General features: G+C 44.9%; 111 protein-coding genes, 6 tRNA genes and 1 pseudogene (2 of these 118 running past the window's edge). 63 read left to right on the forward strand and 55 right to left on the reverse strand.

Translation table 11 applies throughout. The features are described from left to right. The 3 genes in view from DW039_RS06000 to DW039_RS06010 are tightly spaced (each overlapping or abutting the next) and all read left to right on the forward strand, a layout consistent with a single transcriptional unit that may run on beyond the window. A protein-coding gene (locus DW039_RS06000) for a Wzz/FepE/Etk N-terminal domain-containing protein (RefSeq protein ID WP_044468719.1) crosses the window boundary here: on the forward strand, window positions 1–1046 show its 3' portion. It extends 61 nt beyond the left edge of the window; 1046 of the gene's 1107 nt are visible here — the last part of the coding sequence; its start codon lies beyond the left edge, outside the window; its stop codon occupies window positions 1044–1046. Then, window positions 1025–1372: a UpxY family transcription antiterminator gene (locus DW039_RS06005; protein WP_044468720.1), complete on the forward strand. Its 348-nt coding sequence runs from the start codon at window positions 1025–1027 to the stop codon at window positions 1370–1372. The genes DW039_RS06000 and DW039_RS06005 overlap by 22 nt, the downstream gene beginning before the upstream one ends. Continuing rightward, on the forward strand, window positions 1372–1830 hold the full coding sequence (locus DW039_RS06010; RefSeq protein WP_044468723.1) for a WbuC family cupin fold metalloprotein: 459 nt from the start codon (window positions 1372–1374) through the stop codon (window positions 1828–1830). Before DW039_RS06005 ends, DW039_RS06010 begins: the two co-directional genes overlap by 1 nt. A gap of 80 nt (window positions 1831–1910) precedes the next feature. Here the strand turns inward: DW039_RS06010 and dnaJ are convergent, their stop codons facing one another. After that, entirely contained in the window at window positions 1911–3083 is a 1173-nt protein-coding gene (dnaJ, locus tag DW039_RS06015; RefSeq protein WP_120138664.1) for a molecular chaperone DnaJ, read from the reverse strand. Between the two features lie 11 nt (window positions 3084–3094). Next, a complete protein-coding gene (locus DW039_RS06020; protein WP_005827933.1) occupies window positions 3095–3727 on the reverse strand; it encodes a nucleotide exchange factor GrpE in 633 nt (210 codons plus the stop codon). A gap of 221 nt (window positions 3728–3948) precedes the next feature. Between DW039_RS06020 and DW039_RS06025 the strand changes: the two genes are divergently transcribed. Continuing rightward, window positions 3949–5568 (forward strand): ABC-F family ATP-binding cassette domain-containing protein, encoded by a 1620-nt coding sequence (locus tag DW039_RS06025; RefSeq protein WP_005827934.1) that lies wholly within the window; start codon window positions 3949–3951, stop codon window positions 5566–5568. Between the two features lie 280 nt (window positions 5569–5848). Here the strand turns inward: DW039_RS06025 and DW039_RS06030 are convergent, their stop codons facing one another. Further along, window positions 5849–6901 carry a leucine-rich repeat domain-containing protein gene (locus DW039_RS06030; protein WP_005836085.1) on the reverse strand — a complete coding sequence of 351 codons (1053 nt, stop codon included), beginning with the start codon at window positions 6899–6901 and terminating at the stop codon, window positions 5849–5851. 112 nt (window positions 6902–7013) lie between these two features. On the opposite strand from DW039_RS06030, the gene DW039_RS06035 reads away from it, so the two are divergent. After that, window positions 7014–7910, forward strand: a complete 897-nt coding sequence (locus DW039_RS06035; RefSeq protein WP_120381801.1) for a CPBP family intramembrane glutamic endopeptidase — start codon at window positions 7014–7016, stop codon at window positions 7908–7910. Window positions 7911–7963: 53 nt separating this feature from the next. Here DW039_RS06035 and DW039_RS06040 read toward each other — a convergent pair whose 3' ends face one another. Continuing rightward, window positions 7964–10099, reverse strand: a complete 2136-nt coding sequence (locus DW039_RS06040) for a Tex family protein (protein WP_120381802.1) — start codon at window positions 10097–10099, stop codon at window positions 7964–7966. A 153-nt stretch (window positions 10100–10252) separates the two neighbouring features. Between DW039_RS06040 and DW039_RS06045 the strand changes: the two genes are divergently transcribed. The 6 genes from DW039_RS06045 to DW039_RS06070 all read left to right on the forward strand — a co-directional run bounded on the left by DW039_RS06045 (window position 10253) and on the right by DW039_RS06070 (window position 18539). Continuing rightward, complete coding sequence (locus DW039_RS06045; RefSeq protein WP_051008989.1) at window positions 10253–12130, forward strand: HAMP domain-containing sensor histidine kinase; 1878 nt, start codon at window positions 10253–10255, stop codon at window positions 12128–12130. A 26-nt stretch (window positions 12131–12156) separates the two neighbouring features. Continuing rightward, complete coding sequence (locus DW039_RS06050) at window positions 12157–13902, forward strand: bifunctional UDP-sugar hydrolase/5'-nucleotidase (protein ID WP_005836097.1); 1746 nt, start codon at window positions 12157–12159, stop codon at window positions 13900–13902. Window positions 13903–13947: 45 nt separating this feature from the next. Then, the gene (locus DW039_RS06055) at window positions 13948–14286 is read left to right on the forward strand and encodes a hypothetical protein (RefSeq protein WP_005836100.1); all 339 of its coding nucleotides are present in this window, start codon (window positions 13948–13950) and stop codon (window positions 14284–14286) included. Window positions 14287–14437: 151 nt separating this feature from the next. Beyond that, window positions 14438–16762 carry a TonB-dependent receptor gene (locus tag DW039_RS06060; protein ID WP_120381803.1) on the forward strand — a complete coding sequence of 775 codons (2325 nt, stop codon included), beginning with the start codon at window positions 14438–14440 and terminating at the stop codon, window positions 16760–16762. A gap of 74 nt (window positions 16763–16836) precedes the next feature. Continuing rightward, the gene (locus tag DW039_RS06065; RefSeq protein WP_009036861.1) at window positions 16837–17715 is read left to right on the forward strand and encodes an AraC family transcriptional regulator; all 879 of its coding nucleotides are present in this window, start codon (window positions 16837–16839) and stop codon (window positions 17713–17715) included. Window positions 17716–17777: 62 nt separating this feature from the next. Beyond that, the gene (locus DW039_RS06070; protein ID WP_120381804.1) at window positions 17778–18539 is read left to right on the forward strand and encodes a creatininase family protein; all 762 of its coding nucleotides are present in this window, start codon (window positions 17778–17780) and stop codon (window positions 18537–18539) included. Between the two features lie 186 nt (window positions 18540–18725). Here the strand turns inward: DW039_RS06070 and DW039_RS06075 are convergent, their stop codons facing one another. The 27 genes and pseudogenes from DW039_RS06075 to DW039_RS20885 all read right to left on the reverse strand — a co-directional run bounded on the left by DW039_RS06075 (window position 18726) and on the right by DW039_RS20885 (window position 47374). Continuing rightward, window positions 18726–19148 (reverse strand): BT0820 family HAD-type phosphatase, encoded by a 423-nt coding sequence (locus DW039_RS06075; protein WP_120381805.1) that lies wholly within the window; start codon window positions 19146–19148, stop codon window positions 18726–18728. Between the two features lie 39 nt (window positions 19149–19187). Continuing rightward, entirely contained in the window at window positions 19188–20492 is a 1305-nt protein-coding gene (locus DW039_RS06080) for a carboxypeptidase-like regulatory domain-containing protein (RefSeq protein WP_195325852.1), read from the reverse strand. A gap of 41 nt (window positions 20493–20533) precedes the next feature. Continuing rightward, entirely contained in the window at window positions 20534–21781 is a 1248-nt protein-coding gene (locus tag DW039_RS06085) for a YjbH domain-containing protein (RefSeq protein WP_120381807.1), read from the reverse strand. 41 nt (window positions 21782–21822) lie between these two features. After that, the gene (locus DW039_RS06090; protein ID WP_057088217.1) at window positions 21823–22533 is read right to left on the reverse strand and encodes a YjbH domain-containing protein; all 711 of its coding nucleotides are present in this window, start codon (window positions 22531–22533) and stop codon (window positions 21823–21825) included. Beyond that, a complete protein-coding gene (gmd, locus tag DW039_RS06095; RefSeq protein WP_057281819.1) occupies window positions 22527–23633 on the reverse strand; it encodes a GDP-mannose 4,6-dehydratase in 1107 nt (368 codons plus the stop codon). The genes DW039_RS06090 and gmd (DW039_RS06095) overlap by 7 nt, the downstream gene beginning before the upstream one ends. A 32-nt stretch (window positions 23634–23665) precedes the next feature. Beyond that, entirely contained in the window at window positions 23666–24385 is a 720-nt protein-coding gene (locus tag DW039_RS06100) for a WecB/TagA/CpsF family glycosyltransferase (RefSeq protein ID WP_057281834.1), read from the reverse strand. Window positions 24386–24537: 152 nt separating this feature from the next. Continuing rightward, the gene (locus tag DW039_RS06105) at window positions 24538–25638 is read right to left on the reverse strand and encodes a GDP-L-fucose synthase (RefSeq protein WP_057281820.1); all 1101 of its coding nucleotides are present in this window, start codon (window positions 25636–25638) and stop codon (window positions 24538–24540) included. A gap of 36 nt (window positions 25639–25674) precedes the next feature. Further along, a complete protein-coding gene (locus DW039_RS06110) occupies window positions 25675–26784 on the reverse strand; it encodes a glycosyltransferase family 4 protein (RefSeq protein WP_057281821.1) in 1110 nt (369 codons plus the stop codon). Window positions 26785–26909: 125 nt separating this feature from the next. Next, window positions 26910–27866 (reverse strand): glycosyltransferase family 2 protein, encoded by a 957-nt coding sequence (locus DW039_RS06115; protein WP_035448099.1) that lies wholly within the window; start codon window positions 27864–27866, stop codon window positions 26910–26912. Between the two features lie 6 nt (window positions 27867–27872). Next, window positions 27873–28997, reverse strand: coding sequence for a polysaccharide pyruvyl transferase family protein (locus DW039_RS06120; RefSeq protein ID WP_035448100.1), 1125 nt, complete (start codon window positions 28995–28997; stop codon window positions 27873–27875). A gap of 5 nt (window positions 28998–29002) precedes the next feature. Further along, window positions 29003–30106: a Coenzyme F420 hydrogenase/dehydrogenase, beta subunit C-terminal domain gene (locus DW039_RS06125; protein WP_081030710.1), complete on the reverse strand. Its 1104-nt coding sequence runs from the start codon at window positions 30104–30106 to the stop codon at window positions 29003–29005. After that, entirely contained in the window at window positions 30103–31302 is a 1200-nt protein-coding gene (locus DW039_RS06130) for a glycosyltransferase family 4 protein (protein WP_057281823.1), read from the reverse strand. The genes DW039_RS06125 and DW039_RS06130 overlap by 4 nt, the downstream gene beginning before the upstream one ends. 1 nt (window position 31303) lies before the next feature. Continuing rightward, a complete protein-coding gene (locus DW039_RS21450) occupies window positions 31304–32275 on the reverse strand; it encodes an acyltransferase family protein (protein ID WP_057281824.1) in 972 nt (323 codons plus the stop codon). After that, window positions 32272–33270: an acyltransferase gene (locus DW039_RS06140; RefSeq protein ID WP_035448107.1), complete on the reverse strand. Its 999-nt coding sequence runs from the start codon at window positions 33268–33270 to the stop codon at window positions 32272–32274. Before DW039_RS06140 ends, DW039_RS21450 begins: the two co-directional genes overlap by 4 nt. Beyond that, window positions 33267–34469, reverse strand: a complete 1203-nt coding sequence (locus DW039_RS06145) for an O-antigen ligase (RefSeq protein WP_035448108.1) — start codon at window positions 34467–34469, stop codon at window positions 33267–33269. Before DW039_RS06145 ends, DW039_RS06140 begins: the two co-directional genes overlap by 4 nt. Before the next feature lie 40 nt (window positions 34470–34509). Beyond that, window positions 34510–35529 carry a glycosyltransferase family 2 protein gene (locus DW039_RS06150; RefSeq protein WP_120381808.1) on the reverse strand — a complete coding sequence of 340 codons (1020 nt, stop codon included), beginning with the start codon at window positions 35527–35529 and terminating at the stop codon, window positions 34510–34512. Window positions 35530–35532: 3 nt separating this feature from the next. Then, window positions 35533–36636, reverse strand: a complete 1104-nt coding sequence (locus DW039_RS06155) for a polysaccharide pyruvyl transferase family protein (RefSeq protein WP_057281826.1) — start codon at window positions 36634–36636, stop codon at window positions 35533–35535. After that, a complete protein-coding gene (locus DW039_RS06160) occupies window positions 36636–37790 on the reverse strand; it encodes a Coenzyme F420 hydrogenase/dehydrogenase, beta subunit C-terminal domain (RefSeq protein WP_120381809.1) in 1155 nt (384 codons plus the stop codon). The genes DW039_RS06155 and DW039_RS06160 overlap by 1 nt, the downstream gene beginning before the upstream one ends. Before the next feature lie 4 nt (window positions 37791–37794). Continuing rightward, a complete protein-coding gene (locus DW039_RS06165) occupies window positions 37795–38838 on the reverse strand; it encodes a hypothetical protein (RefSeq protein WP_035448112.1) in 1044 nt (347 codons plus the stop codon). After that, window positions 38829–39191 (reverse strand): hypothetical protein, encoded by a 363-nt coding sequence (locus tag DW039_RS20805; protein ID WP_133302534.1) that lies wholly within the window; start codon window positions 39189–39191, stop codon window positions 38829–38831. Before DW039_RS20805 ends, DW039_RS06165 begins: the two co-directional genes overlap by 10 nt. A gap of 781 nt (window positions 39192–39972) precedes the next feature. Continuing rightward, window positions 39973–40854 carry a hypothetical protein gene (locus DW039_RS06175; protein WP_051642915.1) on the reverse strand — a complete coding sequence of 294 codons (882 nt, stop codon included), beginning with the start codon at window positions 40852–40854 and terminating at the stop codon, window positions 39973–39975. 196 nt (window positions 40855–41050) lie between these two features. Next, window positions 41051–42922: a PIG-L family deacetylase gene (locus DW039_RS06185; RefSeq protein ID WP_120381812.1), complete on the reverse strand. Its 1872-nt coding sequence runs from the start codon at window positions 42920–42922 to the stop codon at window positions 41051–41053. Window positions 42923–42925: 3 nt separating this feature from the next. After that, complete coding sequence (locus DW039_RS06190; protein ID WP_035448121.1) at window positions 42926–43534, reverse strand: acyltransferase; 609 nt, start codon at window positions 43532–43534, stop codon at window positions 42926–42928. A 74-nt stretch (window positions 43535–43608) separates the two neighbouring features. Further along, a complete protein-coding gene (locus DW039_RS06195) occupies window positions 43609–44508 on the reverse strand; it encodes an acyltransferase (RefSeq protein ID WP_120381813.1) in 900 nt (299 codons plus the stop codon). Beyond that, window positions 44508–46055, reverse strand: coding sequence for a lipopolysaccharide biosynthesis protein (locus DW039_RS06200; protein ID WP_117589204.1), 1548 nt, complete (start codon window positions 46053–46055; stop codon window positions 44508–44510). The genes DW039_RS06195 and DW039_RS06200 overlap by 1 nt, the downstream gene beginning before the upstream one ends. Before the next feature lie 139 nt (window positions 46056–46194). Further along, window positions 46195–46882: pseudogene (locus DW039_RS06205) on the reverse strand (AAA family ATPase). Window positions 46883–47218: 336 nt separating this feature from the next. After that, window positions 47219–47374 carry a hypothetical protein gene (locus DW039_RS20885; RefSeq protein ID WP_165853103.1) on the reverse strand — a complete coding sequence of 52 codons (156 nt, stop codon included), beginning with the start codon at window positions 47372–47374 and terminating at the stop codon, window positions 47219–47221. Between the two features lie 140 nt (window positions 47375–47514). Here DW039_RS20885 and DW039_RS06210 point away from each other — a divergent pair, with 140 nt between their 5' ends. After that, a complete protein-coding gene (locus DW039_RS06210; RefSeq protein WP_120381814.1) occupies window positions 47515–49611 on the forward strand; it encodes a BT4734/BF3469 family protein in 2097 nt (698 codons plus the stop codon). A 5-nt stretch (window positions 49612–49616) separates the two neighbouring features. On the opposite strand, the gene DW039_RS06215 is transcribed toward DW039_RS06210, so the two are convergent. Beyond that, the gene (locus DW039_RS06215) at window positions 49617–49868 is read right to left on the reverse strand and encodes a DUF4248 domain-containing protein (RefSeq protein WP_005828017.1); all 252 of its coding nucleotides are present in this window, start codon (window positions 49866–49868) and stop codon (window positions 49617–49619) included. A 284-nt stretch (window positions 49869–50152) separates the two neighbouring features. Between DW039_RS06215 and DW039_RS06220 the strand changes: the two genes are divergently transcribed. The 3 genes from DW039_RS06220 (at window position 50153) to DW039_RS06225 (ending at window position 51351) form a co-directional block, all read left to right on the forward strand. Beyond that, window positions 50153–50692, forward strand: a complete 540-nt coding sequence (locus tag DW039_RS06220; RefSeq protein WP_005828019.1) for a hypothetical protein — start codon at window positions 50153–50155, stop codon at window positions 50690–50692. Between the two features lie 91 nt (window positions 50693–50783). Further along, on the forward strand, window positions 50784–50897 hold the full coding sequence (locus DW039_RS20890; protein WP_005828021.1) for a smalltalk protein: 114 nt from the start codon (window positions 50784–50786) through the stop codon (window positions 50895–50897). A gap of 4 nt (window positions 50898–50901) precedes the next feature. Next, window positions 50902–51351 carry an N-acetylmuramoyl-L-alanine amidase gene (locus tag DW039_RS06225; RefSeq protein ID WP_005828023.1) on the forward strand — a complete coding sequence of 150 codons (450 nt, stop codon included), beginning with the start codon at window positions 50902–50904 and terminating at the stop codon, window positions 51349–51351. Here the strand turns inward: DW039_RS06225 and DW039_RS06230 are convergent. From DW039_RS06230 to DW039_RS06260, 7 genes are all read right to left on the reverse strand, one after another. Further along, window positions 51341–51880 (reverse strand): UpxY family transcription antiterminator, encoded by a 540-nt coding sequence (locus DW039_RS06230; protein WP_005828025.1) that lies wholly within the window; start codon window positions 51878–51880, stop codon window positions 51341–51343. The genes DW039_RS06225 and DW039_RS06230 overlap by 11 nt on opposite strands. Window positions 51881–52058: 178 nt before the next feature. Then, entirely contained in the window at window positions 52059–54452 is a 2394-nt protein-coding gene (locus DW039_RS06235; protein WP_057256078.1) for a polysaccharide biosynthesis tyrosine autokinase, read from the reverse strand. A 16-nt stretch (window positions 54453–54468) separates the two neighbouring features. Beyond that, window positions 54469–55296 carry a polysaccharide biosynthesis/export family protein gene (locus DW039_RS06240; protein ID WP_120381815.1) on the reverse strand — a complete coding sequence of 276 codons (828 nt, stop codon included), beginning with the start codon at window positions 55294–55296 and terminating at the stop codon, window positions 54469–54471. Window positions 55297–55334: 38 nt separating this feature from the next. Continuing rightward, window positions 55335–56738, reverse strand: a complete 1404-nt coding sequence (locus DW039_RS06245) for an undecaprenyl-phosphate glucose phosphotransferase (RefSeq protein WP_005828031.1) — start codon at window positions 56736–56738, stop codon at window positions 55335–55337. Between the two features lie 503 nt (window positions 56739–57241). Next, window positions 57242–58168, reverse strand: a complete 927-nt coding sequence (locus tag DW039_RS06250; RefSeq protein ID WP_034525571.1) for a site-specific integrase — start codon at window positions 58166–58168, stop codon at window positions 57242–57244. 144 nt (window positions 58169–58312) lie between these two features. Then, a complete protein-coding gene (locus tag DW039_RS06255) occupies window positions 58313–58897 on the reverse strand; it encodes a Crp/Fnr family transcriptional regulator (RefSeq protein WP_120381816.1) in 585 nt (194 codons plus the stop codon). An 87-nt stretch (window positions 58898–58984) separates the two neighbouring features. Then, window positions 58985–60334 (reverse strand): MATE family efflux transporter, encoded by a 1350-nt coding sequence (locus tag DW039_RS06260; RefSeq protein WP_057256076.1) that lies wholly within the window; start codon window positions 60332–60334, stop codon window positions 58985–58987. Window positions 60335–60562: 228 nt separating this feature from the next. Here DW039_RS06260 and DW039_RS06265 point away from each other — a divergent pair. The 9 genes from DW039_RS06265 to DW039_RS06305 all read left to right on the forward strand — a co-directional run bounded on the left by DW039_RS06265 (window position 60563) and on the right by DW039_RS06305 (window position 67580). Then, window positions 60563–60652: transfer RNA gene (locus DW039_RS06265), tRNA-Ser, on the forward strand. A gap of 3 nt (window positions 60653–60655) precedes the next feature. Next, a tRNA-Lys gene (locus DW039_RS06270) sits at window positions 60656–60728 on the forward strand. Window positions 60729–60743: 15 nt separating this feature from the next. Then, window positions 60744–60815: transfer RNA gene (locus tag DW039_RS06275), tRNA-Glu, on the forward strand. A 99-nt stretch (window positions 60816–60914) separates the two neighbouring features. Further along, a complete protein-coding gene (locus DW039_RS06280) occupies window positions 60915–61328 on the forward strand; it encodes a hypothetical protein (protein ID WP_005828038.1) in 414 nt (137 codons plus the stop codon). Window positions 61329–61423: 95 nt separating this feature from the next. Then, window positions 61424–62071 carry a DedA family protein gene (locus DW039_RS06285; RefSeq protein WP_016273484.1) on the forward strand — a complete coding sequence of 216 codons (648 nt, stop codon included), beginning with the start codon at window positions 61424–61426 and terminating at the stop codon, window positions 62069–62071. A gap of 28 nt (window positions 62072–62099) precedes the next feature. Then, a complete protein-coding gene (locus DW039_RS06290; protein WP_005828040.1) occupies window positions 62100–62747 on the forward strand; it encodes a DUF47 domain-containing protein in 648 nt (215 codons plus the stop codon). A gap of 12 nt (window positions 62748–62759) precedes the next feature. After that, window positions 62760–63773: an inorganic phosphate transporter gene (locus DW039_RS06295; protein ID WP_005828041.1), complete on the forward strand. Its 1014-nt coding sequence runs from the start codon at window positions 62760–62762 to the stop codon at window positions 63771–63773. Window positions 63774–63866: 93 nt separating this feature from the next. After that, window positions 63867–65537: a putative transporter gene (locus DW039_RS06300; RefSeq protein ID WP_005828042.1), complete on the forward strand. Its 1671-nt coding sequence runs from the start codon at window positions 63867–63869 to the stop codon at window positions 65535–65537. Between the two features lie 54 nt (window positions 65538–65591). Continuing rightward, a complete protein-coding gene (locus DW039_RS06305) occupies window positions 65592–67580 on the forward strand; it encodes a fructose-1,6-bisphosphatase (protein ID WP_120137550.1) in 1989 nt (662 codons plus the stop codon). 1 nt (window position 67581) lies between these two features. Here the strand turns inward: DW039_RS06305 and DW039_RS06310 are convergent, their stop codons facing one another. From DW039_RS06310 to DW039_RS06340, 7 genes are all read right to left on the reverse strand, one after another. Next, entirely contained in the window at window positions 67582–68868 is a 1287-nt protein-coding gene (locus DW039_RS06310) for an LA_2272 family surface repeat-containing protein (protein WP_008663090.1), read from the reverse strand. Window positions 68869–68876: 8 nt separating this feature from the next. Continuing rightward, window positions 68877–70424, reverse strand: coding sequence for a sulfatase (locus DW039_RS06315; protein ID WP_005828045.1), 1548 nt, complete (start codon window positions 70422–70424; stop codon window positions 68877–68879). A 54-nt stretch (window positions 70425–70478) separates the two neighbouring features. Then, on the reverse strand, window positions 70479–72137 hold the full coding sequence (locus DW039_RS06320) for a long-chain fatty acid--CoA ligase (RefSeq protein ID WP_035448166.1): 1659 nt from the start codon (window positions 72135–72137) through the stop codon (window positions 70479–70481). A gap of 101 nt (window positions 72138–72238) precedes the next feature. Further along, window positions 72239–74653, reverse strand: coding sequence for a TonB-dependent receptor (locus tag DW039_RS06325; protein ID WP_120381817.1), 2415 nt, complete (start codon window positions 74651–74653; stop codon window positions 72239–72241). 20 nt (window positions 74654–74673) lie between these two features. Further along, window positions 74674–75750: a GDP-L-fucose synthase gene (locus DW039_RS06330; RefSeq protein WP_034525574.1), complete on the reverse strand. Its 1077-nt coding sequence runs from the start codon at window positions 75748–75750 to the stop codon at window positions 74674–74676. Window positions 75751–75776: 26 nt separating this feature from the next. Beyond that, window positions 75777–76853 carry a GDP-mannose 4,6-dehydratase gene (gmd, locus tag DW039_RS06335; protein WP_005828049.1) on the reverse strand — a complete coding sequence of 359 codons (1077 nt, stop codon included), beginning with the start codon at window positions 76851–76853 and terminating at the stop codon, window positions 75777–75779. A gap of 74 nt (window positions 76854–76927) precedes the next feature. Next, complete coding sequence (locus DW039_RS06340; protein WP_057281311.1) at window positions 76928–78088, reverse strand: dicarboxylate/amino acid:cation symporter; 1161 nt, start codon at window positions 78086–78088, stop codon at window positions 76928–76930. A gap of 128 nt (window positions 78089–78216) precedes the next feature. Here DW039_RS06340 and gnd point away from each other — a divergent pair, with 128 nt between their 5' ends. Genes gnd through pgl form a run of 3 tightly spaced genes read left to right on the forward strand, consistent with a single transcriptional unit; the run spans window position 78217 to window position 81919 of the window. Beyond that, a complete protein-coding gene (gene gnd, locus DW039_RS06345) occupies window positions 78217–79692 on the forward strand; it encodes a decarboxylating NADP(+)-dependent phosphogluconate dehydrogenase (protein ID WP_044467607.1) in 1476 nt (491 codons plus the stop codon). Window positions 79693–79709: 17 nt separating this feature from the next. Further along, window positions 79710–81206, forward strand: a complete 1497-nt coding sequence (gene zwf, locus DW039_RS06350; RefSeq protein WP_057281310.1) for a glucose-6-phosphate dehydrogenase — start codon at window positions 79710–79712, stop codon at window positions 81204–81206. Beyond that, window positions 81203–81919, forward strand: a complete 717-nt coding sequence (gene pgl, locus DW039_RS06355) for a 6-phosphogluconolactonase (protein ID WP_005836269.1) — start codon at window positions 81203–81205, stop codon at window positions 81917–81919. Before zwf ends, pgl begins: the two co-directional genes overlap by 4 nt. Here the strand turns inward: pgl and DW039_RS06360 are convergent. From DW039_RS06360 to DW039_RS06390, 7 genes are all read right to left on the reverse strand, one after another. Beyond that, window positions 81912–82955 (reverse strand): DUF2776 family protein, encoded by a 1044-nt coding sequence (locus DW039_RS06360; RefSeq protein ID WP_119979722.1) that lies wholly within the window; start codon window positions 82953–82955, stop codon window positions 81912–81914. The two genes, pgl and DW039_RS06360, sit on opposite strands and share 8 nt — an antisense overlap. A gap of 99 nt (window positions 82956–83054) precedes the next feature. Continuing rightward, window positions 83055–83699, reverse strand: coding sequence for a pyridoxamine 5'-phosphate oxidase (gene pdxH / locus DW039_RS06365; protein WP_005828057.1), 645 nt, complete (start codon window positions 83697–83699; stop codon window positions 83055–83057). A gap of 316 nt (window positions 83700–84015) precedes the next feature. After that, on the reverse strand, window positions 84016–84702 hold the full coding sequence (locus DW039_RS06370; protein WP_005828058.1) for an energy transducer TonB: 687 nt from the start codon (window positions 84700–84702) through the stop codon (window positions 84016–84018). A gap of 357 nt (window positions 84703–85059) precedes the next feature. Further along, the gene (locus tag DW039_RS20810) at window positions 85060–85335 is read right to left on the reverse strand and encodes a hypothetical protein (protein WP_129643995.1); all 276 of its coding nucleotides are present in this window, start codon (window positions 85333–85335) and stop codon (window positions 85060–85062) included. Window positions 85336–85357: 22 nt separating this feature from the next. Beyond that, window positions 85358–86449 (reverse strand): type I restriction endonuclease, encoded by a 1092-nt coding sequence (locus DW039_RS06375; RefSeq protein ID WP_117589212.1) that lies wholly within the window; start codon window positions 86447–86449, stop codon window positions 85358–85360. Window positions 86450–86473: 24 nt separating this feature from the next. Then, a complete protein-coding gene (locus DW039_RS06380; protein ID WP_147335287.1) occupies window positions 86474–86977 on the reverse strand; it encodes a S24 family peptidase in 504 nt (167 codons plus the stop codon). A gap of 847 nt (window positions 86978–87824) precedes the next feature. After that, window positions 87825–88106 carry a hypothetical protein gene (locus tag DW039_RS06390; protein WP_117589216.1) on the reverse strand — a complete coding sequence of 94 codons (282 nt, stop codon included), beginning with the start codon at window positions 88104–88106 and terminating at the stop codon, window positions 87825–87827. Window positions 88107–88267: 161 nt separating this feature from the next. On the opposite strand from DW039_RS06390, the gene DW039_RS06395 reads away from it, so the two are divergent. From DW039_RS06395 to DW039_RS06515, 27 genes are all read left to right on the forward strand, one after another. After that, window positions 88268–88570, forward strand: coding sequence for a hypothetical protein (locus DW039_RS06395; protein WP_117600669.1), 303 nt, complete (start codon window positions 88268–88270; stop codon window positions 88568–88570). Between the two features lie 142 nt (window positions 88571–88712). Beyond that, window positions 88713–88940: a hypothetical protein gene (locus DW039_RS20815; protein ID WP_129643998.1), complete on the forward strand. Its 228-nt coding sequence runs from the start codon at window positions 88713–88715 to the stop codon at window positions 88938–88940. A 791-nt stretch (window positions 88941–89731) separates the two neighbouring features. Beyond that, on the forward strand, window positions 89732–89944 hold the full coding sequence (locus DW039_RS06400) for a hypothetical protein (protein ID WP_117589300.1): 213 nt from the start codon (window positions 89732–89734) through the stop codon (window positions 89942–89944). After that, window positions 89941–90321: a helix-turn-helix transcriptional regulator gene (locus DW039_RS06405; protein WP_229034725.1), complete on the forward strand. Its 381-nt coding sequence runs from the start codon at window positions 89941–89943 to the stop codon at window positions 90319–90321. The genes DW039_RS06400 and DW039_RS06405 overlap by 4 nt, the downstream gene beginning before the upstream one ends. A 4-nt stretch (window positions 90322–90325) precedes the next feature. Then, complete coding sequence (locus tag DW039_RS20900; RefSeq protein ID WP_117866150.1) at window positions 90326–90625, forward strand: hypothetical protein; 300 nt, start codon at window positions 90326–90328, stop codon at window positions 90623–90625. 233 nt (window positions 90626–90858) lie between these two features. Further along, window positions 90859–90972: transfer RNA gene (locus DW039_RS20905), tRNA-OTHER, on the forward strand. Between the two features lie 181 nt (window positions 90973–91153). Beyond that, window positions 91154–91221: transfer RNA gene (locus DW039_RS06415), tRNA-OTHER, on the forward strand. 94 nt (window positions 91222–91315) lie between these two features. Then, a tRNA-OTHER gene (locus DW039_RS20910) sits at window positions 91316–91446 on the forward strand. Window positions 91447–91661: 215 nt separating this feature from the next. After that, on the forward strand, window positions 91662–92600 hold the full coding sequence (locus DW039_RS06425) for an ATP-binding protein (protein WP_117866149.1): 939 nt from the start codon (window positions 91662–91664) through the stop codon (window positions 92598–92600). Then, window positions 92584–93405 carry an HNH endonuclease gene (locus tag DW039_RS06430; protein WP_117866148.1) on the forward strand — a complete coding sequence of 274 codons (822 nt, stop codon included), beginning with the start codon at window positions 92584–92586 and terminating at the stop codon, window positions 93403–93405. Before DW039_RS06425 ends, DW039_RS06430 begins: the two co-directional genes overlap by 17 nt. Then, window positions 93405–93830 carry a hypothetical protein gene (locus tag DW039_RS06435; protein ID WP_117866147.1) on the forward strand — a complete coding sequence of 142 codons (426 nt, stop codon included), beginning with the start codon at window positions 93405–93407 and terminating at the stop codon, window positions 93828–93830. Before DW039_RS06430 ends, DW039_RS06435 begins: the two co-directional genes overlap by 1 nt. A gap of 2 nt (window positions 93831–93832) precedes the next feature. Then, a complete protein-coding gene (locus DW039_RS06440; protein WP_117589295.1) occupies window positions 93833–94483 on the forward strand; it encodes a hypothetical protein in 651 nt (216 codons plus the stop codon). Window position 94484: 1 nt separating this feature from the next. After that, entirely contained in the window at window positions 94485–96173 is a 1689-nt protein-coding gene (locus DW039_RS06445) for a DEAD/DEAH box helicase (protein ID WP_117866146.1), read from the forward strand. Further along, window positions 96170–96535, forward strand: coding sequence for a VRR-NUC domain-containing protein (locus tag DW039_RS06450; protein WP_117589293.1), 366 nt, complete (start codon window positions 96170–96172; stop codon window positions 96533–96535). The genes DW039_RS06445 and DW039_RS06450 overlap by 4 nt, the downstream gene beginning before the upstream one ends. A gap of 215 nt (window positions 96536–96750) precedes the next feature. Beyond that, the gene (locus DW039_RS21455) at window positions 96751–97299 is read left to right on the forward strand and encodes a hypothetical protein (protein ID WP_182012950.1); all 549 of its coding nucleotides are present in this window, start codon (window positions 96751–96753) and stop codon (window positions 97297–97299) included. 103 nt (window positions 97300–97402) lie between these two features. Next, entirely contained in the window at window positions 97403–97786 is a 384-nt protein-coding gene (locus tag DW039_RS21460) for a DUF6633 family protein (RefSeq protein WP_119958232.1), read from the forward strand. Window positions 97787–98021: 235 nt separating this feature from the next. Then, on the forward strand, window positions 98022–99761 hold the full coding sequence (locus DW039_RS06465) for a DNA cytosine methyltransferase (protein ID WP_117866144.1): 1740 nt from the start codon (window positions 98022–98024) through the stop codon (window positions 99759–99761). Then, on the forward strand, window positions 99761–102277 hold the full coding sequence (locus tag DW039_RS06470; protein WP_117866143.1) for a DNA methyltransferase: 2517 nt from the start codon (window positions 99761–99763) through the stop codon (window positions 102275–102277). Before DW039_RS06465 ends, DW039_RS06470 begins: the two co-directional genes overlap by 1 nt. Next, window positions 102274–102597: a hypothetical protein gene (locus tag DW039_RS06475; RefSeq protein WP_117589288.1), complete on the forward strand. Its 324-nt coding sequence runs from the start codon at window positions 102274–102276 to the stop codon at window positions 102595–102597. Before DW039_RS06470 ends, DW039_RS06475 begins: the two co-directional genes overlap by 4 nt. An 88-nt stretch (window positions 102598–102685) precedes the next feature. Further along, window positions 102686–103039: a hypothetical protein gene (locus DW039_RS06480; RefSeq protein ID WP_117866142.1), complete on the forward strand. Its 354-nt coding sequence runs from the start codon at window positions 102686–102688 to the stop codon at window positions 103037–103039. A 5-nt stretch (window positions 103040–103044) separates the two neighbouring features. Beyond that, a complete protein-coding gene (locus DW039_RS06485) occupies window positions 103045–103350 on the forward strand; it encodes a hypothetical protein (RefSeq protein ID WP_133302536.1) in 306 nt (101 codons plus the stop codon). Between the two features lie 593 nt (window positions 103351–103943). Continuing rightward, window positions 103944–104627 carry an FRG domain-containing protein gene (locus DW039_RS06490; protein WP_117589285.1) on the forward strand — a complete coding sequence of 228 codons (684 nt, stop codon included), beginning with the start codon at window positions 103944–103946 and terminating at the stop codon, window positions 104625–104627. Between the two features lie 210 nt (window positions 104628–104837). Continuing rightward, window positions 104838–105431: a hypothetical protein gene (locus DW039_RS06495; RefSeq protein ID WP_117589284.1), complete on the forward strand. Its 594-nt coding sequence runs from the start codon at window positions 104838–104840 to the stop codon at window positions 105429–105431. Next, window positions 105421–105831: a YopX family protein gene (locus tag DW039_RS06500; protein WP_165853104.1), complete on the forward strand. Its 411-nt coding sequence runs from the start codon at window positions 105421–105423 to the stop codon at window positions 105829–105831. Before DW039_RS06495 ends, DW039_RS06500 begins: the two co-directional genes overlap by 11 nt. Window positions 105832–105958: 127 nt before the next feature. Further along, entirely contained in the window at window positions 105959–106807 is an 849-nt protein-coding gene (locus tag DW039_RS06505) for a mechanosensitive ion channel family protein (RefSeq protein WP_117589282.1), read from the forward strand. Window positions 106808–107120: 313 nt separating this feature from the next. Beyond that, window positions 107121–107759, forward strand: coding sequence for a porin family protein (locus tag DW039_RS06510; RefSeq protein ID WP_117589302.1), 639 nt, complete (start codon window positions 107121–107123; stop codon window positions 107757–107759). A 110-nt stretch (window positions 107760–107869) separates the two neighbouring features. After that, window positions 107870–108385 (forward strand): porin family protein, encoded by a 516-nt coding sequence (locus tag DW039_RS06515; RefSeq protein WP_117589281.1) that lies wholly within the window; start codon window positions 107870–107872, stop codon window positions 108383–108385. A 107-nt stretch (window positions 108386–108492) separates the two neighbouring features. Here DW039_RS06515 and DW039_RS06520 read toward each other — a convergent pair whose 3' ends face one another. Both DW039_RS06520 and DW039_RS06525 read right to left on the reverse strand, forming a co-directional pair. Beyond that, the gene (locus DW039_RS06520) at window positions 108493–109020 is read right to left on the reverse strand and encodes a hypothetical protein (protein WP_117589280.1); all 528 of its coding nucleotides are present in this window, start codon (window positions 109018–109020) and stop codon (window positions 108493–108495) included. Window positions 109021–109081: 61 nt separating this feature from the next. Further along, the gene (locus DW039_RS06525; protein WP_117589301.1) at window positions 109082–109315 is read right to left on the reverse strand and encodes a YtxH domain-containing protein; all 234 of its coding nucleotides are present in this window, start codon (window positions 109313–109315) and stop codon (window positions 109082–109084) included. 526 nt (window positions 109316–109841) lie between these two features. Here DW039_RS06525 and DW039_RS06530 point away from each other — a divergent pair. The 9 genes in view from DW039_RS06530 to DW039_RS06565 are tightly spaced (at most 54 nt apart) and all read left to right on the forward strand, a layout consistent with a single transcriptional unit that may run on beyond the window. Beyond that, complete coding sequence (locus DW039_RS06530; RefSeq protein WP_117974920.1) at window positions 109842–110378, forward strand: methyltransferase domain-containing protein; 537 nt, start codon at window positions 109842–109844, stop codon at window positions 110376–110378. Next, window positions 110375–111481 carry a phosphoadenosine phosphosulfate reductase family protein gene (locus tag DW039_RS06535; protein WP_117974918.1) on the forward strand — a complete coding sequence of 369 codons (1107 nt, stop codon included), beginning with the start codon at window positions 110375–110377 and terminating at the stop codon, window positions 111479–111481. The genes DW039_RS06530 and DW039_RS06535 overlap by 4 nt, the downstream gene beginning before the upstream one ends. Continuing rightward, the gene (locus tag DW039_RS06540) at window positions 111444–112082 is read left to right on the forward strand and encodes a ParB/RepB/Spo0J family partition protein (protein WP_227187301.1); all 639 of its coding nucleotides are present in this window, start codon (window positions 111444–111446) and stop codon (window positions 112080–112082) included. The genes DW039_RS06535 and DW039_RS06540 overlap by 38 nt, the downstream gene beginning before the upstream one ends. Before the next feature lie 2 nt (window positions 112083–112084). Continuing rightward, window positions 112085–112678, forward strand: a complete 594-nt coding sequence (locus DW039_RS06545; RefSeq protein WP_117974914.1) for a ParB N-terminal domain-containing protein — start codon at window positions 112085–112087, stop codon at window positions 112676–112678. 1 nt (window position 112679) lies between these two features. Continuing rightward, complete coding sequence (locus tag DW039_RS06550; RefSeq protein ID WP_117974912.1) at window positions 112680–113222, forward strand: DNA-packaging protein; 543 nt, start codon at window positions 112680–112682, stop codon at window positions 113220–113222. Between the two features lie 54 nt (window positions 113223–113276). Beyond that, window positions 113277–113405 (forward strand): hypothetical protein, encoded by a 129-nt coding sequence (locus tag DW039_RS21415; RefSeq protein WP_255425210.1) that lies wholly within the window; start codon window positions 113277–113279, stop codon window positions 113403–113405. Continuing rightward, window positions 113348–114538, forward strand: a complete 1191-nt coding sequence (locus DW039_RS06555; protein WP_243634924.1) for a phage terminase large subunit — start codon at window positions 113348–113350, stop codon at window positions 114536–114538. The genes DW039_RS21415 and DW039_RS06555 overlap by 58 nt, the downstream gene beginning before the upstream one ends. Beyond that, window positions 114535–115071, forward strand: a complete 537-nt coding sequence (locus tag DW039_RS06560) for a hypothetical protein (RefSeq protein WP_119958230.1) — start codon at window positions 114535–114537, stop codon at window positions 115069–115071. Before DW039_RS06555 ends, DW039_RS06560 begins: the two co-directional genes overlap by 4 nt. After that, window positions 115068–115343 carry the 5' portion of a hypothetical protein gene (locus DW039_RS06565; RefSeq protein ID WP_119958229.1) on the forward strand. The gene runs 156 nt beyond the window's last position, so the window shows 276 of its 432 coding nt (coding positions 1–276); its start codon is at window positions 115068–115070; its stop codon lies off the right edge, out of view. Before DW039_RS06560 ends, DW039_RS06565 begins: the two co-directional genes overlap by 4 nt.

Genomic DNA, 115343 nt, shown 5'->3' on the forward strand with positions numbered 1-115343 from the left:
TGATAGAACTGGCCCAGAAAGTATGGGCTAGTCGCAAATTGGTTTTTAAGGCGTGTGGTATCGCTGCCCTTGTTGGACTGGTTGTTGCATTTAGTATTCCTAAGGAGTATTCTACAAGTGTGACGTTGGCTCCGGAGAGTGGTGGTAAATCTGGTGGCGGAAGTATGGGAGCCCTTGCAGCCATGGCGGGTATCAATTTGGGCACTTCTTCTGGTGAAGATGCTTTGTCACCCGAACTTTATCCTGATATTGTAAGTTCTACTCCTTTTCTGATTGAACTGTTCGATGTTAAAGTCAAGGATCAGAAAGCAAAAGTAGACACGACTTTATATGCTTATTTGAAAGAAGAACAGCGTTCTCCTTGGTGGAGTGCAATTTTCTCCGCTCCTTTTAAGGTGTTAGGATGGACATTGTCTTTGTTTAAGGATGAACCGGAAGAGGGGGATGCAAAGCTGGATCCTTTTCGTCTTACTAGAGATGAGTCTGCCATTGCAGATGCTTTAAGTAAACGTATCTCTGTTTCCGTAGACAAAAAGACAGGTGTGACAACCTTGTCTGTTACTATGCAGGATCCTTTGATATCTGCTTCGCTGACGGATACCGTGATGCATTGCCTGCAGAACTACATCACAGATTATCGAACTAATAAAGCTCGTCATGATTTGGCATTTACCGAAAAACTTTATGGAGAAGCAAAGGCCAGTTATGAGTCTGCCCAGAAGAAATACGCAAATTTTGTAGATGCAAACCAGAATATAATATTGCTGAGTTATCGCGCAGAGCAAGAGCGTTTACAGAATGAAATGAATTTAGCCTATCAAGTATATACACAAGTGTCTCAACAATTGCAGATGGCAAGAGCTAAGGTGCAGGAGATTACACCGGTATATACGGTTGTCCAGCCGGCTACGGTACCTTTGAAGCCTGCAAAGCCCAATAAATTGATGATTTTGATCGGCTTCATGTTCTTGGCAGGTGTCGGCAGTGTGGGATGGATATTATTTGTAAAAGATTTATTAAAGGGATGGAAAAAGCAAACAATATGATGACGGATAATGATATGATGTGCTGGCATGCATTGTACACAGCACCCAAGTCTGAACATAAGTTGATGCAGCGTTTGAATGCTGCGGGATATACTACATATTGCCCGATGCAGGCTGTGTTTGTAAAATGGAAAGGGCATACCCGGAAGGTGATTACTCCTCTTTTTTCCGGATGTTTGTTTGTTGCCGGTAATGTGTCGGAAGTTACCTCATTGGCTTCCTTGCAGAAGGCTGCTATATTAGTAAATAATGAAGGAAAAAGTTTGTCTATTGAGGCGTGCAAAGCAGAACTTCCTGCCAAGTTTGCCCAATTGCTGAAGTTATGATGAAGCTGATAACAGAAGAGCTGCTGGATACCGTTACTTCACGAGCTAAGGAGAACTCCCGTTTACGTATGAATTATAATTTTCATGCGTCTATGGATGCTCCTATTCATCGGTTGCTGAATGCTTTGGAACCGGGAACTTATCTTCCTCCTCACCGTCATACAGATAAGGAAGAAACTTATCTGGTTTTGCGTGGAAGTCTGCTGGCATTTTTTTATGATGATGCCGGTAATGTAACAGATAAGGTATGCCTCAATCCTTCGGAAGGTAAATATGGTCTGGAGATTCCTTCTAATACATGGCATAGTATTATTGCCTTGGAGTCAGGTACTGTTATTTTTGAAATTAAAAAAGGCCCATATCAGCCTCTACCCTCAGAGGATTTGGCTTCGTGGGCTCCTCAGGCTTCTGATGTGGAGGGAATAAAGGCTTTTATGAAGCGGATGTTGGAGCTTTAACATTTTCCCCGATAAACCCATAAGAAAGCCTCCCGATATATTTTATTGTATACCGGGAGGCTTCTTTATGTACCATGTTATTAGTCAAACAGGCTCTTGAACTTTTTGAATATTTTCTCTTTAATCGAAGTGTTCGGCTTGAAGTTATCCGATTCTTCCATCTCCTCCAATGCTCTCTTCTCATCCTTGCTCAGCGTTTCGGGTACATATACGCTGACATTTACCAGCAAATCTCCCGTGCCGTACCCGTTCACGTTGGGTAAACCTTTGCCGCGCAGGCGGAGTACTTTTCCCGGTTGCGTACCTGAGTCAATTTTTACTTTCACCTTTCCATCAATCGTGGGAATTTCTACCGCACCACCCAAGGCTGCTGTCGGGAAGCTGAGGAGCAGATTGTAAATCAAGTCATTTTCGTCGCGTATCAGGTTCGGGTCTTGTTCTTCCTCTACAAGAATCAGCAGGTCTCCCGGCACGCCGTTGTGCTTGCCTGCGTTTCCTTTTCCTCCCATAGAGAGTTGCATACCTTCTGCAACGCCTTTCGGAATTTTTACGGTTACTACTTCTTCACCGTATACAATGCCTTCACCGGCACACTCCTTACACTTGTTCTTGATGATTTTGCCCTCACCGCCACACGTCGGGCAGGTGGTTCTTGTCTGCATGGTGCCGAGTATGGTTTGCTGGTTACGGATTACCGTGCCGCTGCCGTTACAAGTCGGGCAGGTCTCTGAACCACCGTCACCTTCGGCTCCCGTACCATGACAGTGGGTACAAGGCACGTATTTCTTCAGTTTGAATTTCTTTTCCACGCCGGTAGAGATTTCCTTGAGGTTCAGTTTCACCTTGACACGCAGGTCCGAACCACGGTAACGGCGTTGTTGTTGTGCTCCACCGCCTCCGCCGAAACCTCCAAAACCGCCGAAACCTCCACTGTGTCCGCCAAAGATGTCACCGAACATGGAGAAGATGTCGTCCATGGACATGCCTCCACTGAAGCCGCCGAACGGACCACCATTACCGGCGGCACCACCCAGTCCGGCATGACCAAACTGATCGTAGCGGGCACGCTTGTCCGGATTGCTTAGTACGTCGTATGCCTCTGCCGCTTCCTTGAATTTCTCTTCGGCTGTTTTGTCGCCCGGATTCTTGTCCGGATGATATTGGATGGCTTTCTTGCGATAGGCTTTCTTTATTTCTTCTACCGTTGCTGTCTTTTCGACTTCCAATACTTCGTAGTAATCTCTTTTTTCCATACAGTTTTATGTTATTCTCCGACTACCACTTTGGCATGACGGATCACTTTGTCGTTTAGAATGTAACCGGTTTGTACACAGTCCAGAATTTTGCCTTTCAGTGCTTCATTGGGTGCCGGAATCACGGCGATGGCTTCGTGATAGTCTGTATCGAGCGGTTGTTCCTTTGTCTCTATTACCTTAACGCCGTTTTGTCCCAATACAGACATGAACTTGTTGTAGATAAGTTCAACGCCTTCTTTTACGGCGGCTACGTCGGTGGCTGTCTCCATGTTTTTGAGGGCGCGTTCAAAGTCATCCACAATGGGTAGGATACTGCTGATACTCTTTTCACCACCGTTCAGGATGAGTTCTGCTTTCTCCTTCATGGTACGTTTGCGGTAATTGTCAAACTCGGCAGACAAGCGCAGGTATTTGTCCTTCTGCTCTTCAATCTGTTCATTGGCCTTTTCCAGTTCCTGGGCGAGCTTTTCTTCTTCTGTCAGGGGAGCTTCGTTTTCTTGTGAAGTTTCTTGTCCGACAGTTTCTTCGTCACATTCGTTAGGGGTAGCTTGAGTTTTCAGCTCCTCTTCCTGGTTGTTTTCTTTTTCTTTCGGATTCATATTGTTATGCTTATTATTCTTGTAAAATGATTTAGCTTTCATTGCTGTTAAGGGTTTAAGTTAATACGATATTAGTGCTCCAGCAAAAACTTTGCCAAAACGGATATTTTTGCCGAAAACGCTGCAAAGGTAATACTTTTATGTCAGATTGACAGCGCTTCTCTGTGTCTATTCATGGAAAAATAACTATCTTTGCACTCGCAATTCGCAGACTAATAGGTATTAAATAGTAAATTGTAAATAAATAAATCGTAAATATAAAGATGATTACAGTCTCTAATGTCTCAGTACAGTTTGGTAAAAGAGTGTTGTTCAATGACGTAAACCTGAAGTTTACAAGTGGTAACTGTTACGGTATCATCGGTGCCAACGGCGCCGGAAAATCTACTTTCCTGAAAACGATTTCCGGGGAGCTGGACCCTACGACGGGCTCCATCATGCTGGCTCCGGGAGAGCGTCTTTCCGTTTTGAGCCAGGACCACTTTAAGTGGGATGCTTTTACGGTGATGGACACGGTGATGATGGGACACACGGTGTTGTGGGATATCATGAAGCAGCGTGAAGTGCTGTATGCCAAAGAGGATTTCACAGACGAGGATGGGCTGAAGGTTTCCGAATTGGAAGAGAAATTTGCCGAGTTGGACGGCTGGAATGCCGAAAGCGATGCTGCCGCCTTGTTGAGTGGTTTGGGTATCAAGGAAGACAAGCATTATCTGTTGATGGGTGAGTTGAACAACAAAGAAAAGGTGCGTGTCATGCTGGCGCAAGCTCTCTATGGAAATCCTGATAACTTGCTGCTGGACGAGCCTACCAATGACTTGGATATGGAGACCGTGACTTGGCTGGAAGAGTACCTCTCCAACTTTGAGCATACGGTGCTGGTGGTAAGCCACGACCGTCACTTCCTCGACTCCGTTTGTACGCATACGGTGGACATCGACTACGGAAAGATTAACCTCTTTGCCGGTAACTATAGCTTCTGGTACGAGTCCAGCCAGCTGGCGCTCCGTCAGCAGCAGAACCAGAAGGCAAAGGCCGAGGAGAAGAAGAAAGAGCTGGAAGAGTTTATCCGCCGATTCAGTGCCAATGTGGCAAAGAGCAAGCAGACTACCAGCCGCAAGAAGATGTTGGAGAAACTGAATGTAGAAGAAATCAAGCCGTCATCACGTAAGTATCCGGGCATCATCTTTACGCCCGAACGCGAACCGGGTAATCAGATTCTGGAAGTTTCCGGTTTGACGAAAACGCTGGAAGATGGTACGGTGCTGTTCCGCGACGTCAACTTCAACGTAGAGAAGGGAGACAAGATTGTATTCCTTTCGCACGACCCGCGTGCCATGACCGCCCTGTTCGAGATTATCAACGAGAATATGAAACCGGATGCAGGTACTTTCAACTGGGGTGTGACTATCACCACCGCTTACCTGCCGCTGGACAATACTGCATTCTTTAATACAGACCTGAATCTGGTGGACTGGTTGAGCCAGTTCGGTGAAGGCAATGAAGTCTATATGAAGAGCTTCCTGGGACGTATGCTGTTCTCCGGCGAGGAGGTGCTGAAGAAAGCAAGCGTATTGTCGGGAGGTGAGAAGATGCGTTGCATGATTGCACGTATGCAGCTGCGCAATGCCAATTGCTTGATTCTGGATACACCTACCAATCACCTCGACTTGGAGTCTATCCAGGCATTCAACAATAACTTGAAGACCTATAAGGGCAATATCCTTTTCTCATCCCACGACCACGAGTTCATTCAGACGGTTGCCAACCGTATCATCGAATTGACTCCGAACGGTATTATCGACAAGATGATGGAGTATGACGAATACATCACTTCAGACCACATCAAGGAGTTGCGTGCACGTATGTACGCAACAAAGTGATAACGGAAGCTAAGGACTAAATAAGCATATTTTAAATCGTTCCATCATGAGGAAAAAATCGTTCCACCATGGTGGAACGATTTTTTCACCACGGTGGAACAATATTTCTGCCATGATGGAACGATTCTTCTTTCATATCTTTTTTGTTTAATAAAGGCTTGTGCGATATTGAAAAAAAGAAGAAGGTGTGTTAGAATGATTTTTAGCTATCATTCTAACACACCTTCTTTTGCTATTAAAAGAGTCTCTTTGTTCTTATTAAGGCGGGGAATAGTCTGGGTTATTGTTTCTCCTTATATATAATTTTGCCTTGGCTTTCGCCGAAAAGGTTGTCGCCCAGCGTGGTAATCTTATTCCCCGTGGCAAGCACATAGCGCAGGTTGTCGCATCCCATAAATGCTCCGTACTCAATGGCGGTTACACTAGCAGGAAGCACCAGCGTGCCGCACAAACGACCGCAGCCACTGAATGCACGCTGTCCGATGCTTCTAAGCTCTTGCGGGAGCCGTACGTTCAGCAGATACTTCTTTTGGGTGAAAGTATAGTCGGGAATTGCAGTGGCATTACTGTTGGTCATGTCGATGGAAACCAGATTGGGCATATAGTCGCGTATCAATGTGAAGTCGGCTTCGTCCATTTTTCCTTCAACGGTCAGAAAGTTAACGTCTTTGGGCTGAAATCCGGCTCTTAACAGTTCGCTGGCAAGGCTGCCCATTTTACCAATCTGCACATTTACTGTCAGTGGTTCTCCTTCAATGAATGCAAAGGTCTCCCATTTCTTTTTGGTACGGTAGGAGTCACTGCATCCCAATGGAACAAATATGGCTGTAACGCTATCGGCCAATGCTTCGGACAACAGATTGGGAGCCGTTTTCTTCCGTATCTGGCATATCTTGAGATTTTTGCATCCCTTAAAGGCAGCATCTTCGATGTTCTTGGTCTTGTCGGAAAGGATAATCCTGGTCAGCGTCTCCTTACCTACAAATGTACTGTTGTCCATTTGCTTGCAGAAGGCATATGCCGGAATGCAATTGGCAGGATATACATAAAAACGGTTTGGATAAGTCCCGTTCTTGCCTGCATACATGCTGATGGAGGCATTGGAAATGTCCAGCAGTTGCAGGTTTTTGAATTCATCCCGTAGATGCCTGAAATCTACGGCATTCAGCTTGCCCTGCAGGGTCAGTTGGGTGATTTCATTGGCTTCCGCTTCTGTCGTCAGTTCCACCAGGGTGCCGGGTTTGGCCACGTAGTATCTTTGGGATTTTTGTGCCGAGGCATTCAGCATTAACGCCAGTCCGGCAACGGCTAAAAGTATTTTTCTAAGTTTCATGTTTGTCGATTCCAGATTGATTTTTCAAATATAAGAAGAAACCGGCAGGAATACGTGAAGTTTTTTCTTTTTATTATTATTTTTGTCGGATATTAATCAAAATGAGATACAAATGGAGACGGAAGAAACGGTGAAGGAAGAGTGTGTTGCTATGAGTAAAACAAAACGTGTTTGGCTGGCATTCGTTGATATAGTACTGTTTACTGTACTTTTTATGATTTTTCTGTTTTTGTTTGCCATACCTTTTGCGATTGCTTTCCCTGAGTTGAAGACACAAGCTGGTGGGATGAGCGTCTATTTAATGATGTTGAATGAAGTCTTGATGTTGGCCAGTGGGCTTATTGCCGCTTGTATGGTGCTGGGCTTCAGGAAGCTTCCTTTTTCGGGCTTGGGCTTGTCTTTGAAGGGATGGGGCAGAAGCCTGCTGAACGGAGCTTTGTTTGTCGTGTTCTTGTATGCGGTTGGTTTTGGCTTGTCTTTATTGTTGGGGGCTGTGGAAGTGGCAGGGAGCTTGTTTTCTCCCATTTCGTTGTTGTCGAGTCTTTTGCTTTATTTTTTAGTGGCAGTTACGGAAGAAGTTATTGGACGCGGTTTCATTTTAGGGCGTATGCTGGATGGAGGCGTCAATAAGTTTGTGGCATTGCTTATCTCTGCGGTGTTATTTTCGTTGATGCATCTTTTCAATCCCAGCTTTGCCTTCGTCCCGTTTTTGAATATCATGCTGGCGGGTTGTTTCTTGGGAGCTTCCTATATATACACGCGCAACCTCTGTTTCCCCATTGCCTTGCATTGGTTCTGGAACTGGATTCAAGGTTCTGTTTTGGGATATAAAGTCAGTGGAAATGAATTTAGCAATGAGAATCTGCTGATTCTTCACTTTCCGGAAGAAAATCTGATAAATGGAGGAACTTTCGGGTTCGAAGGCTCTATTCTGTGTTCACTACTTTTAGTGCTTGGTACAGTAATTATCTTAAGACACTATTATAAGGGATTAGTGATTAGGGATTAATGATTAATGATTAATACGGAAACCATTAACCACTAATCCCTAATCATTAATCCCTAATTCTGTTCCACTCCTTTCATTGTCAGCTGTATGCGTTTCCGGTCCATATCTATGCTGAGTACCTTTACGCGTATATGTTGATGAATGGACACTACTTCATTAGGGTCTGATATGAATCTGTCGGCGAGTTGGGAGAGGTGTACCAGTCCGTTTTCCTTGATGCCTATATCGACAAATGCGCCGAAGTTGGTGATGTTTCCTACGATGCCGGGCAATTCCATGCCTTCGCGTAGGTCGTTGATGGTGCGCACGTTCTTATCAAATTCAAATATTTTTATCGGTCCGCGTGGGTCACGTCCGGGCTTGTCCAGCTCTTGCAGGATGTCTTTCAGTGTCGGCATGCCCACGGTGGGGGAGAGGTAGCGTTCCGGATTAATCTTCAGGCGCAGCTCCAGGCTGGCTATCAGCTCGGCTACGCTGCAACCCAAGTCCTTTGCCATTTGTTCTACGATGCAATAGCTTTCCGGGTGTACGGCAGTATTGTCCAGCGGATTCTTTGCCTGCGGAATGCGTAGGAAGCCGGCACATTGCTCAAACGCCTTGGCACCCATACGAGGTACTTTCATCAGTTCCTTGCGCGAGGTGAAGGCACCGTTTTCGGCACGATAGTTCACAATGTTCTGTGCCAGTTGCGGACCCAATCCCGAGATATAGGTCAGTAGATGGCTGCTTGCGGTGTTCAGGTTGACACCTACCAAGTTTACACAGTTTTCTACGGTCTGGTCCAGTGATTTTTTCAGCTTGGTTTGGTCTACGTCATGCTGGTATTGCCCCACACCAATAGATTTCGGGTCAATCTTTACCAACTCTGCCAGCGGGTCCATCAGTCGTCTGCCTATGGACACAGCACCGCGTACGGTGACGTCGTAGTCGGGAAACTCGTCCCGTGCAATTTTAGAGGCCGAATAGATGGAAGCTCCCTGCTCGCTGACGATGAATATCTGTATGTCGCGGTTGAAGCGCTGATGTTTCAAGAACTCCTCCGTTTCGCGGCTGGCTGTTCCGTTACCTATGGCTACAGCATCTATCTTATAAGACTCTATCATCATTTGCAGCTTGGCAAATGCCTCTTTCTGCTTGCTGACCGGAGGGTGGGGGTAGATGTTCTCATTGTGGAGCAGATTTCCTTGTGCATCGAGGCACACGACTTTACAACCCGTACGAAATCCGGGGTCTATACCCATCACACGCTTTTGCCCCAGTGGTGAAGCCAGCAACAACTGACGGAGGTTTTCGGCAAATACCTTGATGGCTTCCTCATCAGCACGTTCCTTACTTTGCGTGGCGAATTCCGTCTCTATGGATGGCTTCAATAGGCGTTTGTAGGAATCCTGCACGGCTTCCGCCACTTGCTGTCCGCAGGGGTTGTTGCTCCGCACGAATTGGCGTTCCAGCCGTTCCACGCACTCCTCATCGTCTGGGCTGATGCTGACTTTCAGCAGGCCTTCCGCTTCGGCACGCCGGATGGCGAGCAGGCGGTGGGAGCTGCATCGCTTCAACGATTCGGAGCAATCGAAGTAGTCGCGGTATTTGGTCGCTTCCTCTTCTTTGCCTTTCACCACCTTGGCGGTCAGTGTGCCTTGGCGGGCAAATGCGTTGCGCACGCTGTTTCGGGCACGTTCGTCTTCGCTAACATGCTCGGCTATGATGTCACGGGCACCTTTCAGTGCATCTTCCACGTTCTTCACGTCTCCTTTCACGTAATTGGCGGCGCGTTCCTCCGGATGAGGCTCACGTTGCAGCATCAGCAGGGTGGCGAGGGGTTCCAGTCCTTTTTGACGGGCTGCTTCGGCACGTGTTTTCCGTTTGGGCTTGTAGGGGAGGTAGATGTCCTCCAGTAGGGTATTGTCCCAAGTCTCCTCGATGCGCTTCTGAAGTTCGGCGGTCAGTTTACCTTGTTCCTGTATGGTGTTCAGGATGGTTTCTTTACGTTTGGCGGTTTCGCTCAGTTTCTCATATTGCGTCTGGATAGCTTCAATCTGCACTTCGTCCAGTCCTCCCGTTGCTTCCTTGCGGTAACGGCTGATGAAAGGGATTGTCGCTCCGTCTTCCAGCAGGCCGAGGGTCTGGCTTATTTGTCTTTCTGATATGCCGAGAGCGGCAGATATCATTCGATGAAAATCTTGTATCATTTTGTATCTCATTTTATAATAGGTGCCAAAAGTACAAAAAAACAATTGTTGTTTTTTCTTTAGGTTCCAACTTTTATCTATATTTGTCAAAGCTATGGAGCAATTAAACGAATCAATCAATTGAAACACATATATCGTACAATATTACCATGCATGGTAGCGCTTTTCTGTTGCCTTTTGCCCGCTTTTTCTATTACGGGAGAGCATCCGGTACTGATTATCAGTTCCTATAATCCGGATGCCGGCCGTACTTCCGGCAACATCTCCGACTTTATGGAGGAGTTCCAACGCCTGGGCGGGACAAACACCATCGCATTGGAGAACATGAACTGCAAGAGTTTTTCCGAATCCCCTCTTTGGGAGAGGAGAATGGCTGAGCTGTTGGCTAAATATCAAGGTGATAAAAGTCCGGCGCTGATTGTACTTATAGGGCAGGAAGCCTGGGCTGCCTATCTTTCTCTGGAAGACTCCATATGCGGCAATACTCCGGTAGTGAGTGCACTGTCCAGCCGGAACGCCATATTGCTGCCGGGTGATACCGTTGACCTGAAGACCTGGATGCCCGAATCCGTCGACTTCTTCACGGATTTCCCCAGTTCGCCTATCAAGGCTGGCTTCGTTTATGAGTATGATGTGGAGGCCAACATCAATATGATAAAGCAGATGTATCCCGGCACCAAGAATATCGCTTTTGTCTCAGACAACAGTTATGGCGGCGTTGCCATGCAAGCCTATGTAGTGAAGGAGATGCAGAAGTTTCCGGAACTCAACCTGATTCTGCTGGACGGACGCGTCCATACCATATATACCATTTGTGACAGATTGTATGAGTTACCGGAAAATACAGCTATATTGATGGGGACATGGCGTGTGGACATGAACGATGGTTACTTCATGCGGAATGCAACCTACGCCATGATGGAAGCAGCTCCCACTTTGCCCACTTTCTCGCTCAGTTCCGTAGGCTTGGGATATTGGGCTGTGGCAGGTGTCGTTCCTGCCTACCGTGCTTTGGGCAAGGAGATGGCAAGACAGTCCTACCGCCTGCTGACCACCTCGCAGGATAGTGAGACCCATATGGAAATCATTCCGAATGAGACCATACTGGACGGTAAACTTGTGAAGGAAAAGAAACTGAATATCACCGGCCTTCCGCAGCCGGTAAAGATGCTGAACGTAACCCCTTCTTTCTACGAACAGTACAAGTATCATATCTGGTCGGTCGGTGCTGTTCTGTTGGTGCTGTTGGGCGGTTTGTTCGTTTCCCTTTACTTTTATTATCATACAAAGAAGTTGAAGGATGAACTGGAGGTATCCGAAGGTGCCTTGCGCGAAGCAAAGGACCGTGCCGAAGAATCCAGCCGCCTGAAGAGTGCTTTCCTTGCCAATATGAGCCACGAAATCCGTACTCCATTGAATGCGATTGTGGGCTTCTCGGACGTGCTGTCTGCCGGAGGAGCCTCGGAAGAAGAACAGCGTGGCTATTTCGAGATTATCAGGACCAACTCTGATTTGCTGCTTCGGCTAATCAATGACATATTGGATGTGTCCCGTTTGGAGGCCGACCGCGTCATCCTTTCTTTGGAGAGCTGCAATGTAGTGCAGATATGCCAGCAGGTAGTAGCTTCCGTGGCCCAGGCACGCAGGTCGACCAATCAATTCTTATTTGAGTGTGAACGTGAGGTAGTGGAGATGCGGACGGATGTGCAGCGTTTACAGCAGGTTGTGATAAATCTGCTTTCCAATGCGGACAAGTTTACAAAAGAAGGCACGATAACCTTGAAGCTGGAACTGGATACAGCAGGGAATGTAGCAGTATTTTCGGTGACCGACACCGGTTGCGGCATTCCTTTGGACAAACAGAAACGGGTATTCGAACGTTTCGAGAAGCTGAACGAATATGTGCAGGGAACCGGCTTGGGCCTGTCCATCTGTAAGCTGACCGTTGAGAAGTGGGGCGGCGAGATTTGGATAGATCCTGCCTATACGGATGGAGCGCGGTTTATGTTTACCCACCCTATGAACTTATAAAAACCGACAAGAAATAAGGATATATAATGAAAAGATTTAGTTGTTTTTTTATCTGGATTTTTGTCCTGACAAGCATACTGCCTGCGCAGGAAAGAGAGGTGAAACTGAAAGTCGTACAGACCAGTGATATACACGGCAACTACTATCCCTACGACTTTATACGCCGCCGGGAGGCAACCGGCAGTCTGGCACGTGTGCATGCTTTGGTGCAAAAAGAACGTGAGGCTTATGGCGAAAACCTGATTCTTTTGGACAATGGCGACATTCTGCAGGGACAGCCCACAGCCTATTATTATAATTACATAGATACCGTTGCCCCTCATCTGGCAGCGGAGATGATGAATTTCATGGGGTATAATGCCGGTAATATGGGTAACCATGACGTAGAGACCGGCCGTACCGTTTTCGACCGTTGGGCAGGTGACTGCCGTTTTCCGATATTGGGTGCCAATATTGTGGATACTGCTACCGGAGAAACCCATTTCAAACCCTATGAGGTGCTGGAACGTGACGGAGTGAAAATTGTGGTTCTCGGTATGATAACTCCTGCCATCCCCGTATGGCTTTCAGAGAATCTGTGGAAAGGGCTGCGTTTCGACGATATGGAGGAGACTGCCCGCAAATGGATGAAGATTATCCGTGAGCAGGAAAAGCCTGATTTGGTTATCGGTATGTTCCATGCCGGCCAGGATGCCCAGCTGATGGGAGGCAAGTATCGCGAAAACGCTTCGGTGGAAGTGGCGTGCAACGTGCCGGGATTCGATATTGTCCTGATGGGGCACGACCATGCGCGCGAATGCAAGAGGGTGTGCAACATAGCCGGTGACTCGGTACTGGTGATGGACCCTGCCAGCAACGGTGTTGTTGTGAGTAATGTGGATATAACCTTGAAACTGCGTGATGGTAAAGTTATAGACAAGAAGATAGACGGCATACTGTCCGATACGCAAGACTACGGCGTCAGCGAAGAGTTCATGCAACGCTTTGCCCCCGAAAATGAAGCTGTGCAGAATTTTGTTTCCAAGAAAATTGGTTCCTTTACCGAGACTATCTCCACACGTCCTGCCTATTTCGGTTCTTCCGCTTTTATAGACCTTATCCACGAATTGCAGTTGGCAATCAGCGGAGCGGATATTTCTTTTGCGGCTCCTTTGTCCTATGATACGGAAATCCGTAAAGGAGACATTTTTGTGAACGATATGTTCAATCTGTATAAGTACGAAAATATGCTTTACACCATGCGTCTGACGGGGAAGGAGATACGCGATGCCTTGGAGATGTCGTATGATTTGTGGACCAATCGGATGAAGTCTCCGGACGACCATATCCTTCTCTTCCGTGAGAAGCGCCGCGAAGGTGCTACGGATAGGGCCTCATTCAAGAATTTCAGCTTCAACTTCGATTCTGCGGCGGGTATTATCTACACGGTGGATGTGACCAAGCCGGATGGGGAGAAGGTAGCCATTCTCAGTATGGCAGACGGTACCCCGTTCGATATGGATAAAATGTATAAGGTAGCGGTGAATTCTTATCGCGGAAACGGTGGCGGCGAATTGCTGACAAAGGGTTCCGGCATCTCGCAGGATGAATTGAAGGAGCGCATCATCCACTCTACGGATAAGGACTTACGCTATTATCTGATGCAGTACATCGAGCGAAAGAAGGTGATTGAACCGCGTGCGCTGAATCAGTGGAAGTTTATTCCCGAAGAATGGGTGGCTCCGGCTTCCATGCGTGATTATGAGTTCTTGTTTGGCAAAGTTAAAGAATAATTCACTATCTTTGCGGCTCAGAATCTATAATGTAAGTTTTTGGACGTGAAGCAGAAGAAAAAAAATATAGGCGCATTGAGCTTGCTGGTACTGTTTATCATGTACCAGGCAAGCATCACCGCGTTCACTCACGTCCATTATGTGAATGGGGTGATGATAACGCACTCGCACCCTTTTCATGGCACACACTCTCACTCCCAGACTTCCCTTCTGGTCATCGGGCATTTGTCGGCATTCTACTCTTCCGGGGTGGATGTGTATGAGGTTCAGCACCCGATGCGTCCTTTGCTGGCCATGCTCAGAGCCAAACCGGCAACACCTACTGTTAAGGGGGAAGTGATACGTACCCTTTCCCTTCGCGCTCCTCCCGCTCTTTTTTCATAGTCATTAGGTTTAAAAACGCCTGGATTTTTTGTATGTAGATACCAGGCATTTTAGTCTCGAAGTCCGGCATTTCAGTGAACGAAGTGCGGCATCTCGGATGATTATCTTTTTTCAGACTTGAATTATTTTTTTTATTTAGAGCGCTAATTTGATGAAACAATACATTTTGGCGTTGGTACTTGCAGTGGTAAGTGCCAGCGTAGCTTTTGCCGTAAATCCTATAAAAGAAGGCAATATGATTTCCGGCCATGTGATAGTGAAAGGTACGGAGGAAAATATACCGTATGCCACGGTTTTGATTATCGGCAGTGGTCAGGGAACGGTTTCCAATGAAGAAGGACAATTTGAGTTCCGCAAGTTTCCGGCGGGAAAATACAAGCTCCGTGTGTCGGCAGTGGGTTACAAGACCCAAGAGAAGGAGGTGACGGTGAGCAAGGACTTTACTGCCGTCATACATTTCCCGATGGAAGAGGAGAGTTTCATGACCGATGAAGTGGTGGTATCCGCCAACCGCAACGAGGTAAGCCGCAAGGCAGCTCCGGTAGTTGTAAATGTGATGAGTACCAAATTGTTCGAGATGGTCAACTCCACCGACCTTGCCAAGACACTGAACTACCAATCGGGCTTGCGTGTGGAGAACAACTGCCAGAACTGTGGTTTCCCCCAGGTGCGCATCAATGGCTTGGAAGGTCCGTATTCGCAGATATTGATAAACAGCCGTCCCATCATCAGTGCATTGAGCGGTGTGTACGGATTGGAGCAAATCCCCGTGAACATGATTGAACGGGTAGAAGTGGTGCGTGGCGGAGGCTCTGCCTTGTTTGGGGCCAATGCTGTGGGAGGAACTATCAATATTATAACCAAAGACCCCATCAACAATTCCTTTCAGGTATCGAGCATGTTCTCCAATATGGACGGCAAGTCCTGGGAGCAATATATGGGTGGCAATGTGTCGCTGGTTGCCAAAGATAACTCTTACGGCATTGCCTTTTATGAGAGTTACCGCAACCGCAACCCCTACGACCGCGATGGCGATGGCTTTTCCGAGCTGGGCAAGCTGAACATGAATACTTTCGGCTTCCGCGCCTATTACCGTCCTACGCATTTCAGCCGCATCAATCTGGAATACCATACCACCAACGAACTTCGTCGCGGAGGCAACAAATTCGATTTGCAGCCGCACGAGACGGACATCACCGAGCAGACCAAGCATATCATCAATAGCGGAGGCGTGAGTTATGATTTGTTCTGGAAAGAGTACAAGCATAAGATTTCGGCTTACACCTCCATCCAGCACACCGACCGCAACAGCTACTATGGTGCCCAAAAGAACATGAATGCCTACGGCAAGACGAAAGACCTGACCTGGGTTGCCGGCGGCATGTATGTGGGCAATATGGACAACTGCTTCTTTGCCCCCGCCACCTTCACCGGCGGACTGGAATATCAGAACAACTCCCTGCACGACATCATGACCGGCTATCATCGTGACATGGAGCAGGATGTCCGCATTGCCAGCGCCTTCGTGCAGAATGAGTGGAAGATGAACGTACTGACCATGCTGGTCGGCGCCCGCCTGGACAAACACAACCTGATAGACAAGCTTATTTTCAGCCCCCGCGTCAACCTGCTCTACAAGCCGGCAGATGATTTTCAGGCACGCTTGACTTACTCTACCGGTTTCCGCGCTCCGCAGGCATACGATGAGGACTTGCACGTGACGGCAGTAGGCGGCAAGGGAGTCCAAATCAAACTCGCCGATAACCTGAGTGAAGAACGCTCCAACAGTTACAGCGGTTCGGTGGACTGGACCGCCCATCTGGGTCACTGGCAGGCAAACATCCTGGTGGAGGGTTTCTATACAGACCTGCGCCACGTCTTTGTGCTCGAAGATATCGGCAAGAACGAAGTAGGGGATGTCATCAAGGAGCGCCGCAACGGAAACGGCGCACGCGTATACGGTGCCAATCTGGATGCGAAGATTGCCCACGGCAAGGAGGCGCAGTTCCAGCTCGGCTTCACGGCGCAGCGCAGCCGCTACACCCATGAAGAAGCCTGGACAAAGGTGGACGGCAAAGACCTTACCACCAAGCGCATGCCCCGTACACCGGACTATTACGGGTACTTCACTTTCTCCTCGGCACCGGTGAAGAATTTCGACTTCTCCCTTTCCGGCACTTATACGGGAAAGATGATTGTGCCGCACTACGCACCGGAAGATGCTCCCGAGGGTGCCTTCTGCAATATCACCTCGGACCGCATGGAGCATACCCCCCAATTCCTGGACCTGAATGTGAAGCTGAACTACACCTTTGTGCTTCACGACCATATCAAGCTTCAGTTGAATACGGGTGTACAGAATATCTTCAACAGTTTCCAGAAAGACCTGGATAAAGGGGAATTCCGCGATGCGGGCTATTTCTACGGACCTACGCAGCCGAGAACCTTCTTTGTCGGCTTCAAGATAATGAACTAAAAGTTTCCATTTAAGGATTTTTAGAGCTAAATTCCGCAAAATAGTCCTACATTTGTCGCCAAAGCACAAAAACCATGGATACTAAGAGAATACGAAATGTAGATATTTCCCAGATACATCATTTGCCGATGATCGATTTCATCGGCAATGATTTTGCTATTTTTGATGACATCAAGGACATGTCTTTGAGCTCTTATCCCACCCGTTTGAATGCTGCTTGCCTGACTGTCTGCCTGAAAGGGTGGTGCAAACTGGAACTCAACTTGCAGCAATGTGAAATGCGGGAAGGTATGTTGGGTATTATCCTTCCCGACCAGATTGTTCTGCAAGGAGAACGCTCCGATGACTTTGCCGGACTTTTCATTGCCGTCTCAAAAGATTTTATGGATATGGTGATACCCACCATGCAACAGCTTTTCCCCATGTTCTTCATGATTAAGGAACGGCCTTTCGTCCACATCACTCCGGAGGAATCCCAATCATTCCAGGAGTATCACTCTTTCCTCTGGAGCAAGGTGAAGCTGAAGGACAATCCTTTCCGTAAGGAAATCACCCAGGGATTGCTGCTGGCACTGTTCTATGAGATATACAACATCTATCAAGGGCATGCCGTTCAGGAGCGCATACCCAAAAGCAGGAAGGAAGACTTGTTCGAACGCTTTATCCGTGCCGTTTCAGAGTCCTATAAGGAAGAGCGAAGTGTGTCCTATTATGCCGATAAGATGTTCCTCACCGCCAAGCACCTTTCCACCGTAGTGAAGGAAATCAGCGGAAAGACGGCAGGCGAATGGATTGACAGTCTCGTCGTTTTGGAAGCCAAAGCCTTGTTGAAGTCTTCCGAGCTGAGCATTCAGGAAATTGCGGACGAGCTGCACTTTGCCAACCAGTCGTTCTTTGGCAAGTATTTCAAGCATCACACCGGTATGTCACCTAAAGAATATCGCCGGCAATAGGTTCAATGTGACGGAATAATGTTTATTTTTGCGGTAAAGATTTACCCCCAAAATAAACTATCATGGAAAAAAGAGAAATTGACCTTACTGTTTCCTGCTATGGAAAGGTGAAAGGAGTGAAGTATGACGTTGTCATCCTGCCTTGGGGAGCTACGGAGCCCCATAATCTGCATCTGCCTTATCTCACTGATTGTATTCTGCCGCATGACATTGCCGTAGACGCGGCTGCATTGGCTTTACAGAATTCCGGTGTACGCTGCATGGTGATGCCTCCCGTACCTTTCGGTGCACACAATCCGGGGCAGCGCGAACTTCCGTTCTGCATCCATACCCGCTATTCCACCCAGCAGGCCATTCTGGAAGACATAGTTGCCTCCCTCTATGCACAAGGCATGCGCAAGCTGATTATTCTCAGCGGTCATGGCGGCAACAACTTCAAGGGAATGATTCGTGACCTGGCGTTTGTGTATCCCGATTTTCTGATTATCGCTGCCGACTGGTTCAGCATCGTCCCTCCCAAAGACTACTTTGAGGCTGTTGTCGACGACCATGCCGGCGAGTCTGAGACTTCCGTCATGATGCATTACCATCCCGAGCTGGTGAATCTGGCTGAGGCCGGTGACGGAGAATCCCAACCGTTTGCTATTCCTTCCCTGAATGAAAAGGTGGGCTGGGCTCCCCGCCATTGGGATAAGGCTACAGTCGACAGCGGGGTAGGGAACCCCAAAAAAGCTTCTGCCGAGAAAGGAAAACGTTATATGAAACCGGTGGTGGAGAAGTTGGCGAAGCTCTTTACAGAAGTCGGCCTGGGAAGTCTGTATTGATGTACTTGGCTTCCGGCTATATATAAAAATAGGCAATAACCATTGTGGATATTGCCTATTTTTTTAGTGCACCCTAAAAACTAATCTCTTTACTCTTATAAAACTAATCTTTCTCTATTTCGAGTACAAAATTAGAAGGTTTTTGCGGGTTATGAATTGACATAAGTCAAAAATCTCATTCGGATATTATTTTTTCAAACGTGCCCAAAAGCCCTTCTTTTTCTGCCGGACCGGTTCACTGTTTTCGCGGAACAGTTCTTCGTAGGTCACTCCGTCATGTATCATGCGGTAGATGCTTCCCCAGTCAGGCAGTCCACCTAGGTTGCGGTCATCGATAAAGAGATCGGCTTTTACTTTGCGTGAAAAACCGGTGTGTACGATGTCTTCTTCCGGATAGTCCCGGTTGACGGCATAGAATTCCACACCCCGTTCCCTGCACCATTCCACAGCTTCCTCCAGGAGCTTCCCTTCACGTACCGACCACAAAATCAGCCGGTGACGCTCGTTTATCAGCATCTTCAGCGTAGCGGTGGCAAAGGGAATTTCTTCTCCTATCTGGGGATAGCGGTGTTCTACAATGGTACCGTCAAAATCAACGGCTATGGTCATAAATGAATAGTTTTTATTGGTTTCAGACTGCGGAGAAAATTATCCTTGACCGCCTGTGGTGCCGCCAGAGTGCTGGCTGACCGGATTGTTTGAATATTCTTCCTGATGTCCCGTGTAGCTTTTCAGCTCTACTTTTACGTCTTTGCTCTGGTTGCCTACCACTACTTTAAAGGTATATGTTTTCACGCGTACCATACGCTTGCTGCCATACAGCAGTACATGGTTGCCACTGACACTTGCAGTCAGCTTTTGTTCAATTTCATAAGAACCGTTCGTACCTCCCTCTTCAGTTTCAATGTAGTTGTTGATGTATGTGGCCAGTGCATCGGATGCTCCTGCAGCTTTCAGCGCTTCAGCCGGAGAAACGGTATAGTCCCATCCGTTCTTGATTTTAAGGGTCAGGGTGATATTTTCCAGCGCATCGTAATCTCTGTTCTCAATCTTGATTACCTCGGCTTTTCCATTCACTTCGTTGTAGCCGTCTGCTACACTGGCGGCAGCTTGTTTGGTAAATTTCACTCTAGGTGAATATTTGCCGGCTATCTTCTCGCCTTGCGGAATGGTAATGATGTAATTGTTATTGTTGAATCCTACGGTTTTAGCAGCGGCTCTGGTTGCAGGTGCCTCGCTGGATTCCACTTCCATGTTTTTCGGATCAAAATAGCCCAGGTTGGCATCAGTCGACGGATTGGGAATGGCAATGATGATATCTTCCTTGGCAACAGCGTCAGCCGGCTCTGTCTTGATGGCTACGTTATTTACAGAAGCCTTTGATGCTTCCGGTTGTGTGGAAGTTGCCGGATTGGCCTCACGTGCCTCTTCAAACACGACGGCTGCAATCTTGGTGTTTTCTTCCGTACCTCCAGTGGGTATGTTGATGGTGGCGGCATTCTCCTTTTCCGGATTTTCTATTTTCGGAACCTCAATGGTGCTTCCGTCAGCCTTCTGCATCTCGCCGAATTCTATGGTTGTTGACATTTTTACATTTACCACCATCAGGCTGTGGTTGGCTGTTCCGTCTGTAAATTCTGCTGTGGCCTCGTAGTCATCATGTCCTTCAGCTGTTACGGTGAGCGTGTAGATGCCGGTTTTGTTCACAGTCAGTGAGTATACGCCTTTTGCATCGGTTGTGGCAGAGTATTCGCCGCTTTTTACGGTGGCTCCTGACAATGGACCGTTGGCATCGGTGATGGTACCTGCAATGTAGTAGGCTGTTTGACTTCTTAGCGGGTCTTCCACTTCTTCATACTTCTTGTCGTCATCGTGGCAAGATGTAAGGACTGTTGTGCTGAAGGTTATTGCAAACATCAATGCACCTCCTAAAAATAAACTTTTCTTTTTCATAATTTTCGTCATTTGATAAAACTAATCTGTTTAAATTATACTTATTTCGATTTTTCTTTTTGCAGTTCCTTTATAAGGAAATAGCGTATATAGTCCGGCTGGTAGAAGTTGCTGCTTCGGTTTTCGTTAGGGCGTGTACTGTAACTTTTTCCCAGTTGTTTTTCTATGTACTCTCCATCTGCCACCATGCCGTATGCCCATGCAAAGTAGTCAGCCGGTTTTACTCTGAAGAATCCTTTTCTACTCCATTTTTTTCCCGGCAGGGGGATGGCAAAATGAAATCCTCCGTTTATCTCTCCGTCTGTACAAAGGGCATACAAGCCGATGGCATACTCTCCGAAGTGCCGCGTACAGTCTCCTCTCACTCCATAATCACCGTAAATATATCTTCCTGCTTTCAAGTCGAACTGCAAGTTGAGGCGTGGTTCGTAGTACGAAGCATTCAGTGAGGCATTGATACGCTGTTTTCTGCCTATATACCAGCCGTCTTCCCGGGTGATGGCGGAGAAACCGGTGGAGCCTGCCGTTCCGCCCAGTTCCCAGCGTCCGTTGTTGGTGCGGTATTTTATTTCCAGTTGTGCACCATATCTGTTGTTGGTGAAGTTACCCACCGTCATTTTCCCGAAGATGTTGTGCCTGAAGCGTACATCCTGCGATAGAGCTATGATTCCCGGTCTTATCCGTTTCATCTCTCCACTCAGATTGGTGGCTACGGGCAGTATCACTTGTGCGGTCATTTTCCCACCTTTCCACAAAGCTATTTCTACTGCCGGATTCAGGTTGATGGCATACGTATACAGTTCGTCAAACGTATTGTTCTCTAAAAACAAATCGGGGTATATCACCAAATCCATCTTCCAGGCAGACGGCACTTCTTCCTGACCGGCATTTTTCAATGCCTTCATGGCAGGATCCGTATCTACTGTAATCCCCATTTGCTGATATACTTGTGTCAGGTTGATTTCCCCGTTTCTGTATGCTTCCGTCAATGTATCCGGCAGATTGATGCAAAGCCTGGGAATCCGGTTTTCCAGTACCACCAATTGCAAATCGCCCTTCGTCTTGCTTCTCAAGCAGGTATCTATGGCTTTGCCCACTCCGGTGTAGGTACTTCTATATACGTTGTTCTCAAAACTTACAGTGGTCATTCCCGGTGTCTGTGCACATCGGATGTTTTCCATTCCGATAGCTTTCAAGCTCTCTGTCACTTGGGCATCCACCGTTGCAGAAATACTACAGAACCATACTGCCAGTATCCACTTCAAACCGCTTTTTCTCTTGTTTTTCATCCTACTCTCCAATCCCTAATCCTTCATCCCTTATCTCTCTCTTAGTGCAACAACCTGCATTCATACCGTATTCCTCCCGATATGCTATTGAATTCTCTGGTAAACACATGGATGGAGAGATGCCTCCATAATCTGGCGGCGGCTCCCACATTGAAACCTTCCGAATCATATTCGGCCATGACAGTCATTTCCCGGCAGAAAGCAGGGGAGTAGCTGATGCCTCCGAAGGGACCATCCTTTATGCTATGGTCGTTCAGTGGGAAATAGTAACCGGCAGTCAGTGCAAGCCTATCTCCTTTTGCAATAGAGAACCCTTTAGTTAATGCACCATATACAGTAGCAAAATAGTTTATTCCCGTATTTTTGAAAGGATCATCTACACCAAGTAATAAGCTTGGATGAAATTTACCTTCTTTAAGTGGACGTACACGTGCAGTCATAGATCGATCCTGATGGAAATATCCTTCTTTCCCATCGTAACGTTTAGCTTTTTGTAGCGTACACCGATAACTCAATTCCAGGAAGGATAAGAATGTGATGTTAACGAAATAATTTCCAGTGTTGAAGTTAAACGGTGTCATGCCGTTCGGAAGATAATTGCCGCCCCCCATAAAAGTACCGGTCTCCTGCATATCTGCTGTCGGGATGTTCAGCAGTCCGGTGTTGCCCATGGAATATTGGGCCTGCACTCCCATGCTGCAACCAAGCAGCAGTAGGAGCAGGCACCATTTTCTCATTTTCGTTTTCAGCATGTCTGGGAAGTGTTTTCACCATCCATTTGTGCCCTCATATAGAGCTTCTTCACAAATGCCATGTCATGTGTCACCATGATTTTCACCAGTTCTTCAAAAGAAGTCTTGCGTGGATTCCAACCCAGCAGTGTTCTGGCTTTGGTCGGGTCGCCCAGCAGTTGTTCCACTTCGGCAGGACGGAAGTATTTGGGATCCACTTCCACCAGCACTTTACCGGTTTTGGTATCAATGCCCTTTTCATTCACACCTTCTCCTTCCCAACGCAGTTCCACACCGGTTTCCTTGAAGGCAAGTGTAGTGAAATCACGTACGGTATGATATTCTCCGGTAGCTATGACAAAATCCTCCGGAGTGTCGTGCTGCAGAATCAGCCACATGCACTCCACGTAATCTTTGGCATATCCCCAGTCGCGCAGCGAATTCAAGTTACCCAGATATAACTTGTCCTGATATCCTTGGGCTATACGTGCTGCCGCCAGTGTAATTTTGCGTGTCACGAAGGTTTCTCCGCGCCGTTCGCTTTCGTGGTTGAAGAGAATGCCGTTTACAGCGAACATGCCGTAGCTTTCCCGGTAATTCTTCGTAATCCAGAAGCCGTATTGCTTGGCCACACCATATGGACTGCGTGGGTAGAACGGGGTTGTCTCCTTCTGTGGTACCTCCTGCACCAGACCGAACAGTTCGGAAGTCGAAGCTTGATAGATTTTCGTTTTTTTCTCCAGTCCCAGGATACGTACTGCTTCCAGCATACGCAGGGTGCCTACGGCATCTGCTTCCGCAGTATACTCCGGCACATCGAATGATACTTTCACATGGCTTTGTGCCGCCAGGTTATAGATTTCGTCCGGCTGCACCTGCTGTATGATGCGGATAAGCGAGCTGCTGTCCGTCATGTCCCCGTAGTGGAGGTTTACGAGACGGTTCTTCTTCATGTCACGCACCCATTCATCCAGATAAAGATGCTCTATGCGTCCGGTGTTGAACGATGACGAACGGCGCAGAATGCCGTGTACTTCATATCCTTTTTCAATTAGGAACTCGGCTAGGAATGAACCGTCCTGACCGGTGATGCCTGAAATCAATGCTATTTTCTTATCCATGATTCGGGTTTTAAAATCAGTTTTTATTTATGTTATGATGTAAATTTCTCTTTTGTGATATTCCATAAGAATAAGCAGTTCCCGATGATATATCTTCTCCACATTCTTTTGGGTTCCTTTATCAGCCGGTACAGCCATTCCAACCCGTGTTCCTGCCACCATACGGGAGCACGTTGCACGTTTTCAGCAAAGAAGTCGAACACAGCGCCAATAGTACCGATGGGACCGTTTACCTCCAGTTCTTTCAGGTGTGCATAAGTCCATTTCTCTTGTTTGGGAGCGGTCATGCCCACCCAGAGCAAATCCGGCTGTGCCTGGTTTACGGCGGCTATCATGGCTTGATTGTCTTCTTGGGTGAATTCCGGCTTGTAGGGTGGGGAATAAGTCTCTATCCGGATATTGGGATATAACCGGACGGCTTTTACCTTTATTTTCCTCAGGGTGTCTTCGCTACTTCCCAGAAAGAAGCAGGTTCCTCCTTTCCGGTTCAGTTTATTCATTTCGTACAGAAACAAGTCCCATCCCGCTGTGCGCTCTATCTTCTCATGTCTCAGGAGTTTGAATGCCAGTACAATGCTTGCTCCGTCTGGAATCAATGCGTCTCCCCTCAGCAAAGCTTCTGTAAAGGCAGGATCTTTCAATGCTGTGTTATACGAGTGCGCATTGATGGTGTTAATCAGCAGTTTGCCTTCGGGCAATGCGTCAAGCTCACTTCTGTGTTCCAGAAGCGAAATCGTCTTTAACTTCAACATGTAAAAAGGAGTATAATTTTCCGCAGAGTACGCTACGCTGTCGCCCGTCACATGGAAAGGTATTTTTGAACGGAACGATGCAATATGTCCGAAAACTGCGCAAATGTAAAGATTATGTGTGTAATATACAAGAGGAATGTGAAAAATGTAATTTAGTTGGTCTGATGATTGATGCAGATACCTTTCAGATACCATTCGTACAAACGGTGTATTCCTTCGTCTATTTCTATTTTGTGATGCCATCCCAGGTTATGCAGTTTGGTCACATCCGTCAGTTTGCGCAGTGTGCCGTCCGGTTTCGATGCATCCCATCGCAGCTCACCTTTGAATCCTATTTCAGCTATAATCTTTTCAGCCACTTCCTTTATGCTGAGTTCCTTTCCGGTGCCCACATTGATGTGGCAGTTGCGTATTTCTTTACTGTCCGGAGCATATGTGTCTTTAAAGTCTACATTCAGCAGTACATGTACACTGGCATCTGCCATTTCTTCGCTCCATAGGAATTCACGCAACGGTTTGCCGGTTCCCCACAAGGTGACCGCTTCCGGAGTTATTCCGAAGTTGGCAAGCTCTGCCAGAATCTCCTCGTTGCTATAGCTGCCGTTTACCCCTTTCACTGGACGCAGGTTGATGTCTTTGCGTACAGCATCCCAATCCCCTTCGTTGAGGCATTTGGCAAGGTAAATCTTGCGGATCATGGCAGGCAGTACATGGCTGTTTTCCAGGTGGAAGTTGTCGTTCGGTCCATATAGGTTGGTAGGCATCACGGCTATGTAATTGGTTCCGTATTGCAGGTTGAAGCTTTCACACATCTTCAGCCCAGCTATTTTGGCTATGGCATACGGCTCGTTGGTGTATTCCAGCGGAGAGGTCAGCAGCACTTCTTCCTTCATGGGCTGCGGAGCTTCACGCGGGTAGATGCAGGTGCTTCCCAAGAAGAGCAGCTTCTTTACTCCGTGACGGAAACTCTCGCCGATTACGTTCTGCTGGATTTGCAGATTCTGATAGATAAAGTCCGCCCGGTATTGCAGGTTTGCCATAATGCCACCCACATGGGCGGCAGCCAGTACCACCGCTTCCGGTCGTTCTTCATCGAAAAATTTCTTTACGGCGGTTCCGTCCAGCAAATCCAGTTCTTTGTGTGAGCGTCCTACTAAGTTTGTATAACCTCTTTGTCGCAGGTTGTTCCAGATGGCGGAACCTACTAAACCACGATGCCCCGCTATAAAAATCTTTGCATTTTTTTCTAACATGACTAATACCCTAGTTATAAAATTAATTTTTTCTATTTACTTCTTGTATGAAGCTATACATTCTTTTAAAATATCTTTCATCCGGTTCTCAAACTTTTCCAAAGTGAATTCCCTTTGAAATTTTTCTTTACCGGCTTTACCCATTTCAGCACATATCATGGGATGGTCTATTAAATATTCTATCTTTTCTGCCAGCTGTTGCGGACTATGTTTTTCCACGATAAATCCGGTTTTGCCTTCCTCTATGATACCGGGTATTCCTCCCTCATTCGTACTGATGCAGGGTAGTCCCTGTTCCATAGCCTCAAGAAGTACTAATGGGAAACATTCATTATGATAATAAGTGGGAAATATAAATAAGTCTGCTTGTTTAAGAAACAATTCTTTTTCTTCTCTATATTTGGCTCCGTGTGCCTGTATATACTTGTCTAGATTTTTGTGTTTTACCTTTTGGTTGAATTCACTTTCCGCAATGTCACTCCATTTTCCAATGTAATCACAATGAAATGAATAACCATCGTTCTTTACGATATTTAGTGCATCTATCAAATCCCATACCCCCTTTTCCCTTAACATGTTGCTGAGGAATAATAATTTGAAAGGGTTGTTTCTTTTCTTGGAAAAATCATAGGTTACGTTTTGTGGAATGCCATTGGGACAGTATACCACCTGTTCTGGTTTTACAAATTTTTGGATATCATTGTAGAGTGGGGGAGCCAGCAGTATTATCTGTATATTCTTGAAAAAGGCTTTGTATAACCATTTGTCCGGCCATCGTCCTTCTCTTGATTTCACACCTTTGTTATGAAAATGTATTATGATTTTCTGTCCCAAACATTTTAGCAGGAATAGGGTACAAAAATCTTTGTAGAAAGCCCCACCTTTGGTATTGGGAGTCAAATAGCATAATTGTGACTTTATTCTCTTAACGGTTTTTGCTATTTGTATCTGTTTTTTTAAGTAAACAATAAGTTTCCTTATTCCTCCTTTTCCTATGTCATTGATATCTTTGGCAAGAGTTAAGTTAAGATAATGGCAGTCAAAAGCTTCGTTTATCACTTTGCTGTCATGGATATATTCCCCCATCATGGATGCACCGTGTACGGGTGGGGGCATGTGCATTATAAAAAGAACTCTTGGTTTCATGTTTCGTTTAATCAAATTCAAAGTATAGACTTCAACCAGTGTGCTATGGCGAGGTTACCATTATCAGTTTGATACCTTTCTCGTGGCATATATTGATGATGTACCTATTGTTTATGTGAACTTTACTACTTCCGGTGATACTCCCTGTATTGCAGCAACTTCGCCAACATCCACCAAGTAATAGGAGTATGTTTCGTCATATTCATGAGTTTACCAATGGAGTCCTTCACAAAATATCTGCCATATTTCAAAGCCTCTTGACGGCTCAATGTCAAACGACCGGAGAGAAGTTGGCAATAAGTGAGGTTGCGTGAAATACGACCACGGGCTTTTAAATAACCTGCAGGTAGTTCATTGGGCAGGCGTGTAACAATGCGCTTTTCCCAATCAGCAATACTGGGCGCGCTGTTCCAGCGTATCATCATTTTGTTTAACCAGCCTTGACTACGGGTCACGTCTCCACCATCGCTTACAAAAAGAATTTCCGGGATAAATCCCCATTGTCCATAGGTAGATACCATAGCCCAAAACTCCAAATCTTCAGTGATGCGAAGGTCTTTACGTTGTCCTCCAATTATATTAATCACTTCTTTGCGGATTAAGACACTTCCTGTACAGACATGCATGTGCTTTGCCCAGAAAGTGAAAAAATCTTCTAAGATGAAAGCTTCTTTATACTCTTGGTAGCAACTGGGGATTTCAAATGAACCGGAGACAGTGAGGTGACGTTGCGCAACATTTACTGCCACACAATCAGGATGGTTGTCCAAAAATGAAACAGTTTTTTCGATAAAACCTTGTTCCCAATAATCGTCTGCATCCAAATAAGCGCAATAGCGACCTTGTGCTGTCTTAATCCCATTGTTACGGGCAGCAGAAGGTCCTTCGTTTTTTTGTCGTAACAATGTGATGTTGGCTTCTTTTCGGGTTTTGATAATCTCTATGGAGTTATCTTTGCTCCCATCATCAATGAGAATAACCTCTATAGCGTAAGATGTTTGCTGGTTGAAAATAGAATCTAATGTGCGGTTAATGGATGGGGCGGCATTATAAACCGGTATGATTACAGATAAATCTATCATAGCATTTTATGGATGTGTACATATGTTTAACAAATTATCCAAGTAGGCTTTCGACTTAATCAATTCGCGTTGCTTGGTGTGATTGATCTGTTCGTAATTGAAAGGGTAATAATAAGCTTTTTCCCATTTTTCGGGGTTGTCCAATATACATTGGTTTATTCCGAAGAGGGTCATCAAGCTTTCCATACGTGAATTCACTTTATGTCGATGTCTGTTAAATACGAAGACAGGTTTGTTGAACATAATGGAGAATGCCGTGCCATGAAACGAATTGGATATAAATGCTTTGCAGTGATAAATCATCGAAACAAACTCACGAGGACCTGCTTTCATGAAGTTTCTGTCGGCATAAAGCAACGGGTAAGTATCTGCTATGACATAAATCTTCAGGTGATGACGGCGTGCATACTCCTTAGCAAAACGTTTCAACTCTTTATTTCCTTCAAAGTCGTAAATCAACAGATAATCTTCTTTGGAGATGTTTGTTACCATCAATTGTTTCCATTGTTCTATAGGGAGTAAGAATACGGGGTCGAGTACCCATTCCCCCGGAATGTTCATCTCCCTGAGCAACTGCAATCCATGACTCTCCCTTACAGACACAGCATCAAACGTCCGCAGGCATTCGGCAATTTTTTTTTTCTCCTTCTGGGGAATATCCACGTAAGAGAAGCTGGCAGCGTATGATGCTTTTCTGCCCTTTGTTACGAATTCGAGATAGAAAGCCGGATCGCGTCCCGCTTCGTAAAACACGTTCCATATTTGGTCGCTCCCTACCACGTAGAGGTCGGCTTCCGGTGGATTCTGGCACAGCTTTTCGAGCGTGCGGTATTCTCGTGTCTGCTTCAGATACGAGTCGATGAAACGGTCGAACTGCCGTTTGCGGCCCATGGTGGTTTGCCGTTGCAGGTACTTCATCACGCGATATGCTATGCGTGTCACGGCATACCGGCTCAGTTTCGATTCCGGGTTCACCCATCGGTAGTCATACTTTCGTGTCAGATATTCCGGTTGGTAGTTTATTAGCACCGCATCGTGTCCCATACATTGCAGATAGGTCTGCAAGGCGTATGCCTGTAGTGCTGCACCGTAGTTATAAACATTGTATGTAGTAAGGGTAAGTATTTTCATATAGGTTATTTTCTTATAATCATATTCTTGAGAACAATGTCAGGCATAGAACAAACAGCTGAGCATTTGAACCCACAAATAGGATACAATGTCTTAAATATTTTAGATCGCCATGTCTTCTTCATAGGGAATCTCAGTTGCTTGTTGCCGGCAATGGCTTCCTCCATCGGTCTTTCCACCATGTTCACCTCTGAAACTATATTCCGGAGCATGGCATGACCTTTCTCTGAGTTGACTAACGCAAGTGATAATCCGTAGTCAGTATTCGTATGTATTTGGGATTTGTCCACTCCCCAGAAATCCCCGATGGTCAGGTCACTGACTCTCTCACTTCGGGTATATTTGCATTCGTGGCAACTGTCTCTGCAAAAAATAGCTTTAAAAAATCCCTTCATGTATAAGTCGATATGTAATTCTCTTTTATAAATTATTTTTCCAGACTTATATATTTTTAATCTGTAAGCAGTGTCGTCACGGAAAGTTAATTTGTCAATGTTGCATTCTACGATATCAGTAGGCAAACTTGATTTGAACAGTTGTATGGATGGAACTCCGTGGCAAATTACGTCCACAGTAAACAGATTGGTTCCAAACTTTTTAGTATACAGAGCCACTGTGGCTACTTGACATGGTGTACCGATGAATAATACTTTTTTCCCATTCTTCAAATCATTTGCTATTTGCGAGTGGATACCTGCCAAGTTACTCTGTACATATTTTGAGCTTTTCAGCTTTTCCAATTCATCCGCAGATGAGCAACGGATATGCTTTATAGAAAAAGGTTTCTCGAAAGCGCATCCGTAAACGATACCTCCTTCTGCTATCATCCGTTCGGACAATACCGCAGCCAATCCACCTGAAGAACTCTGCCGCCTTAGCGTATCGTCCTTTCTCCACAAAGCATACGCCTTATCCGGTTTTCTATAATCGGGTTTCTGTATAGCGGGGCAACTTTTTACACACAAGCCACAGTTGATGCACTGTGTCTCTTCTGCATGCGTATGTATATGTCCCAAAGAATCATTGGATATATGAATGCAATGTTTCGGGCATCTGTCAACGCACGATAGACATCCAACACAATTGTGTACATTGTTGATATTGTTCATTTACCAGTTTTTTTATCTAAACTACGAATAATAGCATCGTATTCGCGTTGTGCACAATTTTCCGTATTGAATGGTTTTTCAAGTTCAATCGATGCCTGTCCCATGGCTTTCAAGTCGTGATGGTGAAAGTATTCTAAAGCTTTCAGCATAGAATCATTTTTTAGTGGATCGAAAATAGTGCCATTGACATCCTCTTTTATCAACTCAGAATAACAGCCGTTGTAAATGGATGTTGCAACAGGCAACCCACATGCCATAGCCTCTGGGATGACAAGGCTCCAGTTGTCTTGCAAAGTCGGCAGAATGAATACATCTGCAATTGCATAATATTTGTATACATATTGGTAGGCAATAAATCCGAGGAAATGTATGCTGTCATATGTTGCATATTTATCTTTCAAATAATCGTATTCCTCTCCTTTACCTATAAGTACAAGCTGGTCTTTGGGATTTTTTTTTATATGAGTTTCCCATGCCAGCAAAAGATGTGGAACTCCTTTTGGGGTATGTATCTGACCGGAAAACAGATATATCAGCCCTTTTTTCTCTTGCTTTATGTTTAACAATGATTTTATAAATTCATTGTCTTCGTTTTGAGGGTTGTAATTTTTTACGGCTTCCGCAAGCCCTTTACCATCGGCACTCATCCCTCCAATGTGTATTTTTTTAGATTTTATTCCTATGCTTTCAAGGTATTTTTGAGTTTCTTTTCCATTAACAAGATAACCTTTGATGAATAGATTGAAAAATTTGCGCTGCCAAGTTATAATCCGCTTTGCATTTCTCTCAGTGTGTGGCGTACGTTCGTAACCAATAAATAAAGGTGTAAGGGTTAGAATAGAATATAACAACACTAAGGGAGTCCATTGGAAAAATCCTTCGCTTATCAATACATCCGGTTTGATTTTCTTTATGGATCTAATCAATCCTTTTGTGATGGGTATTCTTTTCCCTTGCCTTCCATTGTATTTTTTGAAAGACATTTCATAAGTATTGAAGAGTTTTTCATTTTCAAAAGGCAAGGCATTTCTACCCAAAACTTCCGGAATTTGTTTAAGCAAATGTTCATTATGTCTTAATTTATAACGAACAGTGGAATACATGACATAGAAATTGCCGTCAAACAATTCGTTCAGTCTTTTATAAAAGGGTAGTCTATAATCCAGAAATATCGGGTTGCAATATAATACTTTCATACTATTTTGTGTTAAAGCAGTTTTTTATATCCTTAATGCTACTTGGAAACAGAATTCGTTTTAAGAACATTCTTTTATTGATACATCTAGAAATAAATAGCGATAAACAGACAGATGCAATAAATATAAATACACCGGTAATCAAGTTGTTGGGTAAGAGCGCACATAAGATGTTTATGATGAACATATTTAACAAATATATTCCCAGGGAATTCTCTCCTATTGTTTTTAACCACTTGAAATGAAGGTGTGGCAACAATGCCAATAGAAGCAGAAAGAATGTCGGTACAAGCAAGGTGTTTCCCATAGGTACACGTATATCCATAAACTGTAATATGTTTATTACAACAAACACAACAGCTCCTGCATATTTCATATAGGCAGATAGGCTGTTTAAAGCAGATGCCATCCAGCCGTATGCAAAATATCCTATTGCCAGTCCGATGCCTAAGGGCATTGTATTCTTGAACCAATAAAATTCTTCCCAAGTACATCCCCATGTGACAACAGACAATATTATCATTATCCCATAGAGCCACTTGTGTTTCAACGACAGAAGGTACAAGATAAAGAACGAACAATAGGTGGGCAGAAACCAAGGGAATACAAAATTGTAGTATTTGCTCAAATGTGTCTGTGTACCCAAAAGAATGGCTGATATGTGTCCCCATTCCAGCCCGATTTTATGGAAATAAATGCAACTTGTAAGGTAACAAGCTGACAAAATCCATAAATAAGGCACCCAGTTCCTGACAATGATATCTCTCAGGTGCTCCCAACTCGTGTCAGCTTTCATTTTATAGAAGAATGGCAATATGAAGAATTCGATTACGTGGAATTTGTATAATTGGATTTGTAGTCTCACATATTCTCCATCCATAAGAAAGTGATTATGTCCCAATACTATTAGCAGGATAAGAATCCCCTTTATTATATTGCTCTCATCGCGAGTAAGATATATCGTTTCTTTCATATCCTGTTTCCTATTGCTAAAGAATAAGTTTTTGGGGACAATTTAATCCAGCCTTGTCCTATAAGTATTATTAAGTACGAAATCATAATTGGCAGTAATATGTATGTGATCGTTGCGATGATATCGTTGCCATAGAAGATGTGTGCGATGCCTTGTTTGAATAATTTCATAGGATAGAAATGCATCACATAGATGAGAAATGAGAAAGTCGAAAGATGCAGCATTTTCTGCCGCCACGTTTCCGGTATATGGTTCAGCAGTTGCCAGAACGCTACTATGCCTGTCATATCTGTCAGCTTGTGTATCCATTCGTTGAAAGTCATAAAGCCGGTAAAGCAGGCTGCAAACCAGATGGCTGAGATGGCAAGAGTTGGTGCAAGGCGCATCCTGACAGATAGCATTTCCGGGTGTTTGCCTATCAATCCTCCCAATACAAAAAATACTAAACATTCAGAGGACAAGACTGAGCAATCTATAGGTTTCCATAGATAGAACAATACGGTCACAGTTATCCATATCGGCAACGATGATTTTATGCGGAACAGCCATCCATATATAGGATATAACATCATCACAACCATCAAATCCCTGACATACCACAACGGACCGTACCAATGGCTGTTGAACAGATTCTGAATCACCGAGAATATATCCGTGCCAACGGCTTTTTTGTCAAAAGGCAATAAGCACAAGGCTCCTGTTACATTCCAAATTACGAATGGAATGAACAACGTATGTATTTTTTTGATGATCATTTGTCTATAGCTTTGCGGTTCATAATAGTTCTTTCCTAAAAAGAAAAAACCGGATACCATAAAAAAATAAGGAACTGCTATTTGAGTAAGACGCATGCAAGAGTCTTCCACTATTCCGTTCAATCCTTGTGGACTCCACGAATGGAAGAATGCAAGGTAGTTGAGTGAATGCCTATATACTACCATTAGAGTACAGATAAAACCCGCAATGCTGATTTTTACACTTAAATCTTTATTCATCTTCGTATCAATTGTTCAAGACGTTGCGCTCTTTTAAAATGATAACCGGCAACTATTATGGCAAAGTAAGCAATTGTGATGACGCATGCCTTGCCCGAAAGGAAACCGTAGGAATATCCGTTGACCAAAGCCACCACCATGGCACACATAAGTCCCAAGTAGCCGCGCTTCAAGCTGTTTTTGAAAAATGAAAAAAGCGAGGTCACGAAATGCAGAGCTGCCAGTACGCAACCCGCATACCCTAAGCTGCCGTAGAAACCTATGTAGTTGTTATGAGCATCGGGTGAAAGCACGGTGCCTTTGACCGATACCACGCGTTCGGCACAAGCAAAGCCCCATCCGAACATGGGTTTTTGGGCTGCAAAATACAATATCTGTTCCCACAATCGGTCGCGCCCAGTGGCACTTTCAATAGTTGCTTTTGTTTTACCTGGCATGATGAGCAACAATAAGTCCATAAGTTGGTCTTGGTAGATAAATGCAAAAATGCCAATACATGCCATTAAAGCTCCCCACATGGCATGACCGCTGAACAGCATGGCTGTGCCTATGCCGGCGACACAAGATGCATTGGCACCGCTTGATGTACTCGTAACAAGCAATACGAAACTTATCAGCATGACCGTTCTGAAAAACCTCAGGCGTTTCTTGTCTTTTTTTTCCTTTATCCATTCTGCAAAGCAATAGGCAAAACACATGGCAGAACAAGTACCCGTTTGCAGCAAATGAATGAAGATAGGCCATCCTACATTGTATCTTCCACCGATAGCACTGAAAAAGGCCATTGCCATAATGAGATATACCAAACTCTTTTCCACACCGTCAAATGTTTTTGGCATGCTTAGCAGCCAAAAAGTCAAAGCCATTAGTATAAAATTCTGTATGCTCAAGAATGCGGAGAATGCAGGCATGAACGCCCATGTGGCACTCAACAACGCATAGAAATATAATAGTAGCAATGTGCGTATCGGTGGATTCGATATTCTGAATATTCCCACAACTTTCCTTTGCCAATGAGAATATACAATAAATAACATACTGAAAAGGGATATTATTTGCAAGGCTTGTGCAAAGCCTCCATCTCCTGCTGGCATAAATATGGTCCTATATATCCACAATAGGAAGAAAGCCGTTATCCAACGGAACTTTTTCCCCCAGCTTGTTTTAATGTCTTTGTAGAGTTGCTTTAAACTGTTCATTTACCAATATGATGAATGATTACTTCTTGTATTTTGCTTATTATGTGGTGGAAAAATTATAAAGCACACTTCTTTTGCAGCCGTGTAATTTTATACCTTGAAACAATATTCTATAAACGAAAGTGTATAGTCTGAAGATGGTTCTGCTTCTTATGAATTCAAGGAATTTTTTATCATTGTTTTGCAGTAGTGCTTTTAAATTATTGTCATTCTTCACATATTCATAAATGACGTTATACCAAGTGTTATCCCAACCTATTTCCGGTGTAAAGAAACATTTTATATGCACCATTATTCTGTTACGTTCAATGGTCTGCATGATTTTTGAAGATGCTCCCGTTGCAATTTGCAGCATCATTTTTCCGAAAGATTCATGATACTCATGTGAAAGGACTCGTGTCTGCATCATTGAACTGCTATTAATATAGTATGCGCATACAACATTGTCTATAGCTGCGTATCTTTTAACGCCACGCCAAATGGACTGGTTGGTTATCCAGTCTTCTCCGATGGATATGTTTGTCGCAGACTTGAATATTTCTTCAGAAAATAATGTCTTTCTGTAAATGCCCCCCCATAAATAAGGCAATATGTGATAAGACAACAGAGCAAACAGATAGTTCTCCTCCCCAACGATTTCTTTTCCTGACAAGATTGGTGTTTCAATACTTGATGTACCATTATTCCGCACTCTCAGGTTAGCCCCTTTTACTATATCGTATTTACTTTCTATAGCTTTGGCATATAATGAACTTAAGGCTTTAGGTAAGAGATAATCATCTGGATCCAAAAACACCAAATATTCCCCTTTGGCATGTTCAAATCCGGCCTTTCGTGCCGCATGTGCCCCTCTATTTTCTTGATGTATCACTTTTATCCGTGTGTCCTTTGCCGTAAACGCATCGCACATCTGCGGACAACGGTCAGGGCTGCCGTCGTCAACAAGTATCATTTCCCAATTCGTGAAGTCCTGCGCAAGTACGGAGTCCACGCAACGTTGGAGATATTTTTCCACGTTATAAACGGGAACCAATATGGAAATCTTAGGAGTATTCATCATTTACTATGAATTTAAAGCCTTATTTAAAAACAACAACGACGATTCACGCAAATCACGAAAACGTGTCTCAACCTCTGCCGTATAATCGGTAGCCGACACAATCATATCGTTATCACCTGCTTTGCTCAAACGTTCCACATCTCCCCATAAGGATTCCGCCAATTCACGGTTACGTGCGTCAATTAAACCGTCCGCCATTTGGAATTCCTTTCGGAATAATAAAGAAAACACGCAAAGATGGAACGATCTGCCTATGCAATATTTAGCATATTTCACAAAATTCAGAAATTCCAAAGGCCCTGCATCCAAACGGTAATCGAATGTTCGGGTATCTTTTTGGAAAATCATATAGATGTTACTCGACACGATACGGTAACCATGCTCCACGGCATATTCCCGAGCCGCATTCTTACCAACTTCATGGTCAAACGGATCGTAATAGAATACATACTCGCCTTTGATCAAAGGCGAGTCACCCGCAAGTTTATTCCATTCTTCTACATCAAGCAGCATAGTCGGGTCGAGAACCACGGGCAGATTTGAATCAAAGAAAGCCGCCGTTCCACTGTCTCTCACTGCCACAGCCTGATAGGTTTTCACTTCTCTTCGCACACGCTCGGCAAGATGTGCCGGTATGGTTTTCCGTCCGTTCGGTCCCATGCTGGGAGCATAAGCGATCTTCTTTCCGTTCCGTACAAAATCGAGGTAATAATACCATTCAAACTCAAAGCATCCGGTATTCCAAATCTGGTCGCCTCCGGCTATATAATAGTCGAAAGTGCCACATTCTTCATTGATTTTAGATGGGTCGCAACAATAGGGTGTCAGGCGCATATAGTCGTGCGCAAACGACTTAAATTTGTCCACCTTTCGCTTCATCTGTTTATTGTATGGAAGCCAACAAAGTGATTCTATCCAACGTTTCACCGGATGACGGCTTACCAAAATCGGCAAGCGATAGCCATCTACCTGCTTTTGCGGCTGGTAATTGATGATGCTGCAATCATATCCCATATCGCTTACCACCCGTTGCAAGGCATAAGCCAATAGGGCGGAACCGTAATTGGTCGCGGCATGAAAATCCACTATTCCTACTGTACCTTTCATTATTTTCTGATTATTTTTTTGATGCAATACTTCATTTTACTTTTCAGAATTCTGTCCATCCATGTGATGCGAAAGGCTGCTTCAAAAGAGCAATACCGGGCTAAGAACCTGAAGCAACGGGTTCGTCCCGTACGGCGAGTGGGCGCGTTGAGTTGCGCATTGCCCGCGATGGCATCTTCTACTGGTTGCCGATGGCTATGCACGTCTGCTTGCATCAACGCATAAAATGCCGTTCCTTTGTCCGTATTCACCAAAACGACCGAAATGCCGTTATCGGCCTCACGATGTACTTTTTCATCTTTCAATCCCCAAAAGTCGCCGATAGATATATCCGATATGCGCTGCCGATAGGCATAGCGGCATTGATAGCAACTGTTACGATAAGAATTTCCAAAAAAGAAAGCTGGATAATAGGAATTGGAATAATCTATTCCTCGTTCAAAGATGAAAGGCTTGCCATCTTTTTTAAAGCCTCGACATTCTAAACAAAAATCTCCTTTTGCATGATTACGAAAAGACAAATAAGTTACCTTGGTAGGCTCTATATCACGTATGGCATGACGCAGAGATGCGTGCAAACTTTGCTGTGAGGGAACGCCATGGCATATCAAATCAACAGTCAACAAGTTGTCATATTCTTGCCTTAAATAATTTTTTACGCCGGCTACTTGGCAGGGAGTCCCGATAAAGAGCACTGTCAGACCTTCAAGAACATCTTTCTTTAACGCTTGATAAAGGTCTCCCATCTCGCTTTGCACATATTTGGAGCCTTTCAGTTTCTCCACGTCCTCCATAGTGGCACAGCGCATATGTTTCACCTGAAGTCCATGGGCTGCGCATCCATATACAACACCACCTTTACTGATGACGGATTTACTTATGGCGGTGGCCATCCCTCCACTGGTAGCAGACACATAATCCACCTCATTTTTCGTCCATGCGGCATAGCAATCCATAGGCAGATGCATCGGCGACGGATTCAACGATGGACATATCTTGTCACAAAGTCCGCAATCGACACACTTGTCTTCGTCAATTGTAGGTAAAATCTCACCCAAGAATCCTTCGGTCACACCAATGGCATGTTTGGGACAAACATTCAAACATGCCAAACAGCCTGTACATTCTGGGGCAGCACACAAATGTTTCTTCATCTTTTCAGCATTCTTTCACTTCAAAAGGTTTATTGTGTACCATGGCGGCAGTTTGCGCGAAAGCGCTTTTATACATCTTGCCGCTTTTACACAGATACACGGCTTCCGCATCCGCGATAAGCAGAAAGTCGAGGAATGTCTTCATATTGACGTCATCATCATTATCGTAATCAATATGCCCCACCTTACCGGGAATCACATATACATGAGACAAAGCGGCAGCTTGCGCTAAAAAAGTGGAACTGTCCGCCGTTACCAAGATTCTGTCATGCGAAGGTGCGGTTTTCGCTATTTGTGAAATGGCATGCAGGCATTTTTCAATCAGTGGCTGACGCTCGGCTACCGGAAGTGCCGCTCCCGTACAATCAGTAAAATCTCCCAATAAAGTGGTAAAACGAAATGAGATGGAAATATATTTCCCTCCTATCTGTTCCTTGTGGTAATCTATCAAATTCTGTAAACGAGGAGCTGGTTTGAACAACTTGCCGAATAGTTCTGCAAATCGGCTGTTGCCATATCGCATATTGGTATATACGTGCAACTGGGCATTTGTTTGTACTAAATGCTCATCCAGCCACTCGCCAAGCAGTTCCGGTAATCTTGGCTGTACCGTAGGTACTGCCAAGACAGGAGCTATGAGGCATTGTTTGACAGCTACCTCACAAGGATTATACGAAATATCCTCATCGGCAATCTGCCAATCGTATTCGTTGGGTATCAGGTAGTTATGTAACCGGAACGGATGGCAGAAATTTATCTTGAATGGTTTGGAGTGGTCGCTACACCAGGCGTAAAGCGACACAATGCCTTTTAACCTGTCAGCCAGTCCGCCATGCCAAGTGTATCCGTTGGCCATATAAATGACAGTAGACCGCTTGTTTCCGCAGATTTTGTCCGTTGATTGGTAATGAATTTTCGTCAGTTTGCGCTCACCGCTACGTTGCCGTTTCAAGAAAAACTTCCATGCTCCGATAATTTCTATCTGGAGGTCATACCACTTCATTTTTACCGGATGAAGAAATCTGCTTTTGATATATGTTAATCCCATAATGTTCTGTATTCTTTTACATCTTCTTCCGTGACACAGCCGAGTTTAAAGATATAAGTGTCTTTAAACTTGTTGGGCATACACAACACGGCGTTTGTGCCGCTCACAACTCCGGCGACAAGACAGTCACATTGTGAAACAATATACATGGAGCGATAATATTGCTTTGTGATTTCAAGGATGTCACGTTTCTCTTCTCTATTTATTTGCATCAACAGCTTGCCATGGTTGTCCCCGTATTTTTCCTGGGTATTGGGTATCAGTTTCTCGCCAAACTCTTTTTCGAACATCCGGTATATGCGTTCGTCTTCCGTAGCGCAATAAACCATGTTGCAGTTATGTTTCTTCATCATGCATCTTACTTGCTCGATTGCCATTTGTGGAGTGGGTTGTTTCTCAATTCCAATCAAAGGTGTGTCAAAATAGTCCGTTCCACGGCATATACATGCAACAATGTGGTTGTTTCCGTTAAAAGCATCAGGCATCCCTTTCAAAAAATACTCCTTTAATGTTTTTTGGGGCCGGATATATTCCGTTGTAACGGATTTTAGTTTTTCTTTTGTGGCTTTGTCGGCAGATGAAACGTCCCATATCGTATATTTGCGATTAGGGAAAGGACTGTCTATGCTGAATTTTGCATGTTTTGAGCCGTACACGTCATTTAGCGTATACCCGCAGGGTTGCTCAAAAAAGTATTCCCATGGGTTTGTGCCATCGTTGCGCAAGTATGGATTCGGGAAATCCCTCCAATTGACAACTGGTGTCAGGCCATTGTCAAGTGCATATATTATATGTGCTCTTGTTTTGTTTGCCATACTGAAGAAGCCTTCGTTTTTCATCGTAATACCGATTACATAGAAATACAGGTTCTTGTTTTTACCCCCCCCCTATATTGTATAATTGTCTGTATTTTAATGATTTAGCGGTGTATTTTATTCGGAAAGCCAATCGCCATACACGACCACCTGGTCCAAAAAGTCTAAGTTTCATGAATTCCTTGAATTTTAAATGTCCTTTTATAATTTAATCCGAAATGCTACAAAGGTATGATGTGAACCTACCATTCTACAATCTGTAGTATACACCCGATCTTCTTCGGCAAGTTAAGTGAGCGTAGGTTGTAGTGTACTGGTGTCATATACCTAAACCAGAAGGTTCGCGTCTCAATATTCCGGCTTTTATCAAGAGTTTCTTGATCCTGCGGTAGATACCATAATGTCCTAAGCATAATTGCCATAGGCGATAGCGTTGGAAATATGTCTTCTTGTATTCTGCTGCATCGGCTCGCCGGAACGATAGCACCACTACGGGATAATCGCTCCGCCGCTCGTCTTTCCCCAAGGGTTGCCAGAAATAGCTGCGCAGACCGTAGTCCGACGGGTCGCGATAGGGGCGTATGCCGTGTTTGCGAACAACGATGTCAAGTAACGACTGATCGTCACGATGCACTTTAAAAATCGGGTCATTAGGTATTGTCTCATCAAAACGTTCACATGCAATGTACTTTTCCACTATACATAAGTTAAGCCATTCTTGAATCAAGGCGACGGTTTTGGTATTCTTTTTCATAAAGATGAATCCACTTAACACCTGCGGCAAATCGGGATTCTCCACATAAAGCCACCTAATGACTTCCGCTTTTGTGTACTCTCGTGTGGTAGCCCAAAGCAGTTGGAACACCATAAAGTCTTCACCATCTGTTATTGCATGGTCTGTCAACTTATGTACATCGTCTATAATCTCTGCACCGCAGTCACAATAAAACAGCCAATCACCGTCTTTGATATTGTCAAGTGCCTTTAAAATGATATAAGGCTTCCAAGAATGCATGCCTGCTCCGAATTTGTATTTAAACAAATCAGGATGAGCTTCAATGAATTCGGGGATGCTTGCTGAACCATATTCAAACACTTCATCCACTTTTCCAAATTTTTTGAGTGAATCGGTATTTACTTTGCGACGGAATTCGTATGCTGGATCAGCGTAGTTTACTGCGTATAATTTGTAGCTATTCATTCGTTGATTTTTTTACTTTTTGTAAACAGAAAAGTTCCTTCTTTGATACTATATGATAGTAGTGTGATAATAAACACAATGATTGCTCCACAATAGTCATAAATTGGGTTTATGAATGTATTGTCTTTTATCAATCGTGTGATGAAAAATATTACTGACACGTGCATAATGTAGATTAATAGAGTGTAATCTTGACCTATTTTTGAATAAAACATAGGTGACTCTTTATCATCGACAAGATGGAGAGAGAAGTTGCTTTTCTGTGTGTATCTCCGATGAAAATACCGTAATATATAGCTTCCGTTTTTTGTCCAATAGCACAGCGGAGGCGTTTCATTTTGTTGGGATTGGAAAGTATGACGGTGTCTGAATACAGTGAGTTTACGGATGTTACTATCAAGCGAGTCTGTTCACCTTTAGGACAGTAAACTTTTATTTCAGCCCCTATAATAAAAGCTTTGCATTTGGGATTGTCCACACTAATGGAATAATCTGCTGCGGAAAGAGGCAAGGCATCACCCTTGGCATAAAGTAAGAAAGATTCCTCTCCCGATGTATTTATCCAATAATCGTAAACGAAATCTTCCGATGTATTCATCAATTTAATCAGGCTGAATGGTTGCTCTTCTTTACATTCAAATGCTTCCACTTCTGTGAGGCCGGCATTTGCGCCCCTGCTGTTTATAATGCGTATGGTGAAAAAATCCACATCTTCTTTTCTTACATGTATGCGTGTTGGATAACCGTCTGTCCTTAAAGAATATTGGGTAGGTTTCTCATTGTTAAATGAGATAGATACTTTCTCCACCACATTGCTGTTCCAAGTATTCTGATAAAGCAGAAGATATTCAATACGTGATGGATTTGCCAAGGTAAAAGTAACTTTCTTTTCTTTATCCGTTTCTTCCGGTATCCATGCTCCCTCGGTGGGGAAGCTGTCACGATTCAACATAAAGGTCTCACTTTTATCATAGAGTAAGAAGTCGTTCAATTTGCTTCCCTTGCCGGATGAAACCTGAATGGTAGCCTGTAGTAGTAAAGAGTCTGAACGGCGTTGCCATGCCACTTTATCGGCATTGAAATTGATAGCTCGCATTGCAGCTCTCTGTGACTTGAAGGTTTTATATTGCCGGAAAATATCTGAACGGAGTAGACTTCTGTTCAATAGGTGTGCTGCTATGGGCAGACGCAACCGTTCTTCCCACGGATAGGTTTCCACCGTAGCTTTCTTGTAAAGTGTAGAACGGATATTATTTTTGTAATAATCTGGATAAGATTCCCATGTAGTTCGGTAAGCATAGCTCTTCATCACCATAGGACGATACTTTGACTTTGATTTTAGCACTTTTCCCAAAGCCTCATCAATGGCAATAGTTACAAGATGATGTTCTTCATGGTAATCGTAATCACTACCAAAAATAATATCTGGTTTTTGCAGCAATATAATCTCTTTTAGGTCGTTCACCATATTTTCTCTTGTTAAGGCTTGACCTTCTTTATATGCAGGAACATTCTGTGTACCTTTAGTTACGGTAGGTATGTTCGCCTTTTTACTATGTATAAATCCATATCCAAGGAATGTGACATTAGAGTCCGGAATGCCAATGTGTTTGCACAAATTTAATGCTTCAGTATATCTAAAACCTTGTATTGTTCCGTTTGTTATGGCATATACGATGTGTACAGTGCTACCATATTTGATAAACTCTTCAAAAATACCGCCCAGCGCATTGATTTCATCGTCTTGATGGGGTACTATCAGCAATACTTTTTTGTTGCCATAACATGCTGTTTTCCCATTATCAACATCTTCAAAATCGTGTGAGGTTTTTGCGAATGGAAGCCACAGAAGATACATTACCCAAGGAATAAGGAACAGTGTGGCAGCTAATGTAAAAAGTAATATGTTGGGAGTATCCGAACAAAATGCTAATAGTATGAATTGTGATAGCAATGATATACCATATAGGCTTAATTTGAAATGTATGCCCTTTAACACCATGGCAAAATCAATGATGATGATGGTTTCTATGCTTAGTATCAAAGAAAGTATCAGATGTAGTATCATTTTTTATATATTAGTATGTCCTAAATGCCAGTCTGTTCCGGTCCTTACCACCTTTGCCGGACTACCTGCCGCGATGCAATGAGGTGGGAGGTCTTTTGTTACGATGCTTCCTAAGCCTACGGTTGTATGTTCTCCTATTGTTACGCCTTTCATCACGTTTACCCCTTTGCCGAGCCATACATGCTTGCCTATGACGACCGGTTTCGAGGGGTTTAATGGATTGCCTTGCAGGTCTGTGATAAGGTGGGTATCTGATGCCCAAATCTCAACCTTCTCTGCAAACATACACTCTTCACCGATTTCCACACGGTTGCCCTGTCCCATTAGTACTATACTTGTGCTCTCGTCTATCAGAGAGCCTCTTCCGACTGTAATTTTGCATCCATTTCCCTTCATAAATACATTAATCATAGCTTTACAACCATCATACACTACCTCATTGTCATTTCCTATAATCTTTATCCCTCCGAAGAACATCTTTGCCCCGTTGCGCACGATGATGCGGTTGTTTTTACCCGTAATATTAATAGATGTGTGAGTGACGGTACTGTTTTCAACTTTGATGCAGTTGTTGTCTTGCGGATCTCCTATATTGTAGGCTATCCATTTCATATTGGCTTTTTTTAGAGAAAACTGCCGGTTGAATCTACATGTAATAGTGTCTGTGAGATAATGAAAATATTTTCTTACCATAAATCTTGTAGTTGTGAATTAAGTTTCCAAAGCAATAGGGACAGGCCTATAGTCATCATTATGTCGATGGAAATTTTGTCAAACACATTCATTTCGGGAGAGAAAATCAGCTCGGCTATTACCGCTGCTATAGTATTGCCAACATATATATCCAAAGTGTGTGTACCAATCCAATTGAATAGTTTGTTCTTTAAGACTCCCCATTTATCAATGAGTATATTTGCTATTTGGATGGCGAGGAGCACAGCACATGCGGAAAATAGGTAGTGATGTCCCTGAAAAAAGAAAGCAACACTTAATAGAAACAAAGGAATGGTGACCTTATAAGGCAAATCCTCTTTGTTACTGAGGGCACACTGCATACCCAGCAGATAAAGAGGGAAACGGGCGACCGCATTATCATACTGCCATCTTCCGGTTCCTAAAAATTCCTCTTCCAAGACAACAACCAAACTGATGAGTATCACTAACCCCCAACTACCTTTTTCCAAAAGCATTTTTAGTAACGGGCTGACAGCATAGAATAGGAGCAAGGTGGAAAGATACCATTCGGGCAGCAAGTCAGGGTTGTAATAGAATGAAAGTGATGTGATATTGAGCAGGAATATATCTAAACCAAGATTTCCCACTCCTAATATTAAATTTATTATACATACAGAGCTTATCATGACAATCCACAATGGAAGGATTCGCCGGAGCCTATGTATATAGAATTGTTTTATGGAATTGTGGGCAAGCGACTTGGCAATGCCATATCCGCTCAGCAACATGAAGACATCTGTTCCAGCATATCCTACATTCAACCGACCGATGTGTATGCCACGTAGGCACAGATGATAGCAAATGACGCCCAGGATAGAGAGGCACATTAATGTAGTTCTGTTTCTGAACATTAGTTTTGTTTTATGGCGTAAATTTTCTTTCTGATAAAAGCGCTTGTTTTCTCTCTCTCACCTTTCGTTAAGGCAAAAAACCATGAAGTAATCGCTATTGTTAGGGTGGATACGATACTTGTCCCGAACAAACGAATCCAACCTTGTTCCATACCGGATAGGAATGCAAAGCATACAAGAGTTGAGATACAGGTTACAATCAAGACTCCTCTTAACGTATGTTTGAAAAAATATCCGAATGTTATTCCGATAAAGGGTTTGTTTACTGTAATGCGTGGAATGAAAATCAACAGATAAATGACATTTGTAACTGCTACAGTCAAAATGGAATTGCCTGTTATCTCAAGTACTATGTAGGAAACAATGAGAATTAGCAGTTGGGCCACACTGATGATAATCTGGAATTTGCGGATTTTTCCGGAAGCTCTGTTTAACGTCTCATTTGAGTTTAGTAGTGTTTCAACTAAGGTGTTGAGAAATGTCAACTGGACAAAAATACCAGCGTAAGTAGGCACTTCTGTCAGCCATTTGGAAAGAAAAAAATCAACTTCGAACATGCATGGAAGTGCGATGAAGAGAAATAGCAGGTATGAGAATTTTGCTCCTCTGCAAACCAGTTTTGTTGTATATGCTATATCTCCGGTTGCATACGATTTTGTTATCTGTGGATTTAATGCTGTAGTGAAATTTCGAGAGAAAGCACCTACTGTCCCATTGATTTGAGAAGCTATACCACGGGCTGCATTGATTGCCGTACCAAAGTGCATGTTAAGCATGATGCCTACTCCTTGACTGCTTAGCATGGAAGTGCAGGTTGTCAGAAAGTTCCATCCTGCAAAACCGAACATGTCTTTGAACAAGACTTTGTCAATATGTGTAGAGTATTGGCATTCGGGGAAATTCTTCTTACAATATATCCAGTACATCAATTGAATGGAGACAGATACAGCAAGTACAAGAATCCCATAGAACACCAGTTTGTCAATGGGGCTGGCAGCAAGCGATAGGGCTATGCCAAACGTCAAAAAGACCTTGGCTATGGTAACGAAAGCAAATGCTCCCATTTTCTCGTGCGAGATAACCGAAGCACTATAAGGCACGCTAATCATCTCAAGAACAAAAGAGAGAAGGGAGAACTGATAAATCCAATTTGCAACAGTCATACGGTCTGGTTCGATATTCAGCTTTGTATTGACAAACCATAAGCCTATGGTCTCGCTCAACAGCACTACTAACAGAGCAAGAAGGAGAAGAATATTTAGGGATGTGGAGAATGTTTGCTGCAACTTTTTCGGATCATTCCTGCCTAATTCAAATGTAAGGAAACGGCTCACTGCCTGTGTCATGGTGGCTGTCACCATATAAAACATGGACACAAAGCCTCCTATAACATTATAGACACCATAATCTGATACTCCCAAATTGGCGAGTATCAAACGGGTAGAATAGAAACTGATGCCTACAGTGAACAGCATGCGGGCATATAGAATCAATGTGTTTTTGGCTAATCGTTTGTTATTTTGTGATTGAATCGACATGTTTTGCATATACTTTGAACTTTTGCAAATAGCGCAAAGCATAATGTTACATTATGACTTTTTTGTTTGCAACATTTATATAATGATATTCACAAAAATGGTGATTATATTTTGGAATATGCAAACATTATTGTTTTTGTGTAAATATTTAGTTGTTTTTGACGATCCACCTCTCTATGTTCCTCATCTTATTGCTGAAATTGATTCCAATCTTGAACAACTTCCGTGAATCCGTCTCGAAGGGGTGGGCGTAATGCTTTTCTTCTATCTGGGCGATGGCCTCTTTGGCAGTGCCTTCCAGTTTGAACTCCATCACGTAGATGTAGTCCGTAGTTTTTACCACGAGGTCAATCCGTCCTTCGGACGTATGATATTCTGCCTGGGTATAGAAACCTACCAGTTTGAAGACAATGAAGAGCACGTTCTGGTAGTGCCGTTCCAGCTCGCTCGCTCGTTTGCTTGTAAGCGCGTTCAAGGATGCCTTTGAAGCGTAGCGCCAAGGTGGTTTCCGCTATCCCCGTGCCGTAGATTGCTTCCCATTGCGAGAGGGCATTGTCCAAAATCTTGTCCAGACTGTCCGGCGTGTCATATTTTCCAATGTTCAGGTCCAGGTGCAGCACGGGGCGTTTCACCCAGTTTTTCTCCAGCTTTTCCATTGCCAGTCCTTCGAAAAGCTCCCGCTTGCCTTGGAAGTAGGCTTCCAGGGTAGATATGAGCAGGCTCTTGCCGAAGCGGCGCGGGCGGCTCAGGAAGTAGTAACTGCCACTGTTCACTAACTTGTGAATAAGGGCCGTCTTGTCTATGTAGACATAGCCGTCGTTGCGTATTTTCCTAATTTCCGTACCGTTGTTTCAAAGTCAAGTTGACACCTGTGTCACCCCTTAAACATAAATACATGTTACGCGCGCGAGGCAAATTATCAATATGCACAAACTTGTATTGTTTGTGTGTGATAAATATCAGCCTATAGAAAGTATTGGAAAAAGGGTGCCACAAGTGTCATCGCTTCGGGTGAAGTTAAGGTTTCAAGACTCCCGTATGGATTCTGTAATGCCTCAAATCACTTTCCAGGCAATCGGCTACTTCTTGCTCGAACCTTTCCCTTTCCGAATTTGTTTTCTGAAAAGACCTCCAGAAATGCGTTATGGCATGTATCTGGTTGATGTTGTTACTCAGCCCTTTTTTAAAAGGTTGTAAGTTTTGGTACTCATCATCGTCTCTTGGGCGATGGTTGCGTTGGTCAGACGTCTGCCGTTAACCAACTGCTCACTCTGGAGTTTGCAGAGAAAGGCTCCGAATGCCGGTGTCACCGGCTCTTTCTTTGTCATGTTGACTCTTTTAATTGTTAAACAATAATAAAAACAAGCGAAATCATTTCCATGTAGTGGAAACGACCGGATTTGTGTATCTGGGCACTTATGCGTTCCTTCGCGTCGTAATTTTAAACATAAACAAAAATCAGTAAATTATGGAACACCGCAATATCAGCCTTTTCAGAGGCTATTCGGACACAGAATCAGTAGAAACTTCTCTTGAAGAAATAGTCAACATCATTAAATGCGACGCTGCCCTGCGAGACCGCACCGAGAAACATCGCTACTACTTGCAGCAAGACCTGCGTAGGGATGCCGACCGCGAGAAGTCCGGCTGTCCCTGCTTCGCTGTTGCCGTCTGCTTTGAAGGTGGGAAGACCCGCGAACATATCTGTGCCTGGACCGGCTATACCTTGGTCGACCTGGACCATATCGCTCCCGAGCGGATGGCTGCCACACTGACATTGATTTGTGCCGACAAGTATACATTGATGGCCTACACCACCATCAGCGGTCATGGCATCCGTATCATCTGCCGCATCGATGACCTGAACGGAGCGGAAAAGGGAAAAGCCTTCCGGCAATACGCCAAGTATTTCAATCAAGTCAACGACTACTATTCCTGCCTGGTGGGCTTCGAAAGTGACGGGCAGTGCAAGAATGCTACCCGTATCAGCGGACTGGCTTCCGATCCTCATGTATATTACAATCCAAGTGCCGCAGCCTTTGTTCTCCAAAATAGTCCGATTGCTCCCCAACCGCAGGATAGCGCTTCCGAAGTTGTGCCGGCAAAGCGTAACAAACGTTTGGAGAAGGCAGTGAAAGCTGCCGAACGCCTGCTGGAAGAGGAGGGAGTGAGTTATTGTGAACATCATCATAATGAGTACGTGATGCGCATGGGTTATCTGCTCAACCAGTACGGAGTGGCCCGGAAGACAGCCGCTGCTTGGGCAGCGGAGCACTTTCCTGACTATGACGGGGATGTGGCAGCTGTCATCGGCTCCTGCTACGCGAATACCGGGGAGCATGGCACCCGTTCCCTTGTCCGCAGGGGAGAGGACGATGAAAAGTTTGCCACGGTGGCAGATATCGAGCAGTTCCTTTCCGAACAGGCGAAGTTCCGCAAAAATACGGTGAGCGGCAAGTTCGAAGTCCTGATGGCCGACTGCGGAGAGGAGTATGCGGAGCTGACCGACCGCTACGTCAACACGTTGTGGAGCCGCATGAACAAGGCAGGGATGCTTGCCCGCATTGCTGACATACGTTCCGTGCTCGATTCGGAGTACACGCCGCTTTTCAATCCCTTTGTAGCCTATCTGGAGGGGCTGCCTACTTGGGACGGTACTACTGACCCTATTGCCCGTCTGGCTGCCGGCGTACATGTGAAGGACGACCAGAAGCTTTTCGGCATCTACTTCAAGAAGTGGCTGGTGGCCACCATTGCTTCGCTGCTCGATACCAAGGTGGTGAATCATGAGATTCTGGTCTTCATCGGTAAGCAGGGCATCTACAAGACTACCTGGATGCAGCGTCTGCTTCCTGTCGAACTTCAGCGTTATTTTTACGTGAAAAGCAACAGCCGGCGCGTCAGCAAGGACGACCTTTTTACGCTGACCGAGTTTGCACTGGTATGCCTTGAAGAGCTGGAGGAGATGACCTCTGCCCAGGTCAGCCAGTTGAAGGCCATCACCGGCATGACAGACGTGAACGAGCGTGCCGCCTACGGACACTTCAAGGAGAGCCGTCCGCATATTGCCAGTTTCTGTGGCACGAGCAACAACGTCACCTTCCTCAACGACCTCAGTGGCAACCGCCGTTGGCTTCCCTTCGAGGTGGATTCCATAGACAGTCCTTTCGATTATCCCATAGATTATGCCGGAGTGTATGCGCAAGGCTATGCCCTCTGGAAGAGCGGCTTCCACTACTGGTTTGAGCAGGAGGAGATTGATGCCGTGAATCTTCATAACCGTTATTTTGAGGTGCCCTGCCTGGAGCGTGAGCTCGTTCAGGTGTACTATCGCCGCCCCATACCGGGCGAGGAGTGTATGTTCTTGACCAATGCCCAGATACTGGGACATATCAACATAGGTATCCGGCAACCCTTGAGTCCCACGCGCCTCGGTCTGGTGATGAAGCAGGAGGGCTATGAGGCTGTCCGTTCCGGTGGCCGCCGTGGTTATCGGGTGGTCGAGCTGAAAGGGGATGAAATCTACCGCAACCAATGCGCCATGGCGCGCTATGTGGGGGATTGATTCTTTCATGGTTTTCCTAAATACCTGAATATAAGTTCCACCTGTAGGGAGGTGAATATTTTCTGGGAGCCTTTGTAGCCGGTATGCCGCAGGGCTTCGTCCAGTTCCAAATTCAGCTTCATCCATTTGGACAAGCGGTTGAGTGCGGATGCCGGTGAAATGGTGGGGGCGTATGCCTCTGCCAGTTCACGTTTGTAATAGGGGCGGACGGGCCACTCTTTGCCGGGGATATTTTCGTAGTCTTCAACGTACTTCATAAACAATGCTTTAACTGGTTATTACACTGTAAATGTACGGAATTTTTTCTGTATACCCATTGCCGGAACCCGGTATAATCTTACCTAATCTCACATTTTCCCACATCCCTTCATATCACTTCACCGCATCTCTTATTCTGCCCGGAGGTACGTCGTATCTTTGTTCTGTCAGACGATGAGGGGTGAAGATTAGTAATCGTGACGCGCGAAGATTAGTAATCGTAAGCCCCTGGGATTAGTATCGTCTCCCTATCTTTTAATTTTTAACTTATAATTTTTAATTTATGATTAACTACAGTATCGTGATGCGTGGCAATCCTACCGATAAGACGGTTGCCAAAAAAGCGTACGCAAGTGCGCAGTATTCGGAAGTGATGGACATCAACCGCTTTGCCGAGCATATAGCCAGTCATGGCTGCGTGTACAAGCGTTCGGATATCGTTGCCATCCTCACCATGTCCGTGGATTGCATGCGGGAGCAGTTGCTGGCCGGACAAAAAATCCAGTTGGGCGACCTGGGGAGTTTCTACATCAGCATCAACAGTATCGGCGCGGCTTCTGCCAAGGAGTTCAATCCTGCCATCCATATCCGTAGGCTGAATGTGAACTGGACCTGCGGCCAGCGTTTTGGAGAGCTGCTGGAGGAGGCGGAATTCAATCTGGTGGCAACCCGAAGTGCAGCCCGTGCCGTGGTGAAAGCCCTGAAGGCCGGAAAGACTACCGTGGACCTGACCGGAGCCACTGGCGGGGGTGAAGATGCCGGTGGAGGCAGCAACCCGGGAGGCGGTTCGGACGGAGACCAGGGGGAAAATCCGTTAGGATGAAACGAAAAGACAAAAGAGAGAAAATAAATATGTTCTTCTGTCTAAAAAATGCAGCTAACCATAGTGTTTAATTCCTTAATTGCAAATTGTTATGAGTGAGAAAACAAAATCAAAATCTGTATGGGGCATTGTCCTTAAAGTGATTATTACCGTGGCCACTACATTGGCCGGAGTGTTTGGCTTGACTTCCTGCATCAACCGTTAGCCGGATGAAAGCAGGCAGTTTCTATCAGAACTATCGGGAGGTAACCCTCCTGGTAGTTCATTGCAGCGCTACGCGCTGTGACCGTCACTTCTCGGTGGAGGCGCTTCGCCGCAGTCATCTGGCACGGGGCTTTGCCGATATCGGTTATCATTTCTACATCACCCGTGACGGCGAGGTGCATATTTGTCGCCCGGTTCATCAGATTGGAGCCCATGCCACCGGCTGGAACGACAAGAGTATCGGCATCTGCTATGAGGGTGGGCTCGACGAGAATGGTGTCCCTGCCGATACACGTACCTATGCGCAGAAATGCTCTTTGCTTGACTTGCTTCGGCAGCTGAAGACCGACTATCCCAATGCCCGTATTTCAGGGCATCGGCAACTCAGTTCCTCTATCCATAAGGCTTGTCCTTGTTTTGACGCCAAAAGCGAATACGAGACAATTAAAAATTAATTCTCTCCACGTATCCTATCGGCATGTCCACATGTGCGCAGCCCAGCATATCCAGCCGGACTGCCACTTTGCTTTTTCCTCCTATCATGACCAGTTCTCCCTCCAATCCGGCAAGGGGGCCTTTTATTACTTTCACGGCATCACCTGCTGCCAGAGGTGTACTGCAAATCTCTACAGCCTCCGGGCTATAATCCAGCATAAAGCGGAAACGTTCCATCTGTTCCTCGGGAATGACGGCGGGACGGCTTTCACCGCGCAATACCATGTACCGACTGATAGCTTGTAAGGTAAGCGGCAGGGGGCGTTCCTGCGGAGTGACATGCACGAAAATCATCATCGGGATGACCAGGCGGTCCACTTTCTTGCGCCGGTCGCTCCATTGGCGTATTTCGCTTTGTATGGGTAAGTAATATTCCACTCCCATAGCTTTCAGCCGTTCGGCAGTCTTCTTTTCCAGACAAGACTGCACGTATGCCACCAGCCATTGGCGACGAGGAATAATATGAGGGGTGATATCAGTATGGTTCATGTAAAATCCTTTAAAGGTGTATTTCTATGGTTCATAAATAGTTGAGGTTCGGGCGCGCTACGCGGTCGCCTGTCACATTGGAGGGGCGGGGTTAATTAAAAATTAGAAATTAGAAATTAGAAATTAAAAATTAGACACTCGATTATTTACTCTCAACTCTTAATAGCTAGTCGCTAACTCAACTGTATCCGTATTTCTTACCGTAGCCGTAATACTTTCCGTATTTACCATAGCCGTAGTAATAACCGTATTTTTTCTTCTTCATATCGATTCCGTTGACTACTGTGCATAAGTTGGGGAGACGATGATGCTCCTGAAGCTCGTTGATGAGCTGGTAATCGGTCTTATGCGTATAATCTGCACGACAGACGTAGATGCTGGCGTCCGCTACGCGCGAAAGGATGAGCGTGTCGGTCACCATGCCGATAGGGGCTGTATCCAGTACGATATAGTCATATTCTTTGCGTAATGTACTGATGGTGTCTTCCAGTGACTGGCGTGCCAGTAGTTCCGTAGGATTGGGTGGGATGGGACCGCCCAATAGCAGGTCGAGGTTGGAAGTTATGCCGGAAGGCTGTATCAGCGCATGAAGGTCTGTGGATTTGGGGGCGACAAGGTATTGGGTGATTCCTTTTTCTTTGTGTGAAAGATGGAACAACTTGTTCAATCCCGGTTTGCGTATATCCAATCCTACCAGAATGACCTTTTTGCCGAGCAGCGCCAGACTGAGGGCGAGGTTGGAAGCTATGAAAGTCTTGCCTTCACCGCTTATGGTGGAGGTAACCAGGACGACTTTCTTATCCGGATCGCCCATCATGAAGAGCAGGTTGGTGCGCAGGCTGCGGAAGGTTTCCGTCATGATGTCGTTGTCGTTTTCGCGTACGGCAATGGCAGACTCTTCATGCTTGTTTGAACCGGTAAGGGGGATGTCACCGATAATGGGAACCTTTGTGAGCTTTTCCACATCGGTATGCCCTTCAATGCGGAAACGGAGCAGGTTCAATAGGAAAATGATGCCCAAGGGAATGCCGATGCCGATGACAAAGGTAATCATATAGATTTTTTTGCCTTGGGGAGAAACGATGCCGGCAGGCATGGGTTCTTCGATAATGCGTCCATTGTTAGCGGTTGCAGCCAGTGTGATGGCGTTTTCCTCGCGTTTCTGCAGCAGCATGATGTAGAGGGTGGCCTTGATTTCCTGCTGGCGTGCGATACTCATGAACTCCTGCTCCTGCTTGGGGGCGTTGCTGATGCGGCTTTCGTACTTGCGCGACTGTCGGTCGATGTTGCTCCGGGTGATTTGCAGGCCTTTCAAAACACTGTTTACGGTGGTTTTCACATTGTGGCGCATGGCCTCGATCCCCGTGTTCAGATTGATGATGGCGGGATTGCTTTCGGAGGAGGTACGTAGCAGGCGCTTACGCTCCACGATGAGATTGTTGTACTTGTCTATGGCGGAGGTCAGGTTCATGTCGCTCAGTCCTACGTTGGCAGGGATGATCTCGTCGTTGTTTGCAGGATTGTTGATGTAGTCGCGCAGATAGTTCACGAGGTTGATTTGGGTGGCGTTCTCTGCATATTGCTGTTCATACTTGGAACTTTCCTGAAGGGCAAGCTGCGCGTCGCTGCTGATGTCGGTCAGTCCGGCGCGTTGCTTGAATTCCGCCAGTTCGGTTTCTGTGGTGCCCAGTTCGTGGTTGATGATGCTGATACGTTCCTCGATGAAGTCGGCGCTTTTCTGGGCCACTTCATTCTTTTCGGTGTTGGTGTCCTGATTATAGAGTATTATCAGTTCTTGGGTGAAATCGGAGGCTCGTTGTATATGGGTGTTTTGTACACTGATGGTGGCAATGGTACTGGTATTGGATATAGGGGCTACGGTCAGACCTGCCCTATAGCCTGCTGCTGCGGCAGTGGGGGTACTGATGATAGCCTTCAGATTGACGGGCTCTTGCGGAGCAGGCGATGAATCATTGTGCGAAATGGTGATGACACCTACCGGGAGTGGTAGAATGGCAGGTAGTTCGTCGAAAGATTTGGTCGTTTCTTGCTTGTCTCCGTTTTGTATATAAAAGGCTGTGACAATCAGTTGGCCGGTAGGGGAGTATATCAGTTCCAGCCGAATGTTCCCTTCCAGTTTGTCAGCTTCCTCGGCGGTCATGAACACATCAAGAGGGGAGTTTTTGTAAAGTGGAACATCGTAGCCGAAAGATTGTTCGATGGCGATGTTAGTATAAAGGTTCAGACGTGACACGACTTTCTTGATGAGTGTCCTTGATTTCAGAATTTCCAGCTCATTGTCAAAGTTGCTGGTCATGGAAAGCATACCAAAATCCTGCATGGCAGACAGTGCATTGTTGGTACTTTTCTTGTCGTCTTCTTTAATTAGGATAGAAGATGACACTTCGTAGACGGGTATTTGGTAACGGAGATAAGCAAAGGCCAGGCCAGTGCATATCAATACGCTTGCCACAAACCAGGGCCAATGAATGATGTATTTGAAAAAGAGGGCTTGGAAATCTGTTTTTTCCTCTTTTTCGTTTAAAAGGTCATCGTATAAATCTTCTTTCATTTTTTGAGGATTAAAATTATCTTACAATGTTGACAATCAGACTTGCGAGTGAAACAAGGGAAGTAATCACAGAAACCCAGATAGTGGTACTGTTACTGACGCTTGCACTCTTTGCCTTGGTTTTATTTGGAGCTATATAAAGGATATCATTCTGCTGCATGTAGTAGTAGGGAGAATGAAGAATATTCTGCTCGTTCAAGTTTAGGCTGATGACATTTCGCTGGCCGTTACAGTCTTCGCGGATGAGCTTGACGTTGTTTCGTATACCGTAAATGGTCATGTCGCCTGCCATGGCAAGCGCCTCGAAAATATTCACTTTCTCATTATTGATAGTGAAAGTTCCGGGACTGTTCACTTCACCGAGGACAGAAATTTTGTAGTTGGACATACGTACAGTGACAATAGGTATTTCTTTGAGATAAGGACGAAGCTGTTCACGGATAAGGTTCTCGGCTGCATTTTTAGTTAAGCCGCCTACTTGCAGTCTGCCTATCACGGGGAAGTCTATCTCACCTGCATTGTCTACGAGATATTGTTGCAGAGCTGGTTGCGATGTAGTGCTGGCATTGGATTGTGCTATGTTATTATAGGTCTGCATGGGCAGGTTGAACGGTGCGGCAGCTTGCGGATCAGTGGTGTTTATGGTGATATTCAGCAAGTCTTTAGGTTGGATACGCGCATCGTAGAGGGTATCCTGCTGGTTGACTTCATTGATGACGATTTCCTTATAACTCTTATCTGTAAGTGATTCGTAACTTTGTAGATAAGGTACTTTTTTGTAAGATTGGCAGCTTGCCAATGTAATTGCCGCCATCAAGATGGCTATACTTTTCTTGTTTTTCATTACTGCTCCTTTTAATTTTTGATTTTCAATTTTAATTCTCAATACGCTTCTTTCTCGCCTTGAATGGCGTTTCTGATTGTCTTGTATATAATGTATAAATCCAATAGAAAAGTCCAGTGTTCCAGATACCATACATCGCGCTGTACACGTCCTTCCATTTGCCAGAGTTCTTTGGTCTCACCACGGTAGCCGGTGACTTGGGCCCAACCGGTGATGCCGGGCTTTACCAGATGTCTGACCATATATTTGTCGATAAGGCGTGAATATTCTTCAGTGTGTTTCAGCATATGGGGGCGTGGCCCTACAACGGACATTTGCCCTAGTAACACATTGATAAATTGGGGAAGTTCGTCAATGCTGGCTTTACGGATGAAATCTCCGATTTTTGTTTTGCGCGGGTCATTGGCGGTGGCTTGTAGTTCGTCACTGTCTATGTTGACACGCATCGAACGGAATTTGTAACACCAGAATTCATTTCCATTCTCTCCGCTTCGTTTTTGTTTGAAGAAGATAGGACCGGGGGAGGATAGCTTGATAGCGGTACCTATGATGATGTAGACGAAGGGGAATACTGTACACAGAAAAACGAGGGAGAAAAAGAGGTCGAAGGCTCTTTTCAGCAGGCGATTTTCCATTTGTGCCAAAGGTTCCTCGCGGATAGTGAGTACGGGGATATTGCCAAACATCTCGAAGTGCATGCGACGATGCAGGTAATTGCGAATATTAGGTACACTATAGAAACGAATCAAGTGATTTTCGCAATAATTGATGATTGGAAGTATTTCATGGCTACGTGCAGAAGGCAAGCAGCAATAGACTTGTTCTATATGGTGTTGCTGTAAATAAGTGACAACTTCTTTAGGCTGCCCTAAATAGGGGACATCTTCGGGAAAATCATCAGAAGGTACATCACAGAAATAGCCGGTAATGCGGAAGCCCGTGGTGGGATCTCCGGTCATTTCTTGATAGAGTTCTGTCATGTTTTTGTTACTGCCGATTAAAATGACGGTACGTGAGTTACCTCCATGTTCTCGATATTTTTTCAGTAAATACCGGAAAAGAAGACGATATATAGCGAGGCAGATAAAGAAAATACTATAAAAGCATGTAAAAAAACGGAGTGAACTGGTACCGATATCTGCTAAAGTAGCCAAGCTGATGAACAGCGTGGCGTGAAAAGTTGTATTACGGAGAGCCCGACGTACAATGCGTTCCGGACGTACAATACGTTCATGCAGTACGACGCCATTGGAGTAATTGCAAAGTAGATAGACTAGATTCAATAATACCAATAGCTGGGACAATGAATGTGTAAATTCATTGCCCAGTGTTTGGTAGTCAAAAATGTGATATAGCGAGATGAAAATGATGTTCAGTAAGCATAAGTCACCAAAGATAATGACGAACTTAATCACTTTATTGAAATGGAGAACTTGTTTCATAATTCACACTAATTCAATAGCTTTTTTCTTTCTCAATGGTATTGAAAGAGAAAAAACTGTTCATTCTTGTTTGTTTAATAATTCTCTTACTTACAAGGTAAGAGGTGGTATTTTATTTGGAGAATAATCTTATAAACCAGCCATTAAAAGGTATTTTACATTAAAAGACTATATATGTAATTAAAATGTAAAACGATATTTTATCTCATAATTAAATTTAATTTTTGAATTCAAAATGGGGGCGTTTATGTAAATATATAAGACTGAAATACAAGTGGCTGCAATGTGTCTTATATCTATATATGAGATAAATATGAATTAAAAAATAAATCTATTTTTTTGCGATTGTAGTAATCTTTTTCATATCTTTGCAGCCACAAAACATATTCTCTTACCTTGTAAGTAAGAGAGTATTGGTATCCATTACCTTGTAAGTAAGAGAATAAAATTGGATAATAAAAGTACTCCTATACAAATAGGAATACTTTTACAAATTCTAGTTTTTAGGGCTTTTTCTTTTTGTTTGGATGGATTGTTGCAATCACTTTTTTATTTGCTTTACTCATCGCATTGTTGTCAAAAGAAGCAAGGTAAACGTGAGTTACCTTTTCAGAAGTATGTCCTAAGCTTTCACTAATCACAGAAATGGCCACTCCTTCGTCTTTGGCAGTGGTGGCCCAGCTATGGCGGGCTACATAAGATGTTAATGGAATGCTTAACCGTAACATCTTCGAAAGTGTGTGTAAATGTTGGTTGTAGAGCCGTAAAGCACTTTTGTATTGTCTGTAACCATCTTCCCCGGTCAGTGATAATATCGGTAGCAAATAGGGGGAAGAGGCGGCTTCGTTCTTATACCTATTTATAATCTGTGCGGCATACGACTCTATATGTACGGACAATTGCTGACGGGTCTTATGACGGTAATAATAAATGGTATTGTGCTTGACATCCGTTTTGCGGAGATGTACAAGGTCTACGAACGGAATGCCTCGTAAGTAAAAACTTAACAGAAACATGTCGCGGCTGAAACGCAAGGCGGGTTTCTTCTCCAAATCAAGATTTACCAAGCGCCGGATTAGTAAAGGAGAGATGGCCCGTTTGGCGGTAGGCTCATAACCGGTGAATACATAGGCGAACAAATCGTCTATACTGTGTGTGAATGGAATGCCTTGTTCGGCAGCTTGGTGAGAGATGGAACGGAGCATACGCATATAGGTGGATATGGTATTATGGCGCCGTCCTTCACCGAGCAGCCGGTCTTCGTATTGCTTGATGAGGCTGGGGGTAAGCTCTGCAAAAGTGATGGAACGGTGGCCGACGAAGCGGAAAAAGCTGTTCACTGTACTGGTATATATACCGGATGTACTGTATCGTCCGGCTTGTTTTGTCCGCTGTATCAGGGAAGCGGAAAAATTATGTATAGTATTCATAATCTGAATTTTAATATTTTAAATACATATAAAACAACCTTGAGCATGAAATGATTGTATGGCAATCAATGCACGCTTAGGGGAGAAATGGTAAAATTTCTATATAAATTCAGATATGTATTCTCCGGGCAGACAGGAGGAGGGTTACAGTATGCCCGAACGTACCCGACTCAGTGTTTCGGGGGTCATCAGCAGATAGGACGCAATGTGCGACAAAGGAGCCCGCTTGATGACTTCGGGCTGATGTTCCATGAGCTGGTTATAGCGCTCGCGTGCAGTCTCAAACCGCCAGGAGTCAGCCTTTATCTGTGAAACAATCAGGGAATATTCCAGAATCTTCCGATAGAGCATGTTTATTTCCCATGAGATTTCGGTAAGTGTCAGCAGCTTGTTGTATGGCAGCAGGTATACGACACTCGGTTCGAGTGCCTCAATCATGAGGTGGGTGGGTTCCTGCTTCAAGGTACTTTCTATGCAGATGATGATGCAGCCTTCATAGGAAAAGTGTTCGGTGACGTCTTTACCGTTTTTATAATAGAATTGGCGCAACATGCCTTTTCCTACAAATACGATATTATGGCTTATCTGCCCTTCATTGAGTAATAATGCGCCCTTTTCTACTTCCTTGCGAATGAGGATTTCCTCTATCAACCTTCTTCCCTCGGGAGCCATGCCTGGATAGCGGGAGTTGATAGCGGCATCTACGGTTTCTTTCAATAGTGCATCCATAAGACCATGATTTATTTGTTCAGTAAGCAAGACCGGTAAAGTTCGGTCCGCTTCTGCTTTCGGGGAGCAAAGATAGGACTTTTGGAATTAAAAACAATTCCGGATGAAGCTTTTGTTTACCCATTTCATGCCATACCAGCGGCGGACGAAAATGAAGCCGCGGATATTCTCGTCCAACAGGAAGGCTACCCACATGCCGCAGATACCCCAGCCGAAGGGAAAGCCGAAAAGGTATCCCACACCTACAGCTACACTCCACTGCACCACCAACCCTACGTAGAAGGGGTAGTTGACATCTCCTGCCGCACGAAGGGCGTTGGTGGCGAAGATGTTGATGGGGCGGCCTATTTCGAGGAGTACATCTATGATAAGGATGGTGGCACCCATACGTATGATGTCGGGGTTGGACGTGAGCCAGCCAAAGATGGCATGCCCCGAAAGGGCGAGGATGCAGGACAGCATGACGGTAATCATGACGGATTTCTTCATGACGTATTTTCCCATAAGGAAGGCTGCGTGAGGTTTCTTCTCGCCTATCAGATGCCCGATACAGATGGCGCCGCCTTGTGCCATGGAGATGCTGAACAGATAAGCGAACATGATGATGTTGACACAATAGGTACGGGTGGCGAGCGCTTCCACTCCCAGCATGTTGATGAAGTAGGTGATGACGACTTGCGACGAGCTGTACGACAATTGTTCGCCGGCAGAGGGCAGGCCTACCTTCATCAGGTTCTTTAGTTCTATCCACGGAAAAGGGCGGAAGTATGCCGGTGGGAAACGGTGGATGTGCTTGCGGAACAGTATGACGAACAGTATAATCATGGAGACACCCCGGCTGAAGGCTGTGGAGATGGCGGCGCCTTCCACGCCCAGTTCCGGAAAGCCGAAGCGGCCGAAGATGAGGGAGTAGTTGCCGATGATATTGAGGATATTGACTACGACGGTGACCATCATCGGGTAGATGGCCTTGTTGGCACTGCGCAGGGAGGCGGAGAGGGTGAGGGATAGTGCCTGGAAGAAGGCGAAAGCGCCTACGATACGCATATAGTCCATGCCGTCCTGCATCAGTTCAGCGGTGAGCCCCATCAGCCGGAGGATGGGATGGACGCAGGAGAACAGTACCAGGCTGACCGTGATACCTACCGCCAGGTTGACGAGGATGGATACGCCGACTACTTGCACTACTTTCTTGTGTAGTTTCGCACCGAGATACTGGGAACACAGAACGGACGTTCCGAGGTTGATGACTTCGAAAACGAGGAAAGTGAGCATGATAATTTGGTTGACTACCCCTACGGCGGCAACACTGTTGTCCGAGTGGCGGCTCAGCATGATGGTGTCCACCGCACCGAGCATCATGATGAGAAGTGTCTCTATAAAAATGGGGGCGGCCAGCTTGGCAAGCCGCTTTTTTAGGCTTTCTTGTTGTATCATTGTCCGTGTATGTGCACTATACTTTAAAAATCGCGCAAAGATAAGGAAAGGTTGAAAAGGACGGTTTGATATGTATCAAATTTTTTTTCTTGTTTTAGGGTTTGAGTGTTAACGTGTTATCTCAAATTGTATGAAAACGGTGAAAAAAATATGTAGGAAAGATTTGCACAGTCCAAAAGTTTGCCCTACATTTGCACCGCATTTGAAAAGAATGCTGGTTATAAAAAAGGAAGTTTGGGTGAGTGGCTGAAACCACCAGTTTGCTAAACTGACGTACGGGTAACCGTACCGGGGGTTCGAATCCCCCAGCTTCCGCCAGATGCACTCTTAGCTCAGTTGGTAGAGCAACTGACTCTTAATCAGTGGGTCCAGGGTTCGAATCCCTGAGGGTGTACAAGACAAATGCGAGGGTGGGTTCATCTAACGGTTAGGATACATGCCTCTCACGCATGGTATACGAGTTCGATTCTCGTACCCACTACAAAAACAAGAAAGCGGTTGACTGATGAAACGGTTAACCGCTTTTTGTTTTTCATTTTTCTGTTGTAATCCGAAAATAGTTTCTATATTTGCACCCGCTATGGCGAAATGTATATTCTATATCTTGTTAGGGTTGTTCCTCATATCGAAGTTCACTTCCGTTTCTGATGATATGGAGGGATGTAAGACACTCCCTACTGCGGATGTGCATTATTTCTCCGGAGCCCAGCACAGCTTGTCGGGGGCAGATGGCAGACAATGCCAGGAAAAAGGGGAGGACGCGAATTATAATTGCCTGGCAGATGCCGGTTGCATAGGAAATACCTTCTCATTACGGCATGCCTCTTGCTCGAAATTGTTGAGGCTTAATCCGGACTTCATTGCCGCCAAGGTTGCGAGAACCCTGAAAACTCTGCTCCCGGAAGAAAAGACAACTTCTTTCCCCTTTACTTTCCATCCCCATAAGATTTCATATAGATATTATGTATATACGCTGAGGCGTATTCTTATTTAGTACTTTCCCTTCCTCTCTTTCGGGAGCCAGAGAGATTGCCCGTCTCCCCATGCCGAGTTTTTCTCTATTTTTTAAGTACTGATAATCAATATATAATGGATTTTCTATTAGATTTTATTCTCCATATCGATCAGTATATGATTGATATAGTGCAGGAATATCATATGTGGGCGTATGCCATATTGTTTCTGATTATTTTCTGCGAAACGGGGCTGGTGGTCACACCTTTCCTGCCGGGCGATTCCCTGCTTTTTGTGGCGGGAGCTATTGCCGCACTGCCCGACATGCCTCTCGAGGTCAATGTGCTGGCTTTGATATTGTTTGTTGCCGCGGTATTAGGCGACTCTTGCAACTACATGATAGGGCATTTCTTCGGGCGAAGGCTCTTCAATAATCCCGATTCCAGAATATTCAAGCAAAGCCATCTCGACAAGACCCATGAGTTCTATAAGAAGTATGGAGGCAAGACAATTATCATAGCTCGTTTTGTGCCTATCGTCCGTACGTTTGCGCCATTCGTGGCGGGGATGGGTAAGATGCATTACTATTACTTCATGCTGTACAACCTGATTGGGGGCGCCTGCTGGATTGCCATCTTCTGTTATGCGGGTTATTTCTTCGGTGACCTTCCGTTTGTACAAGAGAACCTCAAACTGCTGATTGTGGCCATTATTGTGGTTTCCATACTGCCGGCCGTGGTAGAAGTGCTGCGTGCAAGACTGAAACAACGAAAACAAAAATAAATTAATATACTTAGTACATTTATCCATTATGAAGAATTCTTTTTTTAGCCGGTTCACACCGAAAGAACCGAAATTCTTTCCTTTGCTGAAGCAATTGTCTGAGATTTTATTGTCCTCGTCGGCTTTGTTGATAGAAATATTGGGCCATGACTCGCCTGAGAAGAGGGCGGAAGATTATAAACGAATCAAAGATTTGGAGCGCGAGGGCGATAAGCTGACCAATCTGATTCTGGATGAACTGGGCACTACTTTCATTACTCCTTTTGACCGGGAGGATATCCATGACCTGGCTTCGGGCATGGATGATGTGATTGATGGAATAAACAGCTGTGCCAAGCGTATCACTATCTATAATCCGCATCCTATTTCGGACAAGGGGAAAGAGCTGGGACATATGGTTCAACAAGAAGCGGCCCTCATCGGCCAGGCCATGGATGAACTGGAGGCATTCCGCAAGAGTCCGGATAAGCTGCGCGCATATTGCAACCAGCTGCATGACATAGAAAACCGGGCAGATGATATTTATGAATTTTTCATCACCAGGCTTTTTGAAGAAGAGAAGGACTGCATTGAACTCATCAAAATCAAGGAGATTATGTATGAGTTGGAAAAAACGACGGACGCAGCCGAACACGTGGGCAAGATTTTGAGGAGCCTGATTGTGAAATACGCATAAACGAACGGACGCATGGAACTATTAGTGATTATCATTGTACTGGCTCTGATATTCGATTATATCAACGGTTTTCATGATGCGGCCAATTCTATTGCCACCATTGTGTCTACCAAAGTGCTTACACCGTTTCAGGCGGTGATATGGGCGGCTTTCTTCAATTTTGTGGCCTTTTTCATCGCCAAGTGTGTCATCGGCGGTTTCGGCATTGCCAACACCGTATCGAAAACGGTGATGGAGCCTTACATTACTTTGCCTATCATTCTGGCCGGCGTGATTGCGGCTATTGCCTGGAATCTGTTCACTTGGTGGAAGGGAATCCCTTCCTCTTCTTCGCACACGCTTATCGGAGGTTTTGCCGGAGCTGCCATCATGGCACACGGTTTTGAGGCCATCCAGTTGAGTATCATTCTGAAGATTGCGGCATTCATTTTTCTGGCTCCCTTGATTGGTATGGTGGTGGCATTTGGTTTTACGTTGTTGGTCTTGTACATTTGCCGCAGGGCGCATCCCCATACGGCCGAGGTGTGGTTCAAGAAACTGCAGCTGGTGTCTTCGGCTTTGTTCAGCATCGGGCACGGTCTGAATGATTCACAGAAGGTAATGGGTATCATTGCTGCGGCTATGATAGCCGGACATTCGGAAGGACTGGGAATGGGGATAAACAGTATTGATGACCTGCCGGACTGGGTGGCATTCTCTTGTTTTACGGCCATTTCACTCGGTACCATGTCCGGCGGGTGGAAGATTGTGAAGACCATGGGGACTAAGATTACGAAGGTGACGCCACTGGAAGGGGTGATTGCGGAAACTGCCGGTGCGTTTACGCTTTATTTGACGGAGTATCTGAAGATTCCGGTAAGTACGACACACACCATTACGGGAGCTATTATCGGAGTAGGGGCCACGAAGCGGCTTTCGGCTGTGCGTTGGGGAGTTACGAAGAGTCTGATGACCGCTTGGGTGCTGACTATCCCCGTCAGTGCTTTGCTGGCAGCAGGGATTTATTGTATCGTATCCCTTTTTTAGAAGTGCTGCCGCATAAAAAATAGACGGGTTCGTTTTATTTTGCATGAGGTTTGCACTATCTTTGCAGCCTGAAACTGTAAAATAGAATGCACATTGGACTGGCTATATAGTTTATTCGTCGAGCACTCCGCCTTGCAGGCGGTTGTGGTACTCTCACTGATTTCTGCTATCGGATTGGGATTGGGGAAGATACATGTTTGCGGCATTTCATTGGGAGTGACGTTTGTATTCTTTGCCGGCATCATTGCCGGGCATTTCGGGTTGTCCATAGACCCGCAGATGCTGAATTATGCGGAAAGCTTCGGGCTGGTGATATTTGTGTATGCTTTGGGTTTGCAGGTGGGACCGGGTTTTTTCAGCTCTTTCCGTAAAGGAGGGGTACAACTGAATATGCTCGCCACGGGTGTAGTGCTTATCGGCACCCTGCTGACTGTACTGGGCAGCTATGGGTTGGGAGTATCCCTGCCGGATATGGTGGGCATACTTTGCGGTGCCACGACAAACACACCGGCACTCGGTGCGGCACAGCAGACATTGAAACAGATGGGATTGGAGTCCAGTACCCCTGCTTTGGGGTGTGCGGTGGCATATCCGCTGGGGGTGGTAGGGGTCATTCTGGCCGTACTGTTCATCCGTAAGACGCTGGCGCATAAGGAAGACCTGGAATTGAAAGAGAAGGATGACGTGAACAAGCCTTACATTGTTGCGTTCCAGGTGCACAATCCTGCCATCTTCAACAAGAGTATCAAGGAAATAGGCGGGCTGAACAGCTATCCGAAGTTCGTGATTTCCCGCTTGTGGCGGGATGGGAATGTGAGTATTCCTACCTCGGAAAAGATTATAAAGGAAGGTGACCGCCTGCTGGTGATTACCTCGGAGAAAAATACGCCGGCTCTGACCGTGCTTTTCGGCGAGCAGGAGCATACCGACTGGAACAAGGAAGATATAGACTGGAATGCCATAGACAGCCAGCTGATTTCGCAACGTATCGTGGTGACGCGCCCGGAGTTGAACGGCAAGAAGCTGGGTTCTCTCCATCTGCGTAATCATTACGGTATCAATATCAGCCGGGTTTATCGTAGCGGCGTGCAGCTGCTGGCCACAGCGGAACTGACCTTGCAATTGGGTGACCGCCTGACCGTAGTGGGCGAAGCCGCTGCTATACAAAATGTGGAGAAGGTGCTGGGCAATGCTGTGAAAAGCCTGAAGGAACCGAACTTGGTGGCGGTATTTATCGGCATTGTCATCGGTCTGGCTTTGGGAGCAATTCCTATTTCCATTCCCGGTATCAGCGCTCCCGTGCGGCTCGGATTGGCAGGAGGCCCTATCATCGTAGGTATTCTTATCGGGACATTCGGTCCGAGGATGCACATGGTGACTTATACTACGCGCAGTGCGAACCTGATGCTCCGTGCATTGGGATTGTCTCTTTACCTGGCTTGCCTGGGACTGGATGCAGGTGCCCATTTCTTCGATACGGTATTCCGGCCGGAAGGGCTGTTATGGATTGCTACGGGTTTTGCGTTGACTGTGGTTCCGGTATTGATTATGGGTATCGTTACCTTCAAGTGGCTGAAGATAGATTTCGGAACAATGGCGGGTATGCTGTGCGGAAGCATGGCAAACCCCATGGCGCTGAACTACGCCAACGACACCATTCCGGGAGACAATCCGTCTGTAGCTTATGCTACGGTTTATCCGCTGTGCATGTTTCTACGGGTAATCATAGCCCAAGTGCTGCTCATGTTCTTCATTAATGGATAATGAAGAATGAGGGATATTATCAACTGTCAATTATCAACTATCAATTAAATAACTATGGGAAATATAACTCCGGAAAGTATTGTCAATGACTTGCGTTATTTGCAATTATTATCACGCAGTTTTCCTACCATTGCTGATGCCAGTACGGAAATCATCAATCTGGAGGCCATTCTGAATCTGCCGAAAGGTACAGAGCATTTTCTGACGGATATTCATGGTGAGTATGAGGCTTTTCAGCATGTGCTGAAGAATGCATCGGGGGCAGTGAAACGTAAGGTGAACGAAATATTCGGGCATACACTGCGCGAAAGTGAGAAGAAGGAAATCTGTACGTTAATTTATTATCCGGAAGAGAAGCTGCAACTTATCAAGGAGCAGGAAACGGACCTGGATGACTGGTATTTGATAACACTGAACCAGTTGGTAAAAGTATGCCAGAACGTTTCGTCCAAATATACCCGTTCGAAAGTACGCAAGGCACTTCCAGCAGAGTTCTCGTATATCATTCAAGAGCTGTTGCACGAATCGAGCATCGAACCTAACAAGCATGCCTATATCAATGTCATAATCAGTACCATTATCTCTACGAAGCGTGCGGATGATTTTATTGTGGCGATGTGCAACCTTATCCAGCGCTTGACCATCGACTCGCTGCATATTGTGGGCGATATATACGACCGCGGACCGGGTGCGCATATTATCATGGATACTCTCTGTGATTATCATAATTTCGACATCCAATGGGGTAACCACGATATTCTGTGGATGGGTGCCGCATCGGGTAATGATGCTTGTATAGCCAACGTAATCCGTATGTCGATGCGCTATGCCAATTTAGCAACGCTGGAGGATGGTTATGGCATCAATCTGTTGCCGCTTGCAACGTTTGCCATGGATACCTATGCGGATGACCCTTGCACCATCTTTGCGCCGAAAATGAACTTTGCCGATGCGGAATACAATGAGAAGACCTTGCGGCTGATTACACAGATGCACAAGGCGATTACGGTTATCCAGTTGAAACTGGAGGCGGAAATCATCAGCCGCCGTCCTGAGTTCGGTATGGAGAACCGGAAACTGCTGCATCTGGTGGATTTCGAGCGTGGTGTGTTTGTATACGAAGGCAAGGAATATCCGTTGCGCGATGTAAATTTCCCCACCATAGACCCGGCAGACCCGTATCGTCTGTCGGACGAGGAGCGCGAACTGATGCACCGGATTCATTCTTCTTTCATGAACAGCGAGAAGATGAAGAAGCACATGCGCTGCTTGTTTACGTATGGCGGCATGTATCTGGTGTGCAACAGTAACCTGCTTTATCATGCTTCCGTGCCTCTGAATGCGGACGGCAGTTTCAAACATGTCCGCATCGGCCAAAAGGAATACTGGGGACGTAAGTTGCTGAAAAAGACCGACCAGCTGATACGTACCGCTTATTTTGACGAGGACGGTTCGGAAGAGAAACAGTTTGCACTGGATTATGTCTGGTACATGTGGTGCGGACCGGATGCCCCTTCCTTCGATAAAGACAAGATGGCTACCTTTGAACGCTATTTTGTGGCCGACAAAACATTGCATAAGGAGACGAAAGGACATTACTATGCCTTGCGCAACGAGGCTGAGGTGTGTGACCGCATTCTTGAAGAGTTCGGCGTGAAGCCGGGGCCACATTCGCATATCATCAACGGGCATGTACCGGTAAAGACCATTAAAGGTGAGAAGCCTATCAAAGCGGATGGTAAACTGCTGGTGATTGACGGTGGTTTTTCAAAAGCCTATCAGCCGGAAACGGGAATTGCGGGATATACGCTGGTATATCATTCCCACGGCTTGCAACTGGTGCAGCATGAACCGTTCCAGAGCCGTCAGAAAGCCATTGAAGAAGGGCAAGACATCAAGTCTACAACCCTGGTTGTCGAATTCAATTCGCAGCGTATGATGGTGAAGGATACGGACAAAGGAAGTGAACTCGTTACGCAGATTCAGGATTTGATGAAACTGCTGGTGGCGTATAGGACGGGGCTGATTAAGGAGAAACAATAATTTATAATTTCAGTATCGTCACCCCGCCCTCTACAATGATGCCTTTGTCATAGGTTTTCCCTTGGGTGTAGTAGCGGCTGCCGCCATAACCGCCGGTGAGGAATATGCCAAAGCGCTCGGTCAGGTGGTATTCCAGATTGACACGTGCCTGGAGGGCATAGAGACGTGCCGGAATGCCGTAGTCCTTGTTCTTGAAGGTTTCTATATGTTGGTATCCCAGATCTCCGCTGATGAACAGCTGTTTGTAGAGCGGTAATTCAAGACCGGCACGGTAGAAGAGGGCAGCGGAAAACTTATCGCCAAAATCCAGATAATGGGTACCGCCACCGAGGATGGTATAGAAGAGCCGGTTCTTGAAACGGGCACCTACATTCAGCTTGGTGGCATTACCACCGAAAAACATCAGTTGAACTTTTGTTTGGGGATTGGCATTGACTAATCCCAACTGGAAACCATCTAATTTTTCTTTGTAGTAGTTGAATAGACCTATTTGAAGCCCTTTGGCACGTATGGCCATATTGGCAGCGCCTATTTGTAATCCTCGGGCTGTACCACCCACCACATTGCCCAGGCCGGAAACCTGAACACCGGTCATATCTCCGGCGGTGATGTTGGTAAGGGCGGACATCTGCATGCCATTCAAGTCTTCACCGATTACACTTAGCAGGCCGGCCCCTGAAAATCCTTTGAAATTTCCACCGGAAATATTGGCGAGTCCGGCAAAGTGTATGCCGGAAGCACCTTCTCCGCTGATATTCAACAGGCCGCCTATGGAGGCGCCACGATTATAGTCCCCACTGATGTTTGCCAGACCGGAAATGATGACGCCTTGCGCATGGTTTCCGGTGATACCTACCAGTCCCGAAACGGATACTCCGATAAGGTTGTTGCCATTGATGTTGGTAATTCCTGCTATCTGCATGCCTCGCATGCTTCCCCCCACCATATTTGACAGACCTGCCATCTGTACACCGTTCACATCCCTGCCGGTTACACTGCCAAGAATATTCATGCCGAGGCCATTCAGACGGTTCATGGAGGAGAACACACCCAGATTGAAACAGGTGCTTCCTATGGTATCAGTCCGCTGTGTGGAGATGTTTTTCCATAAGGAGATATTGATACCTACCGGGCCATGGTCTGTTCGTGGAGAGCGTTGTTTCCGGAAAGATTTCTCGGAGGATTTCTGAATCGTATCCGGCTGTACGCTGCCCGGATTATGTTCTTGGGCAAGAGCTGTCCCTGCAAAAAGCAGGGACACGAGGAGGAGGGAAAGGTTTCGTTTCATACTTTTTTCTATATTTCGTCCGGCCAGGGAGCTGGTTGGCGGGTGGCACGCAACAGAGGGCGCTGCGCATCCACAGACCGGAGGTAATTACTTAATTTCCGTGACAACTCTTTGACAACTTCAGGCTTCTCTCGGGCCATATCATGTTTTTCACTGATGTCGGCGGGGATGTTGAAAAGTTCCCGTCTACCGTCACCGAAATAATACACCAGCTTCCACTCGCCCGAACGGATGGAGCAAGTGGCTCCGATGCCCGGGCCGGAAGGACCCCAGCTATTGGGATAATGCCAGTAGATATCACGGTCTTTCATTTTACCTTTTCCGGTGAGCAATGGCATGAAACTGATGCCGTCGCGTTGCTGTACGGTTGTATAGTTGTCTACGCCTGCCATCTCAAGGATAGTGGGGAAGAAGTCCTCTATCATCAGGTAATGGTCGCATTGGGTTTGGGGCGCTACGATGCCCGGCCAGCGGACAATCATCGGTTCACGTATGCCTCCTTCGTAGGCGGAACCTTTACCACTGTTGAGCGGATAGTTCTGGACATGCAGTTGTCCGGCGCGGGTATGGGCCGCCAAACCGCCATTGTCGGACATGAAGATGAGGATAGTGTTTTCCGTCAGGTTGTTCTTGTCCAAATAATCCATGATGTCTCCCAGACTTTTGTCCATACCCTCAATGAGAGTAGCATAGGCGGCTTCTACCGGAGGAAGGCCTTTGTCCAGGTACTTCTGGTAGAAACGCATGTCAGGTTGTATAGGGGTATGGATGGCATAGTGTGCCATGTATAGAAAGAATGGCTTGTCAGTCTGCTGTGCATCGTCCAGGGCCTTCATGGCCTCTATGGTAAGGGCTTCACTTAGGAAAGTGTCGGTTCCATGATATTTCTCCAGACCGGGTACGGCAGCCAGCGGGCTTTTACCGTCTGTTTTGTTACCGAAATTCTCCTTGCCATAGTAGCTGGCAGGTGAACCGGCAGCATGTCCGGCTATGTTCACTTCAAACCCCATTTTCAACGGGTCGGCTCCGGGAGTGCCTTCAGCACCAAAGTGGGCTTTTCCGCAATGAATGGTGTGATAGCCATGGTCTTTGAGCACTTCGGCCAGGGAGGTGACTTGTGTGGTCCGTTCCACGCCAGGCTCTTGACAAATGCCGTTAACGTTCCATTCCGGATAAATCATGACCGAGTCGGGTTGTTCATGGGTAGTGTTCTTACGGAGGGTCCAACTGGTGACTCGATGCCTGGCAGCATTCATTCCCGTAAAAAGGCTGACACGCGTAGGTGAACTGATGCTGCATGCATAGGCCTGCGTAAACATTTTGCCTTGTGTAGCCATCCGTTCCATGTTGGGAGTATGGTACGTATCGTTGTACTTGGTACGCTGTGTCCAAAAGGGGAGGGACGTGTCTTGCCATCCCATGTCATCCACTAGGAACAGAATGATGTTTGGCTGCTCTTTTGGAGCAGGTACGGCATCCCCAGGCGGCATGCCATACGCTTCTCCCGCCATTCCGCATATCGGAAGCATGGCGGATAATAATAATTCGTTTCTCATTTAGATAATAATTTAGAAAGGGTTAGATAGGTTGTAGTTTAATTGTTTTTTACATTATCCTTTGGCCTCCTGATACAAGAAGCGTTTGATAGATTTCTTCGGCGTTTTTTCAAATTCTTCAGGATAGATTTTCATTTTGAATATCTGGCTGTATGCGGGCAGTTCTGCATTCAGTGCCACACGGTTTTCCTCCATGACGCGTTCGATGTCGTCATTGTTCAGCCCATGGGCAAAGGCATCATCGAAGTCGGGGTAAACCAGACCTACCAGTTTCTCATTCTGCTGCACGATGATGCTTTCGGCTACATACGGCATATTGTTCAGTTTGTCTTCTATCTCTTCCGGGTAGATATTCTGACCGCTCGGACCAAGGAGCATGTTCTTGCTGCGTCCCTTGATGCTTACGTTGCCTTCGGCATCCATCAGGGCAAGGTCTCCGGTGTGCAGCCAGCCGTCTTTGTCGAGTACCTGTACGGTGGCCTCGTCGTTCTTGTAGTAACCCAGCATGACATTGGGACCACGGCAGACAATCTCTCCCGGAATGTTTTCGGGATCGGATGATAGGATTTTCACCTCCATACGCGGTGCGGCTTTTCCGCAAGAACCGGGTTTGAAGCGGGTCCAATCCTCGTAACAGATGATGGGGCCGCATTCCGTCATTCCATAGCCTACCGTATAGGGGAAATCTATCATCTTTAAGAACTGCTCCACTTCCTGGTTGAAGGCAGCTCCTCCTACAATGACTTCTGCAAAGTTTCCGCCAAAGGCTTGAATCATTTGTTCGCGTACGGTTGCTTTTATCTTGTCGTTAATGATGGGTACTTTCAGCAACAGCTTCATGGCGGGAGTTTCCAGCTTGGGCAGTACGCTCTTCTTTATAATCTTTTCGATAATGAGCGGAACAGCCACAATCAGGTTAGGCTTCACTTCGGTGAAAGCTTGGAAAATGATTTTGGGGCTGGGCATGCGAGTGAGGAAGAATATGTGGCAACCTACGGCGAATTCATACAGAAACTCGAATGCAAGTCCGTACATATGTGCCATTGGCAGCATGGAGACAATCTTGTCACCGGCTTTCAGCGGCAATACTTCGAAAGCAAAAGTAGTGTTTGACCAAAGGCTGCGGTAGGGCAGCATCACTCCTTTGGAGTAACTGGTGGTGCCGGATGTATAGTTGATGACCGCCAGTTCGTCGGGCTGGTCCTTGTGATAACTGACATGTTCCTTGCGGAAGTTCTTGGGGTATTTCTTACCGAACATTTCGTTGAGATGTTCGCGGGCATAGTCCAACTTTTCGCTGCGGGAGACAAGAATGTAGAAGTCTGCCATCATCATGATGCCCTCCAGCAACGGCATAGCACTTTCGTTGAGGTTTTCCCAAACCTGGTCGCCTACGAAAAGCAGTTTGGCTTCGGAATGGTTCACGATGTTGTGTACATTGTCTGCCTTGAACTCGTGAAGGATGGGGACGATTACCGCACCGTAGGTCAATGTTGCGAGGAACGTTACGCCCCAGTGGGAACTGTTGCGGCCACAGACGGCAATCTTATCGCCTTTCTTGATGCCGCTTGCCTCGAAAATGATATGCAGCTTTTCTATTTTGCGGGCTACGTCCTTATATTGTAGGGTTGCTCCCTTGTAATCGGTCAGAGCGTCTAAATCCCAATTTTCCTTTATGCTATTCTCTATATAGGCGATAAAACTTTGTTCCATGATATTTAATTGCACATTTGGTTGAAAATTGTGCAAATATAAGGGTTTATATATAGAAAGCAAACTTTTATAAGGAAAATAGTTTTTATGGTGGCTATTTGTTAAAATTCGACAGTTATACCTAAAGTAGGCAGGATAGTGCCGCTTTCCTGCTTGAGGTATTTCATTTTATAGCGCTGTTCGGCAACAGGAGCAGACGGATTTTCGATGATGCCCGTACTCATTATCACATCCGGCTGCTTCAGTTTGTTGCCGGTGATATTCTGTATGTCCAGATAGATTCCTATCATGCAGTGATGGAAGTAGAAGGACTTGTCCACACGCAAGTCTAACTGGGCAAAGTTGGGAAGCCGCCCGGTATTATAGTACGCATAGTCGTAGTAGGGCTGTCCTTTGGCATCCCATGCTTCTACGAGTGATGATTTGTCTTCATCATAGGGAGTGTAGGGGCTGCCGCCTATATAGCTTAGCTTGCCTCCTATGCTCCAGCGCCGGGGCAGGTTGTATGTACCGCTCATGTTGAGTATGAAACGGTTGTCCCAGGCAGATGGAATGAAGTCTCCATTTGAACGGTTGCGGTATTCGCTGCGGTATAAGGTGAAGGAGGATACGAGATTGAACTTGCCGGATGCCTGCCAGCGGAACATGGTTTCCAGTCCGTAGGCCCTGCCGCTGGCTGTAGGGACGAGTGCTTCGTTGCCGGTGACACCGTAATCGTTTCCTTTGCATGCCAACGGAATGTTGTCTTGGAGGGAAAGTGGCATACGGCTGTAACGCTTGAAGAAACCTTCTGCAGAAACCATGAACCGGTCTTGCAGGTGCCAGTCCACACCGAGGCTGCTTTCAAAGACCTGCATGTACTTCAGGTTTTTGTTGAGATATTGCCCTTCATTGTCTTTATATCCCAAAGCGGTGTAGGGAGGCAATTGGTGGTAGAGGCCGGTACTTCCGCTCAGGGTCCATTGTTCCGAGAGTTTGTAGGATGCAGAGAGGCGTGGGGAGAACTGTTTCCATAGCTGCCGCATCTTTCGGTTGTAAGTGTTGCCATCCATACGGATACCGGCAGAAAGGGCCAGACGCTTGTCGGCGGTGGTATAGTTGGAAGAGAAGAAAGCCCCCCAGCCGAAGATGTTGAGTGAGGTTTCGTAGATGGAAAGCGTACTCGAATGACTGCCGTATAGTCTTTGCCTGCTGTGGTTTGTATAGATGGAGTTGTTCAGTTCTGCTCCTTCTTTTAGGGTCCATGCTCCCAAGCGCGTTTGGTTTTCGAAACGCAGGGTGGTCTTTTGTTCTGTGGAGCGTAGGCGCAGGGTCAGGTTGTCTTCGGAAGAGTCATCGTTGTTGCGGTATTTCAGATTGCGGTTGTTCAGGTAGTTATGGCTCAGTATAAGGGATTGTACGTGCCTTCCATTGTAGTGTCTGTAAGAGGCTCCGAGAGTGAATGTTTCCTGATGGATAGTGGGGAGATAGCTGAGCAGATATTCGGCATCTTCTCCTTTTTCATCGGTATTCAGTTTCATCTTGTCAATGCCTGCAAGACCAAGCAGGGTCAGCTCGCTGTGCTCGTTGAAACGGGTTTTTGTTTTGAATTGTCCGTCAATGAAATTGGGCAGGAAGGGCAGTCCCAAAGCCTTGAACAAAAGTTGCAGGTAGGACTGGCGTGCGGAGAACAGATAAGTGGTGCGCTGCCCCAGATGGCCTGCTCCGCTGAGCGAGACTTCCGATGCGCCGATGGTGGCTTTGAACGCCTGCTTGTCCGGATTTCCGTCCTTGAGGCGGAAGTCGAGGACGGAACTCAAGGCTCCGGAGCGGTTGGCGGGGAAGGCGCCCGTATAAAATGTAATCTCGCGTATCAGGTCGGCATTGACAATACTTACCGGTCCTCCGGATGCACCCTGAGTGGCAAAGTGGTTGATGTTGGGGATTTCGATGCCATCCATATAAAAGCGGTTTTCGGAAGGAGAACCGCCCCGAACAATCAAGTCGTTGCGATAGCCGATGGGAGAGAAAGAGACGCCGGGATAGGAGCGTACGATGCGCGAAACATCCCGGTTGGCTCCGGGACTTTTCTCTATTTCCTGCAAGCCGATGATACGCATGCTGACCGGGCTTTCGATACTTCGCCGGAAGGGAGAAGGCACCACCACTACTGTGTTCAGCAGATTGGCATCCTCTTCCATCTCTATCTCGATGAACGGGGTTGAGGCTGAAACAATATATTCGGGGGTGGAAACAGTCTGGTATCCTATGCAGGATGCCTCAAGGCTATAGATGCCCGGAGGTACCTGCTCTATCTTGAATGTGCCGAGTGAATCGGTGGATGCCCCTTTCCCGGGGATGCCGGCAACGAAAACGTTGGCGTAGGCCACGGGTTGTCTGGACTGTCTGTCGATGACTTTGCCGCGAACGGAATAGGTCACGGGAGCTATCATGGCATTCATGGTTGGGCTGATACCTGATAAAAGTATCAGCAATATAAACAATACAGTTCCCACCTTGTACCGTATGGCATTCATGGCTAATCAGACGTCACTAATTACTTTCCCAAGTACCATCGGTACATGCGTTGCACACCTTCCTCGATATCAATCTTATGATGCCATCCCAATGCATGTAACTTACCGGGATCGGTCAGTTTGCGCATGGTGCCGTCGGGTTTGGAAGTGTCGAAGGTCAACCGGCCCTGATAGCCTACGGTGTTGACAATCAGCTCTGCCAACTGGCGGATAGTGATTTCCTTGCCCGTACCGATATTGATGTGACAGTTGCGGATTTCCTTGTCGTCCGGCTCGAAGGTATCTTTGAAGTCGACGTGTTCCATGACGAAGACGCTGGCATCTGCCATCTCCTCGCTCCAGAGGAATTCGCGCAAGGGGGTGCCGGTACCCCATAATCTCACTTCTTCTTCGCTGATGCCGTATTTCCGGAGGATATTCAGAATGTCTTCTTTGCTGCTGTCGCCGTTGATGCCTTCCACCGGACGCAGGTTCATGTCGTGGCGTACGGCATCCCAGTCGCCTTGTTTCAGGCAGTGGGCGAGGTGTATCTTGCGTATCATGGCAGGGAGCACGTGGCTGCGTTCCAGGTCGAAGTTGTCGTTGGGACCGTAAAGGTTGGTGGGCATCACGGCAATGTAGTTCGTACCGTATTGAAGATTGAAGCTTTCGCACATTTTCAGTCCGGCTATTTTGGCGATGGCATAGGGCTCGTTCGTGTATTCCAGCGGAGAAGTGAGGAGTGCGTCTTCTTTCATCGGCTGTTCGGCATCACGGGGATAGATGCAGGTGCTGCCAAGAAAGAGAAGTTTTTTCACTCCGTGGCGGAAGCTTTCGCCGATGACGTTCTGTTGTATCTGCAGGTTCTTGTAGATGAAATCGGCACGGTAGATACTGTTGGCCATAATGCCACCCACAAAGGCGGCGGCAAGGAATACATATTCGGGCTGCTCCTCGTCGAAGAAGCGGCGTACGGCAACTCCGTCGAGCAGATCGAGTTCTGTGTGGGTCTTGCCGATGAGATTGGTGTATCCTTTCTCCTCAAGATTTTTCCAGATGGCAGAACCTACCAGTCCCCGGTGGCCTGCTACATATATTTTGGCATTTTTGTCTAACATTGTTGTCTGAAAGTTTAATTGTTCATTCAAAGCTCTTTGCTTCTTAAATACAGTTTCTTCACAAATTTCATGTCGTGCTCTGCCATGATGCGTACCAACTCTTCAAAACTGGTCTGCCTCGGATTCCATCCCAGCAGTGTTTTTGCTTTGGTGGGGTCGCCCAGCAATTGTTCCACTTCGGCAGGCCGGAAATATTTGGGGTCGACTTCCACGAGGACTTTTCCGGTCTGTGTGTCGATACCCTTCTCGTCCACTCCCTGGCCTTCCCAGCGCAGAGTGATGCCTACCTCCCGGAATGCCAGTGTCGCAAATTCGCGTACGGTATGCATTTCTCCGGTGGCAATGACGAAGTCTTCGGGGGTGTCGTGCTGCAGGATGAGCCACATGCACTCGATGTAGTCTTTGGCATATCCCCAGTCGCGCCGGGCATCCAGATTGCCCAGATACAGCTTGTCCTGGAAGCCTTGGGCGATGCGGGCAGCCGCCAGTGTGATTTTTCTTGTCACGAAGGTTTCACCTCGGCGTTCGCTCTCGTGGTTGAAGAGTATGCCGTTTACAGCAAACATGCCATAGCTTTCGCGGTAGTTCTTTGTAATCCAAAAGCCATACTGTTTGGCTACGCCATAGGGGCTGCGGGGATAGAACGGGGTCGTTTCGCTTTGCGGCACTTCCTGCACTTTTCCGAAGAGCTCGGAAGTGGAGGCCTGGTAGATGCGTGTCTTCTTTTCCATACCGAGAATGCGTACGGCTTCGAGCATGCGCAGGGTGCCTACGGCATCGGTTTCGGCGGTATATTCGGGCACGTCGAAGGATACTTTGACATGGCTTTGAGCGGCAAGGTTATATATTTCGTCCGGCTGCACACTCTGGATGATACGGATGAGAGAGCTGGAGTCTGTCATGTCTCCATAGTGCAGGTTAATGGTACGTTTCTGTTTCATGTCGCGTACCCACTCATCGAAGTAGAGGTGTTCGATGCGGCCGGTGTTGAAAGAGGAAGAGCGACGCAGGATACCGTGCACTTCATATCCTTTCTGCAGGAGGAATTCGGCAAGGAACGAGCCGTCCTGCCCGGTAATGCCGGAGATAAGGGCTTTCTTCATAATGTATGCTTCTTGTTATTATGTCTTTTCGGACTGCAATATTCGTTATTTTCCACGAGATAGCAAAATATAAACTATTTCTTTCCCATCACTTTGTCGATAATCAGTGCGATTGCCCCGTCGCCCGTCACATTGCAGGCAGTACCGAAGCTGTCCATCGCTATGTATAGTGCAATCATCAGCGCTTGTGCCGACTCGTCGAAGCCCAGCATGGATTGCAGGATGCCCAGTGATGCCATGATGGCGCCTCCCGGTACCCCGGGAGCGGCTACCATAGTGATGCCCAGCATGAAGATAAATCCTGCAAATAGAGGGAAATCATGGGGCATGCCTTGCATTATCATCAGTGCCAGGGCGCATGCCACAATCTTCAATGTGCTGCCCGACAGATGGATGGTGGCGCAAAGTGGGATGACGAATCCGGCAATATCGGCAGAGACGCCGTTCTTCCGACTTTGCTCCAATGTTACAGGGATAGTGGCGGCACTGGATTGAGTGCCTAGAGCCGTGAAGTAGGCAGGCATCATTCGTCCCAGTAGTTTGAGAGGGTTCTTGCGGACAAACAGTGCCGCAATGCTGTATTGGAATACCAGGAGAAAGATGTGAAGCAGGAAGATTACACCGATAATCTTAATAAAGACCATCAGGATGCCGAATACTTGTCCACTGTGCGTCATGTTGAGGAAAATGCCGAAAATATAGATGGGAAGCAGCGGCAATATCACTGCACTGATCATGCGGATGACAATCTCTTGAAAATCGCGCGCCGCATTTTTCAGTACCTCGCTTTTCAGATGAGCCAGGCCCAGCCCCAGTGTGAAGGCAAGTACGAGTGCGGTCATAACATTCATCAATGGCGGGATGCCCACGGAAAAATAGGGAAGAATACCTTGAGATTCACTGACTTCTTCTAACGGCACCCCGGTTTCTATGAGGGAAGGAAATACCGCCACACCGGTGAAGTAGGAGAGAAAGCCGGAGAATAGGGTAGCTCCGTAAGCAATGAGCGCTGTGAAGACCAGCATCCGTCCGGCTCCTTTGCCGATGTCGGCAATGGCAATCGTGACTAGCCCCACAATGATGAGGGGGATGGAGAAGTTCAGGAATTCACTGAAAATGGCATTGAATGTTACGAACAGCCGTACCAGCGAAGCCGGTAGGAAATTTCCGAAAAGTATACCTAAGATAATGGCAATGATGATGCGTGGCAATAGTCCGATGTGGAAGTTCTTCATGAGCATTGGTTTTCTGTCTGGTTGAAAAATAGGCTTTCGCTGACAAAAGTACTATTTTATTTTCGTAATTCATACGAACAAATGCTGTTAGCATTTTGTTTCCATATAAAGACAAAATTTACATGAATATGAAGAATTTAAATAAAACAGACATTGGACTTATCGGTCTGGCAGTTATGGGCGAGAATTTGGCCCTCAATATGGCAGATAAGGGATGGAATGTTTCGGTATATAATCGTACGGTTCCGGGAGTGGAAGAAGGGGTGGTGGAACGTTTTGTGAACGGCCGCGCCAAAGGGAAAAAAATTGAAGGCTATACAGACATAGCCGAATTTGTAACTTCCATTACCACACCTCGCAAAATAATGATGATGGTTCGTGCCGGCAGTGCGGTGGATGAGCTGATGGAACAGCTGTTTCCCCATTTGTCCGAAGGGGATATCTTGATTGACGGTGGTAATTCCAATTATGAGGACACCAACCGGCGTGTGGCATTGGCCGAAAAGAAAGGCTTCCGTTTTGTGGGAGCCGGAGTTTCCGGTGGAGAGGAAGGGGCGCTGAACGGCGCGTCTATCATGCCCGGAGGCTCTGAAAGTGCCTGGCCTGAGGTGAAGCCTATCCTGCAGAGTATTGCGGCAAAAGCATCTGACGGTACTCCGTGCTGCCAGTGGATTGGTCCTGCCGGTTCCGGTCATTTCGTCAAGATGATACATAACGGTATCGAATATGGAGATATGCAGCTTATTGCCGAAGCTTATTGGGTGATGAAGAATCTGCTTGGTCTGGACAATGGACAGATGGCGGAAATCTTTGCTGATTGGAATGAGGGTAAGTTGCGTAGCTATCTCATTGAAATTACCGCCAACATACTGCGTCATAAGGACAAATCAGGAGGTTACCTGATAGATAAGATATTGGATACCGCCGGACAGAAAGGTACGGGCAAGTGGTCCGTTATCAATGCGATGGAGCTGGGCATGCCGTTGGGGCTGATTGCTACGGCTGTGTTCGAACGTAGTTTGTCGGCACAGAAGGGTTTGCGTGAAACGGCTTCCAAGCAATTTGTGTGCCGACGCTCGCAGGCGGTGTACAACAAGTCGGAGATGGTGAAGGATATCTATTCCGCACTCTATGCTTCCAAATTGGTGTCATATGCTCAAGGATTTGCCGTGTTGCAGCGTGCATCCGACGCTTTTGCCTGGAACCTCGATTTGGCATCCATCGCACGCATGTGGCGGGGCGGCTGCATCATCCGTAGTATTTTCCTGAACGACATAGCTACGGCTTTCGAGGCAAAAGACAAGCCAAAACATCTGCTGTTGGCACCTTATTTCAAAAATGAAATGCAGCTGTTGCTTTCCGGCTGGAAACATCTGGTGGCACAATCCATGAAAGAGGAACTTCCGGTGCCTGCATTCTCGTCCGCCTTGAATTATTTCTATTCGCTGGTGTCTGCCAAGTTGCCTGCCAATATGATTCAGGCGCAACGTGACTATTTTGGTGCGCATACCTTTGAAAGGACAGACGAGTTGCGTGGACAGTTTTTCCATGAAAATTGGACGGGACACGGAGGAGATACGAAATCGGGTACGTACAATGTGTGAGAAAGGGGGAGAAGATGATGAATAAATTAGTGATTGTTATATTCGGCGCTTCGGGTGACTTGACGAAGCGCAAACTGATGCCGGCGCTCTATACTTTATATAGTGGCGGGCGGTTGCCGGAAGGATTCTCCATTCTGGGGATAGGACGCACCGAGTATACGGATGCCCGTTACCAAGAATATATAATGAGTGAATTGAGTAAGTTCGTAGCTTCCAAAGAGCAGGTGGAAGATAAAATGAGGGATTTTTGCAGCCATCTGCATTACCAGACATTGGATCCCGCCGAGGTTGAAGGTTATCATCTGCTGGACGGACGTTTACAAGAGTTTACCGGTGAGAAGAAACCGGACAACCTGCTGTTCTATCTGGCTACTCCACCTTCCTTGTACGGTGTCATTCCCTTGCACTTGAAGGCGGCCGGTCTGAACCGTCCTGATACGCGTATCATCGTTGAAAAGCCGTTCGGTTACGATTTGGAGTCAGCCAGAAAGCTGAATAGCATTTATGCTTCCGTTTTCAAGGAGCATCAGATTTACCGCATCGACCATTTTCTGGGTAAGGAAACGGCGCAGAACATTCTCGCCTTCCGTTTTGCCAACGGAATCTTCGAACCGCTATGGAACCGTAATTATATAGACTATGTGGAGATTACAGCCGTAGAGAATCTGGGTATCGAAGGACGTGGTGGATTCTATGAAGGTGCCGGAGCCCTGCGCGATATGGTACAAAACCACCTCATACAGCTTGTGGCGCTCACAGCATTGGAACCGCCTGCCGTTTTCAATGCCGATAATTTCCGCAACGAGGTGGTGAAGGTCTATGAGTCATTGGCCCCCTTGACAGAGGAGGATTTGGAGGAACACATTGTCCGCGGACAATATACGGCTTCGGGCTCGAAAGCCGGGTATAGGGAAGAGAAGAACGTGGCACCTGATTCGCGTACCGAAACGTATATTGCCATGAAAATCGGTATTAACAACTGGCGGTGGAAGGGTGTTCCTTTCTATATCCGTACCGGCAAACAAATGCCGACAAAGGTGACTGAGATTGTTGTACATTTCCGTGAGACGCCCCATCAGATGTTTCGTTGCGAGGGTGGACATTGTCCCCGCGCGAATAAGCTGATTCTCCGCCTGCAACCCAATGAAGGCATTGTGCTGAAATTCGGCATGAAGACTCCCGGACCGGGATTTGACGTGAAGCAGGTGATGATGGACTTCAGTTATGACCAGTTGGGCGGGTTGCCTACCGGCGATGCCTATGCCCGTCTGATAGAGGACTGCATACAAGGTGACCCTACACTCTTTACCCGCAGCGACGCGGTAGAGGCTTCATGGCGCTTTTTCGATCCCGTGTTGCGCTATTGGAAAGAGCATACGGATGCTCCTTTATATGGGTATCCCGTAGGTACGTGGGGACCTTTGGAAAGTGAAGCGATGATGCACGAACATGGTGCTGAGTGGACTAATCCGTGTAAGAATTTGACTAATACAGATGAATATTGCGAGTTATGAAAAGTTATGTTTACCATTCGGCTACAGCTACGGCACATGCGTTGATTGAACATTTGATTGCGATGATGGAGCGTGAGCCGGAAAAGACCTTTTATTTTGCATTCAGTGGGGGAAGTACTCCTTCGCTGATGTTTGACATTTGGGCCAACGAGTACAAGGAGGTGACTCCTTGGATGCGGATGCGGATTTATTGGGTGGATGAACGGTGTGTGCCGGCAGAGGATTATGAGAGCAATTATGGTACTATGCGCCGTTTGCTGTTGGATGAAGTAGGCATGCCCGATGAATACGTTTACCCTATTTATGGAGTGAACCGCCCGGAGATTGAAGCAAAGAACTATTCGACGCTGGTTTGCCGCACGGTTCCGCTTTGGGGTGGCTTCCCGGCCTTCGATGTCGTTTTGCTCGGTGCTGGAGACGACGGGCATACCTCCTCTATCTTTCCGGGGCAGGAATATCTGCTTTCTTCCTTTCATCCTTATGAGGTGAGTGTCAATCCCTATAATGGGCAGAAACGCATAGCCATGACCGGCTGCCTTTTGTTTGCTGCGAAGAATCTTATTTTCTTTATTACCGGCAAGAATAAGGCGGATGTGGTCCGCGATATTCTTGATTCCGGGGATACCGGTCCGGCAGCTTATGTGGCCCACCATGCCGAGCGTGTGGAATTGTTCCTCGATGCTCAGGCCAATGGCGGGAAAATGTCTACTTAGATGTACCGCTCTCCAGAATGCTTACGATGGAGAATAATGTAAAGCAGATGCCTCCCAAACCTGCCAGTACGCGTGCAGGGACAAAATAGGCATTGTGCAGGCTTGCCATCTCAAACAGAAAGGCGGAGAGAAACAGACAAGCCAGGGCCGTGAAGACCGGAATCAGCGGGATGCGGTTGGCCAGCTTGAAAGTGTTCCGCCAGATGGCGGCAAGTAGTATGACTTTGCTGGAAATGCTGTAGCATACCAGTCCCAGGCCTATCATAATATATCCTGTGGAGGAGAGTGCCGGATTGCTGTTGGCCAAGACCAGAAGTCCCCAGAGAATGCTGATGCTGCCCATTATCAAAACAAGGGCCGGCCATTGTTTCCGTTCAGCCTTTGTATAGTTGTTGCGTATCTGGCGGACGATGGTTGCAACCAGCGCCACCAAGCTGGAACAGATACAAGCAAGTCCTGCCATGACATGGCCTGCTACATAATATGCATTGTGCTCGCTGCTTTTTGACAATAGCCAGAAGGCCCATATCCATGCCATTACTGCCATAAGGGTGGCAACTGCTATCAGGATATATCCCTGGGAGGAATTGAATGCATCGGCAGGTTGTAGCTGGTCGGTACGTTCCGAGTTGGCGGGAATGAGGGTGAAGCGGGTGGAGGCTGTGGCTGTGGTAGCTACACAAGCTGTGATGAAACCGACTCCGCAAATCACGTGTCCTGCCACGAAATTGCTTGCCGTGGCAGCTTCGTGCATATAATTCCAACCATAGATTACTGTGAGTACGGCTGCCAGGTAACCAATAACCGGAAGTGCGTATCTGGCTATCGGATTGTAGGTATGAATAATTTGTCTAATGATTGTTGCCGCTGTGGCGAACAAGGCAATGCAAATCATCCCTAAGGAAAATACTACCGGACCGGCCACAAATTTTGCCGAATCCAGTCCTTCGTGGAGCACAAAGGCTCCGTAGCCGAAACAGAAAAGGGCCATCAACAAGGGTATAGCCCTGAAAAGAATACTGATACCGTAATTCATAACTGTTGTTTTTAGAGTTTCCCCTTCAAACAGCGTTTCTGTGGCTTTGTTCCTCCTTTTAAGATTTATTTGTGATGAGAAGTGTTTCCCTGTCCGTATTTAGGGAGCCAGCCTCTCCTTTTTCCAGCTGCCATCCGCTTGTTGGGAATAGAGGAAACGGTCGTGTAGCCTGCTTTCCCGTCCTTGCCAGAATTCAAAACGGAAAGGGGTGACGGCAAAACCTCCCCAGTTGTCGGGACGTTTGATACTTTGCCCTATCCATGTTGCCGCTTCGCGGACGAACGCGCGCATTATCTCCATACGGCTGCCGATGACGTGACTTTGGGGTGAAATCCTCGCCCCGATTTTACTTTTGTAAGGCCTGCTTGCAAAATAGGCGTCAGAATCGGCAGGAGCGCATCTTTCAGCTTTTCCTTCAATGTGTATTTGCCTTTCCAGTTTGTGCCATACGAAAGATAAGGATATATACGGATTTGCAGTCAGTTGCCGGCCTTTCCTGCTTTCGTAGTTGGTGAAGAAGATGAAACGGCCATTTTCCACCCCTTTCAGCAACACTGTGCGTGTAGAAGGATGCCCGTCTGTCGAGACTGTAGCTACCGTCATGGCGGTGGGCTCGTACTCATCACTATGGATAGCATCGTTCAGCCAATGGTCGAATTGCTCAAAGGGATTGTCGTTGAGGTTACCCGGTGTCAGCCTGCCTTTCTTATATTCTCTTCTGATGTCAAAGAGTTGTGATTTCATTATCGTGTGGTTTTATCAGGAGTGATATATTGTTTTTCTATGTAACAGTCTGAGAGGGCTGAATGTTTTTGTTTTTCTGCGGAAAGAAAAATATGGAAGAAGGAAATGGCTGTGTTGATACTTAAAAAAATGGGGGTGTGTCAAAATTCACCACAGATTACACGGATTAACACAGAATGAGCTTAATCTACTGATAGTCAAAGATACTTATCTGTGCAAATCTGTGTAATCTGTGGTGAATACCAGTTTCGACACACCCTCGGATATTGGAGATTACCTTATGAAGACAAGTGGAAAGTGGACACTGGCATGTCTGCTATTGTAATTTAAACATTACGGGAACTGTGAATTTACAACGGACCGGTTTGCCTCGTTGCTCACCGGGTTTCCATTTGGGCATGGTGGAAATCACACGGATAGCTTCTTTGTCCAGATAGGGATCTACGCCTCTTACTACTTTTACATCTACGATGCTGCCGTCTTTGTTGACAACGAATTGTACTATTACGCGCCCCTGGGTTCCGGTCTCTTGTGCAATAGTCGGGTATTTTATACTCTTACCCAGATATTGCATCAGACTCATGCCATTATAAGAAAACTCAGGATTCTTCTCTACAACTTCAAAAATCTCATCCTCTACCGGAATCTCTTCATCTACGGTTGGAGATATGGGTTTGATGATTACAGCTTCACCGATTTCTTCGGAAGAGGCAATGGCTGTTTCTTTCACATTGTCATTATCATCCACAATTGTCAATACCTCGGCAATTGCAGGAGCTTGAGGGGGTGGTGGAGCTACTAATTCGGGTTGCTCCGTGATAGGAATTTCAATTTCCTGCTCAAATACGTTCTCGGTAATAGCACCGCTCATGTCAATCCTAACATCACGCTTCGACCATTCAAATGCAACGAACATGAAGACCAGCACAATTACATAACCTACAAGTAGCCAACTTGACTTCTTGTTTTCCAGGCTTGCTTTGGATGTTTTCTTGATTTCCATAATTTACAAGATTATTACCGTATAATGGTTGTCGCGAAACTAACATTATACAGATGTGATTAGTAAAATCATAAAACATGCGTGCCCACTTGTTTCTGTATTAAAGATAAGAAAATGAATGTTATGTTGGTGTTTGATATGTAGTTATATATAGTTTTTTAAATTTGCTTTGATAATTTTTCTGCTTGTGGATTAAATAGTGTTGATATGTAAAAAGCACTTCCAGCGTTCGCTTACGGAGGAAGTGCTTCACACAAAAACTAAACTAGACTTATTGTATTGAAAATATAGCTATAATCTGTGTATCACTTCTTTATAGGCTGGTTTAAATCTGATGTCGACAATAAATAGGAAAAATCAGCTCATGTTTTGTTGTATAACGTTACTTTTCTCAATGTTCTCTAGAACCTCGTCGATGAAAAGCGAACGATAGTGCGGACATTCCAGTACACCCTTTTCTTTCGCTTCCCGGTATACCTTGGAGAACAGTTTTGCTTTCTCCTTGTCGGTGGTCGGCAACTTATCTATGGGAGTGGCAAGGAACCGACACCCCCAGCCTTTGCAGGTAGGGGTGAGGGAACAATGGTTTGGAGTTTTCCACTGACATGAGCATTCGGTAATTATTTGATTCATATTTGCTATAATCGAATTGACATCAATCTTTGTGCTCATACATGTCTATTGTCTTGAAGAAATCATCCTCGTAATTATAGATGTCATCTAGGGTTTCAATAACATGTTTCACATCTTTCTTGTTTTCATCAATAGTGGCTACATACTTAGTGGCTGTATTGAAATACATACGACAAATAGGTTTGCGATTGTTGTCATCAAGCAGAATACTGAAATAAGTCTGTGCATCACGATATACTATGCGGGATATATCTACTTTCTTTCTACAGATAGCTTTTACAATTCTGTATGCATCTAACTCTTCTTCTGTAGTGACAATCTTGGATTCTGTATTTACTTCTTCTGTAGTCTCTTCTGATGTGTTTCCACTGTTTTTTGTTTGGCTTTCCTCTATTTTGGAATCACTAACTGTCAAAGCTCCTTTCAAACGGTCATTAATAATATCGTTGATATGTGAAGAGATAGCGCGTTTGACTAAAGGTGTGAATTGGTCTATTATATTTTGAAGCATTCTACCTTCATAAACTTTGGTAGCAAACATTTTCACAAAATCAGTGCTAGGCGAGGAGAATTCTTCTTGGATAATAGCCTTTAATTCTCCCATGTACTTTAATTCGCTGGCTGAGTTCAGAATATTGTCCACATCAAAGTATGATTTATGGAATTTTTTCAGTTCCTCGATTTGATTATCCCTTAAATCCGTAATATCCACTTCCAAAAAAGGCTTATCATCCATTATATTGGGTTCTTTCAAATCTGTATAGAAGCGGTAGATAATTCCATTGGTCAAAAGTCCGAACTTAGCTTTTGATACGTTGAAATAGCGTAGTAGTTGGTTATCATGTAGGTTTAAATCTTGCTTCCAATGCTTACATTCAATCAGCAATATAGGCTGGTCGTCCTTCATGATGGCATAATCAATCTTTTCTCCTTTCTTGGTCCCAATATCGCAGGTCATTTCTGGCAATACTTCCAAAGGATTGAACACATCATATCCCAGAGCATTAATAAAGGGCATGATGAAAGCATTTTTAGTAGCTTCTTCTGTCTGAATGTTATCTTTCAGCTTTTCAATTCTATCAGCAAGCTGTTTAATAGTGTCTTTAAAATCCATAGTATTTTACTTTTTAGATTGATATTATAGTCTCATATTGCGTTCAACAACCTTAATCACGTTGTATATCTCCACTACATCATCAAGGTTAACGGTGTAGTCATTGAATAACTCATTGAGCGAGTGGCAGGTGATATTACCTTTATCATCTTGGGCCGTGATTTGCTTGATGGATATGCCGTTTGTACGGTGTACAATAACGAAGTACCAGTCGTTAATATGAAGTTTGGGAAGCCAAAGGTCACGTCTTACTTCCCTTGCTAAAACCTTGTCACCATCGCAGATGGCAAGCCTGCTGTTGTCATCCATACTGTCACCTTCTGCTTCAAATATGCGGTATTTTCCGTGATAGGTCTTATCTACGATTACCGGCATTGTGGGCAAGGTGTCTATATATTCGGTATCTCCATATCCGGCGAGATAACCACATTGTGCTTTGATGTGTATAACGGGCACGTTCATGTAGCTTAAATCGTCAACTGGGCGGGCGTTGGAGTGGTACGTCTGTGATGGAGCATCGGTAAGCATATTTCCTTCACCAGTTAGTAGCCATTCTAAATTGTATGCAGGGAATGCACTAACTATCTTTTCACATGTTGCACGTGAAGGTGTACGATGCTCGTTAATAATGCGAGTGATAGTTACATTATTAGATATACCAATAGCTTTACTGAATGAATTCTTATTCAAGCCTTCTTTTTCAATAATAAATTCAACTCTTTTCCAAGCTTCCATATTTGAATATACTAACAGTTAGTTAAATGTTGTAAATAAACTAACTTTTAGATAGTAAAAGTTTGTATTTGTACTAACTGTTAGTATCTTTGCAACATCAACGTCAACAACGACTACAAAATAATGAAAAATAGTTGAGTTGGCAAAATTAAAGTAATACCTAAAAAGGAGTAGTTCTTTGATTTATTGATGTTGCAAATTTAAAAAGGGGTAGTATTTCTACCACCCTTTCAGTTCTTAACCTCTATGGGTTCGTTCTGACGGCTGTCTATTTGAAAGGATGCAATAATTACAGACTTGCAAGCCACTTCTTGCCTGATTTGGTGAATGTCCATAGGTAAATACCGCCTACTATTGCTACTCCTACTGCGAAAACGAATATTAATACTTCCATACTATTTTAATATTTTGTTTGCCAGCAATGCCGACAATACGGTTAATACTATTCCAAACATAGCAACGAGCCACATTGTTGCGTTTTGGGTGTCAGAGAACAAAGGTAGTGTAATTCCTATGACCAACCCAGCGAAAGAAAGTTTGGATAAGTCGAAGAAATATCCTGCGAGTTTGTCTCGTCTAGTCTTATCTTTTTCTTTCCGTTCTTGCTTTACTGCTTGTTGTTCGCTCCAGTTCCCCATAGTTATTTCTTTGAAAGGTTCTCGATGGTACGTTGCTGGCTCTCTATGACGGAGAACAGGCGTTCGTTGGTGATGGGGGTTGGTACTTCTGATTGTCTTGGTAATGAAATTCCAATCAATTCTGATAGGTCTATATTCGTTGCCTTAGATATAATCATCACCTCTTCTACGCTACGCTTCATTAAGTCGTCATATCGTGGCATATTGTTGGGGTGAATACCTAAGGCATCGGATACAACTTTATAGGCTATTCCCTTTTCTTTCAGCAATTCTCTTAAGGTCATACAATCATATTATATTTTATTAACTAATAAATATATCATAATTGATTGTTATAATCAAAAATGATAGTATATTTGCAACGTCAACAACGACAACAGCAGCAAAGATGCGAAGTTTGAGTGAGATAACCAAAAAAACAACATACCTAAAAAGGAGTAAGACAATGAAAAAGTACGATTTACACAAGATTATGAAAGCGGCTCACGAGATATACAGAAAGTATTTCAAGCTATACCAGCTTACTCACGGTGTACAGACTTTCGGTGATTGCTTGAAACTCGCTTGGGCTAACGAAAAGAAACGTGTTGCTGATGAAGAAGCGAGAAAGGCTGAGAAAGAAGTAATGAAAGCAGCTTTGGTACGACCGGAAAGAAGAAGTTCTTATGATTACTGCAACGCTCCAGCTTCAGCTTACTACAATCAGAACAGCAAAGGTGCCTTCGGTTCCCGTTACGTAGGCGATTAAGATAATTATTCGCAGAAAAGGCAGCTACATATACCATGCAGAACAGCTGTACGCTTAACATGAATACTTGCGCAAGTGGCGTGCAAAGCCTTGCATGGGCGAATTGAAAGATTCTCCGTCCGGTCATTGAGCCTACCCTTTGATGGGAGACGGAGAACGAGATGGAGTGATTGCCCTAAGCAATCCGTTCCAGAAAGCGATACTGGCGCTTACCCTCAATCCCAGCATAGAGGACGCGAGAGATACCCGGAGTAGCAAGAATTTGCGACGATGTCTGAATGGAAGTTCAGAACGAGCGAAAGATTTGCAACGGTGCGAAATAAGAAGCCGACATGCCCCGAACGGTCATGCAGCGAAGTACAGTAGCTGATAACTCCGGTGGGAAGAGCAGAGAGAGCTTATCGGGGCACGAATATTAATCGAAAATAGAGAGAATATGAATGAAATAATAGATTACATTAAGGATTCACCAATCGAGTATGCGATTGATGCCTTGTCTGTAAATTATGTGATACAGACTATTGTTCAAATGGTACTGTTCCCCTTTGTGCTATACTTTTGTTGGAGGGTTTTTAAAAAGATACTTCGTAACATGAAATAATTAACAGAAACTCCTTACAATAGTATATGTAACCAATACGATGATAAACAGCAGGAATGAAACATACGAACATCCTTCACAGAATACGAAGATTTTTCTTTTTGGTATGCTTTCATATACGTAAGCTTGACCGTGCGGTAATTCCCCGTTATGATATTTTCTTAGGTATTCCCGATAGGTGCGCACAGCTTGATTGCTCAACACTCTATTCTCGTATAAAGATATTCCAGAGAAAAGGATACAGAGTGCATTTACGCATATTGCAGTCACAAGGAGAAGCTTGTTGCAAAGACTGTCCTCTGAAGGACTGCTTAAAGAAATGATTACTGCAAAGGTGGTTGAAGCTACCATTAAAAGTGTTGTTTGTATTTTGAATACCCATTCTGTTCGTTCATCCAGAGAACGCATGTAGAGTCTGATTAGATTTCTTTCACTACTCATGCTTACTTAATTTTAAATGTGGCAATGCAAAGTTAAGTAAATCTCCCGAATAAAGCGTGATGCCGCCAATCGGATTGGCTCGGGAGAGCTCAAATACTAATCATTAAAATTTTATAGCGATGAAAAAGCGAATAATCACAGAAAACTACACTCCGGCTTTGAGAGATATGGAGGTAGGGGAAGTTCTAACTTTTCCGGTTAAGGCGTATAATTCCATAAAGGGGACAATTATCCCCCGATTGAGATTGGAGTTCTGCGTTGAGGATGCTGACTGGAAAGTAGGGGAGGTTGACAAGAGGAAAGGTATTTTTGATGTGGAAAGGGTCGCATGATGATTTCCCTTTCTCCTACGGAACTGCTTGTCGCGAATGAGTACTGCAAGGGGCTTGCCGACAAGGAGGTGGCGGGCAATCTGAATAAATCGGTTTGGACTGTCAAGACCCAGAAAAGAACGATATACCGGAAGTTGGGTATTTCCAAAGATACGGAACTGCTTCTGTATATGATTTGCGATAGGCTTAAGCGTGATTTTGACTTGAAGGAATTGCGCAGGCACGGACTTGAATTCCTCTTCTCTATTTTATTCTTATTGATGCAGGTTACTTGTAATGATATTGACTTACGGAGAATGAGAATACCATCACGGGTACGGACAGCCATGCGATATATAAGGACTGGCCGAAAGAATAATAACGACTTTATTTTTTAACGGTATGATATACGAAGTGAATGGTGATTTACGCAGTTCCATGTTGATTGACGGGACAGCGGAGGCGAGATTGGCAGACATCCTCACTATTATGGATTCTCGCACTTTTCCAAAGAGAGAATCTGAAAAAATAGTAGGAGGTCCGGGCAGGTTAAGAGTGTTGGTAAATACTCAAAGAGTGAGAGTTGAGTATAAATCTAATGGGAGAAGCTATTACAATGCTTCGGATGTGTTGAGCTTTGCAAAAGTAAGAAAGGGAAAGAACAATGAAAAGAAGAATCATTATAAACGTGCTACTGCTTAACGTATTGGCACTACCATGTTTATTGATGTTTAATGATGTAGACTCGGTAACGGGAGACTGGAATTATGGTATAAACCTTTTTGGCCTTGTGTATTCGTATTGGTTTTATCACAATGTCCTGAAAAAGGTGTTCAAGATATAGACCTCAGCGGAGGAAGTGTTTCACACATAATTAGATTGATTTAGAATTAGACATGGGAGTTGTCTCTACTCGTGAGAGCAGGGACAGACACGGGCAATTAGCTCAGCTTGGTAGAGCGGTACATGTAGTTAGTATTGGTAATTTGTCATGGTATTGTTTAAAGGTTTCATGTACAGGTCGCGGCGTTCAAATCCCGCATTGTCCACAAGCTTTTTATTGTTTAATCTATAATTCCGTTGTAAAGGACAACGTGAGGTGAGAGTCCTCATTTAAGTTTTTATTTTGCTTTTGTTTTAAGTGACTATCCCGGTGTGGCTTGACCGCCTATCCGGGAGCAACTTTGTTGACCTGCCTGCCCAGTCTGTGAAGATATGGTAGGCAAATATGGGCGTTCGGTGTAATGGCTAACACAACTCATTTGAGGAGATTGGCGGTTCGAGTCCGTCAACGTCCACAATCCAAGAGAGGGTTATTTAGTAGTTTTGTCGTGTTTTATTTTTTGTTTGTGTTTCAAGGTGAACGGTTTGTGAAAATAGTTCACCTATTCTGGGAACGTAGCTCAGTGGATAGAGCACCGTGTGTGGTGGAAGGTTGAGAGTTCGATTCTCTCAAGTAGATTCTTAGCTTAATGGGAGAGCACCACAAGCGGCGGTCGGTGGTTCGAATCCATCCGTTTCTACAAGCCTTTATGAGAGAAAATCCGCTTTTAGTCCGAGAGTAGGGCGAAGATAGCGCAGGGAATCATCCGCGCGGCATCGGTTAGCCGTTGACTCTATCTGAAAGGTAATGCGAAATCGGATAGGATTAGGAGTATTTGTCGTTTGCGCCCCGGAGAATACGCTTCGGGGCTTTCCTTTGGCTATTTTTTTATTAACCACTTTAATATTTTCTATTATGGGACTTATCAAAAGACCTAACGAGCTGACCGTTAAGACTACCTTGTCAGCACTGATTTACGGCCAACCTGGCATGGGAAAAACAACTCTTGCATTATCGGCTCCCAATCCGGTATTGTTCGATTATGACGGCGGTATTCACCGTGTCAATGCCGCCCATCGTGTACCGACCGTTCAGATTACAAGCTGGGACGAGACGAACCAGGTACTTTCGTCCGAAGAAATCAAGGAGTTTTCCACTATTGTGATTGATACTGCCGGAAAGATGCTTTCTTTCATGGATAAGGCGATTATGGCAGCGAATCCGAAGATGAAGAAAGTGGATGGTACCCTTTCCCTGCAGGGTTATGGAGTACGTAAGAACATGTTCATCAACTTCGTTAATCAAGTCACACTCATGGGCAAGTCTGTTATCTTCGTGGCTCATGAACGGGAGGAGAAAGTAGGCGACGAAAAACAGATACGTCCGGAGATTGGCGGTTCGTCCGCAGGTGACTTGATTAAGGAACTGGATTTGGTTGGTTACATGGAAGCTATCGGTAAGGACAGAACGATTTCTTTTGACCCCTGCGAGAAGTTCTACGGGAAGAATACTTGTAATCTTCCTTCACGTATCAAAATTCCCGTAATCATTGATGAGTCTGGTACCGTAACGGGTGAGAATGATTTCATGACGAAAATCATCAGTACTTATAAGGAGTATCAGACGAAGCAGACGGAACTATCTTCCGAATATGATGCGGTTCTTGATGCTATCCGTGACGCAGTGGAACAAGTGACTGATACACAATCTGCCAATTCTGTTCGGGAAGCTTTAGATACCATGACGCATATCTTTGACAGCAAGGTACGGGCAGGCATGATGCTCAATGAGAAGTGCAAGAGACTTGGCTTGAAGTTTAACAAACTCAGCAAAAGGTATGAACCAGCAGCCTAAATACAGATTCTACCCGTCACTGCTCGATAAATTCGAGCAATATTTGCGGGCTGATGAGCAGGTAGAGAGCTTCTGGAATGTCGATAATGAAACGGGAGAATACAAGAAAAGTCCGGAAGAAATTGAAGCGGAGCTGAAGCAAAGCCTACTTGATGCGATAAACCGTGTCCCGTTTGAGAGTGAGGCAGCTGATAAAGGAACGGCCTTTAATGCTGTTATAGACTGCTATATCCACAAGAAAAAGCATATACCAAGCGAACGGGAGCCATACACCATTATCGGTGATGGAGAAACGAATACCATTCAGGTATATTTTCCTGCTACTGATATCGCGCCAGAGCGTAATTTCTTATTTGACCGTAGCTGGTGTATAGAGCAGTCGAAGTATTTCTCCGGTGCATTGTCCCAAGTCTTTGTGTCCGCAGTCATTCCCACTCGTTATGGTGATGTGGAGCTTTATGGGTATATAGATGAGCTCGTTCGTGATACCGTATATGATATCAAGACAACATCTAAGTATGATTTTGGCAAGTATGAACACGGCTGGCAGCGCCATGTATATCCTTACTGTTTGATTGCTTCCGGTCAGATGGAAAGCGTGAAAGCGTTTGAGTACACTGCCTATCAGATGAAGGGCGGTACCAGCCGGACGCCACTAATTAGCGGAACGCAATACCCGGAATACTACACTTATAACCATGAACAGACGATTAAGCTGCTTACGGCACACTGCGAGCATTTCATAGAGTTTTTGGAAGCAAACCGAGACATTATTGCTGATAAAAAAATCTTTGGATTAGAGTAATGGCACAAGAAGCAATTCTGGAAAAGGTCAACGGCGAGGTACACATAAGCAAGTCTTTTGACTTCATGTGTTCCCAGCTTCGTAATGGTCGGTATCGTGTAAAAATCGAAAGGTTCACAGAGCCAAGGACGATGTCACAGAATGCGCTTATGTGGTTGTGGTTTACTTGTATTGAGCAAGAGACCGGGACGGACAAGCAGGATGTACACGATTACTATTGTAACCGCTTTCTCAGAAGGACTTCGTATTTCAGGGGAAAAGAAATGGTCATTACCGGAAGCACATCGAAGCTCAATACAGTGCAGATGACTGACTTTCTAAATAAGGTTCAGGCCGATGCTGCTGCCGAACTGGGAATAACGCTCCCTCTTCCGGCTGACCGTTACTATAACGAATTTATCAACGAATATAAAGACAGGAGGTAGAAATGAATATCACCAAAGCAAAAATCACGAAAGACAACACGCTTGTTGCCTCTTTCAAGAACGAGAATGAGGACAATGTAACCATTGAGGGAAAGAATCTTATCCATAAGGATTTGCGTGCAGCGTTTAACGAATTGATTCCTCACCTTGCTTTCCTCTGTGAGCAGAAAGAAGCTGATGGAAAGGACTCCATAGATGAACTGCCGGAAGAAATCTTCTCTACATTCGAGGTCACGGGCTACACAGTTAGCGGTTCGGATGACAATGAAGGTGTGGTATTGGTTGGAAAACGTTTTCTTAAAAGTAAGAAGGTGCTTAACCTTATAGCTCCGTTTACCATGTTCAACAATGAGAACGAGGAATATAAGCATGCATTCGAACTGCAGCAGGCAATTGAGGCATGTAATTATGAGGTGGAACAGTATCTTACCGCTAAGAAATGGGCGGTAGTCCAGCAGGAACTTCCGTTCGATGGGGATATTCCTACGGACATTGCAGCCGACCCGGTGGGAGATGCTGCATTTGAAGAGGAAGCGAATGAGTTCCTTAAACAAGTGGTGGAACAGAGTGGCACTACTCTAACGATTGACGGGAAGAAAGTGAAGCCGCGCAATAAAAGTAAAAAAGTGAAGATTAAAGAGCCGGCAGCTTGATATGGCAGCACCTTTTTGTATCACCAAATATCCGGACGGCTTCAAACTGAAATTCATGTATCATCCGATGTTGGTTAAATGCGTGAACAATATTCCATCAGTCAAGGCTAACGCAAAGAAAGCATATCTTTTCAATGAAAAGGCGTGGTGGGTTGACTTGGCTGATGAATGGTATGTTGATACAATGGCGAAATGGGCGGTACAGCAGGGATTCTGCGGTTCCGTACAACGGTCGGAGCAAAGAAAGGCTGATATAAGCTTTGACATTGCTCCGATGCCGCAGCTGACCGTTTCCCACGGATTGCTACTTGAACCGTACGATTACCAGAAGGAGGGCATAGCCTATGCTCTGGCCCATAAACGGTGTATCTTCGGTGACCAGCCGGGACTCGGTAAGACCTTGCAGGCAATAGGCACGGTGACGATTGCAAAATCCTATCCGTGCCTTGTTGTATGTCCGGCAGCACTTAAAATAAATTGGCAGCGTGAGTTCAAGAAATTTGCTGGAAAGCAGGCGCTAATCCTTGATGATAAGAACAAAAATACTTGGCAGCGCTTCATTGAAACCAAGTGTTGTGACATCTTCATCACTAACTACGAGAGCCTGAAAAAGTTCTTTGTATTGGATGTGAAGAATGATACGCGGTTTACGCTGAAATCAATCACCTTTGACCCACGTATAACCCTTTTCAAGTCTGTAATCATTGACGAGTCGCATAAGTGCAAGTCTACCAAGACCCAACAGAGTAAGTTTGTTGAGGGCATCTGTAAGGGCAAGGATTTCATTCTTGAACTGACGGGAACACCGGTAGTAAACGATAATACTGACCTTATACAGCAACTTAAGATAATGGGACGGTTGGAGGATTTCGGAGGGTATAGGACCTTCACCGAACGTTTCTGTAATGGGCCGAAGAAAGCCTCCAATCTGAAAGAACTGAACTGGCGCCTTTGGAATACCTGCTTCTTCCGGCGTGAAAAAGCCAAGGTATTGACCCAGCTTCCGGACAAGACGAGGCAGTATATTGAGATGGATATCACCACACGGCTTGAGTATGAAAAAGCGGAAAACGACCTCATACAATATCTGCGTGTCTACAAGAATGCGGATGATGAGAAGATAGCCAAGTCCATGAGGGGCGAGGTGATGGTCCGCATGGGAATATTGAAAGCCATTTCTGCGCGTGGAAAAATCAAGGCGGCTGCCGAATTCATACATGACGTGATAGACGGTGGGGAAAAGCTGATTGTCTTTGCCTACCTGAAAGAAGTGGTAATGGAGCTGAAGAATATGTTTCCGAAAGCAGTGACTGTTACCGGCGAGGATAATGCTGCCCAGAAGCAGATGGCTGTGGATGCTTTCCAGAACAATCCGGATTGTACGTTGATTATCCTTAACTACAAATCGGGCGGTACCGGGCTCACCTTGACTGCTTCCAGCCGTGTAGCCTTCATCGAGTTCCCATGGACTTTTTCTGACTGTGAGCAGGCGGAAGATAGGGCACACCGTAATGGGCAGAAGAATAACGTCAACTGTTACTATTTCCTTGGCAGGAATACCATTGATGAATACATGTATGGTGTTATCCAACGGAAGAAAGGCATAGCTAACGGTGTCACCGGAACGGACGATGTGGTTAAGGAGAATGTGGTAGATATGGCTATGGACTTATTCAAAGGTAAATTATGAGAAAAAGACAGACTACACCGCAATCGGAAAGTCAGATACAGCATAGCTGTCTGACTTGGTTCCGGATTCAATACCCGTCTTTGAGTCTTATGTTGTTCGCCGTTCCCAACGGTGGAAAGCGTGATGCCAGGACTGGAGCACAAATGAAGTACGAGGGAAGTGTAAGGGGTGTTTCCGATTTGATACTGCTTGTACCTAAGAAAGGATTTTCCGCTCTTTGCATCGAAATGAAGAGACCGAAAGGGAAACAAAGCGAGGAGCAGATAAGATGGCAGAGAGAGGCTGAAAAATTCCGAAATAAATATGTGGTATGCCATTCTCTTACTGAGTTTATGAATGAAGTCAATTCTTACCTATTATGAACTATATTGAGCTAATAAAGAACTTCTGGTTGCAACATAACGCATATTCGCTAACTGTCACAGAAACCGCTTTGTATTTCTACCTGTTAGAAACTAACAACCTCTGTAGGTGGGCGAATACGTTTAACCGTAACAATGGTAAAGTTCTTGCAGACCTTAGCATAGCCTCTCTAAAGACTTTGTCAAATGCTCGGAATAGATTAAAACAAGTAGGATTGATTGACTTCAAAACGAAGAATGGAAGCCCGAATGTAGTGTACACCTTGGTAAAATTTACCGAGGTTGGTGCCGAGGTTGGTGCGCAGGTTGGTGCCGAGGTTGGTGCCGAGATAATAAAACATAAACATAAACAAAAACAGGTGGGTAATTCTGGCGAGTTATTCCCACCGGACCAACCTCCGAAAAAGAAACCTCCGAAACCCAAGGTAGAGTTCATTCCACCTACCGCCGAAGAGGTGAAAGAGTATTTCCGTGATAAACTTCCCGATTGGGAACTGCAAGCGGATATTTTCTACAATCACTTTTCCGGTCTCGGTTGGAAAACTGCTACCGGTGCCAAGGTGGAACGTTGGGATAGTCGGGCCAATCTTTGGATAATCGAGAAAAAACAACAGGACAATGGAAAAACAGAAAATCAAGCCCAAAGACAAAACAATCGGGATGCTGATAAGGCAGCAAAGGCAAGAAACCTCCTTGACGAATATGCAGCCATCGAACAGGGAAGTAATGCTATCAGCCATCAAGGAGAAATACCCGACCTTTAGTAAGGCTTCTGCCGTATATTCGACATCACTCCAACCGCTACTTCTTGCCGATATTGAGAAAGCATACAGTGAGAAGTCCCCCACGCTGTCAGACCTTGAACGGATGTACGGATATGGTTCCTCGTCTCTGTGGGTAAAGACGCAGTTACTGACCATTGATTTTGCTTCTTCCACGAAGGAGGGGGCCGATGAAAATGCCTTGAATGAGTTCTCTGGACTGTTCGTTAGCCAGTATCACTACATCAAACTGACGGAGTTCATATTGTTTGTCGCACGGTTCAAGCTGGGAAGGTATGGTAAGTTCTATGGTTATTTCGATACGATAACCGTTGGCGAAGCATTTCGGAAATTTCTTCGGGAACGGTCAGATGAACTGGATATTATCATTCGTCGACGCAATAACCAAGCTTTGGAGGAACAACAAGCTCCGGTAAAACGGAATCACCAACCGCCCGACGACTTACGGGCAAAACTGAATTTGAAATGAAAGAGACCAAACTGATAGCGACTATTCTGTCAATCCTGGCAGTATATGCCGCTTTTTATTTTGTCTGCTACTGGATAGCAGACTATTGTTTAAGGACTTACTTGTAACTGATGAAAAAAGACACACGATTATGAAACCAAGAAAACAACTAATTGACGCCGCCGTAGCCAATGGTAGCTTCAGAGAATGGGCAAAAGTTCCTAATGACTGGAAACCGAAGGAGATTGATTGAGTTATGAAATCATTGAAAGAGATATTATGCAGCTTAGAAGGGTTGTCCGACATTGAATTATTTGTCATAGACCTATTCTGTGGGGCCGGTGGTTTGTCGGAAGGCGTGGAAGAAGCCCGTTTAAATGGCAATAGATGTGCAAAAGTCGTTTGCTGTGTGAATCACGATAAGAATGCTATCCTTTCACATGATGCCAACATTCCTGATGCACTTCATTTCATTGAGGATATTCGTACACTGGAGCTTTCACCGATAAATACTATTGTTGAACGTATCCGTGAATTATATCCTGATTCGATGATAATGCTTCATGCTTCTTTGGAGTGTACCAACTTCTCGAAAGCTAAAGGCGGTCAACCGAGAGATGCTGATAGCCGGACGCTGGCAGAACATCTCTTCCGTTATATTGATGTTATAGCCCCTGACTACATTCAGATTGAAAATGTAGAAGAGTTTATGTCATGGGGAGATATGGATGAGAATGGGAAACCTATCAGCATGGATAAAGGAAGACTTTATCAGAAGTGGGTACGCAACGTGAAAAAATATGGTTACAACTTTGAACACCGTATCCTGAATGCTGCCGACTTCGGCGCCTATACCACAAGAAAACGCTTCTTCGGCATCTTTGCTAAAAAGAGTTTGCCGATAGTATTCTCTGAACCGACCCACTGTAAGGGTGGTAGGCAAGATATGTTTTCGCGGCTGGAGAAGTGGAAGCCGGTAAAGGATGTACTTGATTTCTCTGATGAAGGAACTACCATCTTCAGGGAAAAGCCTCTTGCAGAGAAAACGCTTGAGCGTATCTATAACGGACTTATCAAGTTTGTAGCCGGAGGAAAGGATGCCTTCCTCGTGAAGTATAATTCTATGAACCGTACGGGGAAATATAACGCTCCTGGGATTGACGAACCATGTCCGGTGGTAACAACACAAAACAGACTTGGAGTAGCGCAAGTTTGCTTTCTTTCCAAACAATTCAGCGGACATCCCGAAAGCAAGAATGTATCAGTGGAAGAGCCTGCCGGAACAATCACATGCAGGGACCATCATGCCTTCGTATCAGCGCACTATGGGAACGGCTTTAATCGTTCGGTAAACGAGCCGTCTGCGACAGTTACAACAAAAGACAGATTATCATTAGTAACTCCAAGGTTTATCGCCAATGAGTATTCCGGTGGAGGACAACATACAAGTATTGATAATATTTGTCCGGCAATTTTAACCAATCCCAAGCAAAAACTTATAACATGCAAGCCTTGGATTATGAATACTTCTTTCTCAAATATTGGTAGCAACATAGAGGAACCGGCACAGACAATAACCGCAAACCGGAAATGGCATTATCTGATGAATCCACAGTTCAACAGTGCTGGCAGCTCCGTTGATAACCCCTGCTTCACCCTGATAGCACGAATGGATAAGATGCCGCCCTATCTGGTAGCAACAGAAAGCGGTCAGATAGCGATTGAAATCTACGACAATGATAGTCCTATGACCGTGAAGATAAAGGAGTTCATGTCACTGTATGGCATAGTGGATATTAAAATGCGGATGCTTCGCATTCCTGAACTAAAACGTATCATGGGCTTTCCGGAAGATTATGTGTTAGTTGGTACACAAGCTGACCAGAAGAAGTTTATCGGAAATGCGGTAGAGGTTACACAGGCAAAGAAGAATGCCGAAGCACTTTGTGCAAAACTTAGAGATTTAAGATTGAAGAAATTAAAAGAAGTAGCTTAATGAAAGAATATATAGAATTTTTAAAAGACAAGATGGCCATCAGCTGTCAGACCGGGTTCGAGGTCAATCCGGATGAACTGACACCGTCGTTATATCCCCATGTGAAAGATACAGTCCGCTGGGCGGTGTCTGGCGGTTGCCGTGCGATATTCTCCAGTTTCGGTATGCAGAAAACCGTTACTCAGTTGGAGATACTTCGGGTAGTCCTGAAACACAAAGGCGGCAAAGGGCTGATAGTTTGTCCCAAACGTGTAGTGGTTGAGTTCCTTACACAAGCGGAACAACATCTGCACATGAAAGTGACCTATGTACGAACTATGGCTGATGTGATGATATGCCCGACTGACATCATGGTTACGAACTACGAGCGTGTGCGCGACGGTGAAGATGGTGTAAGAATAGAACCTTCCTACTTCACCGCAACATCATTGGATGAAGCGAGCGTATTACGTGGTTTCGGTACCAAGACCTATCAGGAGTTCCTTCCCTTGTTTGCGAATGTTCCCTACCGCTTTGTCGCCACCGCCACGCCATCGCCCAACAGATATAAGGAACTGATACATTATGCCGGTTATCTCGGTGTGATGGATACCGGGCAGGCACTTACCCGTTTCTTTCAGCGTGACAGCACGAAGGCGAATAACCTTACCCTTTATCCGCACAAGGAGAAGGAGTTCTGGTTGTGGGTAAGTACATGGGCGTTGTTCCTCACCAAACCGTCCGACCTTGGTTATCCCGATACCGGATATGAATTGCCGGAACTGCGTGTACATGAAGAAGTGGTTAGTGTTGACAACTCCACAGCCGGAACCGACCGTGACGGACAAGTGAAGATGTTCCGTGAGGCAGCTCTCGGACTTGCCGACGCAGCGAAAGAACGTCGGGACAACATGCAGGAAAAGATTGTCCGTGTGGTGGAAATCATTAACCGTCCTGAAAACAAAGACGACCATTTCCTTTTATGGCATGACCTGGAGAATGAACGGAAGGCTTTGTGTGATGCCATACCCGGATGTAAGGCTGTGTACGGCTCGCAGGATGATGAGGAAGCCGACGAAGTGATAGCGGACTTTAAGGACGGCCGTCTGAAATATCTGGCCGCCAAACCGGAGATGCTTGGTGAAGGTTTGAACTTCCAGTACCACTGCCATAAGGCAATCATGTTCATCGACTACCGTTTTAACGACAAGTTCCAGGCGATAGCCCGTATCTACCGTTTCATGCAGCAGCATCCGGTTGACCTTTATCTGGTCTATGCGGAAAGTGAGGGAGAGATATACAAGAGCTTCATGCAGAAGTGGGCGCAACACCGCGAGATGGTAGCCAAGATGACCGATATAGTCCGCGAGAACGGTTTGTTCGGCTTGCAGGCAGAGGAAAAGATGATGCGGTGGATGTTTGCTAGCAGGGAAGAAAAGTCCGGTAAACTGTGGAGGGCAATCAATAATGACAATGTTCTTGAATGCCAGACTATGGAAAGTAATTCGGTGGACTTGATTGTAACCAGCATCCCGTTCTCCAACCACTATGAGTACACTCCGACCTATAACGACTTCGGGCATAATGAGGACAACGGCAAGTTCTTCGAGCAGATGGATTATCTTACACCGGAGCTTATGCGTATTCTTAAACCCGGTAGGTTAGCTTGCATCCATGTGAAAGACCGTGTTTTGTTCGGCAACGCTACTGGTGACGGTATGCCTACCATTGACCCGTTCAGTGAAATGACTGTATTCCACTACATGAAACACGGTTTCCGCTACATGGGGCGCATCACGGTGGATACGGATGTGGTAAGGGAGAACAACCAGACTTATCGGCTTGGATATACGGAGATGTGCAAGGACGGTTCAAAGATGGGTATCGGTTGTCCTGAATATGTCCTTCTTTTCCGCAAGCTTCCTTCTGACACCTCACGGGCTTATGCTGATTTGCCGGTGACCAAGAACAAAAGCGAATATTCGTTGGCCCGTTGGCAGATAGACGCTCATGCAAGTTGGAAATCTTCGGGTAACTCTCTATTGAGTTACGAGGACATGAAAGGGGCCGGCATTGACAAGATACGCCACCTATTCAGGAACTACGAGCGTGGGCACGTCTATGATTATGAGGAACACGTATCATTCGCCGAAGAGCTGGAGGCATACGGAAAACTGCCAAAGACATTCATGGCCGTTGACCCGGTAAGCAAGAAGCCTTGGATATGGGATGATGTCACCCGGATGCGCACGCTGAATACTAAGCAGTCGCAGAAGAAACGGCAGAATCATATTTGTCCCCTTCAGTTGGATATTGTCGAAAGATTGATTGAACGGTATTCAAACAGGGGTGAACTGGTGTTTGACCCGTTCGGAGGTATCGGCACCGTTCCCTATTGCGCTATCAATCTGGGGAGGAAAGGTCTGTCAACCGAACTCAATTACGACTACTGGAAAGATAGTCTTTCATATCTGTATGAGGCAGAGATGGAGGTCAGTGCACCCACATTGTTCGACTTAATGAATGATGCCGTATGAACATTCACCAGATAGTTCCCCGTTCGGATTGCACCTCCTTCGCCAAGTGCGGCAAGCACTCACTTGCATATTGCAGGAGGTACGGTGCGTCCGAATGCGGACCATGTGAGATTGTGAGGAGGAAACCCCGTAACCGGGTGGTGGTTGACGGAGTGGAGCGTAAACTGTGCACCCGTTGCGGTAGAGCACTTCCGTTATCCAGGTTCTTCGATAGGACAGCCCGTCGTAACGGTAAGGAATACCATCTGAAAGCGTCATGGTGCAAGATGTGTATGGCAGAGGTACAGAGCGAGCGGAATAGAAAAAGGAAAATGAATTGAGATTAACATGTGCAAAAAGAAGCCATTTCTGCACATGAAGTATTAACACGAGCGGAAACCGGTGGTTCTTGCTCACAATAAGAAATATATGAAACAGACAGTAGAAGAAGCAGCCAAACAAGGAGCTGAAGGATATAATATCGTCGGGCAGAATATTTATAAGTCCGGATTTATTGTCGGTGCGAACTGGCGCATCAATAGCGTATGGCATAAGACTAAAGATGAAGTGCCACAAGCTCATGGAGAATACGAAAATGAACATTATCCGCAGATACCATGCCTTGTGTATGGAAAGTTAAGCACTGGAACTGGTTACGGTGTCCGCTATTGGAACGTAACAGAGCAATGCTGGGACGATGAAGAGTGCGATGATTACGAGTGCTCTAAAGATGCCATTGATGAATGGGCGTATTTGGATGATTTAATATCAACTGAAGAGTAATGATTATGAAACAGACGGTAGAAGAAGCTGCATGGCAAGAGCTTATGTCAAGCTATGCAATAGTGGTTAAAGGTGAGTTTGCATATCAGCAACAAGCAATGCTAAACATGTTCAGAAAAGGTGTCGAATGGCAGGCAAAGCAATCACCGTGGATAAGCGTAGAGGATGCAATACCAAACAAACAAGCAAAAGGCATGTGTCAAGTGAAATTTGTTGATGGTAGTATTGATGAAATGGCAATGCGAGAAGTGGATAAATGGATATACCCCTACATCAAGACTGGATATGTTACTCATTGGAGACCTATTTAGTTTTTCGATGAGATGCTAGCAATAATGAATTAAAGAGAAAGGAGATTGAAACGAGGATACCTGTCACGTATCCTCGGAAAGATGATTCTTTTAACGATGACTACAAGGTAGTCTTCTACAATGTTCTCTCACGTGTTCACATTTGCCAAACCGGAATCTGTAATAGGAACGAACATGTACAGGTTTGTCGCTACAACACTGGACTGTTTTACTGTTTTGAGACAGAGCCTCATTCTAACAGTTCTAAAAAGAATGAGGATGTCTATAATTTAATGTTACCATTAATTTAACCCATTAGTTTTCCCTCTGATTTTGTTTGTATTTCAGAGATGCTATTGGGATTACAAAAATAATCATTAATCTTTAAAATTCAATGCAATGAAGTCAATAACCATAAAACAACCATGGGCAAGTTTAATATCAAGTGAGAGGATATTAAAAGTTATCTCTATCACAATTAATGTTTATCTTTTGATTTTTTTAATAGCAGAAAAACTTTATTGAGTTTCCGTAAATTAAAATCGTATATTTGCAGTGAATACACGACTTGAATGTAGAATTTAAGTGATATTATAACCTTAATAAAAAAAGTGATGAAGGTATTTACTGTACAAACCTTGGAAAATTTTATGTCTTTACAAAACGGCCTCCCTGAAATGGATTTCTTCAGAGGTCAATCTTCTTCTGAATATAAATTGATACCTTCAATAGGTCGGAGGTTCAAGGAAGGACAGGAGGACGTGTTGAAGCAATATGAGAAGGAGGTATTTGAGGATTTTAAAAGAAAATATTCAATGTTTACGGGTGCACGCCCTAAAAATGATAAGGAATTTCTATTTCTAGCACAACACTATGGACTTCCAACGAGACTTCTTGATTGGACTTATAATCCTTTGATTGCATTATATTTTGCATGTTGTTCAAATTTTGATAAAGATGGAGTTGTTTATCATAGTTGTCCATTCTCAATGATGGTTTTCGATGAAGATAAAGATGACATACTTTCATTTCCCGCAATAACTTTATTAGTTCCTAATATGACAGATGTTAGGTATAAAAATCAAAATGGCATATTTGTACTTTATCCAGAACCTTGGAAGGAAAATTTCGAATTTATCTATGCAAAATATATAATCCCTGTACAATATAAACAAAACATATTGAGTAAACTTGAAAAAATAGGAATCACAAGATCATTTATAATGCCTTCTTTGGATAGTTTGTGTAAGGATATTGTCGATATTCATGATTTAAGGTATCCGTACGCAATAAAATGAGATTAATATGGATTCGATATACAATCAATATTAAGAGTTTTTCAAGTATCAAAATTATTCTTACATCGTTTGTTAGATAGAAACATCGACTATAACTAACCAGCGTAAAATTTCTACAGACAATCCTTGTCAGTGCTTTGTGAATACCCGGAAACTGCTTTGTGGCGGTTATCGGGTATTGTATTTCCAACCAATTAATACCCAAATATCATGAACTTAAATGAATTAAGAGATAAAGCCTACCGTAACGCAGTAACGCACGGTTTTCACGATGAAGAACTGAGTAACGAACACTGCCTTTGCCTTGTCATATCCGAGCTTATGGAAGCTGTGAAAGCTGACAGGAAAGGACGATTTGCCAAAGTTCCGGTCGATAAAAAAGGTACAATATTTGACGAACGGACTTTTCATTATCAAAATAAGTATTTTGCGGAAAACTTTGAAACATATATCAAAGACTGTGTGGAAGACGAGCTTGCCGACGCCTGCATACGCCTGCTTGATTTGGCTGGATTAAGAAATATATCCATTGATGATTTTTCAGGTGAAATGATATACGAAGCAACAGAAAGCTGCAATAATGAGACCTTCACAGAAAGCATATACGCTATATCTACAATTCCTATACGGTGTGAGTATGAATATGACAGTCTATTAGAAAATCAATTAAATAGCATGCTATTGGCTATTTTCGGGTTTGCCAAACATCTGAACATAGACCTTATATGGCATGTGGAGCAGAAGATGCGATACAATGAATTGAGAGAAAATAAACATGGAAAAAGTATTGATTATGAAACGTGAAATAAAATTCAGAGGGAAAAGCATTGATACGGGGAAATGGATATATGGATTTCTCTCTTTTTTCTATACTGCCGGAAGGAACGAAAACGGGCTTATCCTCACGGACAAGGCGAAGATATATTCCCCAGAAGACTGCCGGTGCGATGACGTATGGGCTGAAACCGTTGGGCAGTTTACCGGCTTGTGCGATAAGAACGGGAAAGAAATATACGAAGGTGACATACTTGTATGTGGTCAATGGATAGCTCTTGTATTGTGGAACAAAAAACTCGCGACATTCGCATTACAATTCGATTTTGAAAAAGAAGTCGGCATGAAACCTTTAGGCGAATGGCAGACTATGACAATCGTCAGTAATATTTACGATAGCCCGGAATTATTGAAAGGGAATAAGCCATGAAAATAAGTTTTGTCTTTTTTCTTGTGAATAAATACAGATTGTATATGTGTGGTAGCCATTCAGATTTGGTTATCTTTGCACACTGAATTTAACTCTGTTTTTATAATCTTATTTTATTTGTAAGGAAATGAATTTATTTTTATTGAACACAACTACTACTGGAGGAAAACTGGAACAGGCATTGGAAAAGTTGGTGGATTTTGGCATGGATGCCGGTAAGGACATATTAATTGCCTTTTTAATCTATGTAATCGGACGTTTCATCATCAAACAGATAAGTGCATTAGTAGCCAAGCTATTCGAAAAACGAAAGATTGAAACCAGTGTACAGACCTTCTTGAAGAGTCTGATAAAGATACTGCTGAACATGATTCTTGCTTTTGCCATAATCGGCAAACTCGGTGTGGAGACCACCAGTTTTGCGGCGTTACTCGCATCTGCCGGTGTAGCTGTGGGTATGGCGCTGTCCGGTAATCTCTCAAATTTTGCCGGTGGACTGATTATACTTGTTTTCAAACCGTTCAAAGTAGGTGACTACATAGACGGTCCGGGAGTAAGTGGTACGATAAAGGAAATACAGATATTTCACACTATACTTTCCACTCTTGACAACCGCATGATTTATGTACCTAATGGAAGTCTCAGTGGTAATGCCGTCACTAATTACAGTAAGCAGGACAAACGTCGTGTTGAATGGGTATTCGGTGTTGAATACGGTGAGGATGTAAAGAGGGTCAGAGCCGTTTTACAGCGCATAATCAATGCAGACAGCCGTATATTGGATACACCGGCTCCCCTTATTGTCTTAGGTTCATTGAGTGCAAGCAGCGTTGATATTACGGTGCGCGTCTGGGTAAAAAGCGCTGACTACTGGAGTGTACTGTATGATATCAATGAAATAGTTTATACTACATTTAATGAAGAAGGAATAGGATTTCCCTTCCCGCAGCTCACTCTACATCACGCAAAAGATTGAGCTTATTATCTATAACAGTTTCCATTTATCAAGAATTTGAAGCTTTATGTTTGCTCTGAAAAGTATGCTATACTGTTCATTAATTCCGAAAAAGAAATCATAAACTCCTTTTGTTTGCTTTTAAACATTATCGGTTGCTAATTTATTGAAGCTTTATATATAGATTTGCAAGTATTTCTTAATTAGGATATGATATAAAAAGATTATTTTAACTGTTTCAGCTTTTATAGCTGTTAGTGGTGTTTATGACAAAAAAGCGGTAGAAGGTTTTGACAAGAATAACAACCTAATATTTTTTTAATTTGTAATTATGATGAAAAAAAGTTTCTTGACTGTTCTATTTGCGCTGTTCTGCACGATGGGATTTGCGCAATTGTCTTTCAATGTAAAGGCCGGTCTTAATCTCAGCAGTTACATCGGTGAAAACTCTGACCATTCCAAATTTAAACCAGGAGCACGCATTGGAGTGGGAATGGAATACCAATTCAGCGGCCTTGTTTCCTTACAGCCCTCGCTATTCTTCTCACAGAAAGGTGCGAAATATTCAAGTGGATATAGCGGTAGCGTCGTAGATGCGGATGCAGATGTGAAGATCAACCAGCTTTATTTGGAATTGCCCATCAATGTACAATTCCGTTTCAATATTGCAGACAATACTAACCTGGTCATTGCGACAGGGCCGTATCTTGCCTGTGGGGTAGGTGGTAAAGCCAAGTTCGATGGCAAGGCATCTGTTGGAGGTATCAATATCAATGGAGATGAGAAAGTCGATACATTCAGTGATGACGGCTTGAATTACAATAGGTTCGATGCCGGTTGGAACATCGGTCTTGGGGTAGAGTTTGGCCGAATTCTTGTGGGGGTTGACACACAGCTTGGCTTCTGCAAGATTATGGATGGGGATGCTCCGCACAATGCGAATATCGGTATTACTCTGGGGTATAAATTTTAAATAGTTCCCTTACGATCCCTTGATTGAGTATATTTTTATTAATAGTTTAACTTTTTTATTGTAGACAATCTATAAATTATTTTATCTGTTTTAAAATAAAACGGTGTAGTATGAAAAAATTATTCATTTTATTAGGAACTCTTTTTTTGTTGTCAGTAGGTGCTTATGCGCAGAAAGGGAAACAAGCCATAGGTTTCGGTCTTGGTTATGGTACAGAAATTGAAAGTATCGGATTGGGAATCAAGTATCAGTATAATATAACCAATCCTATACGTATCGAGCCCTCTCTTAATTATTTTTTTGAAAATGACAATGTAAGCATGCTGGATGTGAACGTGAATTTTCATTATCTGTGTCCGGTAGCTAGCAATGTCAAGCTTTATCCACTGTTTGGGTTGACTTTGTCCAACTGGATGTTTGATATGTATGATGTTGACTGGGATGGGGATCATGTTCATGTGGATGGCGATGGGAATCATAATGAATGTCGTTTCGGTGTAAACTTGGGAGTTGGAGCCGAATTTGCATTGAGCCGTAATTGGGCCATGAATCTTGAATTTAAGTACCAGTTGGTCAGTGATTTTGATCAGGGTGTCATCAACATCGGGGCTGCGTACAGATTTTGAAGAAAATATCGGAACAGAAATCTCATTGATATAAAAGAGGGGATAGGCATAGTTTAATGCTTATCCCCTCTTTTTTAGTGTTTCAATGCTTGGATTTCAAAGCCAAATCAATCGTCATCATCATCATCATCGTCATCATCATCGTAATATCGATAGTGCTTCTTGTGGTGTCTCTTCGGTTTTTTATATTTGTGTTTCTTATGGTGAAATTTATCATGGCGCTCACAGTATGAATTATAGTATTCATGCCAGCAGTCACTATGGTGATGGACTCTGTCATAGAAAGGGGTATAATATACACTTCCCGGATTTATGCCAATCTCCACAAGAATACGGTTCCATCCGTAACGTTGATACCGGTTGTAATAATCGCATACATCATGCATCTTTTTTCCGGAAGTTCTGGCTACCTCAAGTGCAATCCCCACATTTCCCCAGTCTTTTCCACAGCGTCTGTAGTAATCGTCCAAGGAACGGTTTGAAATATTGTATTCCAGACATAGGCGCTTTCTGTAATCAGAAAGTTCCACGGCTGCGTAGCGGTTGGCTCTGCCAATAAAGATGGAAATGCCATCCTGGGCAGGCAAGGTGCAGGCCAATAGGAGAAAAAGCAGTAGTAAATTAATCTTTTTCATAATGTTTTTAAATTAGGTGGATCTTTACTGTATAAAATTAGGACGGCCTTTTTTACAACTCTTATTCCAGTTTTTCTTTTGCTTTTTCAATTTCATCCCCGGCTTCATCCAGGGCTTTCCTCACATCATCTGCTCCCTCCTCAATCTGTTCTTGTGCTTCTTCAAGTGCGTCTTCAACAGATTCCTTTACATTTTCTACACGATCCTTAACCTTGTCTTTTGCTTTTTTCTCTCTGCATGATGTAAAGCCAAGTGCAATTGTGCATGCCAATATGGCAAATAAAAACTTTTTCATATTCTTACATTTAGTGATATTGTTTGATTCGTTAAAATTCAAATGTAGAAATAAATATTGTCTTTAGCAAATGGTGGAAACATTTTTAAAGATAATGTAGGAGTAAAATATCTTATTTATTGGTACAATATGTAATGAAAGTCTTCCAAATAATCGGATAAATTGGAGACAACTTGCTTTTGAGATGTAGCCTGTAATATGTACAAAAAAGGCTATCCTCCCGGACAGCCAATCTTTTTGTTAACCTTAATCTAATACTATGAAAAACACATTGCAAAGGTAAGGTTTTGTGGAAGTTATGCAAATTATGAGCCTTTGTTCAGCCATCTTATAACATGGTTTAGCTGGTAAATGTACTTGTTAACCATTAACGGTGTAATTGTTAAATTGAAGGTTGGGATTTATTTAAGGTATTGCTGGCTAAAGCAAAATCTTCTGCCAAATCGTGTCAGTAACTTCTTTGATGCCGAATAGTCCGTTCGTGGATTATTCGGTATCTTTATTTTGTAAATCAAAATAATAAAGTATGTACGCAGTAAATCAGTATGATGCAGTTGCAGAGAGTTATGATTCTCTGTTCAAAGACAAAGCCAGTATTGAGGAGAATCGTAAGATTGCCTCAATGCTTTTTGAGGTTTCAGGGATTTTTCTGGATGTGGGATGTGGTACGGGGTTACTCCTTGATATTCTGAAAGTGTCTCCGGATGAATATTGGGGTATTGACCCAAGTAGTAAGATGCTTGATGTTTTCAGAAAGAAGCATCCGGAGTATAATAATTTGTGTATTCCGTTTGAGTTGCTCAATTTAAAGTTTGCAACATTCAATAGCATTGTAGCTTTGTTCGGCTCGGCCAGTTACATTGATATTGAAGCACTGACGGATATTCCCGAAGGAAAGAATATTTTCCTCATGTTCTACAAGGAGAATTATCATCCGGTAACTTATAAACGTACCGGCTGTAATCTGGAACATTACAGTCATTCAAGGAGTGAGCTGGAGGAAAGATTTCCTCATTGTGAAGTAAGGGAGTTTGATAACTATTATATCGTGACGAACGTATGATATTGTATTCAGAGCAGAATGTATATGAAGCGGCAAAAGACCGGATAAGGAAGTTGTTTTCTATGGGGGACAGATTAGGTGTTTGTTTCTCCGGAGGCAAGGATAGTACTGCCTTATTACACCTTACTTTGGAAGTGACAAGTGAATTGGGCATTCAAAAGTTGCCGGTTATATTTCTTGATCAGGAATGTGAGTACACATATACTGTTGAGTATATGCGTTATGTTATGTCATTGCCAGAGGTGGAACCTATTTGGGTGCAAATTCCGTTCCGGTTATGGAATGCGAACAGTGGTGACTGGTTTATCCCTTGGGAGCCAGGGAAAGTGTGGATGCGTGAGAAAGAAGATGTCTCTTTTAAGGAAAACGTCTATGGAGTCGACAGATTTAAGGATATGTTTGATGCCATCGCATATCATCACTTGGGAGGGGGGTATATATCTTTGGGAGGTGTCCGTATTGAAGAGTCACCAGCTCGTCGTGCTGGATTGACGGGAAAGGAAACCTTGCCAGGAATGACATATGGAAAACGTTGTAGCCATGGTGTTGTTATATATCCTTTGTATGATTGGTCATATCGCGATATATGGTATTACATCTTCTCCAATCGGTTGAAATACAATAAGGTCTACAACTATATCTTTTCAAAGGAACCGTTGCGTTCTGCAAGGGTATCTTCTCTTATCCATGAGAACAGTAATCAGAATATTCCTTACTTGCAAGAGATTGACCCGAAGGCTTATAATGCCATGTACATGCGTATTCCCAATATTGGCACAACGAACCATCTTCTGTTGGATGCCTTTGAAGAGGTAAGAAACTATCCCAACTGTTTCAAGGACTGGCCGGAATATCTGCAATATCTCATAGACAATATCGTAGCTGAGAGCAAGAATAAAGTAATTTTTACCAATAATCTAAATACGGTGGTTGATAAGATTGCGGGCTGGTCTGATTCCGATCGCGTTGATATATATCGCGCCTTTGCCCGTGGTATCATCACAGAGGACTTTGAACAGACAAAGTTGAATAATAGGTTATTGGTTCATAAATCAAAGTATAAATATGGAAAAACTAAAAGAAATAATCATCCGGATGCTTGATGAAGCGCCAGATAAAATAAACTTCTTCAATGAGATAAGACAGATTTTATTCTCTCTGTCTCCTGAAAAGGCCAATCCGGTGGACCGTGTCCTCTGGGTACCGATGGATATGGTGAAGGCGAACAACTATAATCCGAACGCTGTGGCAAAGCAGGAGATGCAGCTCCTTTATACTTCCATTCGTGAAGATGGATATACACAGCCAATTGTTACGATTTGGAGTGAAGAGGAGCAAAAGTATATTATTGTCGACGGGTTTCATCGTAACCTTATCGCGCGCATGTATAAGGACATTGCCCAGCGCAATAGTGGGCGTCTTCCCATTGTTGTCATTGACAAGGATATCAACGACCGTATGGCTTCTACGGTCCGTCACAATCGTGCCCGTGGCAAGCATTCCGTTGATGGCATGACAAACATCATTTATAACATGATAAAAAACGGTGAGTCGGATGCTGTTATTTGTAGAAAGCTTGGCATGGAGCCGTTGGAGCTTGTGAAGCTGAAGCATATTACCGGTTTTGCCAAGATGTTCAGGAATTATGAATACAGCAAAGCCATCAAAGAAATTGTTCATCATACAAACTCATTGGAATTATAACTATGGATATACAGAGCATTGCAATAGATAGGATTATTCCGTATTGGAATAATGCCCGGAACAATAGTAAGGCTGTTAAGCCGGTAGAAGAGTCAATAAAGAAATATGGTTTCAATCAGCCGCTTGTGTTGGATAAGAATTTTGAAATCATTGTTGGTCATACACGGTATTTTGCCCTTTTGAATCTTGGATATAAAGAGGTCCCGTGCATCATTGTGGACTTGGACGAGGAAAAGGCGCGTCAGTATCGTATCGCAGATAATAAGACATCAGAATTTGCGTCATGGGATGAAGAGAAACTGATACGTGAGCTTAGGACAATGAATGTACCTGCAGATATGCAAGACTTCTTTTTTGAACCCATAGACCAGTTACTCGGTTTTGACATGAATTTTATTCCGACAAACAATTATGTCACGGAAGAGTCGCAATCAGAAGCGGCAAAACAGGAATTCAGTGAGGAAATGCATCGCCAAGAGAATGAATCTTTCAGGAAGAAGGCAGAACGTATTGAAGAAGGTCTGGAGCAGGAAAGAACTGAATATATTGAACTTGCATGTCCTCATTGTGGAGAGATTATCAGAATGAAGAAATAATATGGCGGCACCGACGGGAAATAAATTTTGGATGTTAAGGAGCAAGCATGGGAGGGATAAACTCTTTTCCACGCCAGAACTCTTATGGGAGGCGGCATGTGAGTATTTCCAATGGTGTGATGAAAATCCCTGGTTGTCCAAAAAGGCCATTCAAAAGACTGTTCCGGTAAAAAGGAAAAAAGGGAAGAAGGTGGAGACAGTCAATGAGCAACAAGTACAACAAGAAGTTTCCCCGACTTCCCGTCCGTATTCCCTAACCGGGTTCTGTATTTATGTAGGTGCTTCTTCCAAGTGGTGGAGCACTTTTCGTTCCGAATGTAGAAATAAGAATGATGAAGATTTTTTGGAGGTCATCGCACGCGTGGAGGAAACCATCGAAACGCAGCAGTTTGAGGGAGCGTGCGTTGGAGCTTTCAATGCGAATATCATTGCCCGAAAGTTAGGGCTTGTTGACAAGCAGGAGGTGGACCATACGAATGCAGGAAAAGAGTTCAAAGGATTTAATTTTCTACCATATACAGAAGATGCGGAGAAAGTCAAGTAATGGGATATAAGGTCAATATAAAGCAGAGGTTAGCCTATAACTACCTTCGTGACGATGTTACGAAGTTTCTGTGTTATGGTGGCGCTGGTGGAGGTGGAAAATCATGGCTTGGGTGTGAATGGCTTATGCAATGTGCTTACTATCTCCCGGGCACTCGATGGTTCGCTGGCCGAAATAATTTGAAAGATAGCCGTGAGTCTATCTCTGTCACTTTCAACAAGGTGGCAAAGTGGCATCGATTCACTGATTACAAGCAGACCAATGACGGTATACTTTTGGGGAATGGGTCGGAAATCATCTTTCTTGACTTGACATATTATCCCGTCAAAGACCCGATGTATGAGCGATTGGGCTCTAAGGAGTTTACTGGAGGGTGGATTGAAGAAGCCGGGCAGGTTCACTACCTCGCATTTGAGGTTTTGAAGACGCGTATAGGACGGCACTTGAATGATGTGTATGGAATATCCGGAAAGATACTTATCACTTGCAATCCGAAGAAGAACTGGCTTTATCGTGAGTTCTATAAACCGTGGAAAGAAGGCAGGCTGGAAGCCCCATACGCTTTTATTCAAGCATTGGTGCAGGATAATCCCTACGCTACCGAGGACTACATAGATACGCTCCGTAATACCAGGGACAAAGTGACAAAGGAGCGCTTGTACTATGGTAATTGGGAGTATGACAACGACCCGACAGCACTCTGTGATTATGATGCTATTTGTGACCTATTCGCAAATGAGCACGTAAAACCGATAGGATTATCGACGGGAGCAGCTGACCTTGCCATGAAAGGACGTGACCGCTTTGTCGGAGGGCACTGGGTAGGCAATGTGTGTTATATCCGGTTAGACCAGGAATATAGCACGGGTAAATCTATTGAGACGGACCTTAAAAACATGATGATACAGTGGAAGATTCCACGTAGCATGATGGTCGTTGATAGTGATGGACTTGGAAGCTACCTTGAAAGTTATTTGAATGGCATCAAAGAATTTCATGGTGGTAACCGACCTATTAATCCAGAGTACGACAATCTGAAGTCTGAATGTGCATTTAAGCTTGCAGAGCTAATAAATAATCGGCAGATAAGAATTATATGTACGGAAGCGCAAAGAGAGCGCATAATGGAAGAATTGTCCGTCTTGAAGCAAGACCATATAGATGCCGATACCCGGAAGAAAGGGATAATCAGCAAGGAGAATATGAAAGATATACTCGGACATTCTCCGGATTACCTCGACATGTTGATAATGGCAATGCTTTTCCGTATAAAACCGATACCTAAAAGACCAAAAGCAAAATTAGGACAGATATGACAGTAAAAGAGTTTTTGATATTGAGTAACGTGGCGAGCAATGCTGCTGAACTGTTGGATCAGATAGGGAAGTTGCCTAAACCGGACTTTGTCGCAGGTGTAAGAGTTCCGGAGACTCTGAATGACCTCACTATAGGTCAGCTGATGGAACTGCAATCCATACGCAATGGAATAGATTGTATAATGGTTCCATGCCGTGTTGTCCTTGGTTTGTCTATTGATAAGATAGAGAAGTGTGGGGTAGCGGATATTTTGGGATTCTCCACATGGGTAACCAGGGAGGTTGAACGTATTACCAAGCTTTTTGAAACTACGAGCGTAGTACCGACTCCGGAAGAAAGACGTGCCGGAGTGGATAAGCTTTCGTTCGGGTTGTTTGGCTTGGTGGATTACTATGCTACCCGTATGGGGATAACTGACCATGAGCAGGTAGAGAGTGTTCCATGGGTAAGAGTGTACAAGTGTCTTGATATGGACGCGGAGAAAATACGTTATGAACGTCGATTACGAGAAATATATCAGAATAAGCAATGAATATAAGTGTAGAAAGGAAAATCGCTTCTATCGCAGAGAAGCTGGAAGGAGTTACCTATTTATTTGATAACTGGGTGACCGCCAACGTTCGGCTGGATAAGATGCCATTGCCGGCCATTATAAATCTGCTTCCTGCATCTGGGAAGTTCGTCATATCAAGGACTCAGTTAAGAGATTGCCCAAATTGCATGATTGCTTTTGTAGACAAGACGGCGTTTGATTTTGACGGGGTGGAGAATGATGAGGTTATTGAGAGGTGCAAAGGGTATGCA

The organism is Bacteroides sp. AF39-16AC (assembly GCF_003602735.1).
In the GTDB taxonomy this organism is placed as follows: Bacteria; Bacteroidota; Bacteroidia; order Bacteroidales; family Bacteroidaceae; genus Bacteroides; species Bacteroides uniformis.

Excerpts from the sequence above, each read along its gene's own strand:
- DW039_RS06005 (WP_044468720.1), top strand. The coding sequence starts at position 1,025 with ATGGAAAAAGCAAACAATATGATGACGGATAATGATATGATGTGCTGG.
- DW039_RS06010 (WP_044468723.1), top strand. The coding sequence starts at position 1,372 with ATGAAGCTGATAACAGAAGAGCTGCTGGATACCGTTACTTCACGAGCT.
- dnaJ (WP_120138664.1), bottom strand. The coding sequence starts at position 3,083 with ATGGAAAAAAGAGATTACTACGAAGTATTGGAAGTCGAAAAGACAGCA.
- DW039_RS06020 (WP_005827933.1), bottom strand. The coding sequence starts at position 3,727 with ATGAAAGCTAAATCATTTTACAAGAATAATAAGCATAACAATATGAAT.
- DW039_RS06025 (WP_005827934.1), top strand. The coding sequence starts at position 3,949 with ATGATTACAGTCTCTAATGTCTCAGTACAGTTTGGTAAAAGAGTGTTG.
- DW039_RS06030 (WP_005836085.1), bottom strand. The coding sequence starts at position 6,901 with ATGAAACTTAGAAAAATACTTTTAGCCGTTGCCGGACTGGCGTTAATG.
- DW039_RS06035 (WP_120381801.1), top strand. The coding sequence starts at position 7,014 with ATGGAGACGGAAGAAACGGTGAAGGAAGAGTGTGTTGCTATGAGTAAA.
- DW039_RS06040 (WP_120381802.1), bottom strand. The coding sequence starts at position 10,099 with ATGATACAAGATTTTCATCGAATGATATCTGCCGCTCTCGGCATATCA.
- DW039_RS06045 (WP_051008989.1), top strand. The coding sequence starts at position 10,253 with ATGGTAGCGCTTTTCTGTTGCCTTTTGCCCGCTTTTTCTATTACGGGA.
- DW039_RS06050 (WP_005836097.1), top strand. The coding sequence starts at position 12,157 with ATGAAAAGATTTAGTTGTTTTTTTATCTGGATTTTTGTCCTGACAAGC.
- DW039_RS06060 (WP_120381803.1), top strand. The coding sequence starts at position 14,438 with ATGAAACAATACATTTTGGCGTTGGTACTTGCAGTGGTAAGTGCCAGC.
- DW039_RS06065 (WP_009036861.1), top strand. The coding sequence starts at position 16,837 with ATGGATACTAAGAGAATACGAAATGTAGATATTTCCCAGATACATCAT.
- DW039_RS06070 (WP_120381804.1), top strand. The coding sequence starts at position 17,778 with ATGGAAAAAAGAGAAATTGACCTTACTGTTTCCTGCTATGGAAAGGTG.
- DW039_RS06075 (WP_120381805.1), bottom strand. The coding sequence starts at position 19,148 with ATGACCATAGCCGTTGATTTTGACGGTACCATTGTAGAACACCGCTAT.
- DW039_RS06080 (WP_195325852.1), bottom strand. The coding sequence starts at position 20,492 with ATGAAAAAGAAAAGTTTATTTTTAGGAGGTGCATTGATGTTTGCAATA.
- DW039_RS06085 (WP_120381807.1), bottom strand. The coding sequence starts at position 21,781 with ATGAAAAACAAGAGAAAAAGCGGTTTGAAGTGGATACTGGCAGTATGG.
- DW039_RS06090 (WP_057088217.1), bottom strand. The coding sequence starts at position 22,533 with ATGCTGAAAACGAAAATGAGAAAATGGTGCCTGCTCCTACTGCTGCTT.
- gmd (WP_057281819.1), bottom strand. The coding sequence starts at position 23,633 with ATGGATAAGAAAATAGCATTGATTTCAGGCATCACCGGTCAGGACGGT.
- DW039_RS06100 (WP_057281834.1), bottom strand. The coding sequence starts at position 24,385 with ATGTTGAAGTTAAAGACGATTTCGCTTCTGGAACACAGAAGTGAGCTT.
- DW039_RS06105 (WP_057281820.1), bottom strand. The coding sequence starts at position 25,638 with ATGTTAGAAAAAAATGCAAAGATTTTTATAGCGGGGCATCGTGGTTTA.
- DW039_RS06110 (WP_057281821.1), bottom strand. The coding sequence starts at position 26,784 with ATGAAACCAAGAGTTCTTTTTATAATGCACATGCCCCCACCCGTACAC.
- DW039_RS06115 (WP_035448099.1), bottom strand. The coding sequence starts at position 27,866 with ATGATAGATTTATCTGTAATCATACCGGTTTATAATGCCGCCCCATCC.
- DW039_RS06120 (WP_035448100.1), bottom strand. The coding sequence starts at position 28,997 with ATGAAAATACTTACCCTTACTACATACAATGTTTATAACTACGGTGCA.
- DW039_RS06125 (WP_081030710.1), bottom strand. The coding sequence starts at position 30,106 with ATGAACAATATCAACAATGTACACAATTGTGTTGGATGTCTATCGTGC.
- DW039_RS06130 (WP_057281823.1), bottom strand. The coding sequence starts at position 31,302 with ATGAAAGTATTATATTGCAACCCGATATTTCTGGATTATAGACTACCC.
- DW039_RS21450 (WP_057281824.1), bottom strand. The coding sequence starts at position 32,275 with ATGAAAGAAACGATATATCTTACTCGCGATGAGAGCAATATAATAAAG.
- DW039_RS06140 (WP_035448107.1), bottom strand. The coding sequence starts at position 33,270 with ATGAATAAAGATTTAAGTGTAAAAATCAGCATTGCGGGTTTTATCTGT.
- DW039_RS06145 (WP_035448108.1), bottom strand. The coding sequence starts at position 34,469 with ATGAACAGTTTAAAGCAACTCTACAAAGACATTAAAACAAGCTGGGGG.
- DW039_RS06150 (WP_120381808.1), bottom strand. The coding sequence starts at position 35,529 with ATGATGAATACTCCTAAGATTTCCATATTGGTTCCCGTTTATAACGTG.
- DW039_RS06155 (WP_057281826.1), bottom strand. The coding sequence starts at position 36,636 with ATGAAAGGTACAGTAGGAATAGTGGATTTTCATGCCGCGACCAATTAC.
- DW039_RS06160 (WP_120381809.1), bottom strand. The coding sequence starts at position 37,790 with ATGAAGAAACATTTGTGTGCTGCCCCAGAATGTACAGGCTGTTTGGCA.
- DW039_RS06165 (WP_035448112.1), bottom strand. The coding sequence starts at position 38,838 with ATGGGATTAACATATATCAAAAGCAGATTTCTTCATCCGGTAAAAATG.
- DW039_RS20805 (WP_133302534.1), bottom strand. The coding sequence starts at position 39,191 with ATGATGAAGAAACATAACTGCAACATGGTTTATTGCGCTACGGAAGAC.
- DW039_RS06175 (WP_051642915.1), bottom strand. The coding sequence starts at position 40,854 with ATGAATAGCTACAAATTATACGCAGTAAACTACGCTGATCCAGCATAC.
- DW039_RS06185 (WP_120381812.1), bottom strand. The coding sequence starts at position 42,922 with ATGATACTACATCTGATACTTTCTTTGATACTAAGCATAGAAACCATC.
- DW039_RS06190 (WP_035448121.1), bottom strand. The coding sequence starts at position 43,534 with ATGAAATGGATAGCCTACAATATAGGAGATCCGCAAGACAACAACTGC.
- DW039_RS06195 (WP_120381813.1), bottom strand. The coding sequence starts at position 44,508 with ATGTTCAGAAACAGAACTACATTAATGTGCCTCTCTATCCTGGGCGTC.
- DW039_RS06200 (WP_117589204.1), bottom strand. The coding sequence starts at position 46,055 with ATGCAAAACATGTCGATTCAATCACAAAATAACAAACGATTAGCCAAA.
- DW039_RS20885 (WP_165853103.1), bottom strand. The coding sequence starts at position 47,374 with ATGACAAAGAAAGAGCCGGTGACACCGGCATTCGGAGCCTTTCTCTGC.
- DW039_RS06210 (WP_120381814.1), top strand. The coding sequence starts at position 47,515 with ATGGAACACCGCAATATCAGCCTTTTCAGAGGCTATTCGGACACAGAA.
- DW039_RS06215 (WP_005828017.1), bottom strand. The coding sequence starts at position 49,868 with ATGAAGTACGTTGAAGACTACGAAAATATCCCCGGCAAAGAGTGGCCC.
- DW039_RS06220 (WP_005828019.1), top strand. The coding sequence starts at position 50,153 with ATGATTAACTACAGTATCGTGATGCGTGGCAATCCTACCGATAAGACG.
- DW039_RS20890 (WP_005828021.1), top strand. The coding sequence starts at position 50,784 with ATGAGTGAGAAAACAAAATCAAAATCTGTATGGGGCATTGTCCTTAAA.
- DW039_RS06225 (WP_005828023.1), top strand. The coding sequence starts at position 50,902 with ATGAAAGCAGGCAGTTTCTATCAGAACTATCGGGAGGTAACCCTCCTG.
- DW039_RS06230 (WP_005828025.1), bottom strand. The coding sequence starts at position 51,880 with ATGAACCATACTGATATCACCCCTCATATTATTCCTCGTCGCCAATGG.
- DW039_RS06235 (WP_057256078.1), bottom strand. The coding sequence starts at position 54,452 with ATGAAAGAAGATTTATACGATGACCTTTTAAACGAAAAAGAGGAAAAA.
- DW039_RS06240 (WP_120381815.1), bottom strand. The coding sequence starts at position 55,296 with ATGAAAAACAAGAAAAGTATAGCCATCTTGATGGCGGCAATTACATTG.
- DW039_RS06245 (WP_005828031.1), bottom strand. The coding sequence starts at position 56,738 with ATGAAACAAGTTCTCCATTTCAATAAAGTGATTAAGTTCGTCATTATC.
- DW039_RS06250 (WP_034525571.1), bottom strand. The coding sequence starts at position 58,168 with ATGAATACTATACATAATTTTTCCGCTTCCCTGATACAGCGGACAAAA.
- DW039_RS06255 (WP_120381816.1), bottom strand. The coding sequence starts at position 58,897 with ATGGATGCACTATTGAAAGAAACCGTAGATGCCGCTATCAACTCCCGC.
- DW039_RS06260 (WP_057256076.1), bottom strand. The coding sequence starts at position 60,334 with ATGATACAACAAGAAAGCCTAAAAAAGCGGCTTGCCAAGCTGGCCGCC.
- DW039_RS06280 (WP_005828038.1), top strand. The coding sequence starts at position 60,915 with ATGGCGAAATGTATATTCTATATCTTGTTAGGGTTGTTCCTCATATCG.
- DW039_RS06285 (WP_016273484.1), top strand. The coding sequence starts at position 61,424 with ATGGATTTTCTATTAGATTTTATTCTCCATATCGATCAGTATATGATT.
- DW039_RS06290 (WP_005828040.1), top strand. The coding sequence starts at position 62,100 with ATGAAGAATTCTTTTTTTAGCCGGTTCACACCGAAAGAACCGAAATTC.
- DW039_RS06295 (WP_005828041.1), top strand. The coding sequence starts at position 62,760 with ATGGAACTATTAGTGATTATCATTGTACTGGCTCTGATATTCGATTAT.
- DW039_RS06305 (WP_120137550.1), top strand. The coding sequence starts at position 65,592 with ATGGGAAATATAACTCCGGAAAGTATTGTCAATGACTTGCGTTATTTG.
- DW039_RS06310 (WP_008663090.1), bottom strand. The coding sequence starts at position 68,868 with ATGAAACGAAACCTTTCCCTCCTCCTCGTGTCCCTGCTTTTTGCAGGG.
- DW039_RS06315 (WP_005828045.1), bottom strand. The coding sequence starts at position 70,424 with ATGAGAAACGAATTATTATTATCCGCCATGCTTCCGATATGCGGAATG.
- DW039_RS06320 (WP_035448166.1), bottom strand. The coding sequence starts at position 72,137 with ATGGAACAAAGTTTTATCGCCTATATAGAGAATAGCATAAAGGAAAAT.
- DW039_RS06325 (WP_120381817.1), bottom strand. The coding sequence starts at position 74,653 with ATGAATGCCATACGGTACAAGGTGGGAACTGTATTGTTTATATTGCTG.
- DW039_RS06330 (WP_034525574.1), bottom strand. The coding sequence starts at position 75,750 with ATGTTAGACAAAAATGCCAAAATATATGTAGCAGGCCACCGGGGACTG.
- gmd (WP_005828049.1), bottom strand. The coding sequence starts at position 76,853 with ATGAAGAAAGCCCTTATCTCCGGCATTACCGGGCAGGACGGCTCGTTC.
- DW039_RS06340 (WP_057281311.1), bottom strand. The coding sequence starts at position 78,088 with ATGAAGAACTTCCACATCGGACTATTGCCACGCATCATCATTGCCATT.
- gnd (WP_044467607.1), top strand. The coding sequence starts at position 78,217 with ATGAAGAATTTAAATAAAACAGACATTGGACTTATCGGTCTGGCAGTT.
- zwf (WP_057281310.1), top strand. The coding sequence starts at position 79,710 with ATGAATAAATTAGTGATTGTTATATTCGGCGCTTCGGGTGACTTGACG.
- pgl (WP_005836269.1), top strand. The coding sequence starts at position 81,203 with ATGAAAAGTTATGTTTACCATTCGGCTACAGCTACGGCACATGCGTTG.
- DW039_RS06360 (WP_119979722.1), bottom strand. The coding sequence starts at position 82,955 with ATGAATTACGGTATCAGTATTCTTTTCAGGGCTATACCCTTGTTGATG.
- pdxH (WP_005828057.1), bottom strand. The coding sequence starts at position 83,699 with ATGAAATCACAACTCTTTGACATCAGAAGAGAATATAAGAAAGGCAGG.
- DW039_RS06370 (WP_005828058.1), bottom strand. The coding sequence starts at position 84,702 with ATGGAAATCAAGAAAACATCCAAAGCAAGCCTGGAAAACAAGAAGTCA.
- DW039_RS20810 (WP_129643995.1), bottom strand. The coding sequence starts at position 85,335 with ATGAATCAAATAATTACCGAATGCTCATGTCAGTGGAAAACTCCAAAC.
- DW039_RS06375 (WP_117589212.1), bottom strand. The coding sequence starts at position 86,449 with ATGGATTTTAAAGACACTATTAAACAGCTTGCTGATAGAATTGAAAAG.
- DW039_RS06380 (WP_147335287.1), bottom strand. The coding sequence starts at position 86,977 with ATGCTTACCGATGCTCCATCACAGACGTACCACTCCAACGCCCGCCCA.
- DW039_RS06390 (WP_117589216.1), bottom strand. The coding sequence starts at position 88,106 with ATGACCTTAAGAGAATTGCTGAAAGAAAAGGGAATAGCCTATAAAGTT.
- DW039_RS06395 (WP_117600669.1), top strand. The coding sequence starts at position 88,268 with ATGAAAAAGTACGATTTACACAAGATTATGAAAGCGGCTCACGAGATA.
- DW039_RS20815 (WP_129643998.1), top strand. The coding sequence starts at position 88,713 with ATGGGAGACGGAGAACGAGATGGAGTGATTGCCCTAAGCAATCCGTTC.
- DW039_RS06400 (WP_117589300.1), top strand. The coding sequence starts at position 89,732 with ATGAAAAAGCGAATAATCACAGAAAACTACACTCCGGCTTTGAGAGAT.
- DW039_RS06405 (WP_229034725.1), top strand. The coding sequence starts at position 89,941 with ATGATGATTTCCCTTTCTCCTACGGAACTGCTTGTCGCGAATGAGTAC.
- DW039_RS20900 (WP_117866150.1), top strand. The coding sequence starts at position 90,326 with ATGATATACGAAGTGAATGGTGATTTACGCAGTTCCATGTTGATTGAC.
- DW039_RS06425 (WP_117866149.1), top strand. The coding sequence starts at position 91,662 with ATGGGACTTATCAAAAGACCTAACGAGCTGACCGTTAAGACTACCTTG.
- DW039_RS06430 (WP_117866148.1), top strand. The coding sequence starts at position 92,584 with ATGAACCAGCAGCCTAAATACAGATTCTACCCGTCACTGCTCGATAAA.
- DW039_RS06435 (WP_117866147.1), top strand. The coding sequence starts at position 93,405 with ATGGCACAAGAAGCAATTCTGGAAAAGGTCAACGGCGAGGTACACATA.
- DW039_RS06440 (WP_117589295.1), top strand. The coding sequence starts at position 93,833 with ATGAATATCACCAAAGCAAAAATCACGAAAGACAACACGCTTGTTGCC.
- DW039_RS06445 (WP_117866146.1), top strand. The coding sequence starts at position 94,485 with ATGGCAGCACCTTTTTGTATCACCAAATATCCGGACGGCTTCAAACTG.
- DW039_RS06450 (WP_117589293.1), top strand. The coding sequence starts at position 96,170 with ATGAGAAAAAGACAGACTACACCGCAATCGGAAAGTCAGATACAGCAT.
- DW039_RS21460 (WP_119958232.1), top strand. The coding sequence starts at position 97,403 with ATGTACGGATATGGTTCCTCGTCTCTGTGGGTAAAGACGCAGTTACTG.
- DW039_RS06465 (WP_117866144.1), top strand. The coding sequence starts at position 98,022 with ATGAAATCATTGAAAGAGATATTATGCAGCTTAGAAGGGTTGTCCGAC.
- DW039_RS06470 (WP_117866143.1), top strand. The coding sequence starts at position 99,761 with ATGAAAGAATATATAGAATTTTTAAAAGACAAGATGGCCATCAGCTGT.
- DW039_RS06475 (WP_117589288.1), top strand. The coding sequence starts at position 102,274 with ATGAACATTCACCAGATAGTTCCCCGTTCGGATTGCACCTCCTTCGCC.
- DW039_RS06480 (WP_117866142.1), top strand. The coding sequence starts at position 102,686 with ATGAAACAGACAGTAGAAGAAGCAGCCAAACAAGGAGCTGAAGGATAT.
- DW039_RS06485 (WP_133302536.1), top strand. The coding sequence starts at position 103,045 with ATGAAACAGACGGTAGAAGAAGCTGCATGGCAAGAGCTTATGTCAAGC.
- DW039_RS06490 (WP_117589285.1), top strand. The coding sequence starts at position 103,944 with ATGAAGGTATTTACTGTACAAACCTTGGAAAATTTTATGTCTTTACAA.
- DW039_RS06495 (WP_117589284.1), top strand. The coding sequence starts at position 104,838 with ATGAACTTAAATGAATTAAGAGATAAAGCCTACCGTAACGCAGTAACG.
- DW039_RS06500 (WP_165853104.1), top strand. The coding sequence starts at position 105,421 with ATGAAACGTGAAATAAAATTCAGAGGGAAAAGCATTGATACGGGGAAA.
- DW039_RS06505 (WP_117589282.1), top strand. The coding sequence starts at position 105,959 with ATGAATTTATTTTTATTGAACACAACTACTACTGGAGGAAAACTGGAA.
- DW039_RS06510 (WP_117589302.1), top strand. The coding sequence starts at position 107,121 with ATGAAAAAAAGTTTCTTGACTGTTCTATTTGCGCTGTTCTGCACGATG.
- DW039_RS06515 (WP_117589281.1), top strand. The coding sequence starts at position 107,870 with ATGAAAAAATTATTCATTTTATTAGGAACTCTTTTTTTGTTGTCAGTA.
- DW039_RS06520 (WP_117589280.1), bottom strand. The coding sequence starts at position 109,020 with ATGAAAAAGATTAATTTACTACTGCTTTTTCTCCTATTGGCCTGCACC.
- DW039_RS06525 (WP_117589301.1), bottom strand. The coding sequence starts at position 109,315 with ATGAAAAAGTTTTTATTTGCCATATTGGCATGCACAATTGCACTTGGC.
- DW039_RS06530 (WP_117974920.1), top strand. The coding sequence starts at position 109,842 with ATGTACGCAGTAAATCAGTATGATGCAGTTGCAGAGAGTTATGATTCT.
- DW039_RS06535 (WP_117974918.1), top strand. The coding sequence starts at position 110,375 with ATGATATTGTATTCAGAGCAGAATGTATATGAAGCGGCAAAAGACCGG.
- DW039_RS06540 (WP_227187301.1), top strand. The coding sequence starts at position 111,444 with ATGGAAAAACTAAAAGAAATAATCATCCGGATGCTTGATGAAGCGCCA.
- DW039_RS06545 (WP_117974914.1), top strand. The coding sequence starts at position 112,085 with ATGGATATACAGAGCATTGCAATAGATAGGATTATTCCGTATTGGAAT.
- DW039_RS06550 (WP_117974912.1), top strand. The coding sequence starts at position 112,680 with ATGGCGGCACCGACGGGAAATAAATTTTGGATGTTAAGGAGCAAGCAT.
- DW039_RS21415 (WP_255425210.1), top strand. The coding sequence starts at position 113,277 with ATGTTACGAAGTTTCTGTGTTATGGTGGCGCTGGTGGAGGTGGAAAAT.
- DW039_RS06555 (WP_243634924.1), top strand. The coding sequence starts at position 113,348 with ATGCAATGTGCTTACTATCTCCCGGGCACTCGATGGTTCGCTGGCCGA.
- DW039_RS06560 (WP_119958230.1), top strand. The coding sequence starts at position 114,535 with ATGACAGTAAAAGAGTTTTTGATATTGAGTAACGTGGCGAGCAATGCT.